We start from the raw sequence: 115,343 nt of genomic DNA, 5'->3' as shown, positions 1-115,343 counted from the left end.
ATTTTTATAACCTTATTCATCTATTTGGGAAAAATGCAGCCAGCAAATATTTTAGCTCTTTAAAAACTGTTGTAAGAGAGCAGAATACAGATGCAATGATAAAAGCCATAAATAAATACGATATAAATATAATTACACATCCTGGAGCAAAAGTCGATATAGATACTAAGAGACTTGCTTTAGCGGCAAAAGCCAAAGGAACGGCTCTTGAGATAAACTCAAGCCACGGATATATGACTGTAGAATACGTGAAAATAGCAAAATCTGTTGGTGCAAAATTTGTCATTGACAGCGATGCACACACACCGTCGAGAGTTGGCGATTTTGCGAGAGGAATCGAAATCGCGAAAAAAGCAGGACTTGCAACAGATGATATAATAAATGCTAAGGAGTGATACAAATGAGGTTTGTGATAATTACCGGTCTTTCAGGTGCGGGGAAAAGCCAAGCATTGAAATCGATGGAGGACATCGGATTCTTTTGTATTGACAACTTTCCTCCAGCATTGATACCGAAGTTGGCTGATCTCTTTTACGGATCTAAAGACATAGATAAAGTAGCACTCGGCATGGATTTACGTGGTGGACAACTATTTAAAGATATTTTTTCTGCTATAGACTATTTAAAGAAAAATAAGTATGATTATGAAATAATCTTTTTGGAGGCTTCAGATGAAGCTTTGATAAAGAGATTCAAGGAAACAAGGAGACGACATCCACTTACAGATGGAGGCTCCATAATAAATGGAATAAAAGACGAAAGGCAAAAACTTGCGGAAATAAGAAAAATGGCAAGCAGTATCATTGACACGACGAATTTGACTGCGGCTCAGCTTAAACAGGAATTGTATAATATTTTCATCGAAGGAAGAAAATTCAAAGGTATAATCGTAAATGTAATGTCATTTGGATTTAAATACGGTATACCCCTTGACGCCGATCTTGTATTCGATGTGAGGTTTTTGCCAAATCCATACTATATAGATGAACTTAGACCACTTACAGGAAATGATAAAAAAGTAATGGATTATGTCATGAAGTGGGAAGAAGCAAAACAATTTTTAAATAAGTTGGAAGACATGATAGAGTTTTTACTGCCATTTTATATAAGGGAAGGAAAATCACAGCTTGTAATAGCTGTTGGATGTACAGGTGGTAAACATAGATCTGTAACTATTGCGAATGCCTTATACGATTTACTGAGAGAAAGGGACTACACAGCTATAATAAATCATAGAGATATTAGAGAAGAATAAGCGATAGTATTCTTTTACTTTTAGATGGCTTATTGCAAAGGGGTTGCTTGTATGAAGAATTTTGCTTACTTAAATGGTCCAAAAGTTGTAGTAATTGGCGGTGGTACAGGATTATCAACAATGCTTAGAGGACTTAAAAAGTATACACATAATATTACTGCAATCGTAACAGTTGCAGATGATGGAGGAGGTTCTGGTGTATTAAGAGAGGATTTAGGCATGTTACCGCCTGGCGATATAAGAAACTGTATACTGGCGTTAGCAAATACTGAGCCTACAATGGAAAAGCTTTTACAGTACAGGTTTACTGACGGTATGCTTAAAGGACAGAGCTTTGGAAATCTTTTTTTAGCCGCAATGAATGGCATATCAAATAGCTTTGAAGAAGCTGTCAAAAAGATGAGCGAGGTTTTAGCCGTATCGGGAAAGGTTTTACCTGTCACATTAGATGACGTCAAATTAAAGGCTAAATTAAAAAACGGGGTAGTTATAGATGGGGAATCTCTAATACCGAAACTTCAAATGAAAGAAAAAAGCCCAATAGAAAAAATATTTTTGGAGCCAAAAGATGCGAAACCGGTAAAAGAAGCCTTAATAGATATCATGGATGCTGATGAAATTATATTAGGCCCTGGTAGCCTATACACCAGCATAATACCAAATCTATTAGTTAATGATGTTTGTGAAGCAATAGAAAAGTCAAAAGCAATTAAGGTATATGTGTGTAATATAATGACGCAACCTGGTGAGACAGTTGGCTATGATGCCAATGCACACGTTGATGCACTTTTTCTGCATGGGTTAAAATCTCTTGACTATGTCATCGTAAATAATGGTGAAATTCCTTATGAGTACAAAGATAGGTATAAAGAAGATATGGCGCAACCTGTAAGCTATGATGTAGAAAGCTTTAAACAAAAGGGAATAAAGGTCATTGAAAAAGATGTGTTAGCAATAAGAAACAATTACATAAGGCATGATGAGCAAAAGCTTGCAGAGACATTAATGGGACTAATTGGATGATAAATCCATAGTCTTTTTTATTTCATAGCAAATAAAAAATCTGGCAAATTTATTTATTAAAAGCATTATTGCAGAGCTTTCAAACTATTATTAAAATTTCTCCCAAAATCAGTGAACATTATTGACATTCTTTAGCAATGATAATATAATATTATTTGGAAGAAATCGGTTGCGCAAATTTTGCACATTCACTTCATTACAATAATCTCAAATTAGTCTTAATATTAATTTCAACAGATAAACGACTTTAAAAGGAGGTGAAAGAATAGAGCATAAATTTATATTAATCCAAAAAAACTTAGTGGGAGGTATCAATGTGTATAAAAGACTTTTAAGTAAAAAATTTACAAGTTTTATCATGGCTTTTTTATTAGTATTGACATCAGTATTTTCTTCAATGTTATTTCACAGTGTATATGCTGCTGATAATGCAAGCGTTGTAGCAAATATCGTGGGGGAATTTCAAGATCAACTGGGTGATTCTAACTGGAATATTGATAGTAACATTACCCTAATGCAGTATGTAGGAAATGGTCTATATGAATTTACTACGCCTACTCAACTAAAAGCCGGTAGTTATCAGTATAAAGTTGCATTAAATCATTCATGGAATGGTGGAGGTGTTCCATCTCAAGGAAATCTAACGCTCAACCTGACGAATGCTTCATATGTTACATTTTGGTTTGATTATAATACACAATCTGTAACTGATTCTACAAAGTATACTCCAATACCTGATGACAAATTACCTAGACTAGTTGGAACAATTCAATCAGCTATTGGAGCAGGTAATGATTGGGATCCTGGAACGTCAACAGCAATAATGATAGACGATAATTTTGACAACGTTTATTCATATACTGCGCATGTTCCAAAGGGTGACTATCAGTACAAGGTGACATTAGGGAATACATGGGATGAAAACTATGGTGCAAACGGTGTACAAGGTGGTGATAACATACAGATAAATGTCACAAACGATGCTGATATAACATTTTTTTATGATGCAAAAACGCACAATATTTGGACTAATTATAGTCCAACACTTACTGGTTTAGATAATAACATATATTATGATGATCTAAAGCATGATACACATGATCCGTTTTTTAGGAATCCTTTTGGAGCTATAAAAGTAGGACAAACCGTTACATTAAGAATTCAAGCGAAAAATCATGATCTCGAATCTGCCAGAATATCGTATTGGGACGATATAAATAAAACCAGGACGGAATTATCAATGACAAGAATAGGTGAAAGTCCTGATGGTAATTATGAATATTGGGAAATAAAGTTGAGTTTTGATCATCCAACGAGAATTTGGTATTACTTTATATTAAAAGATGGAACTAAAACTGCTTATTATGGCGACAATGATGACCAACTTGGTGGTTTAGGAAAAGCAACAGATACTGTTAATAAGGATTTTGAATTAACTGTATACGATAAAAATTTTGATACGCCTGATTGGATGAAAGGCGCTATTATGTATCAAATTTTCCCTGACAGGTTTTATAATGGAGATACATCTAATGATCATGCAAAGACATTAAGCCGTGGCAATGATCCAATAGAGTTCCACAATAATTGGAATGACCTCCCTGATAATCCCAATAATGCTGGAACACCAGGTTATACTGGCGATGGTATTTGGTCAAACGACTTTTTTGGTGGTGATTTAAAAGGAATCGATGATAAACTTGATTATTTGAAAGGACTTGGAGTATCCGTAATTTACTTAAATCCAATATTTGAATCACCTTCAAATCATAAATACGATACTGCTGATTATACAAAGATTGATGAAATGTTTGGCACTACACAAGATTTTGAAAAGTTAATGAGTGATGCACACGCTAAAGGTATAAAAATAATTCTTGATGGTGTATTCAATCACACCAGTGATGATAGCATATATTTTAATAGATATGGAAAATACCCGGGATTAGGTGCATATCAAGCTTGGAAAGAAGGGAATCAGTCTTTATCGCCGTATGGTGATTGGTATACTATAAATTCAGACGGTACTTACGAGTGTTGGTGGGGATATGATAGCTTACCTGTTATAAAGTCGTTGAATGGAAGCGAGTATAACGTTACAAGTTGGGCTAACTTTATAATAAACGATAAAAATGCCATTTCTAAGTATTGGCTAAATCCGGATGGAAATTTAAATGATGGTGCAGATGGTTGGCGTTTAGACGTTGAAAATGAAGTTGCACATGATTTTTGGACACATTTTAGGAATGCTATTAATACTGTAAAACCTGAAGCGCCAATGATAGCAGAAAATTGGGGAGATGCGTCCCTTGATTTACTTGGCGATTCTTTTAATTCAGTTATGAATTATCAGTTTAGAAATGACATCATAGATTTTTTGATCGGGCAACCTTTCGATGATGGAAATGGCCAACACAATCCTATAGATGCAGCAAAACTTGATCAAAAATTGATGAGTATATATGAAAGATATCCGCTGTCTGCTTTTTATTCAACTATGAACTTGCTTGGGTCGCATGATACAATGAGAATATTAACAGTGTTTGGATATAACTCTGCAGATCCTAACGAAAACTCAGACGCCGCTAAACAACTGGCAGAACAAAAGCTAAAATTAGCAACAATTTTGCAGATGGGATATCCTGGTATGGCGGATATTTACTATGGCGATGAAGCAGGAGTTTCTGGTGGTAAAGATCCGGATGATAGAAGAACATTCCCTTGGGGAAATGAAGATACGACATTGCAAGATTTCTTTAAAAATATATCGAGCATAAGAAATAACAATCAAGTATTAAAAACTGGTGATTTGGAGACTTTATATGCACAAAATGATGTTTATGCCATTGGTAGGAGAATTATAAATGGCAAAGATGCTTTTGGCACTTCATACCCTGATAGCGCTGCAATTGTTGCAATAAATAGAAGCAATTCAAATAAACAAATAGCTATTGATACTACAAAGTTTTTAAGAGATGGAGTTACTTTTAAAGATTTAATTAACAACAATGTATCGTATTCAATAAGTAATGGACAGATAGTTATAGATGTACCTGCTATGAGCGGTGTAATGCTTATATCAGACGATGGGCAAGATTTAACTGCTCCACAAGCTCCTTCAAATGTTGTTGCTACTTCCGGCAATGGTAAAGTTGATTTATCGTGGTCGCAATCTGATGGTGCAAAAAGTTACAATATATATCGTTCTTCAGTAGAAGGTGGTTTATATGAAAAAATAGCATCAAATGTAACTGGAACGACGTTTGAAGATGCCAATGTTACAAATGGATTAAAATATGTTTATGCAATATCAGCAATTGATGAATTAGGTAATGAAAGCGAAATGAGTAATGATGCAGTAGCATATCCAGCGTATCCTATAGGGCGGGCAGGAAATCTTACACAAGCATCTGATAATCATATAATAGGTGTTGATAAACCAACAGAAGATATTTATGCGGAAGTTTGGGCAGATGGACTTACAAATAGCACTGGTCAAGGTCCAAATATGATAGCGCAATTAGGGTATAAATATGTTGGTGACACTGTTTATGATTCGGTATATGGAAGTGTATATAACAGCGTATATGGTGTAGATGATAGTGATTTTACCTGGGTAAATGCTCAATATGTTGGAGATATAGGAAATAATGATCAGTACAAAGCAAGTTTTACACCTGATAAAATAGGTCAATGGGAATATTTAATGAGATTTTCAGATAATCAAGGACAAGACTGGATCACTACAGATACATTATCATTTTATGTTATTCCTTCTGATGATTTAATAAAGCCAACTGCACCTGATTTGAACCAACCAGGTACAGAATCGTCGAGGGTCTCGCTTACATGGAGTCCATCTACAGACAATGTTGGGATATACGATTATGAAATTTATAGATCCGATGGTGGAACATTTAATAAAATAGCTACTGTATCCAATGAAGTTTATAATTATGTTGATACGAGCGTAATTAATGGTGTAACTTACGATTATAAAGTTGTTGCCGTTGATCTATCATTTAATAGGACAGAATCTAATGTGGTTACAATAAAACCAGATGTAGTACCTATAAAAGTTATTTTTAATGTAACTGTACCTGATTATACACCAGATGCTGTTAATTTGGCAGGAACATTCCCTAATGCTACTTGGGATCCATCAGCACAACAGATGACAAAAATAGATAATAATACTTATAGCATTACACTTACGCTTGATGAAGGAACACAAATAGAATACAAATATGCCAGAGGTAGTTGGGATAAGGTTGAAAAAGACGAATACGGAAATGAGCTTGCATCAAACAGAAAAGTAACGATTGTAAATCAAGGCAACAATGAAATGATGATAAATGATACGGTTTATAGGTGGAGGGATATTCCAATATTTATATATTCTCCAAGTAGCAATATGACAGTTGATTCTAATATAAGTACAATGGAAATCAAAGGTAATACGTATAAAGGTGCTAAAGTCATAATAAATGGTGATAGTTTTGTTCAAGACGAAAATGGTGTATTTACTAAAGATGTTTCTTTAAATTATGGGATAAATACGATTAAGATACATGTTGAACCAAATGATGGTAGTGTTTATGGTAACGATCAAGGCAGAATAACTGAACTTACAAAGGATATTGAGATTGATGTAATTAGACAAGAGAATAATAGTGTAAGCGGAACAGGAAATAATAATACGAGTACAAGTGGGAGCAATTCAAGCAGTACGGGTAGTGTTAGTACTGGAAGTACAAGTATAACAAGTAATATCAGCAATACAAGTAATACAATAGGTGTAATCACAAAGAATGGCAACATTATCACATTGACGCTTGATGTAGGGAAAGCTAAAGACTTGATAGTAAATTCAAAAGACAAGAAAGTAGTATTTGACATAACCACAATAGGTCAAGGACAACAGAAAGTCGTACAGATTTCTAAAGATATTTTAGATACAAGTGCTGCTAACGGCAAAGACATCGTCATAAAATCAGACAACGCATCAATATCACTTACGAAAGACGCACTTAACCAAAACCAGATACAAAACGGTGTCAATGTATCAATAAAAGACAATGGAAAGCCTAATGTGACAAATTATGTGCCGCTTTCTAATGTAGTAGACATAACGATAGGCAGTAGCAGTGGCAATGCAACATTGGCAAAACCAGTAGAAGTAACATTAAATATATCAAAAGCCAACGATCCAAGAAAAGTAGCAGTGTACTACTACAACCCAACGACAAATCAATGGGAATACGTGGGTGGAAAAGTAGACGTGTCATCTGGAACAATAACATTCAATGCGACGCACTTCTCACAATATGCGGCATTTGAGTACGACAAGACATTTAATGACATAAAAGACAATTGGGCGAAAGACGTAATAGAAGTATTAGCGTCAAGGCACATAATAGAAGGGATGACGGACACCCAGTATGAACCAAACAAGACAGTAACGAGATCAGAATTCACAGCAATGATACTGAGGCTATTAAACATAAAAGAAGAAGCATACAGCGGAGAATTTAGCGATGTAAAGAGTGGAGACTGGTATGCAAACGCAATAGAGGCAGCATACAAAGCAGGATTAATAGAAGGTGATGGAAAGAACGCAAGGCCAAATGACAGCATAACAAGAGAAGAGATGACAGCAATAGCCATGAGGGCATACGAGATGCTGACACAGTACAAAGAGGAAAACTTAGGTGCCACATCATTTAGCGATGACAAATCCATAAGCGATTGGGCAAGAAACGTAGTAGCAAATGCAGCGAAATTAGGAATAGTAAATGGGGAGCCGAATAACGTATTTGCTCCTAAAGGCATAGCCACGAGAGCAGAAGCAGCAGCTATCATATACGGCTTATTAGAAAAAAGCGGAAATATATAAAATTGTATAAATTAGTTATGATGAGAAAGATATGATTTTAATTGTTTACTTTCATATCTTTCTCAAAATATAATTTAAGATAACCTTTTTAAATTTTTTTGATTTAATAAATAAGTCTATTGACTTTTGTAATCAAAGGATATAAAATATAATTAAGCAAAGCGCAACCGGTTGCAAATATTCTATGAAATACTGTGATAAGGAGGGATGTCTGTTAACTTTAAATTAAATTATATGAAAACGCTTATATATGTAGATAAAAAGAAAAAATAAAAGACTGATAAGATTAATTAAACATTTTTTATCAATATGGAACTGCATAAATTTTATAATTAAAAATCACATAAGTCAATAGAAAAAATTGGCTTATTAAAGAGGAGGATTTTGATTATGAGGAAAACCTCAAAAGTAATTGCGCTGCTTTTGGTGCTTTTGATGGCATTTTCAGTGCTTATAACAGGGTGCGGAAATAGTACAAAATCTGATCAAAGCAAAACTTCAGAAAACAGTTCAGCTCAAAACAAGACTGAGACTACAAGTCAACCTGTGACGTTAGATATATTCCAATTCAAAGTTGAAATAAAAGACGCTCTTCAGAATGCTATAAATACTTACATGAAAGAAAATCCTAATGTTAAAATCAATCTAGAGACTGTAGGTGGCGGACAAGATTACGGTGCTGCATTAAAAGCCAAATTCAATTCGGGTTCGGAGCCTGCAATATACAATGTAGGTGGACCACAGGATGTTGCTACATGGAAGCCAAAATTGGCTGATTTGTCAGATACAAAAGCTGCAAAAGCTGCTCTTCCTGGTACGCTTACTGGTGTGACACAAGACGGCAAAATTTATGGTTTACCATTTGATTTAGAGGGATATGGATTAATCTACAACAAACAAATATTCAGCAAAGCAGGTATTGATCCATCCAGCATTAAGACCTTTGATGCGTTGGTGAATGCTGTAAAGTCGTTAGATTCAAAGAAGAAAGAATTAGGCATTGAAGCTGTTTTCGCTTTTCCAGCAAAAGAAACTTGGGTTACTGGCCTCCATTTATCAAATGCATTCTTGTCACCAGAATTTGATGGAGATGTCATGAAAGCATTTAATTCTAAGACAGTAGAATTCAAATATGGTGATGCAATGAAGCAGATGATTGATCTTCAGAATAAGTATTCAGTACAACCTACAGCAAGTCTTGACTACAGCACACAAGTTGAAAAGCTTTTTGGAACTGGAAAAGTCGCTATGATTCAGCAAGGTAACTGGGTATATCCTACATTAGAATCGCTTGATAAGAACTTTGCACAAAATGATATTGGCATGCTGCCATACCCTGTTCCAGGATATAAAGAGGACTCATATCCTGAGGGTGTTCCAATGTATTGGGCAGTTAACAGCGACAAACCAGCGGATGTTCAAAAGGCTGCGAAAGATTTCTTAGATTGGTTGTACACATCAGATGAAGGAAAACAGATAGTTACTCAGCAGTTTAAGTTTGTGCCAGCATATACTGGGTACAATTCAAATAGCATATCAGATCCACTTGGAATGCAGCTTTTTGTGGCAGCAAGTCAAGGCAAGACATATGGATGGGTATTCATGGGATATCCAAACAATTGGGGTCAAAATGTTCTCGGTGCTGATATTCAGCTTTATGTGAATGGTTCGTTAACTTGGGATAAAGTAATTTCACATGCTAAACAGGCTTGGGCAGATGCGAGAAAATAATTAAAGATTGTAGTGGGAGAGTATATTGTATTCTCCCACTTTACAAATATGAACAAGAAGGAAGGTAATACAATGGCAAAAAAAGCGAAATTTTTTAAAAACGGTATTTGGTATTGGCTTTTTATAGCCCCAACACTATTGTCACTTATTATTGTCGTATTAATACCATTTATTATAGGAATATATTATTCATTTACAGATTGGAATGGAATAAATCAACCAGTATTTATTGGATTGAAAAATTTCATGACACTTAAAGATGATGCTGAGTTTTGGAATTCAATATTTTTTACAGCTAAATTTGCTGTTGCATGTATCGTGATTATAAATGTGGTAGGCTTAAGCCTTGCCATGCTTGTCACGAGAAAAATATTTGCCAGAAATTTCATGCGCACAGCATTTTACTTGCCTAATTTAATAGGTGGACTTATATTAGGATTTATATGGAATTTCATTTTTGTGGATGTGTTTCAAACAATTTCAGATGCTACACATATTGGATGGCTTGGAGGCTGGTTATCAACAACTAATACTGGCTTTTGGGGTCTTGTGATTGTCACATCATGGCAAATGATAGGTTATGTCATGGTGATTTATATAGCATATATTGAAAGCATTCCTACTGATTTAATAGAAGCTTCAAAGATTGATGGTGCAAATTCATGGCAACAATTTAGGAATGTTGTATTTCCACTTATAGCGCCAGCTTTTACAGTGAGTTTATTTATTACGCTTTCAAATTCATTTAAACTGTTTGATCAAAACTTATCATTAACTGCTGGAGCGCCGGGCAATACCACACAAATGATAACACTTAATATATATCAAACAGCTTTTTCAGCTCAAGAGATGGCTGTAGGACAGGCAAAAGCAGTAATAATGTTCTTAATAATAGCTGTTATTTCTATCATCCAAGTTTACTTGACACAGAAAAGAGAGGTTGAGATGTGATGAAAAAAGTTCATGTTCAAAAATATTTATTGACATTCTTAGGAATTGTACTTTCATTGATATGGATATCTCCTTTTTATATAATACTTGTTAATTCTTTCAAGACAAAATTAGAGCTATTTACAAACACATTGTCACTTCCGAAGAGTCTGATGCTGGATAATTATAAAACAGCAGCCGCAAATTTAAATTTGAGTGAAGCATTTTCCAATACATTAATAATAACTGTTTTTAGCATTTTGATTATCGCAATATTTTCCTCTATGACGGCTTATGCACTTCAAAGGGTAAAAAGAAAAAGCAGTGTGATTATATATATGATTTTTACAGTGGCTATGCTGATTCCGTTTCAATCTGTCATGATTCCTTTGGTAGCGGAATTTGGCAAATTTCATTTTCTTACAAGGTCAGGGCTTGTATTCATGTACTTGGGATTTGGATCAAGTTTAGGCGTGTTTTTATACTATGGTGCATTAAAAGGAATACCGACATCTTTAGATGAAGCAGCTTTAATAGATGGTTGTAGCAGATTTAGAATTTACTGGAATATCATATTGCCCTTATTAAATCCTACTACAATTACTTTGGCTGTATTGGATATCATGTGGATATGGAATGACTACTTATTGCCATCTTTAGTCATAAACAAAGTTGGTTCCAGGACACTTCCACTAATGATTTTTTACTTCTTTAGTCAATACACAAAGCAATGGAATCTAGGTATGGCAGGACTAACTATAGCAATTTTACCCGTTGTAATTTTCTACTTCTTGGCGCAGAGAAAGTTAGTCACAGCTATAATAGCTGGTGCTGTTAAACAGTAAGATGAATATTTGTATTTAAAACAAGTTAATTTAAAATTATAGACGATATGCAATCGATATAAAAGTATTTTGACATTAATATCGATTGCTTTTATATAACAGAAAGGAGTGATTGAAAACCAATAAATTATTAAACAACTCGCTAATCAAAAAAATAATTAAAAGGAGGGTCTTACATGAAAAAAACGTTTAAATTAATATTGGTGCTGATGCTTTCACTTACACTTGTTTTTGGATTAACAGCACCAATACAAGCGGCTTCTGATACTGCAGTAAGCAATGTTGTCAATTACTCGACAGATGTAATTTATCAGATTGTTACTGATAGATTTGTTGATGGAAATACCAGTAATAATCCAACTGGTGACTTGTATGATCCAACACATACAAGTTTAAAAAAGTACTTTGGCGGAGACTGGCAGGGTATTATCAACAAGATAAATGATGGATATCTAACAGGCATGGGTGTAACAGCAATTTGGATATCTCAACCTGTAGAAAATATTTATGCAGTCTTACCTGATTCAACTTTTGGTGGGAGTACATCGTACCATGGCTATTGGGCTCGTGATTTTAAGAAAACAAATCCATACTTTGGAAGCTTTACTGATTTTCAAAATTTGATCAATACAGCTCATGCCCATAACATAAAAGTAATTATTGATTTTGCACCAAATCATACTTCACCTGCATCTGAAACAGATCCTACTTATGCTGAAAATGGAAAGCTATACGACAATGGAACATTGCTTGGTGGGTATACAAACGATACAAACGGATATTTTCATCATTATGGAGGAACAGATTTTTCATCTTATGAAGATGGTATTTATCGCAACTTATTTGATTTAGCAGATTTAAATCAACAGAATAGTACAATCGATTCATACTTAAAATCAGCAATTAAGGTGTGGCTTGATATGGGAATAGACGGTATACGTTTAGATGCTGTAAAACATATGCCATTTGGATGGCAGAAAAATTTTATGGATAGCATATTGAGCTATAGGCCTGTATTTACATTTGGAGAGTGGTTTCTTGGAACGAATGAAGTTGATGCGAATAACACATACTTTGCAAATGAAAGCGGTATGAGTCTTTTGGACTTTAGGTTTTCTCAAAAAGTGAGGCAGGTATTTAGGGATAATACAGATACTATGTATGGACTTGATTCGATGATTCAATCAACTGCATCTGATTATAATTTTATAAATGATATGGTTACTTTTATTGATAATCATGATATGGATAGATTCTATAATGGCGGTTCTACTCGTCCAGTTGAACAAGCATTAGCATTTACATTGACCTCACGAGGAGTACCTGCTATATATTATGGAACAGAACAGTACATGACAGGCAACGGAGACCCTTATAATAGAGCTATGATGACGTCATTTAATACGTCAACTACAGCATATAATGTAATTAAAAAACTTGCTCCTTTGCGTAAATCCAATCCTGCAATTGCTTATGGTACTACTCAGCAACGTTGGATAAACAATGATGTTTATATATACGAAAGAAAATTTGGAAATAATGTTGCCCTTGTTGCTATAAATAGAAACCTCTCAACAAGTTATAATATAACAGGGTTGTATACAGCGCTTCCTGCTGGTACTTATACGGATGTTCTTGGCGGACTTTTGAATGGTAATAGTATTTCTGTCGCAAGTGATGGCTCTGTAACACCATTTACACTTGGTGCCGGTGAAGTTGCAGTATGGCAGTATGTAAGTTCAAGTAATTCTCCGTTGATAGGACATGTTGGACCAACAATGACAAAAGCAGGACAAACTATAACAATAGATGGAAGGGGATTTGGTACGACAGCCGGACAAATTTTGTTTGGTTCAACGGCTGGTACTATTGTCTCTTGGAATGATACAGAGGTAAAAGTAAAAATTCCTTCGGTGACACCTGGTAAATATAATGTATCATTAAAAACTTCAAGTGGTACTACAAGCAATACTTATAATAATATTAACATTCTTACGGGTAATCAGGTATGTGTTAGATTTGTTGTAAATAATGCAAGTACAGTGTATGGAGAGAATGTTTATCTTACTGGTAATGTGGCTGAGCTGGGAAACTGGGATACGTCAAAAGCAATCGGACCAATGTTTAATCAGGTAGTATATCAGTATCCTACATGGTATTATGACGTAAGTGTTCCAGCGGGCACAACAATACAATTTAAGTTTATAAAGAAAAATGGCAATACGATAACATGGGAAGGTGGTAGTAACCATACTTATACAGTTCCATCATCTGGTACAGGCACTGTAATTGTAAATTGGCAACAGTAGATTAAAATAATAAGGGTCAAGAGATCTAATCGTTCTGATTTCTTGACCCTTAATTTATTCTTAATTTATTTACTTATCTTAAATTTGTTAACAGCAGCCATTAATGTGTTAGCAATAGCATTTAAATCTCTTGCATATTTTGATATTTCATCTATCGCTTCTTTTTGAGTTTCAGCAGATGAAGAGATTTCTTCAGTAGATGCTGCCGTTTCTTCAGTTACAGATGCTATATTTTCAATAGATGTTATCATATTAGTTTTACTTTGCGATATCCTCTCCATCGAATCATTTAATCTTTTTAGTTCACTGACAATACAATCTACAGCTGACTGAATATCATAGAAAGTATGTATTGTTTTGTCCAATGCTTTATTTTGTTCTTCTATTGATGAGGTAGTATCTTCAACAATTTTATATGTTGTATCTATGTTAGTTTGTATCTCTCTTATTATCTGTTCTATAGTATTAGCTGCTTTCGATGACTGACTTGCGAGTTTTCTGACTTCATCAGCAACAACAGCAAATCCTTTGCCGCTTTCACCTGCTCTTGCTGCCTCTATAGCAGCATTTAGTGATAGAAGATTAGTTTGATCTGCAATTGAAGTTATTGTTTCTACGATATTGCCAATTTCTATTGATTTTTTCTTTAAGTATGAAGTCGATTCTTTTACTTTATTTTGCATTAAATCAGTTAATTTAGATTTCTCACTTAAATCTTTTATATTTTCGATTCCTTGATTAGTAGCGTAAATTACATTGTTTGTTTCATTATTTATGTTTTCTGAATTTTTAATTGCAATATCTACATGTTTACTTAATTCATCTGTAAGTGCTGCACTATTTTCAGCATCTTTAGCTTGTTCTTGAGCTCCTTCTGCAATTTCTTTCATTGCAATAGCTACTTCGTTTGTTATTAATTCTGCTTTTTTTGATGAAGAAGTCAATTTTTCGGAATATAAATTAACATTGTTTGCGGCATTAAATACTTCTATTATGAGATTTTTAATGCCATCAATCATTTCATTAAAACCATTTGCAAGTAATCCAATTTCATCTTTTGCTTTTATATTTATTTTTTGAGTTATGTTTCCTTCTGAAGCTTCATTCATGGTTTGCATGATCTTCTTTATATTAGATGTAATGCCTTTTGAGAAGAAATATGCTATTAGAAGCCCTATCAGGAGGCATATTAAGCTAAATAAAATTATATTGTATTTTATTTGTGACACACTATCATTGAGTTCTGAAGAATTCATATCAATAACTGCTTTCCAACCGAAGTTGCTGAGATTTTTTATCGTTGCAAATTTTACTATTCCGTTATCAGTATATTGAAAAGTGGTATCATTTAAAGAAATCATCTTTTTGCCATAATCTCTTTTGGTTATATATGTGAAAAGGCTATTTTTATCTTTACTTGCTAATATAATACCGTCTTTTGATAAAATATATACATTTCCAGTTTTACCTATCGCAATTGATGAAATCATATTAGAAAGGGAATCAAGGTTAATATCAAAGGCTAAAACACCTATTACATCAGAGGCGGCAGATGTTAATGAGCTTTTAATAGCTTTTGATACAGTAAAAACTGCACTGTTTGTACCATTATTGCTGTAGGGCCCTGTCCATATTATTGAGTCAGGATTTTCTATTGCATCTTTGTACCATTTTTGTGCGGTTGGGTCATAATTTGAATCAAGAGGTAAATCTGGTGATTGAATCATTTTTTTGTCAGGTGTTGCAAAATAGATTATTGATATTTTACTGTTTTTTGCATTTAAAATATTGGTAAATAAGTCTTGAAGATTTTGCTTATCTGTTGTAAAATCTGTTTTGCCGTAACTTAATAATTGACTGTTATCAGATAGAATGGTAAGCTGAGTTTCTACATCATTTTTAAAAAGATTTACATAATTATTTATAAGCCCAAGAGTATCCTTGTTAGAAACGTCGATGCGAGCTTTTAGAATTTGAGTAGATTTGTTTGCAGACATATAACCTGTAAATGTAAGTGGCAAAATTATAATTAAAGCAATAAAAACCATTAACTTAGTAAAAATGCTTTTGTTGTTTATTACAAGTTTTTGTAAATTTGGTTTGATTAAAGCTGGTTTTTGCTTACGAGTGGTTTGAGGTGTTAACAATTTTTTGTTCATAATTATTCCTCCTCTAAGTTAAATAAGCAAAGAACACAAACGATTGCATAATAATATTATAACATTAATACATAAAATTGCAAATGGAATATATAGAATAGTTTGAAATTAACATCGCTTTGTTTATATTTAATGAAATTTAATAAAAATTGTAATTGCAAAAATTTAAAAACAATTATATAATAGCATTGATTGAAATGTTAAGTAACTTTTGTAATAAACAAAAATAATAATTTTTATAAAAAGTATATTGACAATATTTGAATCTGGAGATACAATTATATTAAAGGTGGCGCAAGCGATTGCAAATTTTATTTGCAGTTAGGCGCTTTTAAAAATAGTGTTAAAGAAAGCGATTGCTGTAATTAAATAGTAATCACTAAGGAGATGATGTTAGTAAAAGATTATGATTGTGAAGTTTGTCTGCAGCATTTTTAGTTAATGTACATCAATTTGTCATTATGTTGAAGAAAGATAGAGTGTGTTGTCGTTTTATTTGGTTGTAGAACTGATATGTAGAAAATCTATGTAAAGCAGTGACAGATATGCAATAACTACACATGTAAACATTGTAATAAAAGCTTATATTGAAGTTTGAAGTAAAATTTTGGGGTATACCCAAAAAATCATAAAATTTTATTTTGTGAGGAGGATTTACATGAAAAAGTACACAAAAATTTTTGCAATACTTACTGCCATGGTATTGCTATTATCAGTTGTTTTAACCGGCTGTGGTAGCAGCAAGACAAATGAATCAAAGTCTTCAGATAATAGTTCTAATAACACTGCTCAAACGCAGCAAAAAAAGGAGCCAGTTGAATTAACAATATGGTCACATTTGACAGATCCTGAAATAGCTAAGGTACAAGAAATCGCTAACAAATGGGCTCAAGAGACAGGCAATAAAGTAAAAGTATTGGCTGATCAGAGTGATTTCCAGGCATTTTCTACGGCAGCTCAGAGCGGTAAAGGGCCAGATATTATGTTTGGATTGCCCCATGATAATCTTGGAACATTCCAAAAGGCTGGACTTTTAGCGGAAGTACCTGACGGAGTCATTAATAAATCTGATTATGTCCCGATGAGCATAGATGCAGTTTCATATGATGGAAAAATGTACGCAATACCATTATCAATGGAGACATACGGACTTTTCTACAATACAAGCAAAGTTCAAACTCCTCCAGCTACACTTGACGACTTGATTAAGCTTGGACAGCAAGTTGGATTCCAGTATGATATAAATAATTTCTACTACAGCTTTGCATTTATGGCTGCTTATGGTGGTTATGTATTTAAAAATAATGGAGGAGCTCTCGATCCAAATGATATAGGGTTGAATAATGATGGTGCGAAAAAAGGTTTGTCTTTGATAAGGGATTTTGTAAAAACTTATAAGTTTATGACTGCCGATATTAAAGGCGATATAGCTAAAGGCAATTTCCAAAACGGAAAGATAGGACTTTATATAAGTGGTCCATGGGATGTTGATGGGTTTAAGAAAGCAAATGTTCCTTTTAAAGTAGCTCCATTGCCGACAGTCGATGGAAAGCCGATGCCTTCATTTGCTGGTGTACAGGCAGCTTTTGTAAGCGCTAATTCTAAACATCAACAAGAAGCGTGGGATTTATTAAAATATCTTGCTCAAAACACAGCATTGCCTCTTTTTGAAACAGGTAATAGAATCCCAGTTCTCAATTCTGTGTTAAACAATGATGAGGTTAAAAACAATGATATTTTAAATGCATTTGCTGAACAAGCTAAGAATGCTATTCCTATGCCAAACATTCCTGCTATGACAGCAGTTTGGACACCGGCTGGTAATGCACTGCAGCTTGTAACATCAGGTAAGGCTACTCCTGATAAGGCCGCAGATGATATGGTCAATCAGATAAAGCAGGGTATTGCTACTCAGCAATAAATAAAGGGGCTAAGTGCCCCTTTCCAATTATTTTAGAGGAGGACATTTTATGAAGACAGGAACAAAAATTCGGGACAAATTGACACCTTATGCGTTTTTGTCACCTGCAATATTATCAATGACGGTATTAAGTTTCTTACCTATTGCATATACTATATATATTGCGTTTACTAACTTCAGCTTAAATCATTTTAAACAATATCAGTTTGTAGGATTTAAAAACTTTATAGATATTATCAATGGACCGTTAAGAACGGTTTTTTTACCAGTGCTTTTATGGACGGTGGTTTTTGCAGCGATAGCAACATTGGCTAATTATGTCATAGGTTTATTTTTAGCGGTTTTACTCAACAACAAAAATATGTGGGAAACGAATATTTATAGAGCCATACTTATAATTCCCTGGGCATTGCCATCAACAATTGCAATATTAGCTTGGCAGGGCCTGTATAATCAAGATTATGGTGGAATAAATACTTTGTTAAGTTACTTGCATATTTCAAAAATTCCTTGGCTTACTGATCCGTTCTGGGCAAGAGTGGGAATAATAATTGCCAGTGCGTGGATGGGATATCCCTTTATGATGAATGCATCTTTGGGTGGATTACAAGCTATACCACCAGAATTATATGAAGTAGCAGATTTGGATGGTGCTACTTGGTTTCAAAAGTTAAGACTTATAACACTTCCTATGCTTATGTCATCGGCGCTGCCACTTATTATCTCATCATTTGCTTTTAATTTTAATAATTTCGGTTCTGTGTTTTTGATAACTGGTGGAGGTCCTCCAAGAACAGATACAGCTTTTGCTGGTACTACAGATTTACTTGTAAGTGCGGCTTATAAAATGACTATGCAATTTAATAGATACGATTTAGCATCAGCATTGTCAATAATTATATTTTTGATAATTGGGACATTAAGCTATGTAAATATGAGGATGACGCATGCATTTGAGGAGGTGGACTAGATTGATGGATTCAGCTAATGCAAATATGAATAAAAAGAAATTAAAAGAAGATCGAAAAATGCGTCCAAATGAGAAAGTTACTTTGTGGGTTAGCAGAGTTATAATCTGGATTTTTATTGTAATAATTCTTTTCCCTGTAGCATGGGTTGTAGGTGCTTCGTTAGGGACAGGTGATGCTTTCTTCTCCGGTACGATTTTTCCAAAGCAAATAAGCTTTCAAAATTATATAGACTTGTTTCAGAAAACACAACTATTAACATGGATAAAAAACAGCATGATTTTGTGCTTTGGTGTGGCGATCATACAATCTATTTTAACATCTACTTCCTCATATGCATTTAGCAGAATGAAATTCGTTGGAAGAAAAAATGGATTAATGACCCTTTTGATTTTACAGATGTTTCCGACATTTATGTCTTTGCCAGCGATATATGGAATTTTGGCAAAATTAGATTTGCTCGATAATTTATATGTATTTGTTTTGGTGCTTGCAGGTGGTAGTGCTTTTAATATATGGCTTCTAAAGGGGTATATAGATGGATTGCCAAAAGAACTTGATGAAGCGGCACTGGTTGATGGTGCATCATATTGGCAAATATTTATTAGGATAATATTGCCACTTACTGCACCTATGCTTGTTGTAATATTTTTGTTTAGCTTTATAGGGACATATAGCGAATTTATATTATCGAGTGCTGTACTGAAATCACCTGAGAGTTATACTGTAGCACTTGGACTGCAAAGATTTATTACAAATCAATTTTCAGCCCATTGGACATTATTTGCGGCAGCGTCTGTTATAGCATCATTGCCTCTTGTAATCATATTTATGGCGTTGCAGAGGTATTTGCAGCAGGGACTTGCAGCTGGTGCTGTAAAAGGATAAAATGTTACACATGGAACAAATTGTAAACACTGGAATACATTCCGGTGTTTTTTTGTATATTATGGTTGTTTAATGTTAAAAATAATAGTGTTTTGATTTTATTAAAATACTTGGAGGTAAGAGATGAGTAAAAAAGTTGGTATTCCAAAAGGGCTTTTATACTACAACTTTTATCCTATGTGGAAAACATTTTTTGAAGAACTGGGTGCTGAAGTGGTTACTTCCAGTGATACATGTAAAAAAATAATTGATGATGGCATCAAGACTTGCGTGGATGAAACCTGCCTTCCTGTCAAGACATTTATGGGTCATGTGATTGATTTGAAGGAAAAGGGTGTTGATTATATATTTGTTCCAAGAGTCATAAGCGTAGAAAGGCGTAGATATCTCTGCTCAAAATTTTTAGGTTTGCCTGACTTAGTGAGAAATCTGATTTCTGATTTGCCACAAATAATAGATATGAAGATTGATTACTATCGTGGAGAAGAGTTTATGGAAAGAGAAATTTTGAGAGTTGGCAAACTGTTTGTTGATGGCACAAGTAAAATTAAAGATGCATACGAAAAATCTTTAAAAAGGCAAAGGACTTTTGAATGCATTATTAGAGAAGGATTTTCAAATACAGAAGCAATAAAAATTATGGAAGGGAAAAAATTAGACGCAAATACAAAAGGGGATTTAAAAATAGCCTTATTAGCTCATTCCTACGACATAATGGATGATTATTTATCTATGGGGTTGATAAATAGGCTTAAGAATATGGGAGCTTATGTGCTTACGACAAATATGATAGAAAGGGATAAAATTGAAAAGGGCGCCAGCAAACTTCAAAAAGATTTATTTTGGAATTATGGAAGGGATATTTTAGGTGCAGGTAAATATTTTATCGAGAGTGAAGACGTGGATGGTGTAATTTCTGTTTCAGCATTTGGATGTGGACCAGACTCTATTACTGAAGATCTTTTAGAAAGAGATTATAAAAGAGATGGCAAGATTCCATTTATGTCCATAACCATTGATGAACATACTGGTGAGGCAGGTTTAAATACTAGGTTAGAAGCATTTATTGATTTATTAAGATGGCGCAAAGGAGAGATTATGGCATGAAAATAACATATCCACATATGGGTTCGTTAAATATGATATTAAAGACGATGTTTGAAGGAATCAATGTAGAAGTTGTGGAGCCGCCACCTGTGACTAATAAAACCCTGTCAATTGGAGTAAAATATTCACCTGAGTTTGTCTGTCTTCCATATAAGATAAATCTGGGGAATTTTATAGAAGCACTTGAAAACGGTGCTGATACTATAATAATGTTGGGTGGCATAGGACCTTGCAGGTTTGGCTATTATGGGCAAGCACAAAAAGAAACATTGATAGATTTAGGGTATAAGTTTAACATGATAATATTAGATCCGCCTCATGGAAGGTTAGTTGATTTTTTAAAAGAACTTTCATCGTATTTTCCAGACGTATATTGGAAAGATGCTTTGAAGGCTTTTATTTTCGCTGTTCAAAAAATGATAATTGCTGATAAGTTTGAAAAAAAGCTTTTAATCTTAAGAGCACATGAGAATGAAATAGGAATTACGACTAAAATTTTTGAAGACTACATGGAAAAAATAAAAAATGCGAAAAACAAAAAAGAGCTAGATAGCATTTACAAAGAAGGCTTGGAAAAGTTGAAACAAAATGCAACCATAAAAAGGGAAATTCAGCTTAAAGTCGCTTTAGTAGGGGAAATATATCTTATGCTTGAACCTTTTTCTAATTTAGATATTTTAAGATCGTTGAATGAATTAGGCATAGAAGTTACTAAAACTGATTTTCTCTCTGATTATTTAATAAACAGTGCTTTTAAATTGCCTCAAAGAATGGAATTTAAAAAATATGCGCATGGGTATTTAGAAAGGGATATTGGTGGTCATGGTTTAAATACAGTTGCAAACACTGTAAAATATGCAGAAAAAAATTACGATGGAATAATACAGATTTTTCCTTTTACTTGTACGCCTGAAATTGTCGCACAGGGAATAATCGCCAAAGTAAGCAGTGATAAAAACATACCGGTTATGTCACTAAGCTACGATGAAAAAACCGGTGAAGCAGGGTATCAGACGAGATTAGAGGCATTTAAAGATTTATTGGAGAGACGGAGATTGAAAAATATAAAAAAATATTAAATTTTTTATCTGGATATCGAAAAAATTATAAATTATTGGTATACTTATATTTGTATATAAATAGATTATTTTTTATGGAAGATCGACGATGAGGTGATTTTATGAATGAACTTGGTGATGTACTTAAAAATGCGAGATTAAAAAAAGGCATGACACTTGACGATCTTCAGGAGATTACGAAAATTCGCACGAGATATTTGAAAGCTATAGAAGATGGTGACTTTAATGTAATACCAGCTTTAGTTTATGCAAAAGGGTTTGTTAAGAGCTATGCAGAGGCTGTAGGCTTAGATGCTGGTGAACTGTTAAAAAAATATAGCTATCTTTTTGAGGAACCTAAAGAAAAGGATGATGTAGTACAATATGTGACTACACCTTTAGAAGAAGAAAGCTCTTTTGATTTATCGGCGCTCCTTAGAAGGTTTATAAAGCCATTTATAGGGGTTTTAGTGGTGTGCCTTTTTGCATTTGGCATATATTACATGGTAAGCCAGATAAATAAAGGACTGGCGCCTCTTCCAAGTACAGAGCAAAGCACGAATAACACTACTCATAAATCACAAAATCAAAATAAAAATAATACTACTTCAAGTGATGTTTATAGCAATAATGAGAAGACAACTACGTTTAATTTGGTAAACAGCACAAAAAGCGAATTCGATTATAAAGTTTCACCTGTCGCTGATTCATACAAAGTCGATCTATCTGTACCTGGACAAAAATGTTGGGTTAGTGTGAAAGTGGATGGTGTCAATACCTATCAGTATTTGATGACATCAGGCATGATAAAAACTTTTGATGTCAAAAACAGCATAGAAATCTTGATGGGTAATCCGCCAGATGCTAAAATAACGGTAGATGGCAAAGAAATACCACACATTGATATTCCAGCACCAGTGACTGTAAAACTTGAAAAATGAGAAAGGGGTATTGTATGATAAGACAAGCTATATATCACAAAAGTGATGTTCCGTTTGCATATCCTTTAAATAAGGATGAGCTCCATATAGTCTTAAGAACTGCTTCTACAGATATAAAAAGATGTTACATTTTTTATCGTGACAGATATGATTGGATGGGTAAGTTCAAAGTAAAAGAAATGTTTTTAACTCAATCAAATGAGTTATTCGATTATTATGAAACGACACTTAAATTAAACAAGAAATTTGTATACTTTTTTTACTTAATATCTATGAAGAATGAAAGAGTCTACTATACAGAATCAGGTTTTTATGAGGAGAAGCCAGAAAATAGTTTTCATGGATTTTTCCAGTTTCCTTACATATGTGATATGGATGTTTTTTTTGCACCAAAGTGGACAAGCGATTGCATCATATATCAAATATTTCCTGATAGGTTCAACAATGGAGATAAATCAAATGATCCGGAGAATGTGAGACATTGGGGTGAGAAACCTGAACCAAATACATTTTTTGGGGGCGATATTCAGGGGATTATTGATAAAGTTGAATACCTTAAGGAACTGGGAATTAATGCGATATACATGACGCCAATATTTTTGTCACCGTCAACACATAAATACAATACATCAGATTATTATAAAATAGATCCTCATTTTGGTGATACTAATAAGGCTAAAGAATTAATTGATAAATGTCACAAAAATGGGATAAGAGTTATTTTTGATGCTGTCTTCAATCATTGTGGCTATGACTTTTTTGCATTTCAAGACGTGATTAAGAATGGGAGAGATTCAAAATATTGGGACTGGTTTAATGTTTATGAGTGGCCTATAAAAACAACACCTGTTCCAACATACGAAGCTTTTGCGGATCATGAATGGAGAATGCCGAAGCTTATGACTAAAAATCCTGATGTACAGGAGTATTTGCTTAATGTTGCCGAATATTGGATTAAAGAAGTTGACATCGACGGTTGGAGGCTTGACGTTGCAAATGAAATAGACCATCATTTTTGGAGAAGATTTAGGGAGATTGTGAAAAAAGCCAAGCATGATGCTATAATTGTCGGTGAGGTTATGCATGATGCATCGCCTTGGCTTTATGGTGACCAGTTTGATAGTGTCATGAATTATCCTTTTAAGAATGCTCTTGTTGACTTTTTTGCAAAGAGAAGCATAGATGCAAAACGATTTAATACTATTATGACTGAACAATTGATGAGGCATATGGATGGTGTTAATAGGGCTATGCTAAACCTAATAGGAAGCCATGATACAGAGAGATTTTTGACAATGTGTAATGGCATGGTAATGCGGATGAAGCTGGCATTGGTTTTTCAATTTACATATATTGGAGTTCCATATATATATTATGGAGATGAAGTTGGTATGGTTGGTGGTTATGATCCTGATTGTAGAAGATGTATGATTTGGAATGAAGAAAAACAAAACTTAAAGTTATTTAATTTTTATAAAAAGCTTATTTCTTTGAGAAAGGAAAATGAAGAACTAAGATATGGAACATACAAGACACTTTATGCGAGAGATGGAATTATAAGTTTCAAAAGGGAATACAAAGGTAAATCGATTATTGTAATAATAAATAATAGCAGCAAAGAGCATTCAATATTATTAAATGGCGTACAAGGGAAGATGGATATTTTAGGAATGGGTAAGATAAAAATAAAGGGTAAAATTGTATCATTAGAGCCAAACTGTGCCTATATTTTGAAATAAATTAATGAATATTTTAAGTTAATCTTTATGGAATAAAGCCGGACTATTTGTCCGGCTTAAATCATGGGATATTTAATGTTTTGCATACATTAATTCGTAGTATTCTTTAAGCATTCTATTTGCTGAAAAGGCATCATAGGTTGTTTTAATGCTTTCTCTCATCATATTTTCCCATTTTGCCTTATCGTTGTAATATGTTGGTACAACTTTATTTAACAATACATTGTACAAAGCTTCTAGGTCATGTTTATCTAAAATTTCCACATCATCAGATTCAAATCCATCGCCAAATTGCCAGCCATTTACACCGTCAATGCAAGCTTCAGGCCACCAGCCATCTAAAATACTTAAGTTTAATACACCGTTCATAGCAGCTTTCATGCCAGATGTACCACTTGCTTCCTTTGGCCTTCGAGGATTGTTAAGCCAAACGTCTGAACCTCTTGTCAACATTTTGCCTATTGTCATATCGTAATCTGGAAGAAATACGACACTTTCTGGGTATTTTTTGGTCATCTCAATTAGTTTTGCTACGATTTTTTTTCCAACATCATCTAAAGGATGTCCTTTTCCAGAAAACACCATTTGGATTTTTCTTGATTTTAAGTATTCACCTATAACTTCATCATTTGTGAAAATAAGTTCACTTCTCTTGTAAGGAGCAGCTCTTCTTGAAAAGCCTATTAGCAATTTGTCTGAATCAAGTTTTACACCAGTGCGATCATATACAAAATCAATTAATTCTTGCTTTATTATATTATGTGTTTTCAGGAGATTTTCACCTTTATTGTATGCTTCCGTGATTCTACTATCTACCCATGTTTTTCTGTCAATACCGTTTGTAATTGATATGATTGGAGCCGCATTATCAACATGTGCCCACATTTTATTTGCGGTTTGTCCGTGTAGTTTTGCGACACCGTTTGCAATTCGTGAAAGTCTTAGCCCTGCAACAGTCATATTAAAAGGAACTCCGCCTATTTGAGACATTTGCTCAATTGTTAGACCGTTGTTTGCGCCCATGTACATGAGAAGCTCTATGTTGTGAGATTCGTTCCCTTCAATTACAGGTGTATGTGTCGTAAAGACAACTTCTTGTCGTGTTGCATTCCAAGCTTCATTAAACGTCATATTTTTATTTTCCATTTTCTCCCGTATGAGTTCTAATGCTGCTAATGCTGCATGGCCTTCATTAAAGTGATAGACATCGATGTCAATTCCCAACGCTCTTAAAGCCTTTACGCCACCGATTCCAAGCACGATTTCTTGTGCAACTCTTTCTTCGCCAAACCACCCGTAAAGTTGTCCTGTTATCCATCTATCTCCGTTTTCGGGTATATCCGTATCTAAAAGATACAGTGGTGCATTGTCAAAACTATCTACAAGCCAGACTTTGCAGTATACATCTTGATTTCTAATTTTAACTTTTACTTTCACACCTGTATCTTTTAGAAAATCGTATTTGTAGTTATGATATGCATCATAAGGATAACCGTCTTCGCCTATGTGTTGTTCTGTATAACCTTGTTTCCATAGGATGCCGATGCCTACAAGAGGCATGCCAAGTTCTTTTGCGGCTTTCAAATGATCACCTGCTAAGATTCCAAGGCCTCCAGCGTAAAGTTTAAAATCCGAATGAAGTCCGTATTCCATGCAAAAGTATGCTACTCTTGGAAGTTTTCCTCTGTCCATTTTATACCTCCTTATAAAACTTTTAAGTATATTATAATATTAAAAAATCAGTAATGCAATGGGTTGCACAAAATTTCGTAGATGATGTATGTTAAGTAACCTTATTTGAGATTTGTGAATATTATGCAGTATATATTAAAATATGGCTAAGTGCCATCTTTCCATATTGTAATTGGGGTGAGATTATGGAGGCAAATGGGAGATACGGAAGAGATTATCACTACTATAAAGAATACGAAAAGTTGTATGGAAGCCTTGATATTTTTAGATTTTTAGCTGCAAAAAGGTTAAATGAACTTGGCGAATATGAAGAGTGGAAAGACTATAAAGAATTCAAAGATTGGCTTTCATCAAGAGAAATATCTGACTGGAAAACCTCGAAAGATTATTTAGAGTGGGAAAGAAAAAAGTTAGATTTCTAAATTATTTTTAGACTCCTATAAAAAAATTATAGGAGTTTTTTTAAAATTATGTAGTATAATAGATATAGGACCCTGCGAGGTGATTATTATGTCCTTTTCGTCTATCACAAAAAATGAGCTGTCAAGAATATACCCTGACGATAGCTGTTGCAAATTAGCTGAACTTGCTGCTTTGATAAGAACAATTGGTTCAATATCTATATATGGTCATCAGAGAATTAGTTTAAGCCTTGTAACTGAAAATGCTTCTGTGGCAAGATTAGCATTTAAGCTTTTAAAAGATATATTTAATGTGGTAGCAGAGGTGATGGTGAGGAGAAATAGCCAACTAAAAAAATCCTTAAGCTATTTGATTTTGGTCTCTGACAAGGCTGCAGCAGAGAACATATTGAAAGAAGTTGGACTTTTAAAGTATGACGGTGAAGGCAGTAAGTTAAATTATGGCATAGACAAAAGCATTGTCAGCAAAAAGTGTTGTAAGAAGGCCTACATTAGAGGTGCTTTTCTTGGAGGTGGTTCGATTAGCGATCCGGAAAAGGCGTACCATTTGGAATTTATAACGCACAATTTAGATCATGCTAAGGATTTAAGCAAATTAATAAATAATTATCATTTGCATTCAAAAATTATTGCAAGAAAAAATAATTATGTAGTATACTTAAAAGAGGGAGAACAAATAGTAGATGTCCTAAACATAATGGGGGCACATAATTCCTTATTGAACTTAGAAAATATACGCGTATATAAAGACATAAGGAATAATGTAAACAGGCTTGTTAATTGCGAGACTGCTAATCTTACAAAGACCATCAATGCATCATTGAGGCAGATAGAGAATATAAATTATATAAAGAACAGCGTAGGGCTTAATTATCTCCCGGATAGTTTAAAAGAGATTGCAGAGAAAAGGCTTAAATATCCAGATATAAGCCTTAAAGAATTGGGTCAAATGCTAGATCCTCCTGTTGGAAAATCAGGAGTCAATCATAGATTAAGAAAAATTGAAGAAATTGTATCAAAATTAAAAGAGAGGAGAGTCAATAACTATGACTGAAAAGACAGTAGAAATTAAAAATAAGACAGGTCTTCATGCGAGACCAGCAGCTTTGTTTGTACAAGCGGCAAGCAAATTTTCATCACAGATATGGGTGGAAAAAGAAAATAAAAAGGTAAATGCAAAAAGCATCATGGGTATTATGTCATTAGGAGTTGCACAGGGGAATACAGTGAAACTTATCGCTGATGGCAGCGACGAGCAAGAAGCAATTAAGACACTTGTTGATTTAATTGATTCAAAATTTGGAGAAGAATAATCTAAAAAGGTTTCTTAGGAAACCTTTTTTGCATGAAGGATGATTTTTTTATGACTAAAAATGAGAGGGTGCTGGAGTATCTAAAAAGCCTGCCAGAAGGAACTAAAATCTCAGTAAGGAGTTTAGCGCAGGCTTTAAAGATAAGTGAAGGCACTGCGTATAAAGCCATAAAAGATGCAGAAAGCATGTACATTGTGACAACTATTCCGAGAGCAGGTACCATAAGGACAAAGCCTAAAAGTAAGTCCTTTGATAGACTGACGTACGAGGAAATAAAGAATGTTGTGGATGGAATTGTTTTAGGCGGAGAGAATGGGCTCAATATAGAGCTTAACAAATTTTTGATAGGTGCCATGACAACTGAAGAAATGGTAAAATACATTCAACCAGGTGATCTTATTATACTAGGCAATAGAGATAATGCACAGATGGCAGCATTAAAAGCAGGTGCTGCCGTCCTTATAACGGGTGGATTTGATGCTAAGATGGAAGTCAAAACTTTGGCAGATAAGCTTTCATTGCCTTTGATTTCAACTACGTATGATACATTTACCGTGGCAACCTTAATCAATAAAGCAATCAATGAGAGGATGACAAAAAAAAGGGTACTGCTTGTAAGCAATATTATGTCATCTAATCCTATCTACATGACGACAAATCAGACAGTAAATGATTGGAAGTTATTGTTAAATAAGACAAGTCATACAAGGTATCCTGTTGTAGATGAAAGCGGTACTTTAGTTGGAATAGTTACATCAAGAGAAATAGCCAAAGCTGACGATGATGATAAAATAGGAGACATAATGGCCAGAAATCCAATATATGTCACTGAAACTACGACTGTAGCTTTTGCAGCCCATCTAATGATATGGTGGAATATAGAGGTTTTGCCTGTTACCAATAATAAAGAACTTGTCGGCATCATAAGTAGAGAAGATGTGATAAAAGCTCTTCAGTACATGGCAAAACAGCCTCAGATTGAGGAGACTATCAATGACACATTGCTAAAAGACTTTCATGCTGAGAAAACACAAGATGGGATGAAATTTTATGGTACGATACCGCAAAACATGGTAAACCAATTAGGAACGGTCAGCAGCAGCGCCCTCATGATGCTTATGAGCGAATGCGGCATATCTTCAGTGACGAGAAATAAAAGATTTGATGCCGTTGTAGATAATTTTTTAGTTTATTTTATAAGGCCTCTACAAGCTGAAAAAACAATTGAGGTTAATACTTCTATTATTGACTATAGCGGTAATTTCTGTAAAGTTGAGATATCGGTTTTATACGAAGAAACAATGATTGCAAAAGCGCTGATGTCTTTGAGGCTTTTAAAGAACAAAAAACTTTTTTAAGGTGATTATGATGTTTGTACATTTGCACGTTCACAGCGAATACAGCCTTCTTGATGGTTCATGCAGAATAAAAGAGCTTATAAAGAGGACAAAAGAGCTTGGAATGAACTCTATAGCTATTACAGATCACGGTGTCATGTACGGCGCCATCGACTTTTACAAAGAAGCAGTATCTTATGGTGTAAAACCTATAATTGGATGTGAGATTTACGTCTCTCCAAGATCACTATACGATAAAGAATACGGCATAGATAACGTAAATTATCATTTAATTTTACTATGTAAAAACATGACTGGATATGAAAATTTGATGAAAATTGTCTCAAAGGCATCTATTGATGGTTTTTACTATAAACCAAGGGTCGATCATCAGTACTTAAAAGAACACAGTGAAGGTCTTATAGCGCTTAGCTCATGTCTTGGCGGTGAAATACCATCATATCTCCTATCTGATGATTATGAAAAAGCTAAAGAGACTGCTATTTTTTATAACTCTATTTTTGGGACAGGAAACTTTTATTTGGAACTTCAATACCACGGTTTAAGCCAACAAGAAAAAGTAAATTCAGAATTGATAAAGCTTTCAAAAGAGCTAAACATACCTCTTGTGGCCACAAACGATGTTCACTACCTTAATAAAGAGGATCATTTGGCGCATGAAGTCCTTTTGTGCATTCAGACAGGTAAAAACATGGATGATGCTGATAGGATGTCATTTCCAACAGATCAGTTTTATTTAAAGTCCCCTGATGAAATGTATGAGATGTTTTCATATTGCAAGGAAGCTTTGGAGAATACGGTAAAAATTGCTGATATGTGCAATCTGGAATTTGAATTTAATAAAACGAAGCTTCCTAAGTATGAAGTGCCAGACGGCATGAAATCTGATGAATATTTGAGAAAACTTTGCATTGATGGGTTGTATGAAAGGTATCCAAATCCAACTGATGAAGTGATGGAAAGGCTAAACTACGAGCTTTCTGTGATAGAAAAGATGGGATATGTTGATTACTTTTTAATCGTTTGGGATTTTATTAAATTTGCCCGCGACAATGGAATAATGACTGGCCCTGGAAGGGGTTCGGCTGCAGGAAGTCTTGTGGCATACTGCCTTGGCATAACAAAGATTGATCCTATAAAGTACAATCTTCTTTTTGAAAGATTTTTGAATCCTGAAAGAGTAAGCATGCCAGATATAGACTCTGATTTTTGCTATGAGAGAAGACAAGAGGTAATTGATTATGTAGTCAAAAAGTATGGGGAAGATAGAGTGGCTCAGATAATAACATTTGGTACAATGGCTGCCAGGGCTGCCATAAGAGATGTGGGCCGTGCCTTAAACTTCCCTTATGCTGAAGTTGATGTCATTGCAAAAATGATACCTTTCGAACTGGGTATGACTATAGATAAAGCAATCGAGTTAAATCCAGAGCTAAAAGATAAGTACGAAAAAGACGAGAAGATTAGGCAGTTAATTGATATTTCAAGATCTCTTGAAGGACTTCCGCGGCATGCTTCTACACATGCTGCAGGCGTAGTTATATCAAGTGAACCACTGGTAAAATACGTTCCATTGCAGAAAAATGAAGGTTCTATTGTCACACAGTTTACGATGACGACTTTGGAAGAATTAGGCCTTTTAAAGATGGATTTTTTGGGTTTGAGGACACTTACTGTCATAAGAGATACTTTAGATATCGTAAAAGAAACCAGAGGAATAGATGTTGACATAGACAGTATTGATTTTGAAGATAAAGAAGTTTATGCACTAATAAGCAGAGGCGATACTGAGGGCGTATTTCAATTGGAGTCATCTGGAATGAAACAGTTTATGACAGAGCTAAAGCCAGAAAAGTTAGAAGATGTAATAGCAGGTATATCGCTTTATAGACCGGGACCGATGGATCAAATACCAAGATACATAGAAAATAAAAACAACCCTGAAAACATAAAATATGAACATCCGCTTCTTAAGCCAATTCTTGATGTTACTTACGGCTGCATGGTGTATCAAGAGCAAGTTATGCAGATAGTTAGGGATTTGGCGGGGTATTCATTGGGAAGGTCTGATTTAGTTCGCCGTGCCATGGCGAAGAAAAAAATGAAAGTCATGGAGGAAGAGAGAAAAAACTTCATCTATGGAATCAGGGATGAAAATGGCAATTACATCGTACCGGGAGCTGTAAACAAAGGCGTCGATGAAGCTACAGCCAACAGGCTTTTTGACGAAATGATTGATTTTGCCAATTATGCATTCAATAAATCTCATGCTGCGGCTTATGCTGTTGTGGCATTTCAAACGGCATATTTAAAGCGGTACTATCCTGTTGAATTCATGGCTGCATTGCTTAATAGCTTTGTTGACAATACGGACAAGGTGGCTTTCTATGTACAAGTTCTGAAAAAGATGGGTATACAAGTTTTGCCACCAGACATAAATGAAAGCTATTCTTATTTTACCGTCGTCAATGGCAAGATCAGATTTGGCCTTGCTGCTGTTAAGAATGTTGGGTTAAATGCCACTCTTGAAATTGTAGAAGACAGAAAGAAAAAGGGCAGGTACACCTCTATCATAGACTTTTTTGAGAGAATAGACGAAATGCAATTAAACAAGAAAGCTGTTGAAAGCCTTATAAAAGCTGGTGCATTTGATTCATTTGGCGTATACAGATCTCAATTATTGGCTGTTTACGAAGGCATCATGGAAAGCATTCATAGAAGCAGAGAGAAAAATATAAAGGGACAGATATCTCTATTTGAAAGTGATGAAGAAAGCCATAAAATCGATTATTCGCTTCCAGACATTAAAGAATTTTCTAAAGGCGTAATACTTTCTATGGAAAAAGAGACTATGGGGTTATATATTAGCGGCCATCCACTTGATGAATATCAAGACGATATACAAAGAATAGCAAATTGTACAACCAGAGACTTGAAAAATAGCGATGATTCATTTGCAAAAAAATCTGCCTTTGATGATCAAGATGTTGTTTTGGTAGGGATTGTAGAGAGCAAAAAAATAAAGTTTACAAAAAATAATAATATGATGGCTTTTGTAAATCTTGCAGATTTGTATGGTACCATCGAAGTCATCGTATTTCCTGCTGTGTACGAAAGATACTCAAAATTTTTAAGTGAAGATTTGCCTGTTGTAGTAAAAGGCAAAGTAAGTTTAAGAGAAGATGAAGAGCCAAAGATTTTATGCGATGAAGTTGAACCACTTACGCACAGGATAAGGGAAAAACTGTGGCTTAATGTAAAAGAACAAAAAGATGTGGAAAAGATTAAAGGTATCTTAACAAAATACAAGGGAAACATTCCGGTTTTTATAAGATATGCAAATAAAAATCTGGCGGCTCAGAAAGATCTTTGGGTAAATGGTGCAAATGAGCTTTTGGATGAACTTGCAAGTGTACTGGGAAAAGAAAATGTTAAAATTGTATAACGCATAAATATATATTGATATTATACAAAAAATAAATTAAAATAGTAGTTAGAATATTCAAGGAGGCCTTTTTATGTGGACTGTTATATATATGGCGCATAGCATGGAAGTTGCAGAAAAGGTCAAAGATGTGCTGACAAAAGAAGGCTTTTTGGTAAAATTAAAACCATTGAAAAAAAATGTAGACAATAACGACGGCTACTGTGAAGTCATGGTTCCTAATTCAGAAGCTCAGGATGCACAGAATATCATTATTGAATATGGTCTTTAATTACCCCTTATAAGGGGGACTTTTAATAAAATGGGACATATAATGACCCGGTTGGTAAGGAGGATATATTATGAGAACGATAGGTGTTTTAACAAGTGGTGGAGATGCACCAGGCATGAATGCTGCTATAAGGGCAGTAGTAAGATGCGGCATATATAACGGTCTAACGGTGAAAGGCATCATGAGAGGCTATCAAGGGCTTATAGACGACGAAATAGAAGACATGACGTTGTCATCTGTAGGAGACATAATTCAAAGAGGTGGCACAATACTTCGCACAGCCAGAAGTGCAGAATTTAAGACAAAAGAAGGAAGAGCTAAGGCTGCAGAGGTATTGAAAAAGCACAATATAGAGGGTCTTGTGGTCATAGGTGGAGACGGTTCTTTTAGAGGTGCACAGCTTTTAAGCAATGAACATGGTGTTAATACAATCGGTATCCCGGGAACTATTGACAATGATATACCGTGTACAGATTATACAATTGGCTTTGATACTGCTTGCAATACTGCTATAGATGCTATAAACAAGATTAGAGACACAGCAACATCACACGAAAGAGCAAACATTATAGAGGTAATGGGAAGAAATGCTGGGTACATAGCGCTTTATGCAGGACTTGCTGGAGGAGCAGAGATTATAATAATACCTGAAGTTAAATTTGACATAGATGAAGTGTGCGATAAAATTTCTTATGGTATAAAGAGGGGCAAGCTGCATCACATAATTGTATTGGCTGAAGGGGTAATGAGCGGTCTTGAGCTATCAAAGATGATTCAAGAGAGGCTTCCAAAATTGGATTTAAGGCATACGACGCTGGGACACATACAAAGAGGCGGCGCGCCTACTGTCATGGACAGGGTTATCGCAAGCCAAATGGGATCAAGAGCTGTAGAGCTTTTATTAGAAAACAAATCTCAAAGGATAATAAGTATAAGAAATAATCAGATTGTAGATGATGATATTGATACCGCATTGGCGATGAAAAAAGAGTTTAATTTAAAGCTTTATGAACTCAGCAAAATATTATCAATTTAAGGAGTGAAGATATGCGTAGAACTAAGATAATATGCACGATTGGTCCTGCCAGTGAAAAATATGAGATATTGAGAGAGCTTATAGAAAGTGGTCTTAATATTTGCAGGTTGAATTTTTCACATGGCGATCATGAAGAGCATGGAAGCAGAATAGACAATATTATAAAGATTAGAGAAGAACTTAAGCTGCCTATTGCAATTATGCTTGATACAAAAGGACCTGAAATAAGGACTGGCAAATTTAAAGGCGGTGTTGCAGAGCTTAAAGAAGGCCAGACATTTACGATAACATCAAGGGAAATTGAAGGAGATAACACTATTTGTTCTGTTTCATACAAGGGGCTTCCTCAAGATGTGGAGAGAGGTTCTCGCATATTGATTGATGACGGATTAGTATCATTGAAAGTCAATGACGTAAAAGGTGAAGATATAGTATGCACTGTGGAGAATTCTGGTACAATAGGTGATCACAAAGGTGTAAATGTGCCTGGTACAAAGCTTAATTTGCCTGCCATAACGCAAAAAGACGTGGATGATATAGAGTTTGGAATAAAAAAAGGAATCGACATGATTGCAGCGTCTTTTGTCAGAAAAGCAGCAGATGTAATTGCCATAAGGAGATTGTTAGAAGACAATGACGCTGGCCATATACTTATCATATCAAAAATTGAAAATCGCGAAGGTGTAGAAAATATTGACGAAATAATCAAAGTCTCTGACGGCATAATGGTTGCCCGCGGCGATTTGGGTGTCGAAATTCCTATAGAGGAGATACCTATCGTTCAGAAAAGGATAATTGAAAAGTGCAACAAAGCAGGTAAACCAGTAGTTACTGCTACACAGATGCTTGACTCTATGATAAGAAATCCAAGGCCAACAAGGGCAGAAGTAACGGATGTAGCCAATGCTATATTGGACGGCACTGATGCGATAATGCTGTCAGGTGAAACAGCGCAAGGGAAATATCCTGTAGAGGCTTTTAAGACGATGTCAAAGATAGCTGAAAAAATTGAAACGTATATAAATTATAAAGAAAATTTAGATAAAAATGTGGATTACAATATTTCTATGACAAACGCTATAAGCCATGCTACGTGCACTACCGCAAGGGATATAGGTGCGACTGCCATTATTACATCTACAATATCAGGTTACACTGCTCGAATGGTGTCTAAGTATAGACCGTCAGCACCTATAATTGCAGTGACACCAAACAAAGATGTAGCAAGAAAGCTTAGCATCGTATGGGGTGTACATCCGCTGATATCACAGGAAGTCAACTCCACAGATGAAATGATAGAAGTATCAGTAAATACGGCATTAAGTGAAGGCTTAATTCGAAATGGCGATATTGTAGTAATATCGGCAGGAATACCTGTTGCGACTACAGGCACGACAAATATGTTGAAGGTTCATATTGTGGGAGATGTAATAGTAAAAGGCACAGGCATAGGTACTAAATCCATAAGTGGTGTTGTTTCCATCATAAGAGATCCATACAAGGACAAAGATAAGTTCAGAGAAGGAGACATCATCGTTGCTCAAAAAACTGAAAGGGATTATATGCCTATAATTGAGAAAGCTTCAGCTATCATAACAGAAGAAGGCGGACTAACGTCCCATGCTGCAATAGTTGGATTAAACTATGGATTGCCTGTCATTGTAGGATGTGAAGGAGTAACAGCTAAGCTAAAAGATGGAATGACGGTAACTCTCGATACTGCCAGAGGATTGGTCTACAAAGGCATAGTGAATATAAAATAGGACAGGAAGTCATCTTCTTGTCTTTATTTTTTGAGGTGATAATACGGTGCATACTTATGATGTAAAAGTAAGGGTCAGATATGGCGAAACGGACAAGATGGGCATAGTGTATCATGCAAATTATTTAAACTGGTTTGAAATAGGTAGGACAGAATTTTTCAGATCTTTAGGCATGACTTATCGAGAATTAGAGCAAAATAACGTCATGCTTCCGGTGATAGAAGCTAATTGCAAATACTTTTGGCCTGCAGAGTATGATGATGTAATAATTATAAAGACAAGAATAGGTTTATTGAAAGGCTCACGGATAAGATTTGAGTACGATATAGTGAAAGAAGATGAAAATAAGCTTTTAGCACAAGGTATGACAGAACACCCATTTACGACACTTGACAGAAAACCTGTAAATATAAAAAAGATTTTGCCTCATGTTTATGAAATGTTGAACAAATGCTATGATGATGGTGTTTAGATATTATTAGATAAAAAGTGAGAAGCTTGAATATAATTCAATAAATTGGTTATAATGGTATTGGTGACCGATTATATCGTGGGCGGCATTCGCCCTATTTTTTTTTGTCTTTTTATAAAACCGGTTGCGCAAATCTTCGATATAATGTAAAATGTTATTGGAGGCGATGAAATTGAATAAAAAACTTATAAAATATTTACCCGTACTATTTCTTGCGTCCAGCGTGCTAAGCGGATGCGCTAACAATAATATATCAAACATTAAAATTGAAAGATTGAATAATGTGCAAGCAGTAAATGGCCCTGGAGAGGCTGATACTTGGGCGAAAGCTCAGAAACAAGGTGTAGGGACTGCAAACAACTATACTTCCAAAGTATGGTTTACCATTGCAGACGGAGGGATATCTGAGGTTTACTATCCGACTATAGATACTGCTGATGTAAAAGATATTAAATTTTTTGTGACAGACGGAAAAACGTTTGTCTCAGATGAAACAAAAGACACAATAACTAAAGGCGAAAAGTTTACTGAAAAATCGTTGGGGTATAAAATCATTAACACAGATAAAGATGGGAGATATAAGATAACTAAAGAAGTATTTACGGATGTAAAGAGGAATTCTCTCGTAATTAAAACGAAGTTTGAAGCCTTAAAAGGCAAAATTGATGACTACAGGCTTTACGTAATGTGTGATCCTCATGTAAAAAATCAGGGCAAATACAATGAAGGATATGCAGTTAAGGCAAATGGCAATGTTGCACTAATTGCTGAAAGAGATGGAATTTACACTGCATTGTCATCTGACATAGGATGGAAAAAGTATTCGATAGGGTATTATAAAGTAAATGACATTGAGACCGATCTTTATAAAAATATGCAAATGACTTACAATTACGACAGTGCAAGAGGCAACATAATAGAAGGTGCGGAGATAGATCTTAAGAAAAACAGCCAATTTGAAATCGTTCTGTCTTTCGGACAGAGTGAAGACGAGGCAGTAAAAACAAACATGGAAACTTTAAATGATAATTATGACAGCTTAAAGAAAGCGTATATAGACCAATGGGAGAAGTATTGCGATAGCCTTAATGACTTTGGCGGAAAAGCGAATTCACTGTATTTTAACAGCATGATGATATTAAAGGCCAGCGAAGACAAGACAAACAAAGGTGCTTATATAGCATCGCTATCTATTCCGTGGGGTGATGGCCAAGAAGATGACAATATCGGTGGTTACCATCTCGTATGGTCAAGAGATCTGTACCATGTAGCGAACGCATTTATTGTTGCAGGTGATACTGATTCGGCAAATAGAGCACTTGACTACCTAGTAAAAGTAGTAAAAGACAATGGGATGATTCCTCAAAATACATGGATAAATGGAAAGCCTTATTGGACAGGCATACAGCTTGATGAGCAGGCGGATCCAATAATATTAAGCTACAGGCTGAAAAGATACGATCTTTATGAAAGCCTTGTTAAACCTTTGGCGGATTTCATCATGAAAATAGGCCCTAAGACGGGACAAGAAAGATGGGAAGAAATAGGTGGATATTCGCCAGCAACGCTGGCTTCAGAAGTAGCAGGACTTACATGTGCTGCGTATATAGCTCAAGAAAATAAGGACTTTGAATCTGCTAAGAAATATCAAGAAAAGGCGGACAATTGGCAAAGGCTTATTGACAGCCTAACTTACACAGAAAAAGGCCCTTTGGGAGATGGTCACTATTATATAAGGATAGCAGGACTTCCAGATCCAAATGCCGATTTCATGATAAGCATAGCGAATGGCGGTGGTGTATACGACCAAAAAGAAATCGTGGATCCAAGTTTTCTTGAACTTGTAAGGCTTGGAGTAAAATCGGCAGATGACCCTAAAATACTAAATACGTTGAAAGTCGTGGATGAAACAATAAAAGTCGATACGCCGAAAGGACCATCATGGTACAGGTATAATCATGATGGATATGGTGAGATGTCTAAGACAGAGCTATATCATGGGACAGGAAAAGGAAGATTGTGGCCACTGCTTACAGGTGAGAGAGGCATGTACGAAATTGCTGCAGGAAAAGATGCAACATCTTATGTGAAAGCAATGGAGGACTTTGCAAACGAAAGCGGTATAATATCTGAGCAAGTATGGGAAGATACTGGACTTCCTACAGATTCAGCCTCACCGCTTAATTGGGCACATGCCGAATACGTAATATTATTTGCATCGAATGTAGAACACAAAGTGCTTGATATGCCAGATATCGTCTATAAAAGGTATGCTTCGAAGTGATACACAGATTTTCCGGATGACTATATCCGGGAAATCTGTTTTTTATTGTTTAAATAGAGTATAATTGTGTATGTGAAAATATTAATTTGGAGTGATAATTATTGCAAAATGTAAACATTGGCGATATATACGAAATTTACATTGACAATATGGCACATGAGGGACAAGGAGTCGGGAGACTTGATGGAATTGCTGTTTTTGTAAAAGGCGCTTTAAATGGAGAAAGGGTCTTAGCTAAAATAGATGAAAAACATAAAAATTATTTAAACGCACATGTGGAAAAAATATTAGAGCCATCAGAAAAAAGAATTGTGCCTAAATGCCAATATGCTGATAAATGTGGTGGCTGTACGCTTCAGCATTTAAGCTATAGTGGACAGTTAGAATTTAAAAAAAATGTTGTTGAAGAAAGTTTGAAAAGAATAGGTAAAATCGATGCTTCTGTATTTGATACGATAGGCATGTATGACCCACTGCATTATAGAGATAAGGCGGAATATCCATTGAGCATTAAAAATGGAATAGTAGAAGGGGGATTTTACGCATCTAAATCACATGAAGTGATTGGCATTGATTCTTGTATGATTCAAAACAGTGTCAGCGTCAATGCAATGAAAGCTGTGGTAGAATGGGCAAACGACTATAAGATTACAGTTTACGATAAAAAAACTGGGAAAGGGCTTTTAAGGCATGTGATAACTAAAGTTGGTTTTGCAACAAAAGAAGTCATGATTATCATTGTGGCAAATGGCAGAGACATTCCAAACAAGAAAGAACTTGTAAGCCGGCTTAAAATAAATATTGAAGGCTTAAAAAGTGTTGTTTTAAATGTGAATAGAAGCAATAGAAAACAAGTCATGGGTAACGAAAATATTGTCATATATGGTGATAATTATATCACTGATTTTATTGGAGATAAAAAATTTGAAATATCTCCTTTGTCATTCTTTCAAGTAAATCCCGTTCAGACTAAAGTGCTGTACGAAAAAGCGGTGGAATATGCTGATTTAAAAGGCGATGAAACCGTATTTGACGTTTACTGCGGCATAGGCACGATATCAATATTTTTTGCAGAACATGCGAGAAAAGTGTACGGAATAGAGGTAATACCAGATGCTGTAGAAGATGCGAGGCGAAATGCAGCCATAAATGGAGTAAATAATGTAGAATTCATCGCTGGAAAAGCAGAAGATGTCATGAAAGAACTATGTAATAAAGGTTTAAAGCCGGATATCGTAGTGTTTGATCCTCCGAGGAAAGGATTAGACAAAGATGTTGTAGAAGCATCGATAAAGATGAATCCTGAAAAAATAATTTACGTTTCCTGCAACCCGACTACATTGGCAAGGGATTTGAGGATTTTTGAAGACAATGGATATAAAACAAAAAAAGTGCAACCAGTCGACATGTTTCCATATACTTATCATGTAGAATGCGTGGTATTGATAGATAAGGAATAGCTTGAAATCAAAGATACCATTTAAGAAAGAAAGCGAGGAACTATAGGTGAATATAAATAATTTTGAAAATCATATTGTCAGAAATTTCGCATTTAAAAATTTTTAGAGTGTTAGACACGTTGATTTATAAAATTTAGCTAAGAGCAGCTAGAAATATGTGATTTTGCGCTTTTTGAGAAATTAAAATAGAGCATCCTTTCTATAATATGCTTTGCGACAACCTAAATAGAAAGGATGCTGAAAAATGAACAAAAGTTGTTTTAAACAAAGGCTTACCTACTTCTCTAAGATATACCATCCTGGATAAAAAATCAATATCCTAAAAGATAAAAGAGTAAAACCTTCAGTAAAAATTTCAACAATTACCTTTGTAGTGTTGTTCGGTGCGAAACCTCTGTCAATCTAATTTTTTTGTTGACTTCCACACAAAAACTATATATAATAATACAATACCTGTGTGCGTTAAAAAATTATTATTTCACACAATAACATGAATGCCAATAGTTTGTAAATAAAAATTTAATTTGGGGGTATGTTATATATGGCTAGCAAGAGTCGCAATCAACTTATATTGTTCTTTGTTTTAACATTTATTCTTGCCTGGGGATCGTGGATTCCTGCTTTTTTAATGCCTAATTCACCAAGATTGCTATCTTTCATTGGCTTATTTGCCCCAGCTATTTCAGCTCTTGTTGTTGCAGGGATTTATAATGGTAAAGAGGGGATCTTAGGGGTACTTGTGCGATATAAATATATAAACTTTAGCACAAAGTGGTATTTGGTTGCAGTCTTTTTATTACCAATTACGTATATACTGTCTATCTTTATTAATTTATTTTTATTTCATTACACTAATAACAGTGTTTTTGTTGGAAGTCCAATTTATTTTATTATTGCTGCTTTTATCTGGCTTATGGTCATCAATTCTGGCGAAGAAGTCGGATGGAGAGGATTTGCGCTACCGATATTGCTTAAAGACTTAAAAAATTCTATTTGGGCAAGTTTATTGCTTGGTCTGATTTGGGGCTTTTGGCACTTGCCTATGTATCTTATCCCAGGGCAGTCTTCTTTCCCTTTTTCGTTATTCCTTCTTTTAACCATTGGGTTATCTTTTATTTACACAGCATTATTTATAAAAACTAAAGGAAGTTTACTACCCGCAGTATTATTACATGCTGGGACCGATATAGGACCACGTATTTTTCGAACGGCCAATTTTACTTTATCTGTGTGGTTCACGATTGATATCATAATAATAGTTGTTGGAATTGGTTTAATATTAAGTGAACCTCTAAAATCAAATTTTTCTTGGGAGGAAAATTATAAATGAAAATAAATAATGGAATTTATATGCTTGAAATATCGGTTAACATGATGGGAAAGCCAAGCATCATTAATCCTACAGTAATTTGGGATAATGATTCAGTAATTCTTATAGATACGGGATTTCCAGGTCAACTGCCTAAAATTCGTGAGGCAATTGAGAAAGAAGGTGTGCCATTTAATAAACTAAATATGGTAATTCTTACTCATCAAGATATTGATCATGTTGGTAGTATTTCGGATATCTTAAAAGAGTTACCTAATAAGGTAAAGATTCTTGCACATGAAGAAGAAAAACCGTTCATAACTGGTGAAAAACAACCCGTTAAACTTGCTCAACTCGAAAGCAGTTTGGATTATCTGCCAGAAAATATGAAAACAGTATACGAGAAGCTTAAGGCAGGTTTTCAAAACAGTAGGGTCAATGTAGATAATACGTTAACAGATGGAGAGGAACTACCGTTTTGTGGCGGGATCACTGTAATCCATACACCAGGTCACACGCCAGGTCATATTTGTTTGTACCTAAAACATTGGAAGATACTGATTGCTGGAGATATCTTGAGAGTTGAGGGGGGTTTACTAATTCCAGCTGTAGAATCAACGAATTTCGATAGGGATTCGAATATAAAATCGATGGAAAAGTTGATGAAATACGATATTGAAAATGTTATTTGCTATCATGGCGGTCTTTATAAAGGTAATGCTAACAATGATATTGCAGAACTTACTAAGAATTTACAGAAATATAAAATATAGTTGTACTATAAAGGCGCTTATTATTTTATTTAAAGGACAAAGAAAGGCATCTTAGCCTTTAAACATACTCCACCCCGTGGTGTTATAATAGTAACATTTAAAAAATCAGGTAATGTATAATTACAAATTTTTCGTGCCTCCAAGAAATCAGCCTGATTATTCATCATTATTTTTATCTACTCAACGTATATAGAATGCATGGGATCTTGAAGCATGTTTTGTGGCTCACTAGTTTTTTTAACAAAAGATGGCCGCTGACACTATTATTTCACATCCAGTCTATTAATGTGAAATGTTTCATCTAAAAAATCAAAGCCTTGTTCCTTGAAAAAGTTCCATATCCATTGATTCATTCCTATCATTTCTATAGGATTGTAATGGAAGCCAAATAATTTTTGTGCTGGATTTATGTAGCCGTTTTTTTCAATATTTGCTTTTACCTTGTCAGCAAAGTCTTTTCCATTGACCATTGAAGCGACATTGCAAAGCTCATCTATTAAATATCTATTTTTTTCATTAATGTACATGTTGCTGTTTTGATATTTTTCTACATAATATCTTTCGATTTCATCATCGCTTAATTTATTGTACTTCTCGTCAAAAATGACTGCATCTTTTTGAAGCTTTCTTCTTGTATTTAGTGTACCTTTTATATTTCCAAGGCACATAGCGAGAACAGGTATAGTGAGCTCTGGCAATTCTAAAAGATCTTTCATTTCTTCATAGCGTAAATTTGGCGTACCCAAATAAACACTGCCTATACCTTTTAAAGTGCATGCACATTCAATGCTTTGAGCAACACACATTACATCCTGTAAAGAGATGATAAATTCTAAAAACGATCTGTTTCTCCCGTAAGGCGCTACATTTATTTCACACCATCTTTTCTGCTTATAAAAATCCAAAAGAAATACTAAAACAGTATCAGATTTTTCAATGAAATTTTGGCCAAGCAGATCTTTAAGTTTTGATTTTTTATTTTTGTCCCTTATCTTAATTATGGTACATGGCTGAGTATTGCCTCCGCTGGCAGCATTTAAACCAACTTCTAATATGTCATTTAAAACGTCATCGTCGATAGGGATATCTGAAAAATTTCTACAGCTTTTTCTATTTTTCAACAATTCTATTGCATCCATTTGGCAGTCCTCCTATTATATTTATTAGGGCAAAATTTATTCTACACTACTACATTTATTATATAATATTATATACTTTTGCAATAAATAATAAAATTTTTATAGGCACAGATCTGACAAGCGAATTTCAAAAACGAGAAAGGATTATTAAGTGAAAAGATTAAGAAGGAGTATTTTTATAAAAGATTATTGACGAACAGATCTTTATATGTTATTATATATGATTAGATGAGCATATAATAATACAATATTAAATCGATATTTTTTGAGTTTTAATGCATGCTTAGTTAAATAATTATACAAGGAGATGTTTTACATGAGGAAGATAACAATTTATGAACCAGCAATGTGTTGTCCTACTGGTCTTTGTGGTGTTAGCGTTAATCCTGAATTGTTGAGAATATCAACGGTATTAAATAAATTGAAGAAAAAAGGCATAGAAATAGAACGGTATAATCTAACAAACTCACCAATGAAGTTTATAACTAACAAAACAGTAAACAAAATGATTAATGAAAAGGGTGTCGACGAGTTGCCGTTCACCCTTGTTGATGAAGAAGTTGCAATCACAGGTAGGTATCCGACAAATGAAGAACTTGCACATTTTCTTGATATTCCTGTCAGCTTTTTCGATGAATAAAAGAAAAATAGCAAAAAATTATTTTGGAGGTAAAATTTTATGATTCAAAATTTTAATCCGCAAAATATTAATTTGACAAGATATATGTTTTTTACAGGTAAAGGTGGAGTTGGAAAGACTTCAATTGCCTGCGCTACAGCCGTTACTCTTGCTGATAGTGGTAAGAATGTTTTTTTAATCAGTACTGATCCAGCATCCAATTTACAGGATGTTTTTAATACTGAACTTAACAATAAAGGTGTTTCAATTAAAGAGGTACCAAATCTTGTTGTTGCTAACCTTGACCCGGTTAAGGCAGCAGCAGAATATAGAGAAAGTGTGATAGGTCCGTACAGAGGGATTCTTCCGGACGATGCTTTAAAAAATATGGAAGAACAACTTTCTGGTTCATGTACTATTGAAATTGCAGCATTTAATGAGTTCTCAAAATTCATTACAGATGAAGAGATTCAAACAAAATATGATAACATTATTTTTGATACTGCACCCACGGGGCATACACTTAGAATGTTACAACTTCCTTCGGCATGGAGCACCTTTATTAGTGAGAATACACATGGGGTATCCTGTTTAGGTCAGCTTTCAGGACTTGAAAGTCAGAAAGAGGTATATAAAAAGGCTGTTGAAACTTTGGCCAATGGAAAATTAACAACACTTGTTCTTGTTTCCCGTCCAGAAACAGCACCTTTGGTAGAAGCGGAAAGAGCATCAATTGAACTGGCGAATATTGGTATTAAAAATCAAATGTTGATTCTCAACGGGGTTATGACATTTTATGATGACAAAATATCAGAAAGTTTATTCCTGAAGCAGCAAAAAGCTTTTTCTGAGATGCCTGAAAAATTGAAATCAATCGTTACCTATATGGTACCCTTAAGAGGATATAATGTCACAGGAGTCGATAATGTAAGATCATTGCTAATTAAAGACAACTTAAAAGTAAGTGATGAAACAATTAAAGCACAGTCGATTCCTGGACTGAAGGATGTTATCGAGGATCTTTACAACAGTAAGAAGAAAGTGATTTTTACCATGGGCAAAGGTGGTGTAGGAAAAACAACAATTGCTGCTGCTATTGCCTTAGGACTATCCAAAAAAGGCAAAAAAGTACATCTTACAACAACTGACCCTGCAGCACATTTGAAATATGTCATCGCTGAAACTGACGGTATTAGTATGAGTCATATCGATGAGCAAGCTGAACTCAAAAAGTATCAGGAAGAAGTGCTTTCTAAAGCAAGAGAAACTATGTCTGAAGAGGATTTAGCATATGTTGAGGAGGATCTAAGATCACCTTGTACTCAAGAGATAGCTGTATTTAGAGCGTTTGCTGAAATAGTTGATAAAGCTGAAAATGAGATTGTAGTCATTGATACGGCACCTACTGGGCATACACTTCTTTTACTCGAATATGCTCAAAGCTACAATCACGAAATTGAACGTTCAAATGGTGAGCTTCCGGAATCAGCCAAAAAATTGTTACCTAGACTTCACAATGTCAATGAAACTGAAGTCATAATTGTGACTTTACCTGAGGCTACACCTGTATATGAAGCAATGCGATTAGAGGAAGATTTGAGACGTGCTGGTATAAGCAATAAGTGGTGGATTATAAATTCCTCACTATATAAAACTGGCACAAGCAATAAAATATTATTTGCAAAAGCAAGCAATGAAATTGAATGGATTAACAAAGTTGCCGCACACACTAATGGATATTTTGCGGTTATTGCCTGGAGTAATGATGAAATAAAAGGTGAAAAATTGAAAGCTCTACTGGCTTAAAGAAAAAGCAAGAAAATTAATAGAAGATTATTAAAAATAAATTGGAGGTAATAAGAATGATAATTACTGATGAAGCAAAAAAAATTCTTGAAGAGGCATTTGTCTCAAATGATTGTGACTGCTTAAAAGCGACGTTGCAAAAATCGTGCTGTGGAACTTCCCTTGTGTTTTATTTGGGCAAATTAGAGAATGGCGATGAACCTGTTTCTATCAACGGTATCTCAGTTTTAATGGAGGATGATGTAAGGAAAAGAGCTGAATCTGTGACAATAACAGTTGAGAATGGAGAACTAGCTATTCATGATGATGCATCATCAGACTGTTGTTAATCTTAGCGGATTTTAGTCATCCATATATCACAGTGGTCTTTATAAAAAGGAAGGTCAATGTATGATAATAAGCGTCAGCAGGAGGACAGATGTGCCGGCTTTTTATAGTGATTGGTTTTACAGTAGAGTCAAAGAAGGTTATGTTTTAGTCAAAAACCCATTTAATTATCGTCAAGTAAGTAAGGTACCTTTAACACTTGACGCTGTAGATTGTTTTGTGTTTTGGAGCAAAAATCCTGCAAATATGATTGATAATCTTCAAATTATTGATAGATATCCGTACTATTTTCAGTTTACATTGAATCCTTATGATGATAAGATTGAGAAAAATGTCCCAAAGAAATCAAGAATAATAGATACATTTAAAAAATTGTCAGACAAAATAGGACCAAATAGGGTCATCTGGAGGTACGATCCAATCATCATAACCAAAGCTGTTAGCGAGGAGTACCACTATAAATATTTTGAAGTATTATCATCGAAGCTTCAAGATTACACATCAAAGTGTATCATAAGCTTTGTGGATTTTTACCCTAAAGTAAGGAAAGGTCTTGAGAAAATAGGTGCTTTTGAGATTAGCGATGAAGATAAAGTAAGGATAGGCAGGAGGCTTGGAGAAATTGCAGAAGCGTATTCTCTCAAAATTGAAACGTGCGCAGAAGAAATAGATTTGTCTCAATTTGGAATACAGCATGGAAGATGCATCGATCCCCATTTGATTGAGGAAATTTCCGGTCGCAAAATCAAAGATGGAAAAGACAAAAATCAAAGAAAAGCATGTGGTTGTGCTGCTAGTGTAGATATAGGAGCTTATAATACGTGTATGCATGGGTGCGTTTATTGCTATGCAAATTACAGTAGTAGTGTCGTCAATGGCAATATGACTTTATATGATGTCAATTCTCCATTATTGTGCAGCAGTATAACAGATGAGGACGCAATAACGGGAAAAAACAGTTAGTTATTTGACACCAAACCTAAAATTCATTCAAAAACAGAACCCCATTTCATATCTCTAGCTTTCTTATAAATATCTCCATCGCTTTTTTTGACTGTGACTTTCTTGATGCCATCATTTGTGCACAAATCTAATATTATGTGGCCTTTTTTTATCTGTGGGTGCCTTATGATTCTGCTTTTTATTGTTTTACAAGGCTTCTTTGATACACAGATGTACGAGAATTTTTCATCTTCATATGAAAGTTGTCCGTTTTTGACTTTTCTGTGTATGCTTGTCCGCTGTATGCGGGATGAAAAGTGACACCAGTCATCATCATTTATTGGACATTCATTAGCGTGAGAACACGGGGATATTACATGGGCACCAAAGGATACTAAAATTTCCCGTGCTCTTTTTATGTTAGAAAAACCGATTTTAGTTCCTGGCTCTATGATGATCAGCATGTCATTAACACTTTCCCACAGTTTTTTTATTATTTCTCTCTGTACATCATCATTCATCTCACCTATGGAGTACGAAGCAATTACCATATCGTGTTTAGGCAATACAGGCAAATTTTCCAAGTCTACTTCCATCCAAATAGAATTCTTAATAGAGTTATTGTTTGAGTTTGCTGACAGGTTTTTGCCAATTTTTATCATGTTTTTGTTTTTTTCCAAAAGCGTTATTTTGTTTATATCATTCCATATTGAAGTTGCTGCCCACATTGCAGTACCTGGGCCTGCGCCGACATCCAAAATTGATTTTGGATTAATATCACTGCATATGTCTTTTATATCGTTTAAAACTGCATATATAGCGCCAAATGTAGCAGGCATCCTGTATGAAATGTATGCAACGGCTTCTTCGTATGTAGAAATGTATTTGTCATCAGTATTTCTGTATCGATTAGAAATGTCAGAAACTAAAGAAATCAATCTATTTACGGGTATTCTGCTTGATTCTTCTTCTATGCCATTTAAAAGTTCTGCTGGTATTTCCATCAAAAGAACAGCCCTTTCTATGCGTATTTACTCATATATTATACCATCTTAAATGAATTTATGTTATAATTCAATTCGAGAAATTTTCTACTTCCATAGATGTGTTAAAGGACTTGATGCGATGGTTAAGGAAAAGATAAAGATTTCGGTCAGAGATTTGGTTGAATTTATATTGAGGTGTGGAGATTTAAACAATGAGTTTTTAGGCAGCAGCAATTTAAGGGCATTGGAAGGGACAAAAATTCACAAGAAAATTCAAAGTTCCAAAGGCGAGAATTACAAAAAGGAAGTAACGTTAAGGTATGAAAGAGAATTTGATGAGTTTATCATTGCTATAGAGGGTCGTGCTGATGGCATCATTGTAGATGACGACAATGTGGTAATTGATGAGATAAAGACTACGAGTGCTAATTTAGATGAAATAGATGAAGGCTACAATCCTTTGCATTTAGCACAGGCAAAATGTTATGCATACATTTATTCAGTTCAAAATGGCTTGAATACCATAGGCGTTCAACTTACGTATTATCAAGTCGACAATGATGAGATTAAATATTTTAGATATACATATTCTATAGATGAGTTAAAAACTTTTTTTGATGACCTTGTTAAGAAGTATTGCAATTGGGCAAGCATGTCATACAATTGGATAAAGGAAAGAAACAGCTCTATAGAAAAAATTGATTTTCCATATAAAGATTTCCGAAAAGGGCAAAAAAAACTTATGGCATCTGTCTACAAATCGATTGAAAGTGGGAAAAAACTTTTTGTTCAAGCTCCAACAGGGATAGGGAAAACCATATCTACAATATTCCCATCTTTGAAGGCGATGAAAAAAGGGTTAACTTCAAAGATATTTTATCTTACAGCAAAGACGATAGCCAGAACGGTGGCAGAGGAGACATTCAATACGCTGAGAGGCAAAGGGCTTAAAGTAAAGACATTGGTTTTAACTGCTAAGGAGAAAATATGCTTTAATGAAAAAAACGAATGTACGCCTGAAGCATGTGTGTATGCAAAAGGTCACTTTGATAGGATAAACGATGCTATAATGGATATATTTTTAAATGAAGACAATTTTAATCGTGCAAAAATTGAGGAATACGCCCAAAAACATATTGTATGCCCCTTTGAGCTATCACTTGATTTGTCTTTGTGGGCAGAAGTCGTAATCTGTGATTACAATTATGTCTTTGATCCAAACGTTGGACTTAAAAGGTTCTTTCAAGACAAAACTGATTTTACACTTCTTGTGGATGAAGCCCACAATTTGGTGGATAGATCAAGGGAGATGTTTTCAGCGGAATTATACAAAAAAGATTTTTTGTCGTTAAAGAAGGAGATTAAAGGTAAAAGCATCAAGCTTGAAAGGGCATTGTCAAAAATCAATTCAGCGTTTCTCAAATTGAAGAAGCAGTGTAACGAAAATAGCTATCTTGTGACTAATGAGATGTTTAGCGATCTAAATGGATATTTAAGACAATTTATAAGGGAAGCGGAGTTGTTTCTTTTAAATGAAATAAAGCCGATTGTTAAAGATGCAATCATTGATCTGTATTTTGAAGTGATTAGATACTTGAAGGTTTCTGATATGTATGATGAGTCATATACGACTTATGTTGAGAAAAAAGGCGATGATGTGAAAGTCAAATTATTTTGCTTAGATCCTTCCAAGTTGCTTAGTGAAATACTTGAAAAAGTGCGAAGTACTGTGTTTTTTTCTGCAACGCTTATTCCTATAAAGTATTATATGTCTTTATTAGGTGGTAGTCGAGAAGATTATGGTGTTTGCCTTGATTCGCCATTTGATACTAAAAACAGGATGGTACTTATTGCGAATGATGTGTCTACAAAATACAAGGATAGAGAAAAAACCTTGGAAGAAATAGTTGAGTATATACATACAGCAGTATCAAAGAGAAGCGGAAATTATATTGTGTATTTTCCATCTTATGAATATTTAAACATGGCGTACGAGATTTACAAGGAGAGGGCTACTGGCTATTTACTTAAACAGGAAAGTACAATGAAAGAAAACGAGAAAGATGATTTTTTGAGAATGTTTGAAGACAGTCAAAATGGTGTTTTGGCCTTTTGTGTACTGGGCGGTGTTTTTTCGGAAGGCATCGATTTGACAAGAGATCGCTTGATAGGTGCTATAATAATTGGTGTAGGTATACCGCAGATATGCCTTGAAAGGGATATTATTAGAGAGTATTTTGAAAGGAAATATGGACTGGGCTATGAATTTGCTTACCTTTATCCTGGTTTTAACAAAGTCATGCAGTCAGCAGGGCGTGTCATAAGAACTGAGGAAGATAAAGGCATAATTTTACTTGTAGATGAAAGATTTTTGCAAAAAAATTACATTAGGATATTTCCTAAAGAATGGTTTCCATATACAAAGGTGAATAAATGCAATTTGGGATTTCATCTTGATAGTTTTTGGAGGAATTTTTAATGGTAGATGTATACGCTGTAAAAGTAACGAGAGATATCGAAGAATATGAATACAGTAAATTGTTAGCTTTTGTCTCAGAAGAAAAGAGACGAAGGATAAGCAAGATTAAAAAGCGTGAAGATGCTGTAAGGACGCTTTTGGCAAATGTAATGCTTAAGATTATATTGATTGAAAAATTTGGATTAAATAATGAGGATATTGTAATTTATAATAATGAATATGGGAAGCCTTTTTTGAAAGACAAAAGCATATTTTTCAGCATATCCCATTCATGCCAATGGGTATCTGTAGCCGTTGATAGAAAAAACCTTGGCTTAGACATTGAAAAAATTAGAGATGTCAACTTGAATGTGGCTAAACGGTTTTTTTCCTGTGATGAGTTTGAAGACATGTTGAGGGCACCGGATAAAAGAGACTATTTTTTTACTCTTTGGACTTTAAAGGAAAGCTATGTAAAGATGTTAGGAGTGGGGCTTCATATACCGTTAAGTTCTTTCACCATAAAGATTGGCGATGAAATTAAGCTTTTAAGCGAGAAAGATAACAAATATCATTTTAAACAGTTTTGCGTAGATGATGACTATAAAATGGCTGTATGTGCTGAAAGTGATTTGTTTTGCAATGAAGTTAACATTGTAAGCATTGATGAAATTTTAAATTTTATATAATTTATGGTATAATTTAGAAAAAAGAGAGGTGATATTATGCAAAAGTCAGTTGAGCTTACGTATGGATCTAAGACATTGAGAGGTATGATGCACATTCCTGATAGTGCAAGCGGAAAAGTACCAATGGTAGCTATATTTCACGGCTTTACTGGCAACAAAGTAGAGTCCCATTTCATATTTGTAAAATTGTCGAGAGAGCTGGAGAAGGTAGGCATTGGCAGCGTCAGATTTGATTTTTATGGTTCTGGAGAAAGTGACGGAGATTTTATGGATATGACATTCAGCGGTGAAGTAGAAGATGCAAGGCATATCTTAGAATTTGTCAAAAATCACCCGGCTACAGATGTTGATAATATAGGAATATTAGGACTTAGCATGGGTGGTGCGATAGCTGCGATTATTGCAAATGAGCGCAAAGACATCGTCAAGTCATTAGTGTTATGGGCCCCTGCTTTCAACATGAGAGATATAATTATACTCCAATCTCAAAGCGAAGCCGGAAATTTGCTTAGCCAACATGGATTTGTGGACATAGGAGGTCTTGCCTTAGGGAAGGGATTCGTATCCGATATAATTGACATCGATATTTTCCAATCTGCAAGAGGATATGACAAAGATGTACTTATAATTCATGGGACTAAAGATGAAGCTGTTCCATACACCGTATCTGAGGAAATTTTAAAGACGGTTTACAAAGAAAAAGGTCATAGAGTATCAATAGATGGTTCAGACCATACGTTTAATAGGCTTGATTGGGAGAAAAGAGCCATAGATGAGTCTGTAGCTTTTTTAAAAGAGAAATTAAGCTAAAAGGGCCAGTTATTGGCCCTCTAAAATTATCCTTCCGCTACAAGTTTTACAATATTCAATATTACTTCCACAGCTTTTTCGATAGCAAAAGCAGGTATGTATTCGTATCTGCCATGGAAATTGTGACCGCCAGTGAAGATATTGGGAGTAGGAAGGCCCATGTAAGAAAGCCTTGCACCGTCTGTTCCTCCTCTTATTGGGGAAATATTAGGCTTAACATCAGATAGTTCCATGGCCTTTACTGCAATATCGACTATCCTCATATCTTTTTCTATTATTTCTCTCATGTTGTAGTATTGATCTTTTAAATCTATTTCAACAGTATTTTCGCCGTATTTTTCATTTAAGTTGTTGATCAAATTTATCAGATAATTTTTTCGGTTTTCAAAGTTTTCTTTGTCAAAATCCCTTATTATGTATTGCATGTGGGTTTTTTCTACGTTTCCATCAAAATTGGTCAGATGATAGAAGCCTTCATATCCTTCCGTATTAGCAGGTGTTTCCTCAAGTGGAAGCATGGAAGCAAGTTCTACCCCAATCAATACTGAATTTTTCATCTTACCCTTTGCCATACCTGGATGGACGTTTCTACCGTGTATTGTTATTTTGGCTGAAGCAGCGTTAAAATTCTCGTACTCTAACTGTCCAATGCTTTCACCATCGATTGTATATGCAAAATCTGCTCCAAATTTTTCTACATCAAATTTATCAGCACCTCTTCCAATTTCCTCGTCTGGCGTAAAGCATATTTTTATCGTGCCATGTTTTATTTCAGGGTGCGAAATAAGATATTCACAAGCTGTGATGATCTCTGCAATGCCTGCTTTGTCATCAGCGCCTAATAGAGTCGTCCCATCTGTTGTAATCAAAGTTTTTCCTATGTACTGCTTTAATTCAGGGAAATCATTTGGCGACAAGACTACATTAAGATCTCTATTTAGGACTATATCATTTCCATCATAGCTTTCTATAATCTGAGGATTTACATTTTTTCCTGACATATCAGGACTTGTATCCATATGAGCTATAAATCCCACAACAGGCACATTTTTATCAATGTTTGATGGTATCACGCCCATTACATAGCCATTTTCATCGACAGAAACGTCTTCAAGCCCTATGAATTTCAATTCGTCAGATAAGACTTTTGCAAAAACCATCTGGCCTTCCGTGCTTGGGCATTTCGAAGAGTTTTCATCAGATGTCGTTTCATATTTTACGTACCTTAAAAACCGTTCAACTGCAGTTTCCAATATTACCCCTTCTTTCACAAAATATTCTACAATTTAATTTTATCACTTATAAAAAAATTTTAAAAGAATTAAAGCCTGGATTACCAGGCTTAATAAAATTCTACTAATAAATGGTCGTCAATTTCTACAGGAATTTCGCTTCTTCTTGGTAGTTTAATTAATTTGCCTTCCATTTTATCTACATCGATATTGATATATGGTGGAATATCATTTGTGCCGATGCTTTGTTTTATGAGGGGCATATTTCTACTTTTTTCTTTAACGGAGACGACATCTCCGACATTTACCTCATAAGATGGGATATTTACCTTTTTGCCATTTACTAAAATATGGCCATGCGAAACGAGCTGACGTGCAGAGTATATTGTAGGAGCAAAGCCCATCCTGTATACAATATTGTCAAGGCGCCTTTCAAGAAGTGAAAGAAGTTTTTCACTTGTCGGTTCCTTGCTTTTTAGTGCTTTTTCAAAATACCTTCTATACTGTCTTTCCTTGACGTTATAGATTGATTTGAGTTTTTGTTTTTCAAAGAGTCTTCTACCGTATTCAGAAAGCTTTTTGCCTCTAGCTAGCCCATGCTGTCCAGGAGCGTACGGCCGCTTTAACGAAGGACACTTTGGGCTACCGCATAGGGGATGTCCTACAATTCTGCACATTCTATGCTTTGGTGTTACTACTCTTGACAACTGCTCACCTCCATTTTATAATGATAATCATTATCAATTAACTACATCCAAATTATATAGTATGAAATAAAATTTATCAAGTATTTTCGCAAGTATATTTTTTATCAAAGAACTAAAAAATATGCAAAAACCCGGCATTAAGCCGAGTTTTTTAAAACTTCTCCCAATGGATTACATCTTGCAATGATTTTTTGTTTCTTGGGGCCGGATTGTCTTGACTGTATCCTAATGGGATGATAGAAATCATCCTTAGATTAGAAGGAACGTTTAGCCGCTCATTAATGTCATTTTCGTAACTGCGGTCATATCCAGCGACCCAGCATGAAGAAATGCCGTGTGCCTTTGCTGCTAACATTATGTTTTCTGTTGCGGCTGCTCCGTCTTCCAGATGATGTCTATTGTCTTTCTCGCAGTATACTATGACACATGCTGCCGCATCTTTTATAAATTTACCGTATGTAGCCTTCTCTGATATAAACTTTAGAGTCTCTTTATCAGTGACAACCACAAAATGCCATGGTTGAGCGTTGTTTCCTGACGGAGCCAATCTTCCGCAATCGATTATGTCCTCTAAAATATTTTTTGGTATTGGCTTATCTTCAAAAGTTCTGACAGCTCTTCTTTGTTTTAATACTTCTATTGCATCCATTTAAAACACCTCCATCTATATTATAACCACAATAAATTTGATTTCAAAATTTATAAAATATTTATTGACGATAAACTATCATTATGCAAAAATAATAATTAAGAAAAGATAAGGGGGAGATATGAGATTATGTCAAGGCTTAAATACATCATTGAGCTTAAAGAATACTATGGCACTGACTTAAAGAGGATAAATCACGCGTTGAAAGTGCTTAACTACGCTGACAGGATTGCTTACGGTGAGAATATTGCAGATGATAAGATGAAAAAGATTATATACATAAGCGCAATTTTGCACGATATTGGCATAAAGAATGCTGAGGAAAAGTATGGCAGCTCGTCTGGTAAATATCAGGAAATAGAAGGACCGCCGATTGCAAGAGAAATAATGCTAAAAAATAATGAAGATGAGGATATTATGGATAGAGTTGCATACATTATAGGTGGACACCATACGGCGTCTAAAAATGATGGAGTCGATTTTCAGATAATATGGGAATCAGATCTTTTAGTCAACATCGAAGAAGACGAATTGTACAAGGATAGAGAAAATGTGTCAAGTATTATTGAGAAAAATTTTAAGACACAGACAGGCAAGATGATTGCAAACGATATGTTTCTAAGCTAAAGCTTGATAATATGTATCATATGGTATAAAATATGAGATGTAAAAAAAGATTGGAGGTTTACATATGACAAATGTATTAAACTTTGATTATTCAAATGCGCTAAACTTTGTCAATGAGCACGAAATATCATATCTTGAGAAGCAAGCGCTTCTATCATTAGATATGGTGCTTAACAAGACAGCTCAGGGAAGCGATTTCCTTGGATGGGTTGATTTGCCTAAAGATTATGATAAGGAAGAATTTGCTCGCATTAAAAAAGCTGCAGAGAAGATAAAATCAGATTCAGATGTACTTGTGGTTATCGGTATTGGTGGTTCATATTTAGGTGCAAGAGCAGCGATTGAGATGCTTACACACTCGTTTTACAATGTTTTACCGCAATCTGTTAGAAAAGCACCAGAGATATACTTTGCAGGAAACAGCATAAGCTCTACATATCTTCAAGATTTATTAGAAATATTAGAAGGAAAAGATGTTTCTATAAATGTAATATCGAAATCTGGCACTACTACAGAACCAGCTATAGCTTTTAGAGTTTTCAGAGATTTCCTGGAGAAAAAATACGGAAAAGAAGAAGCAAAGTCAAGGATATATGTTACGACAGACAGGCAAAAAGGTGCCCTTAAAAAACTGGCTGACGAAGAAGGATACGAGACTTTTGTGATTCCTGACGATGTAGGTGGAAGATACTCGGTTTTGACGGCTGTAGGTCTGCTTCCTATAGCGGCTGCAGGAATAAATATCGATGAAATGATGAAAGGTGCATACGATGCATCTATAGTCTTCAAAAAGCCGGACATCAAAGAAAATTTAAGTATGCAGTATGCTATTGTAAGAAATGCTCTTTACAGGAAAGGAAAATCAGTTGAAATTTTAGTCAACTATGAGCCAAGGCTTCACTATTTTTCAGAGTGGTGGAAACAGCTTTTTGGTGAAAGTGAAGGAAAAGATCACAAAGGAATATATCCTGCTTCAGTTGATTTTTCTACAGATTTGCACTCAATGGGACAATTCATTCAAGATGGCAGCAGGATAATGTTTGAGACTGTCATAAATGTTGAAAGACCACTTAAAGAAATAACTATAAATGAAGATAAAGATAACATTGACGGGCTTAATTTCTTGACAGGCAAGACAGTTGATTTCGTAAACAAGAAAGCTTTTGAAGGTACGGTGCTTGCTCACAATGACGGCGGAGTGCCTAACCTGATTGTGAATGTGCCTGAGATATCGGCTTACAATTTTGGATACCTTGTATACTTCTTTGAGATGGCTTGTGGCATAAGCGGTTATTTAAATGGCGTTAATCCGTTTGATCAACCAGGCGTTGAAGCGTACAAGAAAAACATGTTTGCACTTTTAGGCAAACCAGGTTATGAAAAAGAGAAAGAGGAATTGGAAAAGAGGCTAAAGAGATAGTTATGAAAGATATGCCGATTGGCATATCTTTTTTTGTCAGAATGATTTCATGTATAATATAATATGTGATAATTGTTTTTGGATGGTGATGAAATGGAAGTTGGCATATCGACGGCTTGTTTTTATCCTGTCTATCTTACAGAGGAAACGATTCCTATAATAGCTAAAATGGGCATAAAGAGTGTGGAAGTTTTTTTGGAATCTTACAGCGAATATGATGAAGATTATTGCAAAGCTATGAGGGATGATTTAGATAGATACGGCATTGAAGTTAATTCAATACATGCTATAGGCACTCAGTTTGAACCGCAGCTTTTTTCAGCAACTGAAAGGCAAAGGAACGATGCCTCAAAGATGCTTATTAAAGTCTTGAAAGCAGCAGAGATACTTAAGGCAAAAATATACGTTTTTCACGGACCTGCTGTTAAAAAAGATACGACGCCTAATATTGATTTTGACAAGATTGCGAAATATGTGGATTATATAGCTGATACATCAGGAGAATATGGGGTTAAATTTTCTTGGGAAAATGTCTATTGGTGTTGGTTTGCATATCCAGAATTTGCTACATTCATAAGACAGTCTGTGAAAAGCAGAAATGTTTATTTTACATTGGATATAAAGCAGGCGATGAAAAGCAAGAAAGATCCATTTGAATACTTAAAATCAATGGGAGATAAACTCGTTAATGTCCATTTATGCGATTACGATGATTGCGGCAATCTGTACCTTCCAGGCAGAGGGAGCTTTGACTTTGCAAAGCTTAATAGAGAGTTAAAAAAATTAGATTACAATGGCTCTATCATAATGGAAGTCTACAGAAACAACTATAAGGATATTGATGATTTAAAAGAAGGCATTGAATACCTAAAAAGCATCTTTGAAAATAAAGATAAGGGGGACTAAACCCTTATCTTTAAGCTTTTCCTGGCACCATCTGCTTTATTTCGCTTGAATCTAAGGCGATGCCATAGCCATACGCCTGCGTAGAGAAATTCAGTTCAGCTTGTTGCAATGGTATGCCTTTGATAGTGACATTTTTAAGCTCACCTGTGCCTACACCTCTTTTAGCACATTGAAACAAGTAGTTGACGCCTTGAGGCATAAGTCCAAACATTCTGGCACCTACTGTATCTGTTGCTACAGGATCTGTTCCTGCTATTATCATGTTTGCATTGATAGGCTTTCCTTCTGATGGCCCTGTGCCTATCATCGCTTCTTGACCGCTTAATATCGTAAGATCTATAGATATTTTTTCAGCCATAGCCCTTATGAAATTGTGAAGGTCATCGTGTATGCCTAAATTTTTTTTGGGAAATCCATGTATTTCTGCGGGAGGCCAGCTTAAAGCTATGTTTTTTATTCCAAGCGATACTGTAGCTTCTTCGTGCATTTTCATTTGAGTGAATGAAATTAGTACATCCATTTTTTCATAAAGTTCATTTACTTTTGTTGATTTTAAAAGACAGTCGTCCAGCAGCAATTCTACGTAAGGACCGTAATTTAGATCTACAAATTCTACGCCTTCTTCTGAAATGACTTTATCAAATCCATTGTCAGATAAAACTTTAGGCGTAGGATCTCCACCAGAGCCGGCGGCAATCACAATCCTGCCAGGATTTTTAGACTTTACGTATCTTATAAGGGCTCTCAATGTATCTGGTCCTACTATCGTACCGCTTTGAGGAGGCTTGCTTTTAACGAAATTTGGCGTTATTACAACGGTATTACCCGTTTCGATTAGATTTTGCAAAGGTAATAAGTTTAAAGCGGTATTTAAGTTTTGTATCTCATCAGGGCCAGATGCTATTGCTACTACTGGTTCTACAATTTTTCTGTACCTCATAAAATCACCTCATATATATGATTTGCATTTTATGAAAAATTAAAATATCTAAGCAAAAAGCCTAAGTAATTTTAACATTTCAACAAATATTTCATTGACAATTGTACCAGAGGACGGTATCATATAATTTAATAAATTAATATAGTAAACTCTTATCAAGAGTAGCGGAGGGACTGGCCCTATGAAGCTCGGCAACCGGATATCACGGTGCCAATTCCAGCAGCATATCGCTGAAAGATGGGAGCAAAAATATCTCTTCTTTTGGCGAAGAGTTTTTTTATTTTAAGGAGGGGTCGTTTTGCGAAATTCTGAAAATTTGTGCCAGAAACTTAAAAATAAGCAATTTGTCATAACCGTGGAGATATCGACGCCAAAAGGAGCTGATATTTCGAATTCTATTGAAGAAGCGAAAAAATTATATGGAATAGCAGATGCATTAAATATAACTGATTGTCCTATGGCAAATATGAGAATGAGCCCTATTGCATTGGCACATCTTTTGCAAAATCATCTAAATATAGAAACCATATTTCACTTAACGTGTAGGGACAGAAATCTTATTGGCCTTCAAGCAGAGCTTTTGGGTGCGTATGCTCTTGGAGTCAGAAATATCCTTGCCCTTACAGGAGACGATCCAAAACGAGGTGATGTGCCACAGGCAACAGGCGTGTACGACGTAGATTCTGTAGGTCTTGTGAAGATAGCAAAGTCGCTAAATGATGGCTTTGACTACAGCGGAAATAAGTTGGAATCATCTACAAATTTTTGCATAGGGACAACAGCAAATCCAAATGATTTAAGACCTGAATCAATAGAAAAATTAAGGACGAAAATAGAATGTGGAGCATCTTTCATACAGACTCAGCCTGTCTACGATGATGAGATTTTATACAGATTTCTTGATGCCGTAGAGCAATTTGATATTCCGGTTTTAGTAGGGGTGCTACCCCTTAAAAGCTATAAGATGGCTGTTAACTTGAACGAAAAGGTGCCTGGCATCGAGATACCTGAAAAAATAATAGACAGGTTGAAAAACGGTGAAAAAGGTGAAGGGACAAAAATTGCAATAGAGTTTATAAACAAGATAAAAAATAAAGTGGGTGGTGTTCATATCATGCCACTTGGCAAGACAGATATAGTTGTTGACATTGTAAATGGCGTAAAGAACATGAGACAAAATGATATAGAAGAAGTATTGTAGTCATCATAAGGAGATGTTGCAATTGGATATTTTTAAGAATTTAAAGAATAGCATAATCGTCTTTGACGGAGCAATGGGCACTATGCTTCAGAAAAAAGGACTTAAAACAGGAGAATGCCCTGAATATTACAATCTCTTACATCCGGATATTGTGTACGAAATCCACAAGTCGTATATTGATGCAGGGGCAGATGTTATTGAGACAAATACATTTGGCGCCAATAGGATAAAATTAAAATCTTACAATCTTTCAGATAAATTGCCTGAAATAGTCAAAAGCGCAGTACAGATAGCCAGAAAAGCTGCTGGTGATAAAGCCGTTGCTCTTTCTATAGGGCCTATTGGCGAACTGATGGAACCTTTTGGCAAGCTGACATTTGACGAGGCTTATAGTGCCTTTGCAGAGGTTGCTGTAGAAGGGGAAAAAGCCGGTGCTGATTTGGCACTTATTGAGACTATGTCAGATATATTAGAAGCGAAGGCGGCTATTCTTGCTGTAAAGGAGAATACTAATTTAAAGGTAATTTGTACCATGACGTTTCAAGAAGATGGAAGGACGCTTATGGGGACAGACCCTGTTACAGCAGTAGTAAGTCTTCAAGGGCTTGGCCTTGATGCCATAGGTGTCAATTGCTCTACGGGACCTGACATGATGGCAGACATAGTGAAGAAGATGGCTGAAGTTTCAAGGATACCAATTTTGGCGCAGCCAAATGCAGGAATGCCTCATTTAGAGGATGGATTGACTCTTTACGACATTACGAAAGAGAAATTTGCCGTCGAGTCAAAAAAGCTTTTAGAATGCGGGGCATCTATTGTTGGTGGTTGTTGTGGGACGACTCCAGAATTTATTAAGCTTTTGAAAGCTGAGATACATGATACAGAGAAAAAAACTGCCGTGAAAGAATACACAGCAGTTTCATCAAATACAAAGACTGTTTTCATAGGCAGCGATTATCCTGTGTGTGTAATCGGCGAAAGGATAAATCCTACAGGAAAGAAGAAATTGAGTGCAGCTATCAAAGAAGGCAATTATAATCTGATCTACGATGAAGCTGTATCGCAGGAAAAACTTGGCGCAAGCGTACTTGACGTGAATATCGGTGTGCCTGGCATAAACGAAGAGGAATTGATGCCTAAAATCGTTTCGCAGGTACAGAACATCGTCAATGTGCCATTGCAGATAGATAGTAGCAATGTAAAGGCGATTGAAAAAGCGGTAAGGATAGTCAGAGGTAAGCCTATTATAAATTCTGTCAGTGCAAAAGAGAAAAGTTTACAAGAAGTATTGCCTATTGTCAAAAAATACGGCACAAGTGTTATAGGACTTACAATAAGTGATGACGGTCTTCCTAAAAATGCAGATGAAAGGCTTAGAAACGCTGAGAAGATTGTAAAAGCCGCTTTAGAGTATGGAATACCAAAAGAAGATATAATAATTGACTGTATCGCACTTACAGTGTCATCTGAGCAGACAGCAGCAATAGAAACATTAAAAGCCATCAATCTTGTTAAGTCTAAGCTTGGAGTAAGTACGGTCATAGGACTTAGCAACGTATCTTATGGATTGCCTGAGCGGCAACTTATAAATACTGCATTTCTTGCGATGGCGATATCATACGGCTTAGATGCTGTTATAGTCAATCCAAATGATAAGATAACAATGGATATATTGAACGCTTCGATGGTCTTATCATCAAGGGATAAAAGATGCGAAAGATACATAAATACATATAAGAAAGATGATGGGATAAATAAGACGCAAGTATTATCTGTAGGGAAAAAAACAGATAGTAATGCAAGCGAGATGCTTTACAGAAATATATTAGATGGCAAAAAGGCTGATATAGATAGATTAGTGATGGAAATACTTAATGAAGGAGTAGAACCATTAAGCATAGTAGATAATACGATAATACCTGCGCTTAAAGATGTAGGAGATAAGTATGACAAAGGGATATATTTTCTTCCACAGCTTTTAAATTCTGCTGAAGTTGTGGAAAGCGCTTTTAAAGTTTTAAAGGAAAAAATGCCTAAAGGGATGGGCTCAAAAGGGAAAATAATACTGGCAACAGTTGAAGGTGATATACACGATATAGGGAAAAATATAGTAAAAGTGCTGCTTGAAAATTATGGCTATGAAGTCATAGATCTTGGTAGAGATGTCAAACCGTCTATAATTGTAGATGAAGTAAAGAGGACAAATGCAAAACTGGTAGGGCTTAGCGCCCTGATGACAACTACGCTAAATAATATGGAAAAGACCATTAAAATATTAAGAGAAAAATATGATATAAAAATAATGGTAGGCGGTGCCGTACTTACAAAAGATTATGCTATGAAAATCGGAGCTGATTACTACGGAGCAAACGCACAAGAAGCTGTAAGGATAGCAGATAAGGTGTTTAGTGAAACAAATTAAAGCCGGAATGACCGGCTTTTAAAATATCTTTTTGCTTCTTAAGTGTTCTTGCACCAGATCCAAAGTCTCTCCAAATCTCTGGAAGTGTACAATTTCTCTTTCTCTTAAAAATCTTAATGTATCTTTTACACAAGGATCGTCAGTTAGATTTATAAGGTGTTCGTACGTTGCTCTCGCCTTTTCTTCTGCTGCCATGTCTTCATGAAGATCCGCGATTACGTCGCCTTTGGCCTGGATATATGCAGCACTCCATAGCATACCTGTCGTATCGCTATAGAAAAGAGCTCTATCGTGCTCTGTGTACTGTTCTCCGAGGCCTTCTCTCCTTAGCTCTTCTACTGGTACGCCTTTTAACAGTTTAAAGACCAATGTGGCAATTATTTCCAAGTGGCCAAATTCTTCTGTGGATATGTCTGTCAATGTTCCCTTTGCTTGTCCTGTAGGCATTGTGTATCTTTGAGTTTGGTATCTCAATGCCGCAGCTAATTCGCCATCTGGTCCACCATACTGTGCAATCAAAAATTTAGCCATCTTAACATCTGGTTTACACACATTGGCAGGATATTCTAACTTCTTTTCATACACCCACATAGTATCACCTCTTTAATATTGAATTTCCCATGGCCATGGGTCATCTACCCATTTAAACCTGTTGCATTGTGAAGGTGTTTCACCAAAAGACATCAACGGACCATAAAGTTGTTCATACTGTGCCTTTAGAGATCTTGATTGTTGGCTATAGTAATTGTAGTCTCTTAATGCTTTTTGGTCATCAGGATGTGTGTCAAGGTAGAGATTTAAGTCAATACAAGCAAAATCCAATTCCATTATTTTTTTGAGGAGAGCTACTTGATTTGCGTCCATTGTCAGTACCCCCTCGCTTTTTCTTCCATGTACGGCTTATCCAATTCTGGAAAAATCGTCCCACGCTTTAAACCTTGTTCAGGAGGATATGATGATACATACCTTTGCATGGGTATATATGCTTCGGCTAAGCCTTTTTGTCCCGCGTCATAACTTTGTATATAAAACCCATTATACTCATACATATATAAAACCCCCATTTAATGTTTTCAATATATAATATTCATAAATATATATTTGTGTGATAAAATGCGGATTCAGGTTGTTTTGACGTATTTTGCTTTGTATGGTATATATATTGTATATAAATAGGTTAGGGGTAATGTGATATGAAGAAAAACGAAGAAATAATAATTAATATAGATGATATGAATTTAGAAGGTTACGGGTTATCATATTTAGATGACAGTATTATTAAAGTGAGAGGTGCCATTAAAGGACAAAATGTAAAGGTGAAAATAAAAAGAATAAAAGGTAAGGAAATTGAGGCAGACGTTGTAGATATACTTGAGAGATCACCGTTGGAACATGGTAATGTATGTAATCATTTTGGCAAATGTGGCGGTTGTGCATATTTAAATATAAATTATGAAGATCAATTAAGGTTAAAAGAAGATTATGTAAAAAAGCTTCTTGATGAGGTAGGGATAAAAGATTTTGAATTTTTAGGGATTGTAGGGAGCCCTGATATTTTTTCGTACAGAAACAAAATGGAATACACATTTGGAATAGATGACAATGGTGAGATGCAGTTGGGGCTTCACGTAAAAGGTAGATTTTACGATATTATAACGACGGATGACTGCAGGATTGTAGACAGCGATTTTATTGCATGTTTAAAAAATGTTTTAAATTATACAAGACAGCAAGGTTTACCACATTATAATATAAAGACACACGAAGGCTATATGAGGTACTTAGTCATTAGAAAAGCAACAAATACAGGTGAAATCCTCATAAATATAATTACCACATCCAAGATAGAACACGATTTTAGTAAACTAATAGATGAACTTAGAAGTATAAAATTAAATGGTAAACTTGTAGGCATATTGCACACTGTAAATGATAGCTATTCTGATGCAGTTAAGTGTGAAAAACTTACAGTTTTGTACGGCAGAGACTATATAATGGAAGAAATACTTGGTCTTAAATTTAAGATAAGCGCATTTTCATTTTTTCAGACTAATTCAAAAGGTGCAGAGAAGCTCTACAGCATAGCAAGGGAATTCGCAGGTGAAATATCCAATAAAGTTTTATTTGACTTGTATTGCGGCACTGGGGCTATAGGGATGATAATGGCTCCATTAGCTAAAAAAGTAGTAGGCATAGAACTTGTCGAAGAAGCTGTCGATGCTGCACGTGAAAATGCGCGATTAAATGGGCTTAGTAATATACAGTTTATAGCAGGCGATGTCGCACAAAAGATAAGGGAAATAAACGAAAAGCCAGATGTGGTTGTGCTAGATCCTCCAAGACCAGGAGTAAACCCAAAAGCTATAATGGACATCATAAAGTTGAACCCAGAAAAAATAATCTACGTATCTTGCAATCCTGTGTCCCTGGCGAGAGATTTAAAGATGCTTACTGAAAGACAGTACAAAGTGGAAAAAGTAAAATGTGTTGACATGTTTCCTCACACACATCATGTTGAGTGTGTGGTATTGATTACAAAGCTATAAGCCTTGATTTCACTGGACTTGATGGATTACATCCAAGTTATCTACTCGACCTAAAAGGGCAAAATGCGTACACGGAAACATATCGAAGGGGTATTTTTGGGGTGAATTCTGAACTCAAAAATTGGTAGGGTTGAGTTGACAGATTAGATAACGGACATTTTTCATAGGGTTGAGGAGACAGGATGGATGCATCATAATTATGCAAATAATAGAAAATGTTTAAATGAGAATAATGTAGAAGCAATAATCTTAATAGCTAGGGAGCGGCAAAACTTTAATCTATTTGTGTTGATAACAAGAGTGCAAGCATTAATTTTACTGATATGCTGGATGTCAAGCCAGTTGTATATCTAAAAGAATGATGATAATGTAAAGAAGGAAGATAAAAAAAGTTAGCATTAGAAAGGAATTTGATATTATGGGAATTAACCGTGATAAACCAGATTTATGGAAAAATGATATAATACAGTCGGTGGATCTATACAATGCATGGTTTATGAAATTTGCACCGCGTGCTTTTCGTGAAACGCGAGTTTCAACTGCAAAAAGTGTAGAACATGCACTTGCAATCACTAATTATTTACAGAATATTTCACCAAAAGTGTTAGAAATTAATCCTCAAATACTACCTATTCTAAGAATGTCAACTTGTCCACCAATTGCACGTGACAGGCTTGTTGGTTTAGCAGGTGTTTCAAAAAGTTTGGTTGAAAATATGGAAGATAATGATAATCCGCGGGTGTCTCCGCGTATGGGGAAAGCACAACTTATGAATGAACTAAAAAAAATATCAGATATTATAAAAAAAATGGCTGATCCCGATATTTTTGTATGGTTGAATGAAAATCGTGATCCTAATGAAGTAGAAATTGCACGTTCGGCAACTATTGTTGCAGATAGATTGTGTGGTGCTGTTGCCGATCCTATTATAAGGAATGCACAAGAAAAAAGGCAATTAGCCGCAATTGCTTCATTTTTGAAAGAAAGAGGCTATTCAGAAGCTGATACGGGTGTTAAATTTAATGAAATGCAAGCTGGAACTTTTGCTTTCCGCAGAAACGTACCTGTTCGTTTAACTGAAGATGTTGAAAATACTATTAATATACCAATTGATGTTCTAATTTTACCTAAGACGGCAAAAAACGGGTCATTACCAATTATGATTGAAGCAAAATCAGCAGGAGATTTTACAAATGTAAATAAACGGAGAAAAGAAGAAGCAACAAAAATGCAGCAATTACGTAATACATATGGGCAAAATGTATCATATAATTTGTTTTTATGTGGTTATTTTGATACAGGATATTTAGGATATGAAGCTGCAGAGGGGATTGATTGGATATGGGAACACAGAATCAGCGATTTAGAACAGTTAGGAATATAAAAGCCGTTGAAAGTGAGCGTTTAAATCTTCAAAGTAAAATAGATTCTTTAAAAAAAATAGATGAACGTCGAAAGCTAGGTCAATTTTCAACACCTATAAATTTAGCTAGGGAAATTATTTCTTATGGACTTAAAATACATAGTTGTTCCGAAATTTCTTTTATAGATCCGGCCTTTGGAACAGGTGCTTTCTTTTCTGCTTTACTATCAGAAATAGAAAAAATGAAAAAGAGTATTATAAAAGCTACAGGCATTGAAATTGATAAAACTGTTTTTAATTTTGCTACTTCATTGTGGGGGGAAAGTGACATTAAGTTAATAAATGCTGATTTTACAAAAATAGATAATAAAGGAGAGAAATATAACTTTCTAGTTTGCAATCCTCCTTATGTAAGACATCAGATTATTGGTAATGAACAAAAATCTGACTTAAGGAAGAGAATACGAAATGAAACAAATTTCGATATTTCCGGACTTGCTGGTTTATATTGTTATTTCATACTTTTATCTTATAAATGGCTTGCACCAGGCGCTGTATGTGGATGGCTATTACCTAGTGAATTTATGGATGTTAATTATGGAGATACTATCAAAGAATTTTTATTGAACAGAGTACGATTAATTAGAATACATCGTTATAACCCTGAAGAAAGCAAATTTTGTGATGCTTTGGTTTCATCGTGTGTAGTATGGTTTAAGAATGAAGTTACAGCTAATGATTATGAAATTGAGTTTTCATATGGTGGGACCCATGAAAAACCAATAATAACCAAAAGTATAAAAAAATCCTTTTTGATGGAGGAACGGAAATGGACACGATTTCCTGAAAAAGGGTTAAGAATACGTGTTAGCACTAATTTAACATTAGGCGATTTTTTTGATATTAAGCGTGGAATTGCAACAGGTGATAATAATTTCTTTATTCTTACAAAAGAGCAAATTCAAGAACTTGGAATTGATATGTCGTTTTTCAAGCCAATACTTCCAAGCCCTAGGTATTTAAAAACTGATGAAGTATTTGCAGATTCATTAGGTTTCCCAATGCTTGATAAGCAATACTTTCTTTTAGATTGTTCAATGCCAGAGGAGGAAATTCAAATAAAATATCCTGAATTATATAAATACCTTAAAAGTGGAATAAGTACAACAGCCAAAAGATACCTTTGCAGGAATAGAAATAAATGGTATTTTCAAGAAAAGCGTGAGCCTACACATTTTCTGTGTACTTATATGGGGCGGAGTAATGGCCAAAATACGCTACCATTTAGATTTATATTAAATCATTCAAAAGCTATTGTTACAAATTCGTATTTAATGCTATATCCCAAAGATGATATCTCATACTTAATACAAAGTAAGCCGGATATAGTTAAAAGTGTTTGGAACGCACTAAAAAGCATATCAGCGGAAAACTTTGAGAGTGAGGGGCGTATATACGGTGGTGGTTTAAAGAAGATTGAACCGAAAGAACTTGCAAAAGTTGAATGTCATGAGCTCGCAAAAATATTTTCTGATATGATGTTTAAATAATAAAAAAATAATTACGTCAGTTCTGAATTGGATACATTGAAGTACAATATATTAAACCACTAAATAAGATTAGCAAAAAATATATTCTTTTAATATATGGCAAAACTGCCATTACATGCCGTATAAAGCATAAAGAGGGGACTTTTTATGATTCAATGTCGATTGAGATTCCGGATTTTAAGTTCGCGTTAAAACGATCTACGAGTACGTTTGAACTCAGCAATCGGGTATGACTAGCATTTCGAAAAGCTATTACGGTAGTATGCTGTTTTAAGTTGATGTGTTTCCCTGAACGACGGTTTTTCAAAAATGACTGGAAAACCCATTGATATATTCCCACGTACAGATGCTATAAAAAATGGCCATTAGACATCAATTCCTTCAACTCAAACCCTGTAGAGACGGTAGTGCTGTTGACAAATGTAAAAAAACAAATAAGCACCTAAAAAATGATTTAAATACAGGGTTTTACGGTGATTTGCCATTTGCCGAAAATGTGCTTTTTGGTGGTGGAGATACAGAGAAACCATGTATTTTTATGTGTATCTCCAGGTCCTGTTGAAATAAACTAAAAAATTTACATTGATTTCTCTGTTTTTTTATCCTTTTAAAACTGCAAAAAGTATTTTGGATCAGGTAGGACTTAAACTTGATTGAGTTTTGCCCCCCTCCCTGAAAACAAGCCAAAAGGAGGCTTTTAGATGAAAGAAACATATATTTATCATGCTATATTTGATTTTGCATCTGACGGTATTTCTGTCAGTTTTCCCGATTTACCTGGCTGTTTTACATGTGGAGATAATGAAGAAGAAGCTGTAAGAAATGCAAAAGAGGCTATGGCACTTCATATTTCAGGTATGGAAGATGATGGAGATGTTATACCAGAACCAACTCCTATTTCTAAAATAAAAGTAGAAGATAATCAAATTGTTATTCCGATAGAAGTATGGATGCCATACTATAGAAGTAATATTAAAACTGTTTATGTAAAGAAAACACTGACAATACCATCATGGCTCAATAGTATCGCCGAAAGAAGCAAAATAAACTTTTCACAGGTGCTTCAAGAAGCTCTTAAAGAAAAATTAGGGATTAGAGAATATAAGCAATAGGCACTCTAAATGGGTGCTTTATTTTTTTATGATTATTCACTATTAAGAGATTATCACAACAAAATAATTTTCATAATTTTCATAGAAGATGGCTACAAGATTTTAATAATTTCTTGAGGCGTTTAAAAAAATGAAAAACATCTTGACTTGGAGTTAACTCAAAGGATTATCATGATATTAACATGTAACAAATGATGTACCTATAAATGTTTTTATAGGCGGAGCACCTGCAAAAAAAATAATTAAGAAAATATAAAAGTATTTAGGAGGGAAGTTTTACGATGAAAAAACAGACGGCAGGCAGAGATGCCCTTGGCTCATTTGCCCCAAAATTTGCTGAATTAAACGATGATGTTCTTTTTGGAGAGGTTTGGTCTAGAATGGAGTGAATTTTATTATGGATAGAAATGAATTAGAAAAGATATCTGATTTTCCATTAGGTGAGGAAAATGTAGCATTTGCACAATATTTTACTGGAAAGAGCTATTTAAGCCTCTTAAATGATAAAGAAGTAAATATTCATAATGTTACGTTCGAACCTGGATGCCGAAACAATTGGCATATACATCATGGCTGTGGTCAGATACTTATATGTGTTGGTGGGCATGGCTTATATCAAGAAGCTGGGAAAGATGCACGACTATTAAAAAGCGGCGATGTAGTATATATACCACCGGAGATTAAGCATTGGCACGGCGCCGTCAAGGATGAAGGGTTTGCACATCTATCATTAACAGTTCCGACGGAAGGAGCAAACACTGAATGGTGTGAACCGGTTACCGATGAAGAATATAACAAACTACTTTGAAATTTTTAAATAAAGTGTTTGTTTCTGAATGCATTAAATGCAGACTATGATTGGAATCGACGAATAGTTGTTTGTGATCCTAAATGTTGGGAAGGAAAAGACATCCGGTAAGCTAGATGGCTGAAGTCTTATATGCTTTTCAGAAAGTCGCCGGGTAATACAGCTCTGACTGGCGAGTTGGCGAAGTCCTTAATGTTCCGGGTAATGATGCATTCCATTTTCCTGCGCTTGGCGCATGCGGCAAGCAAGGCATCCTCATAATCTTCCATGGGCAGCTCAAGTGCCTTCTCACAGTCGGAGCCAGTGACGTCAAGGATGTTGAAGATTTTTATGATTTTATATATTTCCTGCTTGCACCGCTTCTTGTCGTGCAGATATTTGTGTAGAAGGTAATAGATATCCGTAATGGAGCTTGCGGTTATATGCACGTTGATTTTTTCCTCGGCGGCCATAATAAACAATTTTTGCGCGTCTTCAGCGAAAGGCGAGCAGGAAAGCATGGCGTCCAGCACGACGTTGGTATCAATTAATACGTTCATGACGGCTCAAGCGCTCCTCTCTCGCCTGCTCCAAAGAAGCATCGGCAGGCAGTATACCAAACAAGGATTTTGCCATTTCAACTTTGTCCTGTTTTGTGTTTGTAAGCTTGGCAATGGCTTTGCCGTTTTTTGTGATATATATGTCCTCTTTGGAGGCAAGGGCGAGATACTTTCCAATATTGTTCTTAAATTCGGTTGCTGTTATTTGCATAGTGATACCTCCTTGTACAAAATTCATTATTTCAATTTCCTAATATTATTATACAAAAATAAGATTAAAATTATCAACAATAATCGAACAATTTTATTTTTACAATCGTACAGTATATGTGATCAAAATTTCATTAGATATGTTTCCTACAATGAGTGTGGGACATGCGCAAAAAACTAGGTATATAACATATCATAAAAATTATTTTTTTTATGATAACTCAAAGAATATTTGTTGAAAACCTCTTGACTTAGAGTTAACTCAAAGTCTTATCATGATAGTAATACATAATTATACGATTAAAGTATTGTTTTGAGGAGGTGAGTAGAAATGAATAAATTTAATGACAAAAAAATTTTAATAGCCTATTTTTCAAGAGAAGGAGGCAATTATGTCAGTGGTCGCATTGTGAATTTGTCGGTTGGAAATACGGAAGTTGTAGCTAAAATGATTCAGAAAATAACCGGCGGTGAACTGTTCCGCATTAACACGGTAAAAAAATATCCTGATGATTATACAGAAGCTACAAAAGTTGCTCAGCAAGAATTACGTGATAATGCAAGACCTGAGCTTTCAGAATATCTTGATAATATTGACGACTATGAAATTATCATATTATGCTATCCCAATTGGTGGGGAACTATGCCTATGCCTGTATTTACTTTTCTTGAGAAATATGACTTTACCGAAAAAACCATTCTCCCGGTCTGTACACATGAAGGAAGTGGTTTGGGACACAGCGAAAGGGATATAAGAAAGACTTGTCCAAATGCAAGGCTTGAAAAAGGGCTTGCTATAAAAGGTAGCAATGTACATTCAGCTCAGCCTGAGATTGAGAAATGGCTGCAAAAATTCATAAATAATTTTGAGGAGGAAAAGTAAAATGGAATATTTAAAACTAGGAAATTCTGATATTCTTGTTTCTCGCATTTGCGTAGGTTGCATGAGTTTTGGTGACACGTCAAGTAATTTTCATGCATGGACACTAAACGCTGAAGATAGTGAAGCAATAATCAAGCATGCTCTTGATCTTGGCATAAATTTTTTTGACACTGCAAATGTATATTCTGGCGGTACAAGTGAAGAATATCTTGGCCGTGCCATAAAGAACAATATAGCTCGTGATAAGGTAGTTATAGCTACTAAAGTTTATTTTAACGAAGGCAAACTTTCAAAAAAAGCGATACTTCGTGAGATTGATGGCTCACTAAAACGGCTTGGTACAGATTACGTTGATCTTTACATTATCCATCGATTCGATTATGACACACCGATAGAGGAAACGATGGAGGCACTTGACAGTCTTGTTAAGGCAGGAAAGGTGAGAGCTCTCGGCGCTTCAGCAATGTATGACTACCAGTTTTACAATATGCAGCTTGCTGCCGAGAAGAACGGTTGGACAAAGTTTGTTTCAATGCAGAATCACTACAATCTGCTTTACCGTGAGGATGAGCGGGAACTTATTCCGATTTGCAAGCAAATGAATGTTGCACTTACCCCATACAGCCCACTTGCTGCTGGAAGGCTTTCACGTCTTGAATGGAAGGCAGATACGAAACGAAGCCAGACAGATAAAATTGCAGTTTCAAAGTACGATAGTACCCAAGAGACAGACTATGGAATAGTACTTCGCGTAAATGAACTTGCCAAGAAGTATGGTGTTACAATGACACAGATTTCTCTTGCATGGCATTTTGCTAAGGGAGTTACAGCACCAATTATCGGTGTAACAAAGGCAAAGTATTTAGACGACGCTGTAGGGGCTCTCAATGTAAAACTTACGGATGATGACATTGCCTACCTTGAGGAACTGTATGTTCCACACAAAATAGTCGGTGCACTTTAATTCTCGATTTTAAATTAATGTATGTGAAAGGAGCATTTGTATGCAAAAAGTAGTTTTAAATAATGGTATAGAAATGCCGATCTTAGGATTTGGCGTTTATCAAATAAATGATGCTAATGAGTGTGAACGTTGTGTTTTGGATGCAATTGAAGCAGGGTATCGTCTTATTGATACTGCTGCATCATACGGCAATGAAGAAGCTGTAGGAAAAGCAATAAAAAAGAGTGGTGTTCCGAGAGAAGAACTTTTCATTACTACAAAACTTTGGGTTCAGGATGCTGGTTATGAAAAAACCAAAAAAGCTTTTGAAAAATCGCTTAAAAATCTTCAGCTTGATTATCTTGACCTTTATTTGATTCATCAACCGTTTGGCGATGTCTATGGCTCATGGCGTGCTATGGAGGAGCTGTACCGTGAGGGGAAAGTCAGAGCAATTGGAGTAAGCAACTTTTACCCAGACAGGCTTGTTGATTTAATCCTCAATAATGAAATACTTCCTGCGGTAAATCAAGTAGAAACGCATCCATTCTGCCAGCAAATTGACAGTCAAAAAATAATGAAAGAATACAAGGTACAAATAGAATCATGGGGTCCTTTTGCCGAGGGCAGAAACAACATGTTTCAAAATGAAGTGCTGGTATCGCTGGCCCAAAAGCACGGTAGATCGGTTGCTCAAATTATATTGCGTTGGCTTGTACAAAGGGGAGTTGTTGCAATTCCAAAATCAGTGCGTAAGGAAAGGATTATTGAAAATTTCAACATATTTGATTTTGAACTTTCTGCAGAAGATATGGATAAAATTGCAGCATTGGATAAGAAAGAAAGTGCATTCTTTTCACACAGGGATCCTGAAGTCGTAAAATGGATTTGTTCATTAAAGAGATAAGCTATTAACTGGTACAGTTGAAAGGATCTTTAAAAGAGCCCTTTCAACTGTATATTAATGAAGGAAGGAGAGAAAATGAGAAAAATCGTAATTACAGGGTTGGTTATGCTCATGGTGTTGCTGCTTGCTGCCTGCGGCATTACAGAAAAATCTTTGAGTGAGGCGGCAACGGAAAATACGGTAATAACAAAAACACAAGATAAAAATGCCCAGAAAACAAAGCAGAATGTCATGATTCCGAAAGTGATCGAAAAAATTCCTGATGGGTATTTTAAAGCATCAGAGCAGCCAGGAACATTAACGAATTTATATTACGATACATATGAATCCTTTTCTTATGATAAAAAATCAAGACCACTTAAAAAACATGCGGTTGTATATCTCCCCTATGGCTATAATAAGAATCAAAAATATGATGTGTTCTATCTGATGCATGGCGGTTGGGGCGATGAAACCACGATGCTCGGAACCCTGGCTAAACCATCCTCCTTTAAAAACGTCATTGACAATGCAATTGCTGCAGGCGAGATTAAACCGCTGATCATAGTATGTCCGACTTATAACAACACAAACGAGAATGGATTGGATTCCGCCAGCTTTTCTTTGGCAATGCAGCTGACGAGGAACTATCATAACGAGTTATTAAATGATTTGATTCCTGCAGTGGAAGGAACGTACAGCACCTATGCCGCAAGCACATCTGCAGAGGATCTGATTGCTTCACGTGACCACCGGGGATTCGGCGGATTTTCCATGGGATCGGTCGCAACTTGGCGGACATTCCAATACGGACTTGATTACTTCCACTATTTCCTGCCGATGAGCTGTGGGACAACTCTGGATGACAAAGAGATCTTTGCCGCAGCTGAAGGACATGATCCGAATGATTATTTCGTCTTTGTGATGACAGGAACTAATGACTTTGCGTACAGCTACGATAAAGCCAGAACGGATCTTATGAGAACGTCCCCTTATTTCATCGATATCGATGATAGAGCTGATGGTAATTTTGCGTTTCGTGTCAAAAATGGATATTCACATGACGGAACCGCTGCGATGGAATACACCTATAACGGGATGAAAGCATTCTGGAGCGGTGAGGAGGAGACACAGGAGAAGCAGAAAGGGGTTCAGTCAGTCTTGGGAAATGATCAATCCTATAAAGCTTTCACTGCAGATATAAGAATTGAAGATGTGATTAAGGATCCAGCTTTCGGAAATTTTGGAAGGCTTCTCTTTCCGATAGATAATAGGTACTACAGTGGGGATACTCTTGGAAAACTTTACCTGACATGGTATAGCAACATTAACCCGAATAAAACAGTGGAAATCGTTAATTACTTGAAAAAACGTGCCGAATCAGGAGATACAATTTTTTATGACATTTATTCTGATGAAGAAAAAGCGCAAGACCCTACCAAAGAGGATACAGGGCTGTTCTTTTTCCGCGGCAATAAAGGCGCAAAAACAGCAATTATCAATGCAGGCGGGGGATTTGTATATGTTGGTGCGATGCAGGACAGTTTTCCACATGCTCTTGAACTCAGCAAAAAGGGGTATAACGCATTTGCCTTAATTTATCGTCCAGGTGCGCAGACTGCTTGTGAGGACCTCGCAAGGGCAATTGCTTTCCTGTATGAGAACGCCGACGAACTCGGAATAGACATGAAAGACTATTCTCTATGGGGCGGATCTGCCGGAGCACGTATGGCAGCATGGCTTGGAAGTTACGGCACTGAGAGCTTTGGAGAAAAGAGATATCCGCGTCCTGCGGCTGTCATTATGCAGTATACTGGTTTGTCGGAAGTAACGGGAAAGGAACCCCCGACATTTGCATGCGTGGGAACGAATGACGGAATTGCATCTTACAAAACGATGGAAGACAGAATCAACAGGATTAAGGCAAATGGAACCGATGCGGAAATAGAGGTCTTTCAAGGACTTTCACATGGATTTGGGCTTGGGGAAGGAACAGTCGCAGAAGGTTGGATAAATGATGCTATAAAATTTTGGGAAAAACATATGACAGAATAAGGAGTATACGCTTATGAAAAGATTGGGATGGTATCTATATCCATGCACATCATCGAATATACATACAATCCCTTGATTTTGAGTTACTTTTACGCGTTAAATTTCATCAATATAATAATTTGCAAAGGAGATAGATAGTTATGAACAACGAAAAATTTGAACAAGAATTAATTTCTCTTTCTAATGAAAAATGGCACTGGATGTCAGAATGTAAAGTAGATTCCTTGAACTCCCTCTTCCATGAAAAAGCTGTCTTTGTTCATATGGGCGCAACCATGTCCAAGGAAGAGGAACTCGATGTCATTCGAAGCGGCAGAATTCATTACAAAGATGTGGACATTCAAGAAGTATCAGTACCGTTTATTGGAGAGACAACAGCGATCCTTTTGAGTAAAATTCGTTTAGTAGCCGTCGTTGGCGGTAATGAGGTTATCAATCCTTTTGTTGTTACAGAAGTGTATGTGAAACAAAACGATACTTGGATGTTAGCCTCACTCTCATTTACAAGACTGATTACTTCTTAAGAAAGTGGGCGTTACAATAAAACCCCATGCGCTGGGAAAAGGGCCACATGGTTTTGGATATCGTGGGGGATGGGTTCTCGCCATATATCGCTTTCTTACAGTAGTATTTGATAAATAAAAATGGAGTAATTATAAAACGAAACTAGAAATATTGACAATAAATCATAAAGTTTCTTATTTTATAAATCAATAAAGACTTATAAAGAAAAAAAAGATATTGATCGCTTATTTTTCATGCACGGGAAACACAAAGGATATAGCAAAAAAGATTAGTTGAGATTAGGAGGAAATAATGTGAAAGTATTATTAATTAATGGAAGTCCAAACAATAAAGGATGTACATATACGGCTTTGAGTGAAGTAGCAAAAACTTTGACAGAGCAAGGAATTGAAACAGAAATTGTCCATGTGGGGAATAAGGACATCAGAGGATGTATCGGATGCCGCAGATGCAAAACTGTAGGCAAATGCGTTTTTAATGATATTGTAAATGAAACAGCGCCTAAGTTTGAGCAAGCGGATGGCATTGTAATTGGATCGCCTGTATATTATGCCTCGGCAAATGGAACACTTATATCTTTTTTAGACCGTCTTTTTTATAGTGTGCCGTTTGATAAAACCATGAAAGTAGGAGCAGCGGTTGTATCGGCAAGGAGAGGTGGATGCTCAGCAACTTTTGATGAAATCAATAAATATTTTACAATTTCAGGCATGCCAATTGTTTCAAGTCAATATTGGAACAGTGTTCATGGATATACGCCAGATGATGTTCGAAAAGACGAAGAAGGACTACAAACAATGCGCACACTAGGAAAAAATATGGCTTTTTTAATCAAGAGCATTGCATTAGGGAAAGAAAAGTTTGGATTGCCAGAAAAAGAGCAGCGGATTGCTACCAATTTTATTCGATGAAAAAATTTAAAAGAGAAATGAATGTGATCGCGATGTAAGAATATATAAATGGACAAAAGTGAGTTTAGCATTTAATAGGAAGATTAAATGATGGAGGTTATTATCGATGGAAAATTTTGTTTTTGAGTATGCAACAAAGGTTTATTTTGGCAAAGGTGCTGCAAAAGAATATCTGGCAAAGGCACTTTCAGCTTACGGAAGAAATGTCATGCTTGCCTATGGTGGCGGTTCTATTAAGAAAAACGGCATTTATGAAGAACTGACAGGCATTCTGAAAGATGCTGGAAAAACTGTGACAGAATTCTCCGGCATCATGCCGAATCCAACTTACACGAAGGTGCAGGAGGGTGCTGCACTGGCAAAAAAAGAAAAGATTGATTTCATTCTGGCTGTTGGAGGTGGCTCGGTCATTGACTGCTGTAAGATTATCGCAGCACAGGCAATGATAGACGATGACTTATGGGAAATGGAGATAGAGCGACACCAGCTTCCCTCCGTTCAGCCGATTCCTATGGGAGCGATTGTTACTGTCTCCGGTACCGGTGCAGAAATGAATGGCGGTGCAGTAATTACCAACCAAGAAAAGAAAATCAAAACAGGACTGTTTTCTGCTCCACCACGCTTTGCAATCCTCGACCCGGAATATACCAAGTCCGTGCCAACTATGCAGGTGTTTTCTGGCGCTTTTGATACGCTGAGCCATGCCATGGAAACCTACTTTGGACGCTCTGACAGGGACAATGTGTCCGACGATGTGGCATTGGCGATTATGCGGAATACGGTAATCAATATGCGTCGTCTGCTTATAGACATCAATGATATGCAAGCACGTGGCAATCTGATGTGGGATTCTGCTATGGCGGAAAACGGTATTCTCAAGGTGGGCCGTCTTACAGATTTTCAGGTTCATCAGATTGAACATCAGCTTGGAGCTTTTACCGATTGTAACCATGGTCAAGGGCTGGCTGTTATTCACCCTGCCTACTATCGCCATATCGTGAAAGATGCGGAGGAAAAATTTACCCGGTTTGCAAAGATCGTGTTTAATGTTGATAATGCTAAGGCAGGTATTGACGCTTTGGCCGACTTTATCAGGGAGTGCGGATTGCCAACAAAAATGGGGCAATTGAAATCTAAAGTGGAGATTACACCGGATGTGCTGCGCAAAGTAGCCGATACTTGCAATATTATAAAATGCAATCCACGTGAACTGAGTCGGGATGAAATTTATGAAATTTTGATGGAATGCTTGTGATGAATGAATTTTATGTCATCAGAGCGAATGTTTATCCTTAGTATGATATTGAATATACTTGTCCTAATCAGAAACAATGGAGGCATTTGACAGTCTTGTCAAGGCAGGAAAAGTGAGAGCTCTTGGCGCTTCAGCAATGTACGGCTACCAGTTTTACAATATGTAGCTTGCTGCCGAGAAGAACGGTTGGAGGAAGTTTGTTTCGATGCAAAATCATACAAGGAAAAAATGAAAAAGCTGAATGACTGATTAATTATCATTCAGCTTTTTTGCATTACAGACTGACTTTAAACATTATAATATGATATAATGTTGGTTATTAGGAGGTAAAAATTTATGACGATTGCAGAAGTAAGTGAAAAATACGATATATCACAAGATACACTTCGCTATTATGAACGGATTGGATTGATTCCTCCTGTGAACCGCAATAAAAGTGGAAACAGGGATTATACGGAAGAAGACTGTAAGTGGGTTGAATTTATCAAATGTATGAGGAATGCAGGTCTTTCAATTGAAGTATTAATTGAATATGTTTCGCTGGTGGAAAAAGGTGACGAAACTATTGAGGCTAGAAAAGAACTCTTAATTGAACAACGCAATCATCTAATAAAAAAAATAGAAGACATGAGTAAAACTTTAGAGCGTTTAAACTATAAGATTGATGTGTATGAACGATTGTTGGTTGAGAAAGAAAAAGAATTAAAAAAGTCGGAAAATTAATAAAAGGAGATTTGATTTTATGAACAGTGATTTACGTGAGAAAGTAAAAGAGTTGACATTGATTTTACTGTATTTAACATCGTGGGAAGAGGAATTATTAGATATGAAATATCGAAGAAGCTGGAAAGGATATGACTTTGGCATATTGGATGAGCTTGCTGATGATGACTTAATTAGCGGTGGACACAGATCAAAATCTGTTGCAATTACTGATGCAGGAATAAATAAGGTTAAGGAATTATTAAAAAAATACAAAATAGAATTTGATTAAAAACTATGGAGGTTTAAGAATAATGAGAAATGAAGCTACTTTAGATGAATGGAAAGAGTTGTACGATATTGCGATCAAAATAAAAGAGTTAAAGCCATGGGAACATTTATATGATATGGATATAATAACAATATTACTGCCTGGTGCGGATGAACCTGTCTATTGCAGTATAATGGGCAAAGCTGGAGAATTTTTCGGTATTGGCACTTATGTGGGATTTGATGCAATGAACAATTTTTACACGATGGCTAAAAGAGATGATGTGCCTAATATACAAAAAATAAGGTTTCAAGACGATAATGTGCTTATGTGCCACTTTGGGAATAGGGAAGAATTGACAAAGGAAGAGTTAAAGCTTGTAAAAGATTTGGAGCTTAAATTTCGCGGCAAAAACAACTGGATTTATTTTCATTCGTTTAAAAAAGGTTATGTACCATATTTATTAGATAAAGAAGAAGTATTGTTGGAAACGGAAATATTTAAGCATTTATTTGAAGCGCTTAAAGATTATGTTGATGGAAATGTGAAAATCAATTTTGAAAAAGGCAATACTCTATTTCGCATGTACAATAAAGCGAAAAACTTGTGGACTAATCAAGAAGCACCAATTCTTTTACCTGAGCCTGACTATCCACAGCTTGTTTTACAGGATGAATTGCTTGTAGAAAGGATTAATAGACAAGAAGCCAATAAAAGCAAAATAGAAATTGACATAGCTTATTTGACTGGTGCTATAAGAGATGAAAAATACGATGTTCCTGTCATGGAAAGATTATGTATTTTGGCAGAAAGCACATCAGGACTTATAGTAGATCAGGATTTTATTTTCCCAGACGATAACGAAATAGAAAGCATATTTAGTATGACGGTTAATTATATTTTAAATTATGGTAAACCTGATACTATCGTTGTAAGAGATGACTATGTATTCAATTTATTAGACGATTTGTGTAAGAAAACCGGTATAAAGCTACAAGTCAAAGGAAAATTAAAAGTTATTGATTACTTTGTAGAAAGTTTTTTAAGATATAGATTTTAACACTGGCTTGCTGTAAATACAGTTATTTTAGAGTTTTTTTATTTGGAGAAATTGCAGTCATATATTATAATGAAGAAAAAGACTTCTGTCTTTTGAATGTGTTTTAGGAGGAAATTTATGTTATATATAGGATGTCACTTATCGGTTTCAAATGGATATAAGGCTATGGCGGAAGAAGCGTTAAAGCTTGATGCCAATACGCTGCAATTTTTTACGAGAAACCCAAGGGGAAGCAAGGCAAAGGATATAGATGAAAATGACTGCAATTCATTTGTAGAAATTGCGAATAAAAATAATTTTTCTAAAGTTGTCGCGCATGCACCATATACTCTAAATCCGTCATCACCTGACGATAGGACGAGAGAGTTTGCTAAAGAAGTCATGGCAGACGATCTTATGCGGATGGAATATCTTCCAGGCAATCTTTACGATTTTCATCCGGGGAGCCATGTGAAGCAAGGCGTTGATGCAGGGATAGAGTATACGGTAAATATGTTAAATCAAATATTAAAGCCAAATCAGTCTACAATCGTGCTTTTAGAGACTATGGCAGGAAAAGGCTCAGAAATAGGAAAGACATTTCAAGAATTAAAACAGATTTTAGATAGAGTAGAATTGCAAGAGAAAATGGGTGTGTGCTTTGATACATGCCATGTTTATGATGCAGGTTATGATATAGTAAATAATCTTGACGGCGTATTAGAGGAATTTGACAAGATCATAGGGTTAGATAAACTTTTTGCTATACACTTAAATGACAGCAAAAATCCGATTGGTAGTCATAAAGACAGGCATGAGAAGATCGGCAAAGGTTATATAGGAATAGATGCTATAGCAAGAGTCATAAATCATCCGAGCTTAAAACACCTGCCATTCATATTGGAGACGCCTAATGACCTTGAAGGCTACGGAGAGGAAATAAAGCTCTTAAGAAGCCTTTACAATGATTGACTTTTGACGATTCGGAGGACTTTATATGTTTGACGTATGCTTATTGGGTACAGGAGGTATGATGCCTGTACCTGGCAGAAATCTATCTTCACTCATATTGAGGTATGGCGGTGTTTCTATATTGGTGGACTGCGGTGAAGGCACGCAAGTTCCACTTCAAAAATTAGGGTGGGGCTTTTTAAATATAGATACGATATTTTTCACGCATTACCATGCAGACCATATTATGGGGCTTCCTGGCATAATATATCAGATGATAAACCAAGAACGGAAAAATAAGCTTAATTTAATGGGCCCTGAGGGAATAGACGTATTGAAAAATCTTTTAAATGTTCTTTTTGTGGAGATACCGTTTGAAATTGAATATACTGAATTAAAAGATGGAGATTCCTTAAATGTCGGAGAAATAACAGTAAAGAATGTCGCAGTTCAACATACATCGTTGTGCCTTGCTTACAGCTTCGAAGTTAAAAGGCTTCCAAAATTTGATGCGAAAAAAGCAAAGGAATTAAACATACCATTAGAGTATTGGCATAGACTTCAACACGGCGAAAGCATTATAAAAGACGGCAGTGTAATCTTCACGCCTCAAATGGTGTTAGGTGAAGACAGAAAAGGCTTAAAGGTAAGTTATTCTACTGATACTCGTCCTACAAAAGACCTTATAAAACTTGCTGAGAATAGCGATCTTTTCATTGGGGAAGGGATGTACGGCGATCCGTTAGATGAAGAAAAAGCGATAAAAAAGTACCATTCCACGTTTTCAGAGACAGCTTTAGCGGCAAAAGAAGCCAACGTGAAAGAGCTTTGGCTGACTCATTTTAGTCCATCATTAAAAAATCCAGACAAATATCTAAAGTATGCTAAGGATGTATTTGAAAATAGCGTTGTCGGATATGATATGATGACAAAAGAATTGCGCTTTAAAGACGCGTAAAAATAGTTTCATTTATGTTAGAAAATGATAAAATAAAGTATAGACATTTGCTTAAAATAATTTTTATGATATAATAAATAGAAGTTATTAACGCAAACAAATGAATAGGAGGATTTACTTAATGAGCAGTAATCTTAAAAAAATAGAGAACAGTGTTGCAACAATCGAGTTAAATATTCCAAAGGAAAAATTTGAAGAAGGATTAAACTTTTCATACAAAAAAAATGTAGGTAGATTTAACATACCAGGTTTTAGGCGCGGAAAGGCTCCGAGGATTATCGTAGAGAAGTACTACGGTGAAGGTGTGCTTTATGAAGACGCTATAGAGCACGTATTTCCAGATGCATATCAAGAAGCTATTGACTCTTTAAAACTGGAACCTATAGACAACCCAACAATTGACATTTTACAGATTGGAAAAGGCCAAGATTTAATCATAGAGGCAGTAGTGCCAGTATTGCCTGATGTAGAGCTTGGACAATACAAGGGTATAGAAGTTAAAAAAGTAGAGTATAATGTTAAAGACGAAGATATTGATAATAGACTTGAACAGATGAGAGAGAGGAATGCGAGAGTAGTACCAGTGGAAGACAGAGCAGCTCAGATGGGTGATATAGTTGACATAAGCTTTGAAGGATTTTTAGATGGTGTGCCATTTGAAGGAGGCAAAAGTGACAATTATTCATTGGAGTTAGGCTCTAAGACATTTATTCCTGGATTTGAAGAGCAAATAGTTGGACACAACGTCAATGAGGAGTTTGACGTAAATGTAAAATTCCCTGAAGATTACAGAGCTGAAGAGTTAAAAGGAAAAGATGTAGTATTTAAAGTAAAAATATTTTCAATAAAGCACAAAGAATTGCCAGAGTTAAATGACGATTTTGCAAAAGACGTAAGCGAGTTTGATACTTTAGATGAATTGAAAGAAGACATAAAGAGAGAATTGCAAGAACAGTATGATTTAAGCGCTAAAGAGGAAATGAAAGAAAATGCAGTAAAGGCAGTTGTGGAAAATTCTAAAGTCGACATACCAGAAATAATGGTAGATAGACAAATTGATATATCTTTAAGAGACCTTGATTACAATCTTAGATATCAAGGATTGGATCTTGATAAATACTTAGAGATAACAGGAAAGACAAAAGAAGACTTGAGGAAAGAAATGCACGATGATGCGGCTTTGAGAGTTAAGACACAGTTAGTCATCGATAAGATAGGGAAAATAGAGAATATAACTGCAACAGATGAAGAAGTAGATAAAAGACTTAGTGAAATGGCAACAAATTACAATGTAAAATTAGAAGATTTGAAGAAAGAGCTGACTGAGTCGCAGATAAACAATATAAAAGACGATATAGTCTACTTTAAGACGATTGACTTTATTTTTGAGAATAGTAAAATTATAGATAAAGAGGAGTGATATTATGAGCTTAGTGCCTATAGTTGTAGAGCAAACAAATAGAGGAGAGCGCTCTTACGACATATACTCAAGGCTTTTAAAAGACAGGATAGTCTTCTTAGGAGAAGAGATAAACGACGTAACTGCAAGCCTCGTCGTTGCTCAGCTTTTGTTTTTAGAGGGAGAAGATCCTGATAAGGATATTTGGCTTTATATAAATAGCCCTGGTGGTTCCATAACATCTGCGTTTGCCATATACGATACTATGCAGTATATAAAACCTGATGTTGTCACGATGTGCGTTGGCATGGCAGCATCGGCAGGTGCATTCTTGCTTGCTGCAGGTGCAAAAGGCAAGAGATTTTCGCTTCCAAACAGCGAGATAATGATACATCAGCCATTAGGCGGCACGCAGGGTCAAGCTACAGACATAAAGATTCACGCTGAGAGAATCATAAAAATGAAGCAAAAACTAAATAAGATATTGTCTGAGAGGACTGGACAACCATTAGAAAAAATTGAAAGAGATACAGAAAGGGACTTTTTCATGGACCCAGAAGAAGCAAAAGCTTATGGGCTCATTGATGAGATATTAGTTAAGAGAAAATAGGCCCCGGAAGAGGTGAAAAAATGGCTAAATATGATAATCAAAAACAGTTGAAGTGCTCTTTTTGCGGGAAGTCACAGGATCAGGTAAAAAGATTAGTTGCCGGTCCAGGCGTATATATCTGTGACGAATGTATAGAGCTGTGCCAAGAAATCATCGATGAAGAATTTGAAGAAAACATCGATGTAGAGATAGGTGAACTTCCGAAGCCAAAGGAGATAAAAGAGTTTCTTGACCAATATGTAATAGGTCAAGACAAGGCAAAAAAAGCGTTAGCAGTAGCGGTTTACAATCATTACAAGAGAATCAATAGCAGAGTAAAATCTGACGATGTAGAGCTTCAAAAAAGCAATATCCTAATGTTAGGTCCTACTGGTTCTGGTAAGACGCTTCTTGCGCAGACATTAGCAAGGATGCTTAATGTGCCGTTTGCAATAGCAGATGCTACATCACTTACGGAAGCGGGTTATGTAGGCGAAGATGTGGAGAACATCCTTCTTAAGCTTATACAGGCGGCAGATTATGACATAGAAAAGGCAGAAAAAGGCATTGTATACATTGATGAGGTTGATAAGATAGCCAGAAAATCAGAGAATCCGTCGATTACGAGGGATGTCTCTGGCGAAGGTGTACAGCAAGCACTTTTAAAGATTTTGGAAGGTACTGTGGCAAATGTTCCACCTCAAGGTGGACGAAAACACCCTCATCAAGAATTCATACAGATCGATACTACGAACATCTTGTTCATCGTTGGCGGTGCATTTGATGGCATTGAAAAGATAATAGAATCCAGGATAGGCAAAAAGTCATTAGGTTTTGGATCAGAGATTCAAAGTAAACAGGAGAAGAAGATAGGCGAAATCTTAAAGAATATCATGCCTGAAGATCTCTTGAAATTTGGCCTTATTCCAGAGTTTATTGGAAGGCTTCCGATTGTTGTGACACTTGATTCTCTTGATAAAGATGCTTTGATACGAATACTGACAGAGCCTAAAAATGCACTTACAAAACAGTATGAAAAGCTGTTTGAGCTAGATGGCGTGAAACTTGAATTTGACAAAAAAGCCTTAAGCGTTATTGCTCAAAAGGCAATAGACAGGAAGACTGGTGCGAGAGGATTAAGATCAATACTTGAAGAGCTTATGCTTGATGTGATGTATGAGATACCATCCAGCGATAATATCGAGAAGTGCATCATAACGGAAGAAACAGTCTTAAACAATGCTCCACCTACGATTGTTTACTCAGAGTCCCAAAAGACAAAAAAGAGAGTCAAGAAATCTGAGTCTGTATCGTAGTTAGTAAGTATATAAAAACCTCCTTCTATCACATAATATCAGATGTAGAAGGAGGTTTTTTATGACACAAAATACTGCGATGCCATATGAAGAGAGGCAAAAATTCATTCAAATGCATCTTGATGAACCTCTTAAAGAAAAATGCCGGGTGCAAAAGGTTGATGATATTTTAGGACAAGATGAAGCTGTACTAAAAATATTAAATAATTTGCGTAGCCAAAATCCTAAAAGCATGGTGTTAACTGGTCCAGGCGGTTCGTGGAAAAAAGATATTTTAAGAACGTGCTTTAAGGAGATTAAAAGTAGTGAAGAAAGCTTCTTTAAAAGTGGAGAGTTTGTAGAATACTATCCTGATAGAAAAAACAGCGATATCTTTATTGGCAATTCATTGTTTGGATACGCATATGAAACTGATTTTGGTTTTTATAAAGTAAAAAAGATAAAGATGGGGCTTGTCACAAGGGCAAATAAGGGGATTCTCTACATTGATAGTTTAGAAAATTTGACGTCGGATAACATTTTGAAACTTTTAGATGCGATGAAATCGAAAAAAGTGTACTATGAAGACAGCTTGATTTTAAATGCTCCAGATCATGTGAAACGTTTTTTAGAAGAGGGACTTCCGGCAGATTTTTGTCTTGCTGTTAATGTAGATGATTTTGCACTTTTACCAGATGAATTGTTAGATTTATGCGAAATCATTCAATTTAAGGAATACGATAAAAGAGTATTGGCAGATATAATCAAAAATGCTGCCAACAAGGGAATGTTTTATGTAGATGATGAAGTGTGTATAAAAATTGCTGATGCTGCAAAAAATGGAGAAGATGCTATAGGTATGCTTCAGCATCTGGCTATTAAAGCGCTAAAGCATGGGAGAGATGAAATAACTGCAGATGATTTGAAAAGTGTGATTTCATAGCTTTTGAGATTAGGATGTTTTAATGTATAATATATTTATCATAGGGCAAATAGGCAAAAGAGGTGACTTTATGGACAAGAAATACATATTACCGATGGTTCCATTAAGAGGCATAACAGTGTTCCCGTACATGGTCATGCACTTTGATGTAGGAAGGGGAAAATCCGTTAAAGCTATTGAAGAAGCAATGCTTAGAAATCAACTTGTCTTTTTGGTTACGCAAAAACAAGCTGATATAGACGAACCTTCAATAGATGATATATATAGAGTAGGCACAATAACAAAAGTAAAACAGATGCTTAGACTTCCAGGAGAAGTCGTAAGAGTTCTGGTGGAAGGCATCTCCAGAGCAGAATTAAAAAATCTTATTAGCGACGAAAGTTTTTATGAAGTGGAAGTTTTAGAGAAGATAGATTCAGAGGTAGAGAAAGACAGCGAATTAGAAGCGTTGATGAGAAGTGTAACATCGGCTTTTGAAGAGTATATAAGCATTTCATCAAAAATACCGTTGGATAGCATTTATAATGTCGTGACGATCGAAGAACCTGGGCGGTTAGCTGATGTAATAGCAGAACATTTAAGCTTAAGTCAAGACAAGAATCAAGAGCTTTTGGAGTGCTTTGATCCAAGAGAAAGATTGGAAAAATTATTAGGATTTATCTTAAAAGAGCTTGATATACTGGAAATTGAGAAAAAGATCAACATGATGGTTCACAAGCAGATAGACAAAAGCCAAAGAGAGTACTATTTAAGAGAGCAATTAAAGGCAATAAGAGCAGAACTCGGCGAAGCTGACGAGATTGATCAAGAAATAGACGAGTATGAAGAAAAAATCGAATCAAAGGATTTGCCTGATTATGTAAAAGAAAAAGCAAGAGAAGAATTAAAAAGGTTAAGCAGGATGGGACCAGGCTATCAAGAGGCTTCTGTCATAAGGACGTACATCGATTGGCTTTTGGACCTGCCGTGGAATGAAGAAACGAAAGATGTGCTTGATATAAAAAGAGCTGAGAAAATATTAAATGAAGACCACTATGGATTGAAAAAAGTCAAAGAGAGGATTTTAGAGTTTTTGGCAGTGAGAAGTTTCCACGAGAAGATGAAAAGCCCTATTTTGTGCCTTGTAGGGCCTCCAGGAGTAGGTAAGACTTCTTTAGGAAAGTCAATTGCAAGAGCCATGAACAGAAAATTTGTAAGGTTGTCTCTAGGCGGCGTGAGAGATGAAGCCGAGATAAGAGGGCATAGAAGGACGTACGTCGGCGCTATACCAGGCGGCATAATAAATTCTTTGAAAATCGCCGGTTCAAAGAATCCAGTGTTTCTTCTTGATGAGATCGATAAAATGAGCTCTGATTTTAGAGGTGATCCGGCATCGGCCATGCTGGAAGTTTTGGATCCAGAGCAGAATTCCACGTACAGAGATCATTACATAGATTTGCCATTCGATTTGTCGAAAGTGTTATTTGTGACTACAGCAAATACACTTGATACGATACCGGCTCCACTTTTAGATAGAATGGAAGTCATATACATTTCTGGATATACTGAAGAAGAAAAGTTGAATATAGCTAAAGAGTATTTGATTCCAAAAATTCTAAAAGAGCATGGTGCTAATGAAGATATCATAAAGATACAAGATTCGGCGATCGTAGGCATAATATCTGAGTACACCAGAGAAGCTGGCGTAAGGTCGCTTGAGCAAAACATTGCAAAGGTCGTGCGAAAATCCATAAAAGCTATAGTAGAAAATAAAGAAAAGTCTATAAAAGTAGGAAAGAAAAATCTGCAAAAATACCTTGGAAAGCCAATATACAGGGTAGACAAGGCCAATCTAAAAGATAAAGTAGGCATGGTGACAGGACTTGCGTGGACGAGAGTTGGCGGTGACACGCTTACAGTTGAAGCGACCACGATGCCTGGAAGCGGGAAACTTACACTGACAGGTCAGTTGGGAGACGTGATGAAAGAATCAGCGCAAGCAGGTTTTAGCTACATAAGATCAAATGCAGATGCTTTGGGTATAGATAACGATTTTTACAAAAATTTAGACATTCACATACATGTGCCTGAAGGTGCGATACCAAAAGATGGTCCATCAGCAGGCGTAACAATGGTAACTGCTATGGTATCTGCAATAAAGAAAGTTCCTGTAAAAGGCGATATTGCCATGACAGGTGAGATAACTCTTACTGGTAAGGTTTTGCCGATAGGTGGCTTAAAAGAAAAAGTGTTGGCGGCGCATAGGGCAGGCATTTTTAAAGTAATTGCGCCAGAAGACAACAAAAGAGATTTAGATGAGATACCGCAAAGCGTCAAGAAGAAAATGGAATTTAAGTTTGTATCAAACATAGACGAGGTCTTAAAATTGTCGTTAGTAGGTGATGAACAAATATGAAGGTAAAGTCTATCGAACTTAAGATTTCAGCATACAACAAGACACAGTATCCGAATGATGGACTTAAGCAAATTGCAGTAATAGGTAGGTCCAACGTAGGAAAGTCGTCTTTTATAAATGCAATAGTAAACAGAAACAATTTTGCAAGGGTAAGCCAGAAACCTGGAAAGACACAAGGTATTAATTTCTATCTTGTGAACAATTCTTTCTACTTAGTTGATCTTCCGGGTTATGGCTATGCAGAAGTATCGAAAGAGATGAAAAAACAGTGGTCTAAAAATATTGAAACCTACTTAAACACATCAGCATGTTTGGTAGGTGCTATAATGTTGGTTGATATAAGGCATAAACCTACAGACGACGATGTTTTAATGGTTAACTACTTAAAAAATAGAAATATAAATTTTCAAGTAGTTGCTACAAAGTCAGACAAGTTGAAAAGATATGAGATGCAGATGTCTTTGAAAGTCATATCTGATACGCTTTCGGTTGATAAGGAGAAGATCATACCATTTTCTTCACTAAAAAAGACAGGTGTAGATGATGTCTACACCTACTTAGATTCAATTGTTGAAGCCAATGGAACGATAATTGAGTAAAATTTTTAATAAAATTATTGTTTTTAATAACAATAAATATTAAAGTATATAAAATGATTGACGATATAATGATTGAGACGAGAAAGGCAGAATTTTTGTTTTGATTAAGCATATATAAGTAAATAGGCGAATAATGATAAAGAGAAAAAATTCATTTTAAATTATTGCATGAAAATAGGATTTGAAATTTACATCGTGAAGTATTATAATTGTATTTATCAATGAGCGAAAGGGGTGATATAAGTGGAAATAGGACAATCGGTAGTGTTTACGATCCCCATACTTGGAGGCATACCTGTTACAACTACAGTCGTAGTTACGTGGATAATAATGGCCATATTGACGATAGCTTCTCTCATCGTCACAAGAGGTTGGAATCAAGTTCCTACTGGCGTGCAGAATTTTGTCGAGACCATCATAGATGCATTAAACTCTTTCACAAAAGATGCATTAGGAGAGCACTGGGCATCATTTGCGCCGTACTTAGGGACTGTTGCCTTGTATCTGATACTTGCAAACACTATCGATTTATTTGGTTTGACACCTCCTACGAAAGACTTAAGCGCAACCTCAGCTTTGGCAATCATGTCTATCATAGTCGTCATAATCGCGTCGATTAAGGCCAAAGGATTGAAAGGCTATGCAAAATCATTTTTTGAACCGATGCCATTCTTTTTCCCTATGAAAATTCTTGATATGTTTACAAGACCACTGTCACTTGCAGCCAGGTTATTTGGCAACATCATAGCAGCTTTTATAATCATGGGCTTAATAAGCAAAGTAGTACCAATAGTCGTACCAGCCATATTCAGCATATACTTTGACTTATTCGATGGTGCATTGCAGATGGTGGTGTTTGTATTTTTGACGATGCTTTATATTGAAGAAGCAGTTGAATAGTAATATAATTTAATTTAAAGTGATTTAGCTGATAATTGAAATATCTTAGCAAAAAATATAATTAAAATTAATTTAAAGGAGAGATGAAAATGAATTTATTGGCTATAGGAGCAGGAATAGCTGCGATTTCAGGTATTGGTGCAGGAATAGGTATAGGTATTGCTACAGGAAAGGCGGTTGAAGCTGTATCAAGACAGCCAGAATCAAGAGGCAGTGTAATGCAGTTTTTACTCCTTGGAGGTGCTTTGTCTGAAGCAACAGCTATTTATGGTCTTTTAGTTGCCTTTTTGATAATATTCTTCATGAAACCATAATGATACGAAAGAAGGTAATAAATTGAGCCTTATAAATCCGTATACTTTTATTTTCACCATCATAAATCTTGTCGTCTTGTACTTGATATTGAGAAAGTTTTTGTTTAAACCAGTTACACAATTCATGGAAGAAAGGTCACAGAGGATAAAGAATTCTCTGGACGAAGCAGATAGAAAGGTTCATGAAGCTAATGAATTAAAAGCACAATACGAAGAAATATTAAAAAAAGCAGATGATGAAGGAAAGGCCATCATCGACAGAGCAGAAAAGTATGCAAAAGAAAAGGCAGAAAAGATTATAGAAGAGGCTAACATAGAAGCAAAAGCCATAATAGAAAGGGCAAAAGAAGAAGCTGAAACTGAGAAGATAAAAGCTATGCACGATCTTAGGGTTAGCTTGTCGCACCTTATAATAGAAGCTGCATCAAAGGCTATTGGTAATATCAACATCGATGATGATAAGATCATCAACGAGGTGGTTAAGGAGGCAGGTGCATCTTGGAACAAGTAATAGCAAAAAAATATGCACGTGCTCTTTTTAACGCAGCCATAGAAAATGACAGCATAGAAAAATACTACAGTGAGCTTAAAAGCATATCTGAAATGTTAAAAAATAGACAAATATACAAAATTATTACAACGAGAGGCATCTACATCAAGCAAAAGATGAGCTTGATAGATGACATCTTAAATGGTTATGATAAAGAAGTCATAAATTTTATAAAGCTTATCATATCAAAACACAGGGAACACATCTTTCAGGAGATTTTTAATGAATATGAGAAATTGTATTTAGATTACAAAGGTATCATAAATGCCACATTAATTTCTGCACACCCGCTTGACTCAAAGATGCTTGACGATATTAAGAGCAGATTGGAGTCGAGTTTCAAAAAAACAGTCAATTTGAATCCTACAGTTGATGAGTCTATACTTGGTGGATTGAAGATTTTAATAGGTAATAAAGTCATTGATGGCTCTATAAAAGGAAAACTTGAAACTATGCTTAAAAATCTAGTAAGTGCAAGCTGAAAAGACTTTTAAAAATAGAAGGTGAATATATGGATATAAAACCTGAAGAAATCACATCAATTCTTGAAGACAAAATAAAGAATTTTGATTTTGCCATTAAAACAGAAGATGTAGGACGCGTTATAACGGCCGGAGATGGTATAGCGAAAATATACGGTCTTGACGAAGCCATATACGGTGAAATGGTAGAGTTTGAGAGTGGCGTATACGGCATGGTTATGAACCTTGAAGAAGATAGCGTAGGCGTAATTGTCTTAGGGGAACCTGAGTCCATAAAAGAAGGCACAATGGTAAAAAGAACAGGAAAAGTTGTGGAAGTGCCTGTTGGATACGGCCTTTTAGGCAGAGTTGTAAATCCATTAGGACAGCCTTTGGATGGGAAAGGTCCTGTAAAAAGCGATGGTACAAGGCCTGTGGAGTATCCAGCGCCACCTATAATAAAGAGAAAGTCTGTCGATACGCCGTTGCAGACAGGCATCTTGGCAATTGATGCCATGATTCCTATAGGTAGAGGGCAGAGGGAACTTATAATAGGAGATAGACAGACAGGAAAGACTGCTATAGCAGTAGATACTATAATAAATCAAAAGGATAAAGATGTCTACTGTATATACGTCGCAATTGGTCAAAAAGCTTCCACTATTGCTGGACTTGTAAATACATTAGAAAAGTTTGGAGCTATGTCATACACCACAGTAGTGGCGTCAACTGCCAGTGATTCAGCAGCGCTTCAATATTTGGCACCATATGCAGGTTGTGCTATGGCAGAGCACTTTATGTATGACAAGAAAGACGTCCTTATAGTCTACGATGACCTTTCAAAACATGCTGTGGCATATAGGACGATTTCGCTTCTTTTGAGAAGACCACCAGGAAGAGAGGCATATCCTGGAGATGTATTCTACCTCCATTCAAGGCTTTTGGAGCGTTCGGCTAAGCTATCCGACGATATGGGTGGTGGCTCGATTACGGCATTGCCGATAATAGAAACCCTTGCAGGCGATATTTCAGCATACATCCCTACAAACGTCATATCAATAACAGATGGTCAGATTTATCTGGAGTCGGAGCTTTTCTATTCAGGTATAAGGCCTGCTATAAATGTGGGACTTTCAGTATCCCGCGTGGGTGGTGCTGCTCAGAAAAAAGCCATGAAAAAAGTATCTGGAAGAATGAGATTGGAATTGTCGCAGTACAGGGAGTTAGAGGTTTTTGCACAGTTCGGATCTGATCTTGATAAATCTACTCTTGATTTGCTAAGACAAGGTGAAAGAATTGTTGAGATAACAAAGCAGCCAAGGTATCAGCCTATTTCAATGGAAGATCAGGTTATAATGATATACACAGTAATGAATAAATACCTTATGGATGTAGAGCTTCAAGATGTTAAGAAGTTTATAAAAGACTTGTTGGAGTTTATTGACATAAATCATCCAGATATAAAGAAAACTATACGGGAGACAGGAAAATTAGAAGATGATACTATTGAAAAGTTGAAGGCGGCTATTGAGGAGTACAAGAGCAAATACGCATCGAAAGGTGATGCATAATGGGAAAGCGAGACATTCAGCTTAGGATAAAAAGTGTAAAAGAGACCCGCAAAATAACAAGAGCTATGAATCTCATATCAGCCGCAAAGTTTAGAAAAGCAAAAGCAATGCTGGACAATGTAAGACCGTACTATGAAAAGATACAATCAACTATGGAAGATATACTCATTCATAGCGGTGAAGCAACTTCACATTATTTTGAAAGACAGCATGAAGCAAAAGGAACAAGGAAAAAGGCAGTCATCGTCATAACTGGTGACAAAGGCTTATGCGGTGGATACAATCACAATGTCATAAAAAAAGCAGAAGAAGTCATAGATGGTGATACGCAAAATTTAATGGTAATTGGTGAAGTGGGTCGCAGTTATTTTCTTGAGAAAGGCTACAATGTGGATGTGGAATTTTTATACACAGCTCAAAATCCTACCACATCAGCAGCAGGTGAAATATCTGATTTATTAGTTGATATATACGACAGAGGAATAATAGACGATATTTACGCTGTTTACACTGAGATGGCGGGATTAAGGCAGATTGTAAAAACGGTAAAAATCTTGCCTTTAGATATAAAGAATTTTAACAGCGATAAAGATGTCAAAATTTTAAGCGATATGATATACGATCCATCGCCTACAAAAGTTTTTAACCTTTTGGTTCCTGAGTACATCAAAGGCTTGGTGTACAGCTTTTTGGTAAATGCTTTTGCATCTGAACATTTTTCACGGATGGTTGCGATGGATGGAGCTACATCAAATGCTGACAAGATGATTGCGAAGTACACATTAGAGTACAATAGATTGAGGCAGGCTTCTATAACGCAGGAGCTTTCGGAGATAATCGGAGGTTCATCCGTTTAAAGGCTTTGAAAAATTTTTAAATTGAATGGAGGCTAATATGAATAAGGGTTATATAACACAGGTAATAGGACCGGTTGTTGATATACGTTTCGACGAAGAATTGCCGCCAATCAACAATGCCATAAGAATCCCATTTAAAGGTGATGAGATAATTGTAGAAGTATCTCAGCATACAGGCGATAACACCGTAAGGTGTGTTGCAATGTCATCTACAGATGGACTAAAGAGAGGGATGGAATGTTTTGATACAGGCGGGCCAATTTCCGTACCGGTAGGCGAAGGAACGCTTGGCAGGATGTTTAATGTGTTAGGCAAGACGATGGACGAACTTGGCGAAGTAAAAGCAGACAAGTACATGCCTATACACAGAGATGCCCCCAGCTTTGAAGAGCAAAGTCCAGTGACAGAAATCTTGGAGACCGGCATAAAAGTCATAGATCTCCTTACACCTTATGCAAAAGGCGGTAAGATAGGCTTGTTTGGCGGTGCTGGTGTTGGCAAGACGGTTTTAATCGAAGAGCTCATAAGAAATATAGCGACGGAGCATGGCGGATATTCCATTTTTACAGGTGTCGGTGAAAGAACACGTGAAGGCAATGATTTGTGGCATGAAATGAAGGAATCTGGCGTCATTGACAAGACTGCATTTGTCTTTGGACAGATGAATGAGCCACCAGGAGCCAGAATGAGAGTCGCTCTTACAGGTCTTACAATGGCTGAATACTTTAGGGATGAAAAGCATCAGGATGTGCTTTTGTTCATCGACAATATTTTCAGGTTTGTTCAAGCAGGTTCAGAAGTATCCGCACTTCTTGGCAGAATGCCGTCTGCAGTTGGTTATCAGCCTACACTTGCAACAGAGTTGGGCGCACTTCAAGAGAGGATAACTTCCACGAGAAGCGGATCAATAACATCTGTACAGGCTGTTTATGTGCCTGCAGACGATTTGACAGACCCTGCACCTGCGACTACATTTACTCATCTCGATGCGACTACGGTTTTGTCGAGAAGCATCGTTGAGATGGGCATATATCCAGCCGTTGATCCATTAGATTCCACGTCAAGAATATTAGAGCCAAATATAGTTGGTGAAGAACATTACACTGTTGCAAGGCGTGTTCAGGAAATACTCCAGAAGTACAAAGAGCTTCAAGATATAATAGCAATACTTGGCATGGATGAATTGTCAGATGAAGACAAGCTTACAGTGTACAGAGCAAGGAAGATACAGAGATTTTTGTCACAGCCTTTCTTCGTTGCCGAGACATTTACAGGCATACCAGGTAAATATGTACCATTGAAGGAGACAATAGAAGGATTTAAGAAGATCGTCAACGGTGAAATGGACGACATACCTGAAGCAGCATTTTTCATGGTAGGAAACATTGACGAAGTGTACAAAAAGGCCGAAGAAATGAAGTGAGGTGCATAACATGGACAATAAGTATCACCTCGAAGTATTGACTCCATATCGCAAATTTTACGATGGCGATGTGGAGGAAATCATTGTTACTACAAGTGCTGGTGAAGTAGGAGTTCAAAAAGGCCACATTCCGATGACTGTCGCATTAGGAATTGGCACGCTTAAAATAAAAAACGACAACGAATGGAAAGAAGCCAGCATTTCAAATGGCTTTATGGAAGTAAAGCAGGACAATGTCGTAATACTGGCTAATGCTGCAGAATGGCCTGAGGAGATAGACATAAAAAGGGCTGAAGCAGCTAAAGAGAGAGCCGAAGAAAGGCTAAGGCAAAAGAAGAGTCAGAAAGAGTATCTTCTCGCTAAAGCAGCATTGAGGCGTGCTTTAGTGAGAATGACAATTGCAAAAAAATACAAAAATATATAAAAGTTACCTCCACCATTGTGTATAAAAACATCCTATTTAGACCAAAATCTAAATAGGAGAAAATAGTGGAGGTGTTTTTATATGAAAAAATTAATAGCTTTTGTATTTGCATTCATAATTTTGACAGGAATATTTAATGTTTATGCAGCAGAAAATTCACCTGTTATTTCAAAAGAAGAAGCCATATCTATAGTGAAGGAAAAATTAGGAGGCATAAAGTACGACAGTGAGAATATTCAATACAGAGAATTTACAAATAAAGACTCTGTATGGATCTTAAGCTACACAAAGAACGACGTTTTTGAGAATACAACTGTCACTGTAGATGCTAAGACAGGTGAAATAATAAGGTACAATTTTATCACTGATTTTAAAGGCAACAAGAATATAAAGCGAAGCGATGCAAAAAAGATAGCAGAGGAATTTTTGGACAGAGTAAATCCTAAGAACTTGGGCAAATACAAGTATGATGCAAATTACAAAAACGACAGTTACAATGAATATAGCTTTAAATGGAAAAGAGAAGAAAATGGCATTGTGTTTCTGTACGATACAATAAATGTTTCTGTAGATAAAAAAACAGGTTTAGTCACTCATTACACATATGATTGGACAGATGGAGACTTGCCTACACTAAAAAACGTGATCGATATAAATGAGGCTACAAAGCTTTTTAAAGAATATCTAAAACCTAGATTGGTCTATATGGTAATTTACAGTAGAAATAAAGGCGATGTAAAACTTGTATATGTTTCACCATCGCCTCAATACATGATAAATGCTTATACAGGCGATATAATAGATATAAATGGAAACGCAGTAAAGCTAAGTGCTCCAAGCAATGCAGATATTAAAATGGATATGGAGATTGTATTAAGCAAAGTATCTGTAGACAAAGAGAAAGCCTTAAAAATAGCAGCAAAATATGCAGGAAGCGATTATGAATTAAAGGATACAGCTTACATGGAAAAATACGGTGGGCTTAATTTAAAAGTATGGACATTCTCATGGAACAAATTAAATGGAGTAGGATATTTGCACGTCGCTGTAAATGCAGATACGGGAAATGTAGTTGATATTTTAAAAAGCACTAAAAGCGATTTTAATTCATCAATTTCCCGGGAAACAGCTCTTAATAAAGCAGAATCATTTGTAAGAGAAAATTTCAAAGAAGTATTGCCGTATATTGATTTTGGATTTAATGATGCTAATAATATGAATAGCAATATCTATGGATACCACTTTGTCTTCCCACTAAAACATTACAACATACCTTTTATAAACAATGGCATAACAGTAGATGTTGATGGAGATGGAAACATATCTGCATATACTTACAAAAACTACGATATACCTTATCCAAAGCCTGTCAACATTATGAAACAAGATGATGTTACAACTAAATACCTGAAATTATGCAATTTTTCACTGAAATACTACAAAACTGCAAATGGCATAATACCGGTGTACACAGTGGACGATCCTGTTGAATCAAGCTTAATAGATGCAAAGTCGGGTGAAATAATAAAACCATATTAAAAAAGGGCTTTTTAAGCCCTTAAATTATCTTTAGACGGCATTTCAGATAGAATCATGCTTATTAGCATGAGAAATCCTCCTATGATGGATCGCAATGTCATGATTTCTCCAGATACTAAATAAGCAGTTATGGCTGAAAAAACAGGCTCTAAAGAGAATATGATGGCAGCATGTGTGGCAGATGTATTTGCCTGCATCGTATTTTGAACTGCCAATGCAAACGCCGTTGCAAATATGCCTGTCAATATTAGGGCAAACCAAACGGTTTTATCAGTTGGTATTATAGGTTTCTCGTATACAAATGAAAGAATACCACTTGATAGTGTTACGACGAATATCTGAATTATTGCAAATGACACGGTATCTACTGATGGCGCGTATTTTGCTATCAAGACTACCTGAAAAGCAAAAGATACGGCACAAAGGAGGGTGAGAAAGTCTCCAAAGTTAATTTTTAAGTCAATATTGGCCGTCATGAGAAATAACCCAGCAAGTGCTAATAATACGCTTAACCATGATGTCTTTGACAATTTGGCTTTTAAAAAGATTGATTCTAATATAGGAACTAATACCACATTAAATCCAGTAATAAAGCCAGACTTCGATGCGGTCGTGTATTTTAAGCCTAATGTCTGAAAAGCATAACCTAAAAAAAGCATTATGCCTACAATGATAGAGACTGCAAATGTTTTTTTATCAATGTGAAGCAGCCTCTTGCCAAACATTATGACAAGCACGATAAGTGCTATGAGAAATCTTAAAAACAAAAAGTTGTAAACTGGCAATATGCTTGTAGCATTTTTTACTACGACAAATGTAGACCCCCAGATGACAGTTACTAAAAGTAGCATTATATCGCTTTTTAAATTTTTAGACAATATTTAAGCCTCCCTTAAATCATGGTCTGAAACGTTGTGCAATTGGCATTCGCCTTCCTACGCCAAATGCTTTTGTGGTGACTTTAAGACCTGGCGCTGCTTGCTTTCTCTTGTATTCAGCATTATTCACCTTCCTTATGACATCTTTTACCAATGCTTCATCATAGCCTCTTGATACGATCTCACTTATCGATTTATCTTCTTCTATGTACAGCTTTAATATATCGTCAAGTATCTCGTACGGTGGTAGAGAATCTGTGTCTTTTTGATTTGGCCTAAGTTCGGCTGATGGAGCCTTTTCTATAGTGGATATTGGAATTATTGTCTTTTCCTTATTTATATACTTTGCAAGCTCATACAGCATTGTCTTTGGAACATCAGATATTACAGCAAGTCCGCCGCTCATGTCACCATACAGTGTGCAGTATCCTACGGCTATTTCTGACTTGTTTCCTGTTGTCAACACCATGTGCCCTTCTCTATTTGATATGAACATTAGATAATTTCCTCTTATTCTTGCCTGCAGATTTTCTTCTGCAAGGTCACCTACAGCATCGCCATTTCTATTAAAAATTGATATATAGCTTTTAAATACATCTTCAATAGGTATTACTCGGTATTCGATATTTAAGTTTTGAGCAAGGTCTCTTGCATCATCTTTGCTGCCTTCTGAGGAATACCGAGATGGCATAGAAACTCCAAGTACATTTTCACGCCCTAAAGCCTTTACTGCAAGGGCGCATGTGACAGCAGAGTCAATTCCGCCGCTTAAGCCTACCACTGCCTTTTTAAAGCCAGTCTTTCTAAAATAATCTCTAAGCCCTAAGATCAGTGCATCGTGTATCCACGATATGTCTTCTTTTACATCTTCTAGAGGTGAAAGATATTTAAGCTCATCAGTATCAATAAAAGCGAGATCTTCGCAAAAAGCTTTAAGGTTTGATACTCTTTCGCCATTTGAATTTATTACGAAACTATTTCCATCAAAAATCAGCTCATCATTACCGCCTACTTGGTTTACATATATAAGAGGCAGCTTGTATTTTTTTGATATTTGCTTTACCATTTTGACCTTTAATTCATGCTTTCCAAGGTTATATGGTGATGCAGAAATATTTATAAAAATGTCTGGATTTAAGCTATACTGTTCTTCTAATACGTCAATATCGTACCTTGGCCTCTCCCAGAAATCCTTGTCGTTCCAGATGTCTTCACATATATTGACTGCAAGCCGCATTCCTTTAAAGTCTATGCAAGCACGCTTTTTAGCTGGTTCAAAATACCTTTGCTCATCAAATACATCGTAATTTGGCAAAAGGGTTTTATCTGCTTGTCCTACTATTTTGCCATTGTAAAGGAGAAGCGCTGAGTTGTGAAGTAAATAGTCTTTCTCATCATCTCTTGTAACGGTTCCTACAATGACGCCGATGCCTTCTGTTTCAGGTAAAAGCATATCATTAAGAGCTCTATCTGCAGTTTCTAAAAAATCAGGGTTGTATAGCAAGTCCTTTGGAGGATATCCGATTATAGACAATTCAGGGAAGACGATGAGATCCATATTGGCTTTTTTAGCCTCTTTTATATTCATGATTATCTTTTCACAATTGTTTTTTATATCGCCGACAGTTGGATTCAATTGTGCCAATGCTATCTTCATTTAGTATCACCTCGAATTATTTTCATAAAGATATTTTAGCACATAATAAAAAAAAATACACCAGCATAAGCGGTGCATAATATAAACTACTGCCATTTGATGATTTTCTTTTCGATGTAGACTAATAGGACGTACATAAGCGCTGCCAGGATAGACAGTATAAGGACGCTTGTCATTACTATGTCCAACTTGAATACTTGCCCCCCATAGACGATAAGGTATCCCAATCCCGCTTTTGACACTAAAAATTCTCCTGTTATGACACCAACCCAAGACAAACCCATGTTGATTTTTATGGCAGACATGATAGTTGGTATGCTGGCAGGAAGTATGCATTTCGTCAGTATTTGAAATTTGGTGGCACCAAACGTCTTTAGAAGTTTTATCTTATCTTCGTCCACTTGTTTAAACCCTGTCTCGAGGCTTATAATAGTCACAATCAGCGATATTGCCAAACCCATTGTTATAATTGGTGCTTCGCCATTGCCCATCCAGACTATAAATATTGGTCCTAAGGCAATCTTAGGGAGGCTATTTAAGACGATCAAGTAAGGCTCTGCAACTTTTGAAGCAAAGTCAGACCACCAAAGCAGTATGGCTATCACTATGCCAGAAACTGTTCCGAGGGCAAATCCGATAAGGGTTTCGCTTAATGTGACCCATATATGCGTAAAAAGTGAGCCGTCTTCGCTTAAGTTTATGATGGTTTTCATCATGCGAGAAGGTTGGCTAAATAGAAACGGGTCTATAAGCTTTAGCCTTCCTGCTATTTCCCATAAGGCGAAAAAAGCAATGAGTATGGATAATTGAGTGATTTTGATGGCGGTCTCTTTTCTTTTCACTTTTTTTAAAAATTCTATATGCTCCTTTGAGATGTTTTGTGATACTTCATACATGCACATCAAGCTCCTTCCAGATTTCATTGAAGTATTCTTTAAATTCAGGTGCTTTTCTACATCCTATAGGTGACCGATTATCACATGTAAGGTGTATCTCATATATGTTTTTTACGACTGCAGGCCTTTTGGACAAGACGACGATTCTGTCACACATTGCGATGGCTTCAGAGATGTCGTGAGTGACTATTACTGCTGTCTTTTTGACATTTTTCAAAATAGTCCACACTTCATCAGATATGGCCAACCTCGTTTGATAGTCAAGAGCTGAGAAAGCCTCATCGAGAAGCATGATGTCTGGTTTTAAGGCCAATGTCCTGATTAGCGCTGCTCGCTGTCTCATTCCGCCAGATATTTGGTTAGGGTAATGGTATTTAAAATCAGATAAACCGTATCTTTCTAAAAGATCTTCTACGTTTTTTATAGAGTTTTCATTGACAGCACCTTGTATTTCAAGGCCTAAAAGGACGTTTTGCATGATGTTTCTCCACTCAAAAAGATGGTCTTTTTGAAGCATATATCCGACTTTTCCATTTACAACGATACTTCCATTTGATGGCTTTAAAAGACCGGCTATTATGGATAAAAGTGTGGATTTGCCGCATCCAGAAGGTCCTATGACGCCTACGAATTCACCTTCATACACATTAAATGAAACGTCTTTTATAGCTTCTGTTTCGCCTTTTATCGTATGATAGTTTAAAGATATGTTTGAAAGCTCAATCATTACTTTCCTCACCAGATGCACCTCCTGTCATATTTTAAGCATACTTACAGGGGACAATCTTTCGGTTGTCCCCACAATACTATTTCTTTATGGTTGCGACAGCCTTATCGGCGAAAGTGTTGTCGATTAAAGCGTTTGGATCTACTTTGCTGTCGATTTCACCTGCGTTTAATAAGACATTCTGAAGAGCATCAAAATCTGATGGCTTCATCTGTGGCGTGGTGCCCCATGCGTCTATGCTTTTATACCTGTCGATTACTTTTGCAATTATATCAATATCAGTATCTGGGAAAAATGACTTTATGTCTTCAGCCACTTGTTTTGATGAATGAGACTGCACGTATAGCATGCCTTTGTAGACTGCATTTGTAAAGTGCTGTATGATGTCAGGATGCTCTTTTATATAGCTTTTTCTTGCGTTAAATGTTGTATAAGGCACATCGTGTCCAGCGGCACCTACAGATGCCACGATGTATCCACCTTTTTCGCTTTCCACTTGCGATGCAGTTGGCTCAAATAGCGCTACGTAGTCTGCATCTGATCTCATGAAAGCACCTGCTGTCGCTGTAAATTGAAGATTTGTCACGAGATTTACATCTTTTTTAGGGTCGATACCATGCTCTTTCAGTATATATTCAAGAGTCATTTCTGGCATTCCACCAGGTCTTCCACCTATTATCTTTTTGCCCTTTAGATTTTCCCACTTGAAATTAGGCTCTGGTTTTTTCCCAACTAAGAAAGAACCATCTTTCTTAGTAAGCTGTGCAAAATTTACGAGGTAATCTTGCTTTCCTTCCTTGTACACGTAGACGGTGGTCTCTGGACCTTGTAGACCGATGTCAGCCTGACCTGATACAACTGCCGTTGCAGCTTTGTCTGAGCCTTGTGCGGTTGTTATCTCTAATTGCAGGCCTTCTTCTTTGAAAAAGCCCTTGTTGACAGCTACATAATATGGCGCGTAAAAAATCGAATGTACGGTTTCAATAAAGTTTATCTTTGTAAGCTTTTGCTCTTTTACTTTGCAACCGGTGAATAATAAAGATGTAAGTACAAATATGAGTATAAGAGTGAAAACAAGTAATTTTCTGCCTCTCATGTGGATACCTCCTATTTAATTTGATTTCAGTTTATTATATTCTATCAATTGGAAATGGTGATTGGATAAAGATGAAGTTTTTTTCACGCTGTATTTTGTTAAATGATTTCAAAAGAAGGAAATTAAGTTTTTTTGTCGAATATGATTATTTGTGCATTTTATAAAATATATAAAGGAGAATCGATATGGCACAAAAAGCAGCAAAAAAGAACAAGGTCACCATTAATGTTTCTAAAAGAAGCACAAATTACACAAACGTGATGAATATTGTATTTTATATATCGTTGCTTCTTCTTATAGCTTTACCGCCGTATTTCCGCGGCATGTACTTTGACAATGAGTTTTTACCTACTATATGTATTACTTCAGTTGTGGTCGTAATATGGTCATTGATGAAGATTATAAAAAAAGAGCCTATAATCTCTGAAAGATTGGATTATGCCGCAATATCAATAATAGGAGCATATCTCATCTCTACGTTTTTTGCTGTAAATATAAGGTCTGCAATAGGAGAAGTATTAAAGTACGTCGATTATGTGTTTGTATACTTTTTGGTCAGCAGACTTGCCAATGACAAGAAAAAGATATGGATACTTTTGAATGTGCTCGTTTTAAGCTCATTTGGAGTAGCTTTAGTAGGCCTTTTGTCTGCAGCGGGATATGTAAACTACAATGGCTCATGGGTTGGAGGAAGGATTAATTCCACATTTCAATACGCCAATACTGCCGCATCGTTTTTGATGGCATTTTTGTTTGTGAATTTTGCACTCATATCGTACACGGAAAACAGGTATTTAAAAGCACTTTACGGTGTAGAAGTTTTTATGCAGCTTTATGCTTATGTTTTTACATTATCCAGAGGCGCTTGGGTGATGTTTCCGTTTCTGTTTTTGTTCCTTATAATAATGATGCCAAAAGGAAAAAGGGTAGAGCCATTCATTTACCTGATAGGTATAATCGTAGCGTCAGCATTGCCAATACTTAAATTTAATTCTGTCGTAAATGGACCTAAGCCTCACAATTTGGTTATGTGGATACTTGTAGGATGTATCTTATCATTGCTATTCACGTACATTGTGAGTTTTTTGGTTGAAGTTGTAAACAAGATAAGTCTAAAAATAGGTATATCCATAATCGTCATTGTGGGTGTATTGTCAACAGTAGCAGGTTATATGGTATTGACGACGGAAGTACCCCTTACGCTAAGTCATAGCCAAAACGAGGCTGATAGTGGTAAAAGTGTCACAAGGTTTGTCGATGTTGATGCTGATAGAATATATGTATTGAAGTACGATGTCATGTCAAAGAATGTTGATAATAAAGATTGGGCGTACGATATTACCATAGAAAGCAGAAATGACCTCGATCAGCCTACAAAGATAAAAGATGTGTACGATAAAGAGACTTTCAGTGGTGAGAAGACGATAGAATTCTCTACTTTGAAAGACACGAAAAGACTAGCCATTACTTTTACAAATTACTTTAAAGGTACTTCAGTGACATTTGATAAGGCATACATATATCCCAAGAATGATCCAAATGCTGTTCAAAATATAATGCTTAAGTATAAATATTTGCCTGAAAACGTAGCGTCAAGGATACAAGACATAAGTTTGACAAGCCACAGCAGTTCTGAACGAATGCAGTTTTACAAAGACGGATTTAAGATTTTTAAAGACTATCCGCTTTTTGGTGCAGGTGGAGGTGCTTGGGCATCACTTTACTTCAAATATCAGTCATACCTGTATTGGACGACACAGACACATAATTACTTCATGCAGGTTTTGCTTGATACTGGTTTAGTCGGAGCTTTAGCCATGATATTCTTCTTGGTTACATTGATACTGTCAGTTATCAAGCTTTATAAGGCTGAGCTGGACGTAGAGGAGCGCGTTTTATTGGCTGCGGCAACAGCGGGCATATTGAGCATATATGCTCATGCCGCTATGGATTTTGATCTTTCGCTGTCTGCTGTGACAATAGCCTTATATTCCCTTGTCGGTATAATAAACAGCATGAGCTTAGGTAAGGTACATAAAAATATAGCTGCCGCGAAAGGGAGAAAATCGTACAGTGGATACTACAGTTTTGGCATTTTGATAGTTGGCGTAGTTGTCATGTTTATGTCTTTTTCACTTTCCACTGCATTGAGATATGCAGAGAAAGGAGACCAATTTGCAAAGACTAACAATGTTCCTCAGGCTATGCAGTATTACAAAAGCGCTGTTTCTTATGATCCGTGGAATGCAAAGTACAGGATGTCTTACGGCCAGACATTGGCAAGTATAGCAGATCAAACTAAAGATGCGGCAACATATCAAGAGGCAATGACCCAAGAACAAAAAGCGGTTGATTTAGAGCCGTTTAACTCTCAGCTTTTAGCACAGCTTGGAGCATTCTATCTATCACATGGGCAGATAGATAATGGGCTTAAGTATGTTAAAAAAGCCGTCGATGTACAGCCTTTAAGACCAGAAAATTATCAACAATTGGCAGATGCTTATAACAAAGTAGGGATGTTTTACCTGCAAAACAATGATAAAGCAAAAGCGAAAGAATATCTTGAAAAGGCTGTAGATGTTGAAGACTTGTTTAATAAGGCTAATTCAAAGTCAGAAGAGCCAAAACCCATGACGGATGTTACAAAGCAAATAATACAAAATTCAAAAGAAGTATTGAAGGGGATACAGTGATGTATCCTTTTTTTGTATCCATATTGTACTGATTGACATGTTCTTATTAAATAGATACAATTGATATAAATTAATAAAATTGTTATATAAAAATAGGGGGAATAAGTACAATGAATGAAAGATATGAGTTAAACAAAAATTTGGCACAGATGTTAAAAGGTGGAGTCATAATGGATGTTACGACGCCTGAACAGGCTGTAATTGCAGAAAAAGCTGGTGCTGTTGCGGTAATGGCACTTGAAAGGGTACCTGCTGATATAAGGGCACATGGCGGCGTAGCAAGGATGTCAGATCCTAAAATCATAAAAGCGATAAAAGAAGCTGTGTCAATACCTGTTATGGCAAAAGTCAGGATAGGACATTTTGTGGAAGCACAGGTTTTGGAAGCTTTGAAGATAGATTACATCGATGAGAGTGAAGTGCTGACACCTGCAGATGAATCATATCACATAAACAAATGGCAGTTTAAAGTTCCATTTGTTTGCGGTGCAAGAAACTTAGGTGAAGCATTAAGGAGAATTGGCGAAGGTGCTTCAATGATAAGAACTAAAGGTGAAGCAGGCACAGGAAATGTTGTTGAAGCAGTAAGGCATATGAGGACTATCAATGCTGAAATCAAAAAGCTTACGACTTTAAGCGAAGAAGAGCTTATGACGGCAGCAAAGGAATTGCAGGCACCTTATGAATTAGTAAAATATGTAGCAGAAAACGGAAAACTGCCAGTTGTAAATTTTGCAGCAGGTGGTATTGCAACACCGGCAGACGCTGCGCTTATGATGCAGCTTGGAGCAGATGGAGTCTTTGTAGGCTCAGGGATATTTAAATCAGAGAACCCTCAAAAGCGTGCTGAAGCAATTGTAAAAGCTACCACATATTACGACAAACCAGAGATAATAGCAGAAGTATCGGAAGGATTAGGAGAAGCAATGAATAGCATCGATATAAGGGATCTTTCAGAAAAAGATCTATATGCAACTAGGGGTTGGTAAAATGCGTGTTGGTGTTCTTGCTATACAAGGTTCTGTAGAAGAACATATAAATAAACTGAAAAGATTAGACAGTATAATACCAGTAGAGGCGAAAGATAAAGAAACTTTGAAAAACATAGATGCACTTATACTACCTGGCGGGGAAAGCACTGCCATAGGAAAAATGCTTAATGACTTTGACTTAAAAGATACCATAATAGATCTTTACAGATCGGGTGTGCCTATATGGGGAACATGCGCAGGCATGATACTGATGGCTAAACACATCGTAAATGATGATAAAGTTCATCTTGGTATTATGGACATAAAGGTGCGGAGAAATGCCTATGGAAGTCAGCTTGATAGCTTTACTGCAAAACTTAGTATGCCTGATGTATCAAAAGATAAAATAGATGCAGTGTTTATAAGAGCGCCTTATATTGAAGATGTGGGAGAAAATGTAAAGGTGCTATCTAGATACAATGGGAAAATAGTGGCTGCAAGGGAAGGCAACCTTTTTGCGACTTCATTTCATCCAGAGCTGACCGACGATTTAAGCTTTTACAAGTATTTTTTGGGGCTGCATTAGATGCAGCCTTACTTTATATTTTGCATACTTCAAGCTTTTGTTAAAAAATTTGATAAATAAAGAAGGATTTTTTTAGTTTATGTCGAATAAATAGAAAATAGTAATAATATCCAGTAACATTTATGCTGATGTTTCGGCACTCATAAATATTACTGGTGATCATAGAAGCTTTATGAGCGGAGGCGGTGAATTTAATTCACTGGTGTCCGTATGGCGAAGCTTACCTGTTTTAAGGGAAATGTGATATAATTTAAGGAGAAGGAAATAAAATGAATGATTGGCATAGCCGAAAAAACTCATGTCATTTTTAGAAGAACATAAAATTAGATTAGATAATTCTGATAATGGCATTTATTATATAGATAATGAATGGATACCGGTGCAGATAATAGTATTGTCAGAGTTAGAAAACGTAGAGGAAAATTATTCATTGATGGTTTTATCAAATAACATGTATTTTAAAAATGCAATAGAGAAAGTATTATCCAGTATAAATGAGGCAAAAGAATACGACAATAAAATAAAATTAATTGAGGCGGTATTTAGAATAGATCCGAGTAAAGTTTCGGAGGTGATTAAGATGTATGCAGACAGATTAAGTGAAGAACAGATGAAATATGTAATAAACAACTTAAAGGAAGCGAACTTCAAAATATATACTGAGGAAGAACTAAAAAAGAGTATGGAAAAAGGCATAGAAAAAGGTTTTGAAAAAGGCATGGAGAATCTTGTCATAAGATTGTTGAAGAAGAAATTTAATAATATACCTGAAAAATATATAAAGTTGATCGAAGATGCAGATGAGAAAACATTACTTCAAATAGCAGACAACATATTTGAAATTAATAAGATAGAAGATATAGAGAAATACATTGTAAGTTAAATTGTTCTTTGCCCCTTTTATTTTTACTACTTATGGGAAATAAAAAAGCAGTGATGAGATGGCAATAGATGCGGTAGAACTGGCGAAAAAAATAGAAGATGAAGATGAAAAGACATATATAATCGGCGCATTGATAGGAATAAGCGATAAATTTCTGACTGAGGAATATAAAAATAAATTGAAAGGAGCGATAAAAATGACTAAGATAGCCGAAATGTTGATACAAGAAGGTAAAGCTGAAGGCAAAGTTGAAGGCAAAGTTGAAGGTAAGGCTGAATTGATTATTAAACTTTTAAATAAAAAATTTAACAAAATACCAGAGTTGTATGTAAAAAGAATGTACGAGTTAAATATAGATAAATTAGAAAAGATAGGTGAGAATATATTTGATATAAAAAAGATAGAAGACCTAGATAAATACTTTAATGATAATTAGATCGATAAAGGTAATTGAGCCTTTTATTTTTTTATGCATGAATATCCATGGCAAATTGAAGGAATTAGAAAAACTTTAGGTGGAGCGGATCATGTCTTGCCGCAAATATTAAAAAATTTGATAAATAAAGAAGGATTTTTAAGTTTTATGTCGAATAAATCTATATTGTAAAGTAGTAATATTATCCATCAATATTCATGAGGTTGTTTCGGCACCCATGAATATTGATGGTGGTAATATTCCCATGTATAAGCGGAGGCGGTGAATTTAATTCACTGGTGTCCGTATGGCGAAGCTATGTCTATTAATATGTATTTCAAAATGAGTTAGAAAGGTTATTTGCTAATATGGATGAAGTGGAAGGAGTATGATAATAAAACTAAATTAATCGGGGCAGCTTTTAGAGTAGATCCAATTAAAGCCTCGTAGGTGATTAAGATGTATGCAGACAGATTAAATGAAGAACAGATGAAATATGTAATAAACAACTTAAAAGAAGCGAACTTTAAAATTTATACTGAGGAAGAACTAAAAAAGAGTATGGAAAAAGGTATGGAGAATCTTGTTATAAGATTGTTGAAGAAGAAATTTAATGATATACCTGAAGAATATATAAAGCTGATCGAAGATGCAGATGAGAAAACATTACTTCAAATAGCAGACAACATATTTGAAATTAATAAGATAGAAGACCTAGATAAATACTTTAATAATAATTAGATCGATAAAGGTTATTGAGCCTTTTATTTTTTTATAAAAATATTAAAAGAATTATACGAAATCATAATTTCGGATAATTTGGGTTCATTTTCAGCTTAAATCGGATAAAGTGAGGTTATAGGGATGACAACATTGAGGGAACTATATGAATATAGAGAAATGCTTTTTAGTATGGTAAAGAAAGATTTAAGGACGAGATATAGAGGCTCTTTTTTAGGCTTTTTGTGGACATTTGTAAATCCATTATTACAGCTTGTAGTGTATTCAATAATTTTTTCAACTATTATGAGGATGAATATATATAATTTTGCTATGTTTTTATTTGTAGCATTACTGCCGTGGATATATTTTTCAACTTCAATTATGCAAAGTACTACTATTGTTATGGCAAATAGCAATCTGGTCAAAAAGATATATTTTCCAAGAATAATATTGCCTATATCTGTTGCACTTACTGGATTTATAAATATGTTATTTGGCTTTATAATCGTGTTTATTGCACTTTTTATTTTTAAAATTCATCTTTCATTATCTATAGTGTTATTACCAGTAGTGATGGTAAATGAATTTTTGTTTGTAGTCGGGTTAAATGTTGTTTTTTCTGCCTTAAATGTTTTTTTTAGAGATCTTGAACACATATTGGGAATTGTGACAATGGCGTGGTTTTATTTAACGCCTATTGTTTTTCCTATCAATTTAGTACCCGAAAGATATTTTAAATTATTCTTCTTAAATCCAATGACATCAATTATTTTACCGTATAGAGATATTCTCTATTATGGACTTTGGCCAAGTAAAAAATCATTGCTTTTAATATTTTTGATGTCTATATGTTTTGATGTATTTGCATTTATTTTGTTTGATAGACTACAGAGAAGATTTGCGGAGGAAATATGACTATGTATGCTATAGAATTAAATGACGTAACAAAAATTTATAAAATTCATAGAGGTAAGCCAACTACATTAAAAGATAGGATTATATTAAGGAATAAAAATTTAACTGAAGAATTTATACCATTAAAAGATGTTTCTTTGAAAGTAGAAAAAGGAGAATCGATTGGCATAATTGGAGAAAATGGTTCAGGTAAAAGTACTCTTCTTAAGCTGATTTCTAAGATTATATATCCTGATAAAGGTGAAATTATAACAAGAGGCAAAGTATCGAGTCTTATTGAATTGGGGGCAGGTTTTCATCCTGATTTTACAGGGAGGGAAAACATATATGTTAATGCATCAATTTTTGGCTTTACAAAAAGAGAAATTGATAAAAAGATCGAAGAAATCATATCTTTTTCAGAATTAGAGGAGTTTATTGATACCCCTGTAAGGACATACTCATCAGGTATGTATATGAGGCTTGCATTCTCAGTTGCTATAAATATAGATCCGGATATACTTTTAATTGATGAAATATTAGCTGTTGGAGATGATCACTTTCAAAAAAAATGTTTTAATAAACTCCATGAGTTTAAAAGAGCTGGTGTGACAATTGTTATTGTATCTCATGATCTTGGTTCAATAGAAAGGTTATGTGATAAGGCGGTTTGGATTGATAAAGGTATTGTAAAAGGTGAGGGGAATCCTAGAGATGTAATAAGATCATATCTTGATTTTGTCGCAGATAGGGACAATAAAAAAGCGTTGGAAACAGTTGAAAATACCACAGGAAAAGATACAGGAGAAGAACGTATCATTGGGACAGGCGAAATAATAATAACAAAAGTTAATCTTATTGGTGTTGACGGCGAAGAAAAAAACACTTTTAAAACAGGTGATGAAGCTATAATTAAAATATCTTACAAACGTAATTCGGACGTAGGGAATGATGTGGTATTTGGGATGGCAGTATACAATAATAATGGATTAAACTGTTTTGGCACAAATACGCACCTTGATAGTATAAATATTAAAGAATTGAAAGGTGAAGGTGAAGTATTGTTTCGGATAAAAGAATTAAATCTTCTCGATGGTGAATATTTCCTTGATGTATCTTGTCATAGAATTAATGGAGAACTTTATGACTACAAAAAATCGGTTTTGACTTTTAATACATACTCAGAGACAAAAGAAGTCGGAATATTTAGGCTAAATCATGAATGGCAAATATTATAGTGGGTGATGAATTTTGTCGAAAATAAAAAAAAGCATTGTATCAATATTTTTTCTTTTAATGTCTATATTATTTTTAGCTGCTAATGTCCATGTTTCAAGTAATTTTTATAGTAGATTTACAGACGAGGTACCAGTTGAATATAAGGCTGATATAATAAATAAAACAAACAATTTAAATTTTTTGCGTGGTCAAAATACAAACTTGCAGTTAAGACTTGTGAATGAAGGCTCACACGTATGGAATAGCTCTGAACCTCAACCTGTAATATTATCTTATAATATTCTGGACAGCAATTTGAAAGCAGTAAAATCAGATTTGGGGAATATAGTTATTCCGGGAGAAATTTATTATAAATATTTTGTAGATGTAGATGTACCAATAACTATTCCAAATGTGAAAGGAGCTTATTATATTCAATTTAATTTAAAAAAAGGATATGAAATTGTATATACGGTGAATGAAAAATTAAAAATTGAGGTTAGATAGGAGGAAACATTTTAGTTTTAATAGACTTAAGGATATATAAATCAAGACTATGATAATGTAGGTAATAGCATAGGAAAAAAATTTATAATTTTAGGAGAATTAAAGTAATGAATATATATTTTTCATGTGCTACTAGTTTCCATATATTTGTATCATATATTTTAGCTAAAACTCTTTATAAAGATGATAAAAATTTTATATTTATACCAAATCATTTAAGCAATTTAGTCGATATATATAAAAGATTGGATAAAATTAAAATTTGGGATAAAGTTGTATTAATTGATGAACTATCCGGGGAAAATATGAGAATAGAAAATCAATTAATTGAAATTATGACAAATTATAAAATAGATATACTTCATTATTTTACTTGGGGAACAAAGTACAGTCGTATATTATTTAATTTAGTTAAAAATAAAAAAGTTAAAATAATTTTGACAGATGAAGGTATAGGTACTTATATGATTAAAGAAGCTTATGAGGAATGGACAAAATCAAATATAATAGAAAACAATACAGTTGATCTAAATCGAATTGATGAAATATGGCTGTTTGATCCGGATTGTTATGTTAGCAAATTAAAAAAAACATTGAGAAAAATAGAATTTGAAAATATAATTTCAGATCCTAATTCTAGTGTTGAAATGTGCAATGAATTAAATTATATTTTTAATTATAATTATAAAAAATTTTCTAGTGATATAATATTTTTTGATCAATATATTGGTGCTTTGGATGAAAAGAATGTGATTGATGAGAAAATATTCTTAAATTTATTATTTGAGTATATTAGGGAGTTTAAATTAATAGTCAAAAAACATCCTAATGAAAGTTTTATAAAGTATTTTGGATTTAATGTTGAAATATTAGATGATAATGACGTTCCCTGGGAATTGATTTGTTTTAATATTATAATAAATAATGGATATATTGACAATATGATATTGATAAGCTACTTTTCGTCGGCAGTATTTAATACAAAAATGTTATATAAGAAATATACAAAAAATATAAAAATAGCTTTGCTAAGTAAGATATACAGAAATCATTTTAATAAAGAAATATTTGATAATTCATTTAGTATTGATGAGTTTATTAAAAAATTTAAAAAGAAGTTTAGCAAAAGTTCTATAGTCATGCCGGAAACTTTTAAAGACTTAAAAGAATTTATTTTTAGTAACAAGAATAAAACTTATTTTAATATAAATTTGCATAAAAATTTTAACTATAGGATTAAAGATCAATTATATGAGCAAAAAGAAAAAGAAATCTTATTTTTAAAAAGTTATATTGACAAAATAAAAAAAATAAATAGATTTATGAAGGTATATTATATTGACAAGATTATAGCATCTCTTTATGTAGATACAGGATTTGGATATTCAGAAAAAGAAAAGTTTATTAATGAAATCAAATATGACGATAGTTTTACTAATTTTATTGTTAATTTTGAGATAAATAATATAGAAAAAATGATAAAATCTTTTAGATTTGATCCAATAGAAAATTTTTACTCTAAAATTAAAATAATGAATATATCATATATTGACAGAAATAATAAATTAAATAATATAAATTCAAGTTTAATAACTTATAATGGAATATTACAAGATAATGGATATGTTTTATTTAATACACTCGACCCAATGTTTAATATTGAGGTTAATGATTATATAAAACTGGTGATTATTGAATTTAACATAAAAATATTACCATTAAACGAAATTCATGGCATAAGTAATTTATAGATTTTAATGTTAATAGGGGTTTAAAATTTTTGTTATAAAGTTTTAGAATGAAAAAACAAAATAATTATATATTTAGGAGGATTTACATGAATTTAATTAAAGATGATTATATAGTTGATATTATTGTTCCAGTTTATAATGCTTATGAAGATTTGATAGAATGCATAAATTCTATTAACATAGCAAAAACAAACTTTAACTATAGAATTATTATAATAAATGATAATAGTACAGATAATAGAATAGAAAATTTTTTACAAAATTTAAAAATAAATAATTATATTATTTTAAACAATGAAGTAAATTTAGGGTTTGTAAAGTCTGTAAATAAAGGAATGAAGTATTCGAGTAATGATGTTATATTACTTAACAGTGATACAATAGTTACTGATTACTGGATAGATAAATTAGTTGAAAAAGGATATAGTAATCCGTATATTGCAACCGTAACACCATATACAAATAATGGAACTATTTGTTCGATACCAAAATTTTTGAATGATAATAATATTCCGGATGGATATACAGCAAATGAATATGCAAATTTAATAGAAAGAATATCAATTAGAAAATTTATAGAAATTCCAACTGCTGTCGGTTTTTGCATGTTTATTAAAAGAGAAGTATTAGAAAAAGTTGGGTATTTTAATGAAGATGATTTTGGTAAAGGATATGGAGAAGAAAATGAATTTTGCATGCGTGCTAAGTATAAAGGATACATTCATACTATTTGCGATTATTGTTTTATTCAACATAAGGGAAGTATGTCATTTAAAGAAGATAAATTAAAGTATATAAAAAAAAATTTAAATAAATTAAATGAGTTATATCCAGAATACGATTTAACAATAAAGGAATTTATAGAAAATACAGATTTAAAAAACATTGCTGAATATATTTCATTTCATTCAGATCTGAAAGTAAATAAAAAGTATAATATCTTATATTTAATTCATAATGATGTTTATGATGATATAAAACATCCTATTGGTGGAACTGAATATCATGTTAAAGATATAATCGAAAATTCGGATAAAACTAAATATAATTTTTTTATATTGTTTGCTGAGAAAAATATTATATATTTAAGAATTATTAATGACAAAATAAATAAAATATTTAAGTTTTTTATTAGTGAACAATTAAAAATTAATACATTTTATAATTTTGAGTTTTTTGACATATTAAAAAACATAATTACTCATTTTGATATAAATCTTTTACATATTCAGCATTTAAGAGATTTACCAATAACCACTATTAGCAGTATAAAAGGTTTTTTTAAATATTTACCGATTATTGTTACGGTGCATGATTATTTTCCTATAGATCCTACTGTTAATTTGTTGGATATCAAAAATGAGTTTTGTAATGCTAAAATTGACAAAAAGAAATGCAGTAAATGCTTAGAACAAAGATTAGGTTTAAGGTTTGAAATTTTAGACAGTTGGCGAAATACTTTTAAATCAGAGCTAAGCTTAGCAAATTTAATTATTACACCATCTTATTCTGCAAAAAATTATTTAATAAATATTTTAGGTATTCCTGATGAAAATATTGTAGTAATAGAACATGGTATCAATCTTAATAGTGACTTAATATTAGAGAGAAATAGTATAAATTTAATTAAAAATAAATTAAATATAGCATTTATAGGCGGACTTGCGCCATATAAAGGGAGTGGAATTGTTTTCCAAATATTGGACTATTTTAAAAACAACAACAATATACAGTTTTATGTATTTGGTAATTTAGGAGATAAAAAGCTTGAGTATTTTAATTCTAAAAATTTATATAAATTTGGTAGATACAAAAGAGAAGAAATTATAAGACTTTTAAAGAATTTTAATATTGATTTGGTAATTATACCTTCAATTTGTCCTGAAACTTATAGTTACACATTATCAGAAGCTTGGGCTGCGAAAATTCCTACCATTTGTTTTAATATTGGAGCAACGGGAGAAAGAGCAAAATGTAATAAAATAGGGTGGGTAATTGATAGACCGTTTAATTCAAATTCAATAATTAATATCATTGAATCAGTAATTGAAAATAAAGAAATATTAGATGAAGAAAAAATAAAATTTAACAGATGTTCTTTTGTGAAAGATGTAAAAGTAATGGTAAAAGAATATGATGAACTCTATATGAATTACATAAATGATAGTTACACTCCAAATGAAAAAATTGATGTAATTGTACAATCAAATAAATATTTTTATGATAAGTTTTTTGCCAATATTTATTTAAATAATACTGATTCTAATCTAATTGACATCTACAAAAAGGAAATTGATTTAATGAAAAATACTTTTGGGTGGAAATTGTTGGAATATATTAGAAAAAGGCATCCTCGCCTTGGAGGGTTTTTGAAAAATATGATAAAAATTTATATTAAGCACAGTTGAATAAATATTATAATTACTATAGATGG

101 protein-coding genes and 1 riboswitch (1 of these 102 running past the window's edge) are annotated in these 115,343 nt (G+C 35.0%); of the genes, 83 read left to right on the top strand and 18 right to left on the bottom strand.

Annotation, left to right across the window (positions count from 1 at the left end):
- The 8 genes from BVF91_RS08020 to BVF91_RS07985 all read left to right on the top strand — a co-directional run.
- Positions 1 to 395, top strand: the 3' portion of a protein-coding gene (locus tag BVF91_RS08020) for a PHP domain-containing protein (RefSeq protein ID WP_085112931.1). It extends 337 nt beyond the left edge of the window; 395 of the gene's 732 nt are visible here — the last part of the coding sequence; its start codon lies beyond the left edge, outside the window; its stop codon occupies positions 393 to 395.
- Positions 396 to 400: 5 nt separating this feature from the next.
- Positions 401 to 1,255: an RNase adapter RapZ gene (gene rapZ, locus BVF91_RS08015; protein ID WP_085112907.1), complete on the top strand. Its 855-nt coding sequence runs from the start codon at positions 401 to 403 to the stop codon at positions 1,253 to 1,255.
- Positions 1,256 to 1,306: 51 nt separating this feature from the next.
- Positions 1,307 to 2,278, top strand: a complete 972-nt coding sequence (mgfK, locus tag BVF91_RS08010) for a gluconeogenesis morphogenetic factor MgfK (RefSeq protein ID WP_085112906.1) — start codon at positions 1,307 to 1,309, stop codon at positions 2,276 to 2,278.
- A gap of 358 nt (positions 2,279 to 2,636) precedes the next feature.
- Complete coding sequence (locus BVF91_RS08005; RefSeq protein WP_085112930.1) at positions 2,637 to 8,174, top strand: alpha amylase N-terminal ig-like domain-containing protein; 5,538 nt, start codon at positions 2,637 to 2,639, stop codon at positions 8,172 to 8,174.
- Between the two features lie 390 nt (positions 8,175 to 8,564).
- On the top strand, positions 8,565 to 9,905 hold the full coding sequence (locus BVF91_RS08000) for an ABC transporter substrate-binding protein (RefSeq protein WP_085112905.1): 1,341 nt from the start codon (positions 8,565 to 8,567) through the stop codon (positions 9,903 to 9,905).
- Between the two features lie 72 nt (positions 9,906 to 9,977).
- Entirely contained in the window at positions 9,978 to 10,856 is an 879-nt protein-coding gene (locus tag BVF91_RS07995; RefSeq protein ID WP_168170198.1) for a carbohydrate ABC transporter permease, read from the top strand.
- On the top strand, positions 10,856 to 11,680 hold the full coding sequence (locus BVF91_RS07990; protein ID WP_085112903.1) for a carbohydrate ABC transporter permease: 825 nt from the start codon (positions 10,856 to 10,858) through the stop codon (positions 11,678 to 11,680). The genes BVF91_RS07995 and BVF91_RS07990 overlap by 1 nt, the downstream gene beginning before the upstream one ends.
- A 176-nt stretch (positions 11,681 to 11,856) precedes the next feature.
- Positions 11,857 to 13,989: an alpha-amylase family glycosyl hydrolase gene (locus BVF91_RS07985; RefSeq protein ID WP_085112902.1), complete on the top strand. Its 2,133-nt coding sequence runs from the start codon at positions 11,857 to 11,859 to the stop codon at positions 13,987 to 13,989.
- 65 nt (positions 13,990 to 14,054) lie between these two features.
- Here the strand turns inward: BVF91_RS07985 and BVF91_RS07980 are convergent, their stop codons facing one another.
- The gene (locus BVF91_RS07980) at positions 14,055 to 16,148 is read right to left on the bottom strand and encodes a methyl-accepting chemotaxis protein (protein WP_085112901.1); all 2,094 of its coding nucleotides are present in this window, start codon (positions 16,146 to 16,148) and stop codon (positions 14,055 to 14,057) included.
- Between the two features lie 658 nt (positions 16,149 to 16,806).
- On the opposite strand from BVF91_RS07980, the gene BVF91_RS07975 reads away from it, so the two are divergent.
- The 7 genes from BVF91_RS07975 (at position 16,807) to BVF91_RS07945 (ending at position 24,770) form a co-directional block, all read left to right on the top strand.
- Complete coding sequence (locus tag BVF91_RS07975) at positions 16,807 to 18,069, top strand: sugar ABC transporter substrate-binding protein (protein WP_085112900.1); 1,263 nt, start codon at positions 16,807 to 16,809, stop codon at positions 18,067 to 18,069.
- Between the two features lie 49 nt (positions 18,070 to 18,118).
- Entirely contained in the window at positions 18,119 to 19,039 is a 921-nt protein-coding gene (locus BVF91_RS07970) for a carbohydrate ABC transporter permease (protein ID WP_013787422.1), read from the top strand.
- A gap of 4 nt (positions 19,040 to 19,043) precedes the next feature.
- Entirely contained in the window at positions 19,044 to 19,925 is an 882-nt protein-coding gene (locus tag BVF91_RS07965) for a sugar ABC transporter permease (protein ID WP_085112929.1), read from the top strand.
- Between the two features lie 123 nt (positions 19,926 to 20,048).
- The gene (locus BVF91_RS07960; protein WP_085112899.1) at positions 20,049 to 21,032 is read left to right on the top strand and encodes an acyl-CoA dehydratase activase-related protein; all 984 of its coding nucleotides are present in this window, start codon (positions 20,049 to 20,051) and stop codon (positions 21,030 to 21,032) included.
- On the top strand, positions 21,029 to 22,111 hold the full coding sequence (locus BVF91_RS07955; protein ID WP_085112898.1) for a 2-hydroxyacyl-CoA dehydratase: 1,083 nt from the start codon (positions 21,029 to 21,031) through the stop codon (positions 22,109 to 22,111). Before BVF91_RS07960 ends, BVF91_RS07955 begins: the two co-directional genes overlap by 4 nt.
- Positions 22,112 to 22,212: 101 nt before the next feature.
- Positions 22,213 to 23,031 (top strand): helix-turn-helix domain-containing protein, encoded by an 819-nt coding sequence (locus BVF91_RS07950; protein WP_085112897.1) that lies wholly within the window; start codon positions 22,213 to 22,215, stop codon positions 23,029 to 23,031.
- Positions 23,032 to 23,045: 14 nt separating this feature from the next.
- Positions 23,046 to 24,770 (top strand): glycoside hydrolase family 13 protein, encoded by a 1,725-nt coding sequence (locus BVF91_RS07945; RefSeq protein WP_085112896.1) that lies wholly within the window; start codon positions 23,046 to 23,048, stop codon positions 24,768 to 24,770.
- Between the two features lie 72 nt (positions 24,771 to 24,842).
- Here BVF91_RS07945 and glgP read toward each other — a convergent pair whose 3' ends face one another.
- Positions 24,843 to 26,462 carry an alpha-glucan family phosphorylase gene (gene glgP, locus BVF91_RS07940; protein ID WP_085112895.1) on the bottom strand — a complete coding sequence of 540 codons (1,620 nt, stop codon included), beginning with the start codon at positions 26,460 to 26,462 and terminating at the stop codon, positions 24,843 to 24,845.
- Positions 26,463 to 26,647: 185 nt separating this feature from the next.
- Between glgP and BVF91_RS07935 the strand changes: the two genes are divergently transcribed.
- The 13 genes from BVF91_RS07935 to BVF91_RS07875 all read left to right on the top strand — a co-directional run bounded on the left by BVF91_RS07935 (position 26,648) and on the right by BVF91_RS07875 (position 42,368).
- Positions 26,648 to 26,884 carry a hypothetical protein gene (locus BVF91_RS07935; protein WP_014758238.1) on the top strand — a complete coding sequence of 79 codons (237 nt, stop codon included), beginning with the start codon at positions 26,648 to 26,650 and terminating at the stop codon, positions 26,882 to 26,884.
- Positions 26,885 to 26,972: 88 nt separating this feature from the next.
- On the top strand, positions 26,973 to 27,938 hold the full coding sequence (whiA, locus tag BVF91_RS07930) for a DNA-binding protein WhiA (protein ID WP_085112894.1): 966 nt from the start codon (positions 26,973 to 26,975) through the stop codon (positions 27,936 to 27,938).
- Positions 27,931 to 28,197 (top strand): HPr family phosphocarrier protein, encoded by a 267-nt coding sequence (locus BVF91_RS07925; RefSeq protein WP_014758240.1) that lies wholly within the window; start codon positions 27,931 to 27,933, stop codon positions 28,195 to 28,197. The genes whiA and BVF91_RS07925 overlap by 8 nt, the downstream gene beginning before the upstream one ends.
- Positions 28,198 to 28,247: 50 nt before the next feature.
- On the top strand, positions 28,248 to 29,555 hold the full coding sequence (locus tag BVF91_RS07920) for a DRTGG domain-containing protein (protein ID WP_206199038.1): 1,308 nt from the start codon (positions 28,248 to 28,250) through the stop codon (positions 29,553 to 29,555).
- A gap of 10 nt (positions 29,556 to 29,565) precedes the next feature.
- Positions 29,566 to 33,000: a DNA polymerase III subunit alpha gene (locus BVF91_RS07915; protein ID WP_085112892.1), complete on the top strand. Its 3,435-nt coding sequence runs from the start codon at positions 29,566 to 29,568 to the stop codon at positions 32,998 to 33,000.
- Between the two features lie 73 nt (positions 33,001 to 33,073).
- Complete coding sequence (locus BVF91_RS07910) at positions 33,074 to 33,271, top strand: hypothetical protein (protein ID WP_013787433.1); 198 nt, start codon at positions 33,074 to 33,076, stop codon at positions 33,269 to 33,271.
- A gap of 70 nt (positions 33,272 to 33,341) precedes the next feature.
- Positions 33,342 to 34,307, top strand: coding sequence for a 6-phosphofructokinase (gene pfkA, locus BVF91_RS07905; protein ID WP_085112891.1), 966 nt, complete (start codon positions 33,342 to 33,344; stop codon positions 34,305 to 34,307).
- An 11-nt stretch (positions 34,308 to 34,318) separates the two neighbouring features.
- Entirely contained in the window at positions 34,319 to 36,070 is a 1,752-nt protein-coding gene (gene pyk, locus BVF91_RS07900; RefSeq protein WP_085112890.1) for a pyruvate kinase, read from the top strand.
- Between the two features lie 46 nt (positions 36,071 to 36,116).
- Positions 36,117 to 36,542, top strand: coding sequence for an acyl-CoA thioesterase (locus tag BVF91_RS07895; protein ID WP_085112889.1), 426 nt, complete (start codon positions 36,117 to 36,119; stop codon positions 36,540 to 36,542).
- A gap of 172 nt (positions 36,543 to 36,714) precedes the next feature.
- The gene (locus BVF91_RS07890; protein ID WP_085112888.1) at positions 36,715 to 38,826 is read left to right on the top strand and encodes a glucan 1,4-alpha-glucosidase; all 2,112 of its coding nucleotides are present in this window, start codon (positions 36,715 to 36,717) and stop codon (positions 38,824 to 38,826) included.
- Positions 38,827 to 38,927: 101 nt separating this feature from the next.
- Positions 38,928 to 40,286, top strand: a complete 1,359-nt coding sequence (rlmD, locus tag BVF91_RS07885; RefSeq protein WP_085112887.1) for a 23S rRNA (uracil(1939)-C(5))-methyltransferase RlmD — start codon at positions 38,928 to 38,930, stop codon at positions 40,284 to 40,286.
- A gap of 541 nt (positions 40,287 to 40,827) precedes the next feature.
- Complete coding sequence (locus BVF91_RS07880) at positions 40,828 to 41,616, top strand: CPBP family intramembrane glutamic endopeptidase (RefSeq protein WP_168170197.1); 789 nt, start codon at positions 40,828 to 40,830, stop codon at positions 41,614 to 41,616.
- Positions 41,613 to 42,368 (top strand): MBL fold metallo-hydrolase, encoded by a 756-nt coding sequence (locus tag BVF91_RS07875; RefSeq protein ID WP_085112885.1) that lies wholly within the window; start codon positions 41,613 to 41,615, stop codon positions 42,366 to 42,368. Before BVF91_RS07880 ends, BVF91_RS07875 begins: the two co-directional genes overlap by 4 nt.
- 263 nt (positions 42,369 to 42,631) lie before the next feature.
- Here the strand turns inward: BVF91_RS07875 and BVF91_RS07870 are convergent, their stop codons facing one another.
- Complete coding sequence (locus BVF91_RS07870; RefSeq protein WP_085112884.1) at positions 42,632 to 43,507, bottom strand: nitroreductase family protein; 876 nt, start codon at positions 43,505 to 43,507, stop codon at positions 42,632 to 42,634.
- A gap of 316 nt (positions 43,508 to 43,823) precedes the next feature.
- Here BVF91_RS07870 and arsD point away from each other — a divergent pair, with 316 nt between their 5' ends.
- The 4 genes from arsD (at position 43,824) to BVF91_RS07850 (ending at position 47,222) form a co-directional block, all read left to right on the top strand.
- Positions 43,824 to 44,147, top strand: a complete 324-nt coding sequence (gene arsD / locus BVF91_RS07865; RefSeq protein WP_085112883.1) for an arsenite efflux transporter metallochaperone ArsD — start codon at positions 43,824 to 43,826, stop codon at positions 44,145 to 44,147.
- Positions 44,148 to 44,186: 39 nt separating this feature from the next.
- The gene (arsA, locus tag BVF91_RS07860) at positions 44,187 to 45,932 is read left to right on the top strand and encodes an arsenical pump-driving ATPase (protein ID WP_085112882.1); all 1,746 of its coding nucleotides are present in this window, start codon (positions 44,187 to 44,189) and stop codon (positions 45,930 to 45,932) included.
- 56 nt (positions 45,933 to 45,988) lie between these two features.
- On the top strand, positions 45,989 to 46,261 hold the full coding sequence (locus BVF91_RS07855; RefSeq protein WP_085112881.1) for a hypothetical protein: 273 nt from the start codon (positions 45,989 to 45,991) through the stop codon (positions 46,259 to 46,261).
- A gap of 61 nt (positions 46,262 to 46,322) precedes the next feature.
- On the top strand, positions 46,323 to 47,222 hold the full coding sequence (locus BVF91_RS07850; protein WP_085112880.1) for a DUF1848 domain-containing protein: 900 nt from the start codon (positions 46,323 to 46,325) through the stop codon (positions 47,220 to 47,222).
- Positions 47,223 to 47,245: 23 nt separating this feature from the next.
- Here BVF91_RS07850 and BVF91_RS07845 read toward each other — a convergent pair whose 3' ends face one another.
- On the bottom strand, positions 47,246 to 48,205 hold the full coding sequence (locus tag BVF91_RS07845; RefSeq protein WP_085112879.1) for a small ribosomal subunit Rsm22 family protein: 960 nt from the start codon (positions 48,203 to 48,205) through the stop codon (positions 47,246 to 47,248).
- 121 nt (positions 48,206 to 48,326) lie between these two features.
- On the opposite strand from BVF91_RS07845, the gene BVF91_RS07840 reads away from it, so the two are divergent.
- From BVF91_RS07840 to BVF91_RS07830, 3 genes are read left to right on the top strand one after another with little or no spacing between them, the layout of a single operon-like run.
- Positions 48,327 to 50,666 (top strand): helicase C-terminal domain-containing protein, encoded by a 2,340-nt coding sequence (locus BVF91_RS07840; RefSeq protein WP_085112878.1) that lies wholly within the window; start codon positions 48,327 to 48,329, stop codon positions 50,664 to 50,666.
- Positions 50,666 to 51,334, top strand: a complete 669-nt coding sequence (locus BVF91_RS07835) for a 4'-phosphopantetheinyl transferase family protein (RefSeq protein WP_085112877.1) — start codon at positions 50,666 to 50,668, stop codon at positions 51,332 to 51,334. The genes BVF91_RS07840 and BVF91_RS07835 overlap by 1 nt, the downstream gene beginning before the upstream one ends.
- Positions 51,335 to 51,370: 36 nt before the next feature.
- On the top strand, positions 51,371 to 52,144 hold the full coding sequence (locus tag BVF91_RS07830; protein ID WP_085112876.1) for an alpha/beta hydrolase: 774 nt from the start codon (positions 51,371 to 51,373) through the stop codon (positions 52,142 to 52,144).
- A gap of 26 nt (positions 52,145 to 52,170) precedes the next feature.
- Here BVF91_RS07830 and pepT read toward each other — a convergent pair whose 3' ends face one another.
- The 3 genes from pepT to BVF91_RS07815 all read right to left on the bottom strand — a co-directional run bounded on the left by pepT (position 52,171) and on the right by BVF91_RS07815 (position 54,732).
- The gene (gene pepT, locus BVF91_RS07825; protein WP_085112875.1) at positions 52,171 to 53,397 is read right to left on the bottom strand and encodes a peptidase T; all 1,227 of its coding nucleotides are present in this window, start codon (positions 53,395 to 53,397) and stop codon (positions 52,171 to 52,173) included.
- Between the two features lie 89 nt (positions 53,398 to 53,486).
- Positions 53,487 to 54,083: a 30S ribosomal protein S4 gene (gene rpsD, locus BVF91_RS07820; protein WP_085112874.1), complete on the bottom strand. Its 597-nt coding sequence runs from the start codon at positions 54,081 to 54,083 to the stop codon at positions 53,487 to 53,489.
- Between the two features lie 151 nt (positions 54,084 to 54,234).
- Positions 54,235 to 54,732: a nitroreductase family protein gene (locus BVF91_RS07815; protein ID WP_085112873.1), complete on the bottom strand. Its 498-nt coding sequence runs from the start codon at positions 54,730 to 54,732 to the stop codon at positions 54,235 to 54,237.
- 129 nt (positions 54,733 to 54,861) lie between these two features.
- On the opposite strand from BVF91_RS07815, the gene BVF91_RS07810 reads away from it, so the two are divergent.
- The 3 genes from BVF91_RS07810 to BVF91_RS07800 all read left to right on the top strand — a co-directional run bounded on the left by BVF91_RS07810 (position 54,862) and on the right by BVF91_RS07800 (position 57,685).
- Entirely contained in the window at positions 54,862 to 55,359 is a 498-nt protein-coding gene (locus BVF91_RS07810) for an HD domain-containing protein (RefSeq protein ID WP_085112872.1), read from the top strand.
- Positions 55,360 to 55,423: 64 nt separating this feature from the next.
- Positions 55,424 to 56,779 (top strand): glucose-6-phosphate isomerase, encoded by a 1,356-nt coding sequence (locus BVF91_RS07805; protein WP_085112871.1) that lies wholly within the window; start codon positions 55,424 to 55,426, stop codon positions 56,777 to 56,779.
- A gap of 93 nt (positions 56,780 to 56,872) precedes the next feature.
- Positions 56,873 to 57,685: a sugar phosphate isomerase/epimerase family protein gene (locus BVF91_RS07800; protein ID WP_085112870.1), complete on the top strand. Its 813-nt coding sequence runs from the start codon at positions 56,873 to 56,875 to the stop codon at positions 57,683 to 57,685.
- 10 nt (positions 57,686 to 57,695) lie between these two features.
- On the opposite strand, the gene BVF91_RS07795 is transcribed toward BVF91_RS07800, so the two are convergent.
- Positions 57,696 to 58,625, bottom strand: a complete 930-nt coding sequence (locus BVF91_RS07795; protein ID WP_085112869.1) for a DUF362 domain-containing protein — start codon at positions 58,623 to 58,625, stop codon at positions 57,696 to 57,698.
- A gap of 149 nt (positions 58,626 to 58,774) precedes the next feature.
- A riboswitch (SAM riboswitch) is annotated at positions 58,775 to 58,869 on the top strand.
- A gap of 54 nt (positions 58,870 to 58,923) precedes the next feature.
- Between BVF91_RS07795 and BVF91_RS07790 the strand changes: the two genes are divergently transcribed.
- On the top strand, positions 58,924 to 59,826 hold the full coding sequence (locus BVF91_RS07790) for a methylenetetrahydrofolate reductase (RefSeq protein WP_085112868.1): 903 nt from the start codon (positions 58,924 to 58,926) through the stop codon (positions 59,824 to 59,826).
- A gap of 13 nt (positions 59,827 to 59,839) precedes the next feature.
- Positions 59,840 to 62,248, top strand: a complete 2,409-nt coding sequence (locus BVF91_RS07785; protein WP_206199037.1) for a homocysteine S-methyltransferase family protein — start codon at positions 59,840 to 59,842, stop codon at positions 62,246 to 62,248.
- A gap of 18 nt (positions 62,249 to 62,266) precedes the next feature.
- Here BVF91_RS07785 and BVF91_RS07780 read toward each other — a convergent pair whose 3' ends face one another.
- From BVF91_RS07780 to BVF91_RS07770, 3 genes are read right to left on the bottom strand one after another with little or no spacing between them, the layout of a single operon-like run.
- Positions 62,267 to 62,839, bottom strand: coding sequence for a manganese catalase family protein (locus BVF91_RS07780; protein ID WP_085112866.1), 573 nt, complete (start codon positions 62,837 to 62,839; stop codon positions 62,267 to 62,269).
- Between the two features lie 12 nt (positions 62,840 to 62,851).
- Positions 62,852 to 63,112 (bottom strand): spore coat protein CotJB, encoded by a 261-nt coding sequence (locus BVF91_RS07775; RefSeq protein ID WP_085112865.1) that lies wholly within the window; start codon positions 63,110 to 63,112, stop codon positions 62,852 to 62,854.
- 2 nt (positions 63,113 to 63,114) lie between these two features.
- Complete coding sequence (locus BVF91_RS07770) at positions 63,115 to 63,297, bottom strand: spore coat associated protein CotJA (protein WP_085112864.1); 183 nt, start codon at positions 63,295 to 63,297, stop codon at positions 63,115 to 63,117.
- 144 nt (positions 63,298 to 63,441) lie between these two features.
- Here BVF91_RS07770 and rlmD (BVF91_RS07765) point away from each other — a divergent pair, with 144 nt between their 5' ends.
- From rlmD (BVF91_RS07765) to BVF91_RS07735, 5 genes are all read left to right on the top strand, one after another.
- On the top strand, positions 63,442 to 64,794 hold the full coding sequence (rlmD, locus tag BVF91_RS07765) for a 23S rRNA (uracil(1939)-C(5))-methyltransferase RlmD (RefSeq protein WP_085112863.1): 1,353 nt from the start codon (positions 63,442 to 63,444) through the stop codon (positions 64,792 to 64,794).
- A 418-nt stretch (positions 64,795 to 65,212) separates the two neighbouring features.
- A complete protein-coding gene (locus tag BVF91_RS07760; protein ID WP_085112862.1) occupies positions 65,213 to 66,178 on the top strand; it encodes a XamI family restriction endonuclease in 966 nt (321 codons plus the stop codon).
- On the top strand, positions 66,136 to 67,707 hold the full coding sequence (locus BVF91_RS07755) for an Eco57I restriction-modification methylase domain-containing protein (RefSeq protein ID WP_085112861.1): 1,572 nt from the start codon (positions 66,136 to 66,138) through the stop codon (positions 67,705 to 67,707). The genes BVF91_RS07760 and BVF91_RS07755 overlap by 43 nt, the downstream gene beginning before the upstream one ends.
- Positions 67,708 to 68,408: 701 nt before the next feature.
- A complete protein-coding gene (locus tag BVF91_RS07745) occupies positions 68,409 to 68,819 on the top strand; it encodes a type II toxin-antitoxin system HicB family antitoxin (RefSeq protein WP_085112859.1) in 411 nt (136 codons plus the stop codon).
- Between the two features lie 397 nt (positions 68,820 to 69,216).
- Entirely contained in the window at positions 69,217 to 69,627 is a 411-nt protein-coding gene (locus BVF91_RS07735) for a cupin domain-containing protein (protein ID WP_041587539.1), read from the top strand.
- A gap of 128 nt (positions 69,628 to 69,755) precedes the next feature.
- Here the strand turns inward: BVF91_RS07735 and BVF91_RS07730 are convergent, their stop codons facing one another.
- Positions 69,756 to 70,166 (bottom strand): PIN domain-containing protein, encoded by a 411-nt coding sequence (locus tag BVF91_RS07730; RefSeq protein ID WP_085112858.1) that lies wholly within the window; start codon positions 70,164 to 70,166, stop codon positions 69,756 to 69,758.
- Positions 70,150 to 70,377, bottom strand: coding sequence for a type II toxin-antitoxin system Phd/YefM family antitoxin (locus BVF91_RS07725; protein WP_013297379.1), 228 nt, complete (start codon positions 70,375 to 70,377; stop codon positions 70,150 to 70,152). The genes BVF91_RS07730 and BVF91_RS07725 overlap by 17 nt, the downstream gene beginning before the upstream one ends.
- Positions 70,378 to 70,707: 330 nt before the next feature.
- Here BVF91_RS07725 and BVF91_RS07720 point away from each other — a divergent pair, with 330 nt between their 5' ends.
- The 27 genes from BVF91_RS07720 to BVF91_RS07590 all read left to right on the top strand — a co-directional run bounded on the left by BVF91_RS07720 (position 70,708) and on the right by BVF91_RS07590 (position 97,014).
- Positions 70,708 to 71,259 carry a flavodoxin gene (locus BVF91_RS07720; RefSeq protein WP_085112857.1) on the top strand — a complete coding sequence of 184 codons (552 nt, stop codon included), beginning with the start codon at positions 70,708 to 70,710 and terminating at the stop codon, positions 71,257 to 71,259.
- Position 71,260: 1 nt separating this feature from the next.
- Positions 71,261 to 72,223 carry an aldo/keto reductase gene (locus BVF91_RS07715; RefSeq protein ID WP_085112856.1) on the top strand — a complete coding sequence of 321 codons (963 nt, stop codon included), beginning with the start codon at positions 71,261 to 71,263 and terminating at the stop codon, positions 72,221 to 72,223.
- Between the two features lie 40 nt (positions 72,224 to 72,263).
- A complete protein-coding gene (locus tag BVF91_RS07710) occupies positions 72,264 to 73,109 on the top strand; it encodes an aldo/keto reductase (protein WP_085112855.1) in 846 nt (281 codons plus the stop codon).
- Positions 73,110 to 73,184: 75 nt separating this feature from the next.
- Positions 73,185 to 75,143 carry an alpha/beta hydrolase-fold protein gene (locus tag BVF91_RS13665; protein WP_143588981.1) on the top strand — a complete coding sequence of 653 codons (1,959 nt, stop codon included), beginning with the start codon at positions 73,185 to 73,187 and terminating at the stop codon, positions 75,141 to 75,143.
- Positions 75,144 to 75,283: 140 nt separating this feature from the next.
- Positions 75,284 to 75,667 carry a nuclear transport factor 2 family protein gene (locus tag BVF91_RS07700; RefSeq protein ID WP_085112854.1) on the top strand — a complete coding sequence of 128 codons (384 nt, stop codon included), beginning with the start codon at positions 75,284 to 75,286 and terminating at the stop codon, positions 75,665 to 75,667.
- Between the two features lie 294 nt (positions 75,668 to 75,961).
- Positions 75,962 to 76,579, top strand: coding sequence for a flavodoxin family protein (locus BVF91_RS07695; RefSeq protein ID WP_085112853.1), 618 nt, complete (start codon positions 75,962 to 75,964; stop codon positions 76,577 to 76,579).
- Positions 76,580 to 76,685: 106 nt separating this feature from the next.
- The gene (locus BVF91_RS07690; RefSeq protein ID WP_085112852.1) at positions 76,686 to 77,834 is read left to right on the top strand and encodes an iron-containing alcohol dehydrogenase; all 1,149 of its coding nucleotides are present in this window, start codon (positions 76,686 to 76,688) and stop codon (positions 77,832 to 77,834) included.
- A gap of 336 nt (positions 77,835 to 78,170) precedes the next feature.
- Entirely contained in the window at positions 78,171 to 78,557 is a 387-nt protein-coding gene (locus tag BVF91_RS07685) for a MerR family transcriptional regulator (RefSeq protein WP_085112851.1), read from the top strand.
- Positions 78,558 to 78,576: 19 nt separating this feature from the next.
- A complete protein-coding gene (locus tag BVF91_RS07680) occupies positions 78,577 to 78,828 on the top strand; it encodes a DUF6429 family protein (protein ID WP_085112850.1) in 252 nt (83 codons plus the stop codon).
- Between the two features lie 22 nt (positions 78,829 to 78,850).
- Positions 78,851 to 79,867 carry a DUF7309 domain-containing protein gene (locus BVF91_RS07675; RefSeq protein WP_085112849.1) on the top strand — a complete coding sequence of 339 codons (1,017 nt, stop codon included), beginning with the start codon at positions 78,851 to 78,853 and terminating at the stop codon, positions 79,865 to 79,867.
- A gap of 117 nt (positions 79,868 to 79,984) precedes the next feature.
- Positions 79,985 to 80,818 carry a deoxyribonuclease IV gene (locus BVF91_RS07670; RefSeq protein ID WP_085112848.1) on the top strand — a complete coding sequence of 278 codons (834 nt, stop codon included), beginning with the start codon at positions 79,985 to 79,987 and terminating at the stop codon, positions 80,816 to 80,818.
- Positions 80,819 to 80,843: 25 nt separating this feature from the next.
- Positions 80,844 to 81,755, top strand: coding sequence for a ribonuclease Z (locus BVF91_RS07665; protein ID WP_085112847.1), 912 nt, complete (start codon positions 80,844 to 80,846; stop codon positions 81,753 to 81,755).
- Between the two features lie 121 nt (positions 81,756 to 81,876).
- Entirely contained in the window at positions 81,877 to 83,175 is a 1,299-nt protein-coding gene (gene tig / locus BVF91_RS07660; RefSeq protein WP_085112846.1) for a trigger factor, read from the top strand.
- A 4-nt stretch (positions 83,176 to 83,179) separates the two neighbouring features.
- Positions 83,180 to 83,764 (top strand): ATP-dependent Clp endopeptidase proteolytic subunit ClpP, encoded by a 585-nt coding sequence (gene clpP, locus BVF91_RS07655; protein WP_045413442.1) that lies wholly within the window; start codon positions 83,180 to 83,182, stop codon positions 83,762 to 83,764.
- Positions 83,765 to 83,784: 20 nt separating this feature from the next.
- Complete coding sequence (gene clpX, locus BVF91_RS07650) at positions 83,785 to 85,059, top strand: ATP-dependent Clp protease ATP-binding subunit ClpX (protein WP_013788585.1); 1,275 nt, start codon at positions 83,785 to 83,787, stop codon at positions 85,057 to 85,059.
- Positions 85,060 to 85,120: 61 nt separating this feature from the next.
- Positions 85,121 to 85,981 (top strand): sigma 54-interacting transcriptional regulator, encoded by an 861-nt coding sequence (locus BVF91_RS07645; protein WP_085112845.1) that lies wholly within the window; start codon positions 85,121 to 85,123, stop codon positions 85,979 to 85,981.
- 70 nt (positions 85,982 to 86,051) lie between these two features.
- A complete protein-coding gene (lon, locus tag BVF91_RS07640) occupies positions 86,052 to 88,376 on the top strand; it encodes an endopeptidase La (protein WP_085112927.1) in 2,325 nt (774 codons plus the stop codon).
- Positions 88,373 to 88,975, top strand: a complete 603-nt coding sequence (gene yihA, locus BVF91_RS07635; RefSeq protein WP_085112844.1) for a ribosome biogenesis GTP-binding protein YihA/YsxC — start codon at positions 88,373 to 88,375, stop codon at positions 88,973 to 88,975. Before lon ends, yihA begins: the two co-directional genes overlap by 4 nt.
- A 243-nt stretch (positions 88,976 to 89,218) precedes the next feature.
- Complete coding sequence (locus BVF91_RS07630) at positions 89,219 to 89,875, top strand: F0F1 ATP synthase subunit A (protein WP_085112843.1); 657 nt, start codon at positions 89,219 to 89,221, stop codon at positions 89,873 to 89,875.
- A gap of 89 nt (positions 89,876 to 89,964) precedes the next feature.
- The gene (gene atpE, locus BVF91_RS07625) at positions 89,965 to 90,189 is read left to right on the top strand and encodes an ATP synthase F0 subunit C (protein ID WP_013788580.1); all 225 of its coding nucleotides are present in this window, start codon (positions 89,965 to 89,967) and stop codon (positions 90,187 to 90,189) included.
- Positions 90,190 to 90,211: 22 nt separating this feature from the next.
- Positions 90,212 to 90,700 carry a F0F1 ATP synthase subunit B gene (atpF, locus tag BVF91_RS07620; RefSeq protein WP_013788579.1) on the top strand — a complete coding sequence of 163 codons (489 nt, stop codon included), beginning with the start codon at positions 90,212 to 90,214 and terminating at the stop codon, positions 90,698 to 90,700.
- Positions 90,688 to 91,221 carry an ATP synthase F1 subunit delta gene (gene atpH, locus BVF91_RS07615; protein WP_085112842.1) on the top strand — a complete coding sequence of 178 codons (534 nt, stop codon included), beginning with the start codon at positions 90,688 to 90,690 and terminating at the stop codon, positions 91,219 to 91,221. Before atpF ends, atpH begins: the two co-directional genes overlap by 13 nt.
- A 29-nt stretch (positions 91,222 to 91,250) precedes the next feature.
- Positions 91,251 to 92,771 (top strand): F0F1 ATP synthase subunit alpha, encoded by a 1,521-nt coding sequence (gene atpA / locus BVF91_RS07610; protein ID WP_085112841.1) that lies wholly within the window; start codon positions 91,251 to 91,253, stop codon positions 92,769 to 92,771.
- Complete coding sequence (gene atpG, locus BVF91_RS07605; RefSeq protein WP_085112840.1) at positions 92,771 to 93,628, top strand: ATP synthase F1 subunit gamma; 858 nt, start codon at positions 92,771 to 92,773, stop codon at positions 93,626 to 93,628. Before atpA ends, atpG begins: the two co-directional genes overlap by 1 nt.
- Before the next feature lie 37 nt (positions 93,629 to 93,665).
- The gene (gene atpD / locus BVF91_RS07600) at positions 93,666 to 95,051 is read left to right on the top strand and encodes a F0F1 ATP synthase subunit beta (RefSeq protein ID WP_013788575.1); all 1,386 of its coding nucleotides are present in this window, start codon (positions 93,666 to 93,668) and stop codon (positions 95,049 to 95,051) included.
- A 10-nt stretch (positions 95,052 to 95,061) separates the two neighbouring features.
- Positions 95,062 to 95,475 (top strand): F0F1 ATP synthase subunit epsilon, encoded by a 414-nt coding sequence (locus tag BVF91_RS07595; RefSeq protein ID WP_014758304.1) that lies wholly within the window; start codon positions 95,062 to 95,064, stop codon positions 95,473 to 95,475.
- Positions 95,476 to 95,556: 81 nt separating this feature from the next.
- Entirely contained in the window at positions 95,557 to 97,014 is a 1,458-nt protein-coding gene (locus BVF91_RS07590; protein ID WP_085112839.1) for a YcdB/YcdC domain-containing protein, read from the top strand.
- A gap of 11 nt (positions 97,015 to 97,025) precedes the next feature.
- Here BVF91_RS07590 and BVF91_RS07585 read toward each other — a convergent pair whose 3' ends face one another.
- From BVF91_RS07585 to BVF91_RS07565, 5 genes are all read right to left on the bottom strand, one after another.
- Positions 97,026 to 97,892, bottom strand: a complete 867-nt coding sequence (locus tag BVF91_RS07585) for a DMT family transporter (RefSeq protein ID WP_085112838.1) — start codon at positions 97,890 to 97,892, stop codon at positions 97,026 to 97,028.
- A 19-nt stretch (positions 97,893 to 97,911) separates the two neighbouring features.
- Complete coding sequence (locus tag BVF91_RS07580) at positions 97,912 to 99,549, bottom strand: NAD+ synthase (protein WP_085112837.1); 1,638 nt, start codon at positions 99,547 to 99,549, stop codon at positions 97,912 to 97,914.
- An 86-nt stretch (positions 99,550 to 99,635) separates the two neighbouring features.
- Positions 99,636 to 100,445, bottom strand: coding sequence for an ABC transporter permease (locus tag BVF91_RS07575; protein WP_085112836.1), 810 nt, complete (start codon positions 100,443 to 100,445; stop codon positions 99,636 to 99,638).
- Positions 100,438 to 101,172: an ABC transporter ATP-binding protein gene (locus tag BVF91_RS07570; protein ID WP_502688656.1), complete on the bottom strand. Its 735-nt coding sequence runs from the start codon at positions 101,170 to 101,172 to the stop codon at positions 100,438 to 100,440. Before BVF91_RS07570 ends, BVF91_RS07575 begins: the two co-directional genes overlap by 8 nt.
- A gap of 79 nt (positions 101,173 to 101,251) precedes the next feature.
- Positions 101,252 to 102,268, bottom strand: coding sequence for an ABC transporter substrate-binding protein (locus BVF91_RS07565; RefSeq protein ID WP_085112834.1), 1,017 nt, complete (start codon positions 102,266 to 102,268; stop codon positions 101,252 to 101,254).
- A gap of 185 nt (positions 102,269 to 102,453) precedes the next feature.
- Between BVF91_RS07565 and BVF91_RS07560 the strand changes: the two genes are divergently transcribed.
- From BVF91_RS07560 to BVF91_RS07510, 11 genes are all read left to right on the top strand, one after another.
- On the top strand, positions 102,454 to 104,961 hold the full coding sequence (locus BVF91_RS07560) for an O-antigen ligase family protein (protein WP_085112833.1): 2,508 nt from the start codon (positions 102,454 to 102,456) through the stop codon (positions 104,959 to 104,961).
- Positions 104,962 to 105,071: 110 nt separating this feature from the next.
- Positions 105,072 to 105,950 (top strand): pyridoxal 5'-phosphate synthase lyase subunit PdxS, encoded by an 879-nt coding sequence (gene pdxS, locus BVF91_RS07555; RefSeq protein WP_085112832.1) that lies wholly within the window; start codon positions 105,072 to 105,074, stop codon positions 105,948 to 105,950.
- Between the two features lies 1 nt (position 105,951).
- Positions 105,952 to 106,518: a pyridoxal 5'-phosphate synthase glutaminase subunit PdxT gene (pdxT, locus tag BVF91_RS07550; protein WP_085112831.1), complete on the top strand. Its 567-nt coding sequence runs from the start codon at positions 105,952 to 105,954 to the stop codon at positions 106,516 to 106,518.
- Between the two features lie 298 nt (positions 106,519 to 106,816).
- Positions 106,817 to 107,401 (top strand): DUF4351 domain-containing protein, encoded by a 585-nt coding sequence (locus BVF91_RS07545; RefSeq protein WP_240495849.1) that lies wholly within the window; start codon positions 106,817 to 106,819, stop codon positions 107,399 to 107,401.
- A gap of 58 nt (positions 107,402 to 107,459) precedes the next feature.
- Positions 107,460 to 107,837, top strand: a complete 378-nt coding sequence (locus BVF91_RS07540; RefSeq protein ID WP_240495848.1) for a DUF4351 domain-containing protein — start codon at positions 107,460 to 107,462, stop codon at positions 107,835 to 107,837.
- 438 nt (positions 107,838 to 108,275) lie between these two features.
- On the top strand, positions 108,276 to 108,557 hold the full coding sequence (locus BVF91_RS07535) for a DUF4351 domain-containing protein (protein WP_240495847.1): 282 nt from the start codon (positions 108,276 to 108,278) through the stop codon (positions 108,555 to 108,557).
- 123 nt (positions 108,558 to 108,680) lie between these two features.
- Positions 108,681 to 109,454, top strand: coding sequence for an ABC transporter permease (locus tag BVF91_RS07530; protein ID WP_085112830.1), 774 nt, complete (start codon positions 108,681 to 108,683; stop codon positions 109,452 to 109,454).
- Positions 109,455 to 109,456: 2 nt separating this feature from the next.
- Positions 109,457 to 110,671, top strand: coding sequence for an ABC transporter ATP-binding protein (locus BVF91_RS07525; protein WP_085112829.1), 1,215 nt, complete (start codon positions 109,457 to 109,459; stop codon positions 110,669 to 110,671).
- Positions 110,672 to 110,684: 13 nt separating this feature from the next.
- Complete coding sequence (locus BVF91_RS07520) at positions 110,685 to 111,158, top strand: hypothetical protein (RefSeq protein WP_085112828.1); 474 nt, start codon at positions 110,685 to 110,687, stop codon at positions 111,156 to 111,158.
- Positions 111,159 to 111,265: 107 nt separating this feature from the next.
- Positions 111,266 to 112,909, top strand: coding sequence for a polysialyltransferase family glycosyltransferase (locus BVF91_RS07515; protein WP_085112827.1), 1,644 nt, complete (start codon positions 111,266 to 111,268; stop codon positions 112,907 to 112,909).
- 86 nt (positions 112,910 to 112,995) lie between these two features.
- On the top strand, positions 112,996 to 115,317 hold the full coding sequence (locus tag BVF91_RS07510) for a glycosyltransferase (protein WP_168170196.1): 2,322 nt from the start codon (positions 112,996 to 112,998) through the stop codon (positions 115,315 to 115,317).
- Positions 115,318 to 115,343 lie beyond the last annotated feature (26 nt).

This window comes from Thermoanaerobacterium sp. PSU-2 (assembly GCF_002102475.1).
GTDB lineage: Bacteria > Bacillota > Thermoanaerobacteria > Thermoanaerobacterales > Thermoanaerobacteraceae > Thermoanaerobacterium.
Note: the sequence above shows the minus strand (reverse complement) of the source record. Positions and strands in the feature narration are given on the sequence as shown.

What these genes read in the sequence shown, in the direction of transcription:
- BVF91_RS07795 (WP_085112869.1), bottom strand. Translation starts at nt 58,625, where the DNA reads ATGAGGTACAGAAAAATTGTAGAACCAGTAGTAGCAATAGCATCTGGC.
- BVF91_RS07800 (WP_085112870.1), top strand. Translation starts at nt 56,873, where the DNA reads ATGGAAGTTGGCATATCGACGGCTTGTTTTTATCCTGTCTATCTTACA.
- BVF91_RS07760 (WP_085112862.1), top strand. Translation starts at nt 65,213, where the DNA reads ATGGGAATTAACCGTGATAAACCAGATTTATGGAAAAATGATATAATA.
- BVF91_RS07510 (WP_168170196.1), top strand. Translation starts at nt 112,996, where the DNA reads ATGAATTTAATTAAAGATGATTATATAGTTGATATTATTGTTCCAGTT.
- BVF91_RS07845 (WP_085112879.1), bottom strand. Translation starts at nt 48,205, where the DNA reads ATGGAAATACCAGCAGAACTTTTAAATGGCATAGAAGAAGAATCAAGC.
- BVF91_RS07880 (WP_168170197.1), top strand. Translation starts at nt 40,828, where the DNA reads ATGGCTAGCAAGAGTCGCAATCAACTTATATTGTTCTTTGTTTTAACA.
- pfkA (WP_085112891.1), top strand. Translation starts at nt 33,342, where the DNA reads ATGAGAACGATAGGTGTTTTAACAAGTGGTGGAGATGCACCAGGCATG.
- mgfK (WP_085112906.1), top strand. Translation starts at nt 1,307, where the DNA reads ATGAAGAATTTTGCTTACTTAAATGGTCCAAAAGTTGTAGTAATTGGC.
- BVF91_RS07710 (WP_085112855.1), top strand. Translation starts at nt 72,264, where the DNA reads ATGCAAAAAGTAGTTTTAAATAATGGTATAGAAATGCCGATCTTAGGA.
- whiA (WP_085112894.1), top strand. Translation starts at nt 26,973, where the DNA reads ATGTCCTTTTCGTCTATCACAAAAAATGAGCTGTCAAGAATATACCCT.
- BVF91_RS07730 (WP_085112858.1), bottom strand. Translation starts at nt 70,166, where the DNA reads ATGAACGTATTAATTGATACCAACGTCGTGCTGGACGCCATGCTTTCC.
- arsD (WP_085112883.1), top strand. Translation starts at nt 43,824, where the DNA reads ATGAGGAAGATAACAATTTATGAACCAGCAATGTGTTGTCCTACTGGT.
- BVF91_RS07910 (WP_013787433.1), top strand. Translation starts at nt 33,074, where the DNA reads ATGTGGACTGTTATATATATGGCGCATAGCATGGAAGTTGCAGAAAAG.
- clpP (WP_045413442.1), top strand. Translation starts at nt 83,180, where the DNA reads ATGAGCTTAGTGCCTATAGTTGTAGAGCAAACAAATAGAGGAGAGCGC.
- pdxS (WP_085112832.1), top strand. Translation starts at nt 105,072, where the DNA reads ATGAATGAAAGATATGAGTTAAACAAAAATTTGGCACAGATGTTAAAA.
- BVF91_RS07855 (WP_085112881.1), top strand. Translation starts at nt 45,989, where the DNA reads ATGATAATTACTGATGAAGCAAAAAAAATTCTTGAAGAGGCATTTGTC.
- BVF91_RS07545 (WP_240495849.1), top strand. Translation starts at nt 106,817, where the DNA reads ATGTCATTTTTAGAAGAACATAAAATTAGATTAGATAATTCTGATAAT.
- clpX (WP_013788585.1), top strand. Translation starts at nt 83,785, where the DNA reads ATGGCTAAATATGATAATCAAAAACAGTTGAAGTGCTCTTTTTGCGGG.
- BVF91_RS07525 (WP_085112829.1), top strand. Translation starts at nt 109,457, where the DNA reads ATGTATGCTATAGAATTAAATGACGTAACAAAAATTTATAAAATTCAT.
- BVF91_RS07720 (WP_085112857.1), top strand. Translation starts at nt 70,708, where the DNA reads ATGAATAAATTTAATGACAAAAAAATTTTAATAGCCTATTTTTCAAGA.
- BVF91_RS07955 (WP_085112898.1), top strand. Translation starts at nt 21,029, where the DNA reads ATGAAAATAACATATCCACATATGGGTTCGTTAAATATGATATTAAAG.
- BVF91_RS07980 (WP_085112901.1), bottom strand. Translation starts at nt 16,148, where the DNA reads ATGAACAAAAAATTGTTAACACCTCAAACCACTCGTAAGCAAAAACCA.
- BVF91_RS07715 (WP_085112856.1), top strand. Translation starts at nt 71,261, where the DNA reads ATGGAATATTTAAAACTAGGAAATTCTGATATTCTTGTTTCTCGCATT.
- arsA (WP_085112882.1), top strand. Translation starts at nt 44,187, where the DNA reads ATGATTCAAAATTTTAATCCGCAAAATATTAATTTGACAAGATATATG.
- BVF91_RS07680 (WP_085112850.1), top strand. Translation starts at nt 78,577, where the DNA reads ATGAACAGTGATTTACGTGAGAAAGTAAAAGAGTTGACATTGATTTTA.
- atpA (WP_085112841.1), top strand. Translation starts at nt 91,251, where the DNA reads ATGGATATAAAACCTGAAGAAATCACATCAATTCTTGAAGACAAAATA.
- BVF91_RS07565 (WP_085112834.1), bottom strand. Translation starts at nt 102,268, where the DNA reads ATGAGAGGCAGAAAATTACTTGTTTTCACTCTTATACTCATATTTGTA.
- BVF91_RS07735 (WP_041587539.1), top strand. Translation starts at nt 69,217, where the DNA reads ATGGATAGAAATGAATTAGAAAAGATATCTGATTTTCCATTAGGTGAG.
- BVF91_RS07830 (WP_085112876.1), top strand. Translation starts at nt 51,371, where the DNA reads ATGCAAAAGTCAGTTGAGCTTACGTATGGATCTAAGACATTGAGAGGT.
- tig (WP_085112846.1), top strand. Translation starts at nt 81,877, where the DNA reads ATGAGCAGTAATCTTAAAAAAATAGAGAACAGTGTTGCAACAATCGAG.
- atpG (WP_085112840.1), top strand. Translation starts at nt 92,771, where the DNA reads ATGGGAAAGCGAGACATTCAGCTTAGGATAAAAAGTGTAAAAGAGACC.
- BVF91_RS07685 (WP_085112851.1), top strand. Translation starts at nt 78,171, where the DNA reads ATGACGATTGCAGAAGTAAGTGAAAAATACGATATATCACAAGATACA.
- BVF91_RS07540 (WP_240495848.1), top strand. Translation starts at nt 107,460, where the DNA reads ATGGCAATAGATGCGGTAGAACTGGCGAAAAAAATAGAAGATGAAGAT.
- BVF91_RS07805 (WP_085112871.1), top strand. Translation starts at nt 55,424, where the DNA reads ATGACAAATGTATTAAACTTTGATTATTCAAATGCGCTAAACTTTGTC.
- BVF91_RS07530 (WP_085112830.1), top strand. Translation starts at nt 108,681, where the DNA reads ATGACAACATTGAGGGAACTATATGAATATAGAGAAATGCTTTTTAGT.
- BVF91_RS07770 (WP_085112864.1), bottom strand. Translation starts at nt 63,297, where the DNA reads ATGTATGAGTATAATGGGTTTTATATACAAAGTTATGACGCGGGACAA.
- BVF91_RS07995 (WP_168170198.1), top strand. Translation starts at nt 9,978, where the DNA reads ATGGCAAAAAAAGCGAAATTTTTTAAAAACGGTATTTGGTATTGGCTT.
- rlmD (WP_085112863.1), top strand. Translation starts at nt 63,442, where the DNA reads ATGAAGAAAAACGAAGAAATAATAATTAATATAGATGATATGAATTTA.
- BVF91_RS07700 (WP_085112854.1), top strand. Translation starts at nt 75,284, where the DNA reads ATGAACAACGAAAAATTTGAACAAGAATTAATTTCTCTTTCTAATGAA.
- BVF91_RS07985 (WP_085112902.1), top strand. Translation starts at nt 11,857, where the DNA reads ATGAAAAAAACGTTTAAATTAATATTGGTGCTGATGCTTTCACTTACA.
- BVF91_RS07645 (WP_085112845.1), top strand. Translation starts at nt 85,121, where the DNA reads ATGACACAAAATACTGCGATGCCATATGAAGAGAGGCAAAAATTCATT.
- BVF91_RS07570 (WP_502688656.1), bottom strand. Translation starts at nt 101,172, where the DNA reads ATGATTGAGCTTTCAAACATATCTTTAAACTATCATACGATAAAAGGC.
- BVF91_RS07755 (WP_085112861.1), top strand. Translation starts at nt 66,136, where the DNA reads ATGGGAACACAGAATCAGCGATTTAGAACAGTTAGGAATATAAAAGCC.
- BVF91_RS07945 (WP_085112896.1), top strand. Translation starts at nt 23,046, where the DNA reads ATGATAAGACAAGCTATATATCACAAAAGTGATGTTCCGTTTGCATAT.
- glgP (WP_085112895.1), bottom strand. Translation starts at nt 26,462, where the DNA reads ATGGACAGAGGAAAACTTCCAAGAGTAGCATACTTTTGCATGGAATAC.
- BVF91_RS07745 (WP_085112859.1), top strand. Translation starts at nt 68,409, where the DNA reads ATGAAAGAAACATATATTTATCATGCTATATTTGATTTTGCATCTGAC.
- BVF91_RS07810 (WP_085112872.1), top strand. Translation starts at nt 54,862, where the DNA reads ATGTCAAGGCTTAAATACATCATTGAGCTTAAAGAATACTATGGCACT.
- BVF91_RS07595 (WP_014758304.1), top strand. Translation starts at nt 95,062, where the DNA reads ATGGACAATAAGTATCACCTCGAAGTATTGACTCCATATCGCAAATTT.
- pyk (WP_085112890.1), top strand. Translation starts at nt 34,319, where the DNA reads ATGCGTAGAACTAAGATAATATGCACGATTGGTCCTGCCAGTGAAAAA.
- BVF91_RS08000 (WP_085112905.1), top strand. Translation starts at nt 8,565, where the DNA reads ATGAGGAAAACCTCAAAAGTAATTGCGCTGCTTTTGGTGCTTTTGATG.
- BVF91_RS07785 (WP_206199037.1), top strand. Translation starts at nt 59,840, where the DNA reads ATGTTGCAATTGGATATTTTTAAGAATTTAAAGAATAGCATAATCGTC.
- BVF91_RS07870 (WP_085112884.1), bottom strand. Translation starts at nt 43,507, where the DNA reads ATGGATGCAATAGAATTGTTGAAAAATAGAAAAAGCTGTAGAAATTTT.
- BVF91_RS07960 (WP_085112899.1), top strand. Translation starts at nt 20,049, where the DNA reads ATGAGTAAAAAAGTTGGTATTCCAAAAGGGCTTTTATACTACAACTTT.
- atpD (WP_013788575.1), top strand. Translation starts at nt 93,666, where the DNA reads ATGAATAAGGGTTATATAACACAGGTAATAGGACCGGTTGTTGATATA.
- BVF91_RS07665 (WP_085112847.1), top strand. Translation starts at nt 80,844, where the DNA reads ATGTTTGACGTATGCTTATTGGGTACAGGAGGTATGATGCCTGTACCT.
- BVF91_RS07970 (WP_013787422.1), top strand. Translation starts at nt 18,119, where the DNA reads ATGAAGACAGGAACAAAAATTCGGGACAAATTGACACCTTATGCGTTT.
- BVF91_RS07690 (WP_085112852.1), top strand. Translation starts at nt 76,686, where the DNA reads ATGGAAAATTTTGTTTTTGAGTATGCAACAAAGGTTTATTTTGGCAAA.
- BVF91_RS07835 (WP_085112877.1), top strand. Translation starts at nt 50,666, where the DNA reads ATGGTAGATGTATACGCTGTAAAAGTAACGAGAGATATCGAAGAATAT.
- BVF91_RS07840 (WP_085112878.1), top strand. Translation starts at nt 48,327, where the DNA reads ATGGTTAAGGAAAAGATAAAGATTTCGGTCAGAGATTTGGTTGAATTT.
- BVF91_RS07580 (WP_085112837.1), bottom strand. Translation starts at nt 99,549, where the DNA reads ATGAAGATAGCATTGGCACAATTGAATCCAACTGTCGGCGATATAAAA.
- BVF91_RS07590 (WP_085112839.1), top strand. Translation starts at nt 95,557, where the DNA reads ATGAAAAAATTAATAGCTTTTGTATTTGCATTCATAATTTTGACAGGA.
- BVF91_RS07670 (WP_085112848.1), top strand. Translation starts at nt 79,985, where the DNA reads ATGTTATATATAGGATGTCACTTATCGGTTTCAAATGGATATAAGGCT.
- atpE (WP_013788580.1), top strand. Translation starts at nt 89,965, where the DNA reads ATGAATTTATTGGCTATAGGAGCAGGAATAGCTGCGATTTCAGGTATT.
- BVF91_RS07875 (WP_085112885.1), top strand. Translation starts at nt 41,613, where the DNA reads ATGAAAATAAATAATGGAATTTATATGCTTGAAATATCGGTTAACATG.
- BVF91_RS07515 (WP_085112827.1), top strand. Translation starts at nt 111,266, where the DNA reads ATGAATATATATTTTTCATGTGCTACTAGTTTCCATATATTTGTATCA.
- BVF91_RS07920 (WP_206199038.1), top strand. Translation starts at nt 28,248, where the DNA reads ATGACTAAAAATGAGAGGGTGCTGGAGTATCTAAAAAGCCTGCCAGAA.
- yihA (WP_085112844.1), top strand. Translation starts at nt 88,373, where the DNA reads ATGAAGGTAAAGTCTATCGAACTTAAGATTTCAGCATACAACAAGACA.
- BVF91_RS07675 (WP_085112849.1), top strand. Translation starts at nt 78,851, where the DNA reads ATGAGAAATGAAGCTACTTTAGATGAATGGAAAGAGTTGTACGATATT.
- BVF91_RS07815 (WP_085112873.1), bottom strand. Translation starts at nt 54,732, where the DNA reads ATGGATGCAATAGAAGTATTAAAACAAAGAAGAGCTGTCAGAACTTTT.
- BVF91_RS07725 (WP_013297379.1), bottom strand. Translation starts at nt 70,377, where the DNA reads ATGCAAATAACAGCAACCGAATTTAAGAACAATATTGGAAAGTATCTC.
- BVF91_RS07935 (WP_014758238.1), top strand. Translation starts at nt 26,648, where the DNA reads ATGGAGGCAAATGGGAGATACGGAAGAGATTATCACTACTATAAAGAA.
- BVF91_RS07575 (WP_085112836.1), bottom strand. Translation starts at nt 100,445, where the DNA reads ATGTATGAAGTATCACAAAACATCTCAAAGGAGCATATAGAATTTTTA.
- BVF91_RS07780 (WP_085112866.1), bottom strand. Translation starts at nt 62,839, where the DNA reads ATGTGGGTGTATGAAAAGAAGTTAGAATATCCTGCCAATGTGTGTAAA.
- BVF91_RS07975 (WP_085112900.1), top strand. Translation starts at nt 16,807, where the DNA reads ATGAAAAAGTACACAAAAATTTTTGCAATACTTACTGCCATGGTATTG.
- BVF91_RS07925 (WP_014758240.1), top strand. Translation starts at nt 27,931, where the DNA reads ATGACTGAAAAGACAGTAGAAATTAAAAATAAGACAGGTCTTCATGCG.
- BVF91_RS07915 (WP_085112892.1), top strand. Translation starts at nt 29,566, where the DNA reads ATGTTTGTACATTTGCACGTTCACAGCGAATACAGCCTTCTTGATGGT.
- BVF91_RS13665 (WP_143588981.1), top strand. Translation starts at nt 73,185, where the DNA reads ATGAGAAAAATCGTAATTACAGGGTTGGTTATGCTCATGGTGTTGCTG.
- lon (WP_085112927.1), top strand. Translation starts at nt 86,052, where the DNA reads ATGGACAAGAAATACATATTACCGATGGTTCCATTAAGAGGCATAACA.
- BVF91_RS07560 (WP_085112833.1), top strand. Translation starts at nt 102,454, where the DNA reads ATGGCACAAAAAGCAGCAAAAAAGAACAAGGTCACCATTAATGTTTCT.
- BVF91_RS07990 (WP_085112903.1), top strand. Translation starts at nt 10,856, where the DNA reads ATGAAAAAAGTTCATGTTCAAAAATATTTATTGACATTCTTAGGAATT.
- BVF91_RS07850 (WP_085112880.1), top strand. Translation starts at nt 46,323, where the DNA reads ATGATAATAAGCGTCAGCAGGAGGACAGATGTGCCGGCTTTTTATAGT.
- rapZ (WP_085112907.1), top strand. Translation starts at nt 401, where the DNA reads ATGAGGTTTGTGATAATTACCGGTCTTTCAGGTGCGGGGAAAAGCCAA.
- BVF91_RS07535 (WP_240495847.1), top strand. Translation starts at nt 108,276, where the DNA reads ATGTATGCAGACAGATTAAATGAAGAACAGATGAAATATGTAATAAAC.
- BVF91_RS07775 (WP_085112865.1), bottom strand. Translation starts at nt 63,112, where the DNA reads ATGGACGCAAATCAAGTAGCTCTCCTCAAAAAAATAATGGAATTGGAT.
- BVF91_RS08005 (WP_085112930.1), top strand. Translation starts at nt 2,637, where the DNA reads ATGGCTTTTTTATTAGTATTGACATCAGTATTTTCTTCAATGTTATTT.
- BVF91_RS07950 (WP_085112897.1), top strand. Translation starts at nt 22,213, where the DNA reads ATGAATGAACTTGGTGATGTACTTAAAAATGCGAGATTAAAAAAAGGC.
- BVF91_RS07965 (WP_085112929.1), top strand. Translation starts at nt 19,044, where the DNA reads ATGGATTCAGCTAATGCAAATATGAATAAAAAGAAATTAAAAGAAGAT.
- pdxT (WP_085112831.1), top strand. Translation starts at nt 105,952, where the DNA reads ATGCGTGTTGGTGTTCTTGCTATACAAGGTTCTGTAGAAGAACATATA.